109 protein-coding genes, 1 tRNA gene and 3 pseudogenes (2 of these 113 only partly in view) are annotated in these 111,463 nt (G+C 70.2%); 47 read left to right on the top strand and 66 right to left on the bottom strand.

Translation table 11 applies throughout. From position 1 onward, the window contains the following. The 3 genes in view from QCN29_RS02595 to QCN29_RS02585 are tightly spaced (at most 14 nt apart) and all read left to right on the top strand, a layout consistent with a single transcriptional unit that may run on beyond the window. Positions 1-326 carry the 3' portion of a TadA family conjugal transfer-associated ATPase gene (locus tag QCN29_RS02595; RefSeq protein WP_279925962.1) on the top strand. It extends 823 nt beyond the left edge of the window, so 326 of the gene's 1,149 nt are visible here — the last part of the coding sequence; its start codon lies beyond the left edge, outside the window; it ends in the stop codon at positions 324-326. A gap of 14 nt (positions 327-340) precedes the next feature. After that, the gene (locus QCN29_RS02590) at positions 341-1,195 is read left to right on the top strand and encodes a type II secretion system F family protein (protein WP_279925960.1); all 855 of its coding nucleotides are present in this window, start codon (positions 341-343) and stop codon (positions 1,193-1,195) included. Beyond that, complete coding sequence (locus QCN29_RS02585) at positions 1,192-2,046, top strand: type II secretion system F family protein (protein WP_279925958.1); 855 nt, start codon at positions 1,192-1,194, stop codon at positions 2,044-2,046. Before QCN29_RS02590 ends, QCN29_RS02585 begins: the two co-directional genes overlap by 4 nt. Positions 2,047-2,521: 475 nt before the next feature. Here the strand turns inward: QCN29_RS02585 and QCN29_RS02580 are convergent, their stop codons facing one another. Genes QCN29_RS02580 through QCN29_RS02570 form a run of 3 tightly spaced genes read right to left on the bottom strand, consistent with a single transcriptional unit; the run spans position 2,522 to position 6,184 of the window. Then, on the bottom strand, positions 2,522-4,492 hold the full coding sequence (locus QCN29_RS02580; protein WP_279925956.1) for a DUF3732 domain-containing protein: 1,971 nt from the start codon (positions 4,490-4,492) through the stop codon (positions 2,522-2,524). Next, positions 4,489-4,971: a three component ABC system middle component gene (locus QCN29_RS02575; RefSeq protein WP_279925954.1), complete on the bottom strand. Its 483-nt coding sequence runs from the start codon at positions 4,969-4,971 to the stop codon at positions 4,489-4,491. Before QCN29_RS02575 ends, QCN29_RS02580 begins: the two co-directional genes overlap by 4 nt. After that, positions 4,958-6,184 carry an ABC-three component system protein gene (locus tag QCN29_RS02570; protein ID WP_279925952.1) on the bottom strand — a complete coding sequence of 409 codons (1,227 nt, stop codon included), beginning with the start codon at positions 6,182-6,184 and terminating at the stop codon, positions 4,958-4,960. The genes QCN29_RS02575 and QCN29_RS02570 overlap by 14 nt, the downstream gene beginning before the upstream one ends. Before the next feature lie 363 nt (positions 6,185-6,547). Between QCN29_RS02570 and QCN29_RS37320 the strand changes: the two are divergent. Then, positions 6,548-6,637 (top strand): annotated as a pseudogene (locus QCN29_RS37320) (GP88 family protein); the annotation flags it as partial. 42 nt (positions 6,638-6,679) lie between these two features. Here QCN29_RS37320 and QCN29_RS02560 read toward each other — a convergent pair. The 4 genes from QCN29_RS02560 to QCN29_RS02545 all read right to left on the bottom strand — a co-directional run bounded on the left by QCN29_RS02560 (position 6,680) and on the right by QCN29_RS02545 (position 11,678). Continuing rightward, positions 6,680-8,614, bottom strand: a complete 1,935-nt coding sequence (locus tag QCN29_RS02560; RefSeq protein WP_279925948.1) for a caspase, EACC1-associated type — start codon at positions 8,612-8,614, stop codon at positions 6,680-6,682. Further along, positions 8,611-8,973: an effector-associated constant component EACC1 gene (locus tag QCN29_RS02555; RefSeq protein WP_279925946.1), complete on the bottom strand. Its 363-nt coding sequence runs from the start codon at positions 8,971-8,973 to the stop codon at positions 8,611-8,613. The genes QCN29_RS02560 and QCN29_RS02555 overlap by 4 nt, the downstream gene beginning before the upstream one ends. A 366-nt stretch (positions 8,974-9,339) precedes the next feature. Continuing rightward, a complete protein-coding gene (locus QCN29_RS02550; protein ID WP_279925944.1) occupies positions 9,340-10,191 on the bottom strand; it encodes a hypothetical protein in 852 nt (283 codons plus the stop codon). Continuing rightward, the gene (locus QCN29_RS02545) at positions 10,191-11,678 is read right to left on the bottom strand and encodes an AAA family ATPase (protein WP_279925942.1); all 1,488 of its coding nucleotides are present in this window, start codon (positions 11,676-11,678) and stop codon (positions 10,191-10,193) included. The genes QCN29_RS02550 and QCN29_RS02545 overlap by 1 nt, the downstream gene beginning before the upstream one ends. A 301-nt stretch (positions 11,679-11,979) precedes the next feature. Between QCN29_RS02545 and QCN29_RS02540 the strand changes: the two genes are divergently transcribed. Then, positions 11,980-13,437 (top strand): restriction endonuclease, encoded by a 1,458-nt coding sequence (locus tag QCN29_RS02540; protein WP_279925941.1) that lies wholly within the window; start codon positions 11,980-11,982, stop codon positions 13,435-13,437. A 143-nt stretch (positions 13,438-13,580) separates the two neighbouring features. Here the strand turns inward: QCN29_RS02540 and QCN29_RS02535 are convergent, their stop codons facing one another. Together QCN29_RS02535 and QCN29_RS02530 are read right to left on the bottom strand one after the other, a co-directional pair. Then, complete coding sequence (locus tag QCN29_RS02535) at positions 13,581-13,823, bottom strand: DUF397 domain-containing protein (protein WP_279925939.1); 243 nt, start codon at positions 13,821-13,823, stop codon at positions 13,581-13,583. Beyond that, positions 13,820-14,692, bottom strand: a complete 873-nt coding sequence (locus QCN29_RS02530) for a helix-turn-helix domain-containing protein (RefSeq protein WP_279925937.1) — start codon at positions 14,690-14,692, stop codon at positions 13,820-13,822. Before QCN29_RS02530 ends, QCN29_RS02535 begins: the two co-directional genes overlap by 4 nt. A gap of 289 nt (positions 14,693-14,981) precedes the next feature. Between QCN29_RS02530 and QCN29_RS02525 the strand changes: the two genes are divergently transcribed. The 10 genes from QCN29_RS02525 (at position 14,982) to QCN29_RS02480 (ending at position 24,769) form a co-directional block, all read left to right on the top strand. After that, positions 14,982-15,185, top strand: a complete 204-nt coding sequence (locus QCN29_RS02525) for a hypothetical protein (protein WP_279925935.1) — start codon at positions 14,982-14,984, stop codon at positions 15,183-15,185. After that, positions 15,182-15,439 (top strand): hypothetical protein, encoded by a 258-nt coding sequence (locus tag QCN29_RS02520; RefSeq protein ID WP_279925933.1) that lies wholly within the window; start codon positions 15,182-15,184, stop codon positions 15,437-15,439. The genes QCN29_RS02525 and QCN29_RS02520 overlap by 4 nt, the downstream gene beginning before the upstream one ends. A gap of 439 nt (positions 15,440-15,878) precedes the next feature. Continuing rightward, on the top strand, positions 15,879-17,084 hold the full coding sequence (fxlM, locus tag QCN29_RS02515) for a methyltransferase, FxLD system (RefSeq protein WP_279925931.1): 1,206 nt from the start codon (positions 15,879-15,881) through the stop codon (positions 17,082-17,084). Positions 17,085-17,154: 70 nt separating this feature from the next. Continuing rightward, a complete protein-coding gene (locus tag QCN29_RS02510; protein WP_398859093.1) occupies positions 17,155-17,346 on the top strand; it encodes an FxLD family lanthipeptide in 192 nt (63 codons plus the stop codon). A gap of 77 nt (positions 17,347-17,423) precedes the next feature. Continuing rightward, a complete protein-coding gene (locus QCN29_RS02505; protein WP_279925929.1) occupies positions 17,424-20,492 on the top strand; it encodes a lantibiotic dehydratase in 3,069 nt (1,022 codons plus the stop codon). Next, positions 20,489-21,724: a lanthionine synthetase C family protein gene (locus QCN29_RS02500; RefSeq protein ID WP_279925927.1), complete on the top strand. Its 1,236-nt coding sequence runs from the start codon at positions 20,489-20,491 to the stop codon at positions 21,722-21,724. Before QCN29_RS02505 ends, QCN29_RS02500 begins: the two co-directional genes overlap by 4 nt. Positions 21,725-21,746: 22 nt before the next feature. Further along, positions 21,747-22,583, top strand: a complete 837-nt coding sequence (locus QCN29_RS02495; RefSeq protein ID WP_279925925.1) for a thiopeptide-type bacteriocin biosynthesis protein — start codon at positions 21,747-21,749, stop codon at positions 22,581-22,583. Beyond that, positions 22,580-23,728 carry a hypothetical protein gene (locus tag QCN29_RS02490; RefSeq protein WP_279925923.1) on the top strand — a complete coding sequence of 383 codons (1,149 nt, stop codon included), beginning with the start codon at positions 22,580-22,582 and terminating at the stop codon, positions 23,726-23,728. Before QCN29_RS02495 ends, QCN29_RS02490 begins: the two co-directional genes overlap by 4 nt. 46 nt (positions 23,729-23,774) lie before the next feature. Then, complete coding sequence (locus QCN29_RS02485) at positions 23,775-24,071, top strand: hypothetical protein (protein ID WP_279925921.1); 297 nt, start codon at positions 23,775-23,777, stop codon at positions 24,069-24,071. Further along, a complete protein-coding gene (locus QCN29_RS02480) occupies positions 24,068-24,769 on the top strand; it encodes a hypothetical protein (RefSeq protein ID WP_279925919.1) in 702 nt (233 codons plus the stop codon). The genes QCN29_RS02485 and QCN29_RS02480 overlap by 4 nt, the downstream gene beginning before the upstream one ends. Positions 24,770-24,824: 55 nt before the next feature. Here the strand turns inward: QCN29_RS02480 and QCN29_RS02475 are convergent, their stop codons facing one another. Genes QCN29_RS02475 through QCN29_RS02460 form a run of 4 tightly spaced genes read right to left on the bottom strand, consistent with a single transcriptional unit; the run spans position 24,825 to position 30,740 of the window. Further along, complete coding sequence (locus tag QCN29_RS02475; protein ID WP_279925917.1) at positions 24,825-25,331, bottom strand: hypothetical protein; 507 nt, start codon at positions 25,329-25,331, stop codon at positions 24,825-24,827. Between the two features lie 2 nt (positions 25,332-25,333). Further along, a complete protein-coding gene (locus QCN29_RS02470; protein ID WP_279925915.1) occupies positions 25,334-27,553 on the bottom strand; it encodes a hypothetical protein in 2,220 nt (739 codons plus the stop codon). Then, complete coding sequence (locus QCN29_RS02465; protein WP_279925913.1) at positions 27,550-29,298, bottom strand: hypothetical protein; 1,749 nt, start codon at positions 29,296-29,298, stop codon at positions 27,550-27,552. The genes QCN29_RS02470 and QCN29_RS02465 overlap by 4 nt, the downstream gene beginning before the upstream one ends. Beyond that, positions 29,292-30,740: a site-specific integrase gene (locus QCN29_RS02460; protein ID WP_279925911.1), complete on the bottom strand. Its 1,449-nt coding sequence runs from the start codon at positions 30,738-30,740 to the stop codon at positions 29,292-29,294. Before QCN29_RS02460 ends, QCN29_RS02465 begins: the two co-directional genes overlap by 7 nt. A gap of 98 nt (positions 30,741-30,838) precedes the next feature. On the opposite strand from QCN29_RS02460, the pseudogene QCN29_RS02455 reads away from it, so the two are divergent. The 3 genes and pseudogenes from QCN29_RS02455 to QCN29_RS02445 all read left to right on the top strand — a co-directional run. Then, a pseudogene (locus QCN29_RS02455) lies at positions 30,839-30,973 on the top strand (DUF4244 domain-containing protein); the annotation flags it as partial. A 37-nt stretch (positions 30,974-31,010) separates the two neighbouring features. Further along, positions 31,011-31,361, top strand: a complete 351-nt coding sequence (locus tag QCN29_RS02450) for a TadE family type IV pilus minor pilin (RefSeq protein ID WP_318036684.1) — start codon at positions 31,011-31,013, stop codon at positions 31,359-31,361. Beyond that, positions 31,358-31,795, top strand: a complete 438-nt coding sequence (locus tag QCN29_RS02445) for an Rv3654c family TadE-like protein (protein WP_279925906.1) — start codon at positions 31,358-31,360, stop codon at positions 31,793-31,795. The genes QCN29_RS02450 and QCN29_RS02445 overlap by 4 nt, the downstream gene beginning before the upstream one ends. Here the strand turns inward: QCN29_RS02445 and QCN29_RS02440 are convergent. Beyond that, a complete protein-coding gene (locus QCN29_RS02440) occupies positions 31,686-34,142 on the bottom strand; it encodes a DEAD/DEAH box helicase (RefSeq protein ID WP_279925904.1) in 2,457 nt (818 codons plus the stop codon). The two genes, QCN29_RS02445 and QCN29_RS02440, sit on opposite strands and share 110 nt — an antisense overlap. Before the next feature lie 159 nt (positions 34,143-34,301). On the opposite strand from QCN29_RS02440, the gene QCN29_RS02435 reads away from it, so the two are divergent. The 11 genes from QCN29_RS02435 to QCN29_RS02385 all read left to right on the top strand — a co-directional run bounded on the left by QCN29_RS02435 (position 34,302) and on the right by QCN29_RS02385 (position 51,157). Next, a complete protein-coding gene (locus tag QCN29_RS02435; RefSeq protein WP_240134319.1) occupies positions 34,302-34,655 on the top strand; it encodes an STAS domain-containing protein in 354 nt (117 codons plus the stop codon). Positions 34,656-34,893: 238 nt separating this feature from the next. After that, positions 34,894-35,331 carry an ATP-binding protein gene (locus tag QCN29_RS02430; protein ID WP_279925901.1) on the top strand — a complete coding sequence of 146 codons (438 nt, stop codon included), beginning with the start codon at positions 34,894-34,896 and terminating at the stop codon, positions 35,329-35,331. A 301-nt stretch (positions 35,332-35,632) separates the two neighbouring features. Further along, on the top strand, positions 35,633-38,047 hold the full coding sequence (locus QCN29_RS02425) for a sodium-translocating pyrophosphatase (protein WP_279925899.1): 2,415 nt from the start codon (positions 35,633-35,635) through the stop codon (positions 38,045-38,047). Positions 38,048-38,291: 244 nt separating this feature from the next. Beyond that, the gene (locus QCN29_RS02420) at positions 38,292-39,002 is read left to right on the top strand and encodes a small secreted protein (protein WP_279925897.1); all 711 of its coding nucleotides are present in this window, start codon (positions 38,292-38,294) and stop codon (positions 39,000-39,002) included. A 90-nt stretch (positions 39,003-39,092) separates the two neighbouring features. Next, positions 39,093-40,661: a DUF7059 domain-containing protein gene (locus QCN29_RS02415; RefSeq protein ID WP_398859090.1), complete on the top strand. Its 1,569-nt coding sequence runs from the start codon at positions 39,093-39,095 to the stop codon at positions 40,659-40,661. Between the two features lie 314 nt (positions 40,662-40,975). Further along, positions 40,976-41,173: a hypothetical protein gene (locus QCN29_RS02410; RefSeq protein WP_279926149.1), complete on the top strand. Its 198-nt coding sequence runs from the start codon at positions 40,976-40,978 to the stop codon at positions 41,171-41,173. A 350-nt stretch (positions 41,174-41,523) separates the two neighbouring features. Then, positions 41,524-44,394, top strand: coding sequence for a type I DNA topoisomerase (gene topA / locus QCN29_RS02405; RefSeq protein ID WP_279925893.1), 2,871 nt, complete (start codon positions 41,524-41,526; stop codon positions 44,392-44,394). Between the two features lie 144 nt (positions 44,395-44,538). Continuing rightward, a complete protein-coding gene (gene tmk, locus QCN29_RS02400; RefSeq protein WP_279925891.1) occupies positions 44,539-47,766 on the top strand; it encodes a dTMP kinase in 3,228 nt (1,075 codons plus the stop codon). 110 nt (positions 47,767-47,876) lie between these two features. Continuing rightward, complete coding sequence (locus QCN29_RS02395; RefSeq protein ID WP_279925889.1) at positions 47,877-49,082, top strand: DNA polymerase III subunit delta'; 1,206 nt, start codon at positions 47,877-47,879, stop codon at positions 49,080-49,082. Positions 49,083-49,398: 316 nt separating this feature from the next. Further along, positions 49,399-50,955, top strand: a complete 1,557-nt coding sequence (locus tag QCN29_RS02390) for an alpha/beta hydrolase (RefSeq protein ID WP_279925887.1) — start codon at positions 49,399-49,401, stop codon at positions 50,953-50,955. 125 nt (positions 50,956-51,080) lie between these two features. Next, positions 51,081-51,157: transfer RNA gene (locus QCN29_RS02385), tRNA-Thr, on the top strand. A 40-nt stretch (positions 51,158-51,197) separates the two neighbouring features. On the opposite strand, the gene QCN29_RS02380 is transcribed toward QCN29_RS02385, so the two are convergent. Further along, positions 51,198-52,820, bottom strand: a complete 1,623-nt coding sequence (locus QCN29_RS02380) for a site-specific integrase (protein WP_279925885.1) — start codon at positions 52,818-52,820, stop codon at positions 51,198-51,200. Next, the gene (locus QCN29_RS02375; RefSeq protein ID WP_279925882.1) at positions 52,821-53,537 is read right to left on the bottom strand and encodes a helix-turn-helix domain-containing protein; all 717 of its coding nucleotides are present in this window, start codon (positions 53,535-53,537) and stop codon (positions 52,821-52,823) included. A 115-nt stretch (positions 53,538-53,652) separates the two neighbouring features. Here QCN29_RS02375 and QCN29_RS02370 point away from each other — a divergent pair, with 115 nt between their 5' ends. Next, positions 53,653-53,892: an integrase gene (locus QCN29_RS02370; RefSeq protein ID WP_279925880.1), complete on the top strand. Its 240-nt coding sequence runs from the start codon at positions 53,653-53,655 to the stop codon at positions 53,890-53,892. A 62-nt stretch (positions 53,893-53,954) separates the two neighbouring features. Here the strand turns inward: QCN29_RS02370 and QCN29_RS02365 are convergent, their stop codons facing one another. The 6 genes from QCN29_RS02365 to QCN29_RS02340 form a co-directional block, all read right to left on the bottom strand. After that, complete coding sequence (locus tag QCN29_RS02365) at positions 53,955-54,764, bottom strand: aminoglycoside phosphotransferase (protein WP_279925878.1); 810 nt, start codon at positions 54,762-54,764, stop codon at positions 53,955-53,957. Between the two features lie 80 nt (positions 54,765-54,844). After that, entirely contained in the window at positions 54,845-55,075 is a 231-nt protein-coding gene (locus QCN29_RS02360; protein ID WP_279925876.1) for a hypothetical protein, read from the bottom strand. Between the two features lie 4 nt (positions 55,076-55,079). Next, positions 55,080-56,237: a radical SAM protein gene (locus QCN29_RS02355; protein WP_279925874.1), complete on the bottom strand. Its 1,158-nt coding sequence runs from the start codon at positions 56,235-56,237 to the stop codon at positions 55,080-55,082. Positions 56,238-56,377: 140 nt separating this feature from the next. Then, positions 56,378-56,797: a hypothetical protein gene (locus QCN29_RS02350; protein WP_279925873.1), complete on the bottom strand. Its 420-nt coding sequence runs from the start codon at positions 56,795-56,797 to the stop codon at positions 56,378-56,380. Between the two features lie 341 nt (positions 56,798-57,138). After that, positions 57,139-57,477, bottom strand: a complete 339-nt coding sequence (locus tag QCN29_RS02345) for a hypothetical protein (protein ID WP_279925871.1) — start codon at positions 57,475-57,477, stop codon at positions 57,139-57,141. Positions 57,478-57,632: 155 nt separating this feature from the next. Then, positions 57,633-58,046, bottom strand: a complete 414-nt coding sequence (locus tag QCN29_RS02340) for an ATP-binding protein (RefSeq protein ID WP_279925869.1) — start codon at positions 58,044-58,046, stop codon at positions 57,633-57,635. Positions 58,047-58,182: 136 nt separating this feature from the next. Here QCN29_RS02340 and QCN29_RS02335 point away from each other — a divergent pair, with 136 nt between their 5' ends. Next, positions 58,183-59,535: a transcriptional regulator gene (locus QCN29_RS02335; RefSeq protein ID WP_279925868.1), complete on the top strand. Its 1,353-nt coding sequence runs from the start codon at positions 58,183-58,185 to the stop codon at positions 59,533-59,535. 67 nt (positions 59,536-59,602) lie between these two features. Here the strand turns inward: QCN29_RS02335 and QCN29_RS02330 are convergent, their stop codons facing one another. From QCN29_RS02330 to QCN29_RS02275, 12 genes are all read right to left on the bottom strand, one after another. Further along, entirely contained in the window at positions 59,603-59,857 is a 255-nt protein-coding gene (locus tag QCN29_RS02330; RefSeq protein WP_279925866.1) for a hypothetical protein, read from the bottom strand. Next, on the bottom strand, positions 59,854-60,090 hold the full coding sequence (locus QCN29_RS02325; RefSeq protein WP_398859087.1) for a hypothetical protein: 237 nt from the start codon (positions 60,088-60,090) through the stop codon (positions 59,854-59,856). The genes QCN29_RS02330 and QCN29_RS02325 overlap by 4 nt, the downstream gene beginning before the upstream one ends. Positions 60,091-60,679: 589 nt before the next feature. Further along, positions 60,680-61,570, bottom strand: coding sequence for a peptidoglycan-binding protein (locus QCN29_RS02320; protein WP_279925864.1), 891 nt, complete (start codon positions 61,568-61,570; stop codon positions 60,680-60,682). Positions 61,571-61,637: 67 nt separating this feature from the next. Beyond that, positions 61,638-63,344 (bottom strand): hypothetical protein, encoded by a 1,707-nt coding sequence (locus tag QCN29_RS02315; RefSeq protein WP_279925862.1) that lies wholly within the window; start codon positions 63,342-63,344, stop codon positions 61,638-61,640. A gap of 142 nt (positions 63,345-63,486) precedes the next feature. Then, on the bottom strand, positions 63,487-64,296 hold the full coding sequence (locus QCN29_RS02310) for a pentapeptide repeat-containing protein (protein WP_279925861.1): 810 nt from the start codon (positions 64,294-64,296) through the stop codon (positions 63,487-63,489). A 674-nt stretch (positions 64,297-64,970) separates the two neighbouring features. Next, positions 64,971-65,945, bottom strand: a complete 975-nt coding sequence (locus QCN29_RS02305; RefSeq protein WP_279925860.1) for a hypothetical protein — start codon at positions 65,943-65,945, stop codon at positions 64,971-64,973. Next, positions 65,945-67,048 (bottom strand): hypothetical protein, encoded by a 1,104-nt coding sequence (locus QCN29_RS02300; protein ID WP_279926147.1) that lies wholly within the window; start codon positions 67,046-67,048, stop codon positions 65,945-65,947. The genes QCN29_RS02305 and QCN29_RS02300 overlap by 1 nt, the downstream gene beginning before the upstream one ends. Before the next feature lie 12 nt (positions 67,049-67,060). Beyond that, on the bottom strand, positions 67,061-67,879 hold the full coding sequence (locus QCN29_RS02295; RefSeq protein ID WP_279925859.1) for a phage distal tail protein: 819 nt from the start codon (positions 67,877-67,879) through the stop codon (positions 67,061-67,063). Between the two features lie 6 nt (positions 67,880-67,885). Further along, complete coding sequence (locus QCN29_RS02290; protein ID WP_279925858.1) at positions 67,886-70,303, bottom strand: phage tail tape measure protein; 2,418 nt, start codon at positions 70,301-70,303, stop codon at positions 67,886-67,888. A gap of 224 nt (positions 70,304-70,527) precedes the next feature. Beyond that, complete coding sequence (locus QCN29_RS02285) at positions 70,528-71,013, bottom strand: DUF7426 family protein (protein ID WP_279925856.1); 486 nt, start codon at positions 71,011-71,013, stop codon at positions 70,528-70,530. Continuing rightward, on the bottom strand, positions 71,013-71,546 hold the full coding sequence (locus QCN29_RS02280; RefSeq protein ID WP_279925855.1) for a phage tail tube protein: 534 nt from the start codon (positions 71,544-71,546) through the stop codon (positions 71,013-71,015). The genes QCN29_RS02285 and QCN29_RS02280 overlap by 1 nt, the downstream gene beginning before the upstream one ends. Positions 71,547-71,555: 9 nt before the next feature. Next, positions 71,556-71,987 carry a minor capsid protein gene (locus tag QCN29_RS02275; RefSeq protein WP_279925854.1) on the bottom strand — a complete coding sequence of 144 codons (432 nt, stop codon included), beginning with the start codon at positions 71,985-71,987 and terminating at the stop codon, positions 71,556-71,558. Positions 71,988-72,022: 35 nt separating this feature from the next. On the opposite strand from QCN29_RS02275, the gene QCN29_RS02270 reads away from it, so the two are divergent. After that, complete coding sequence (locus QCN29_RS02270; protein ID WP_279925852.1) at positions 72,023-72,604, top strand: HNH endonuclease; 582 nt, start codon at positions 72,023-72,025, stop codon at positions 72,602-72,604. On the opposite strand, the gene QCN29_RS02265 is transcribed toward QCN29_RS02270, so the two are convergent. The 7 genes from QCN29_RS02265 to QCN29_RS02235 form a co-directional block, all read right to left on the bottom strand. Next, complete coding sequence (locus QCN29_RS02265) at positions 72,601-72,948, bottom strand: hypothetical protein (RefSeq protein ID WP_279925838.1); 348 nt, start codon at positions 72,946-72,948, stop codon at positions 72,601-72,603. The genes QCN29_RS02270 and QCN29_RS02265 overlap by 4 nt on opposite strands. Then, on the bottom strand, positions 72,945-73,265 hold the full coding sequence (locus QCN29_RS02260) for a hypothetical protein (protein WP_279925836.1): 321 nt from the start codon (positions 73,263-73,265) through the stop codon (positions 72,945-72,947). The genes QCN29_RS02265 and QCN29_RS02260 overlap by 4 nt, the downstream gene beginning before the upstream one ends. Next, positions 73,259-73,657 (bottom strand): head-tail connector protein, encoded by a 399-nt coding sequence (locus QCN29_RS02255; RefSeq protein ID WP_279925834.1) that lies wholly within the window; start codon positions 73,655-73,657, stop codon positions 73,259-73,261. The genes QCN29_RS02260 and QCN29_RS02255 overlap by 7 nt, the downstream gene beginning before the upstream one ends. A 2-nt stretch (positions 73,658-73,659) precedes the next feature. After that, positions 73,660-73,905 (bottom strand): hypothetical protein, encoded by a 246-nt coding sequence (locus QCN29_RS02250; RefSeq protein WP_279925833.1) that lies wholly within the window; start codon positions 73,903-73,905, stop codon positions 73,660-73,662. A gap of 11 nt (positions 73,906-73,916) precedes the next feature. Next, complete coding sequence (locus tag QCN29_RS02245) at positions 73,917-74,927, bottom strand: major capsid protein (RefSeq protein ID WP_279925832.1); 1,011 nt, start codon at positions 74,925-74,927, stop codon at positions 73,917-73,919. Between the two features lie 18 nt (positions 74,928-74,945). Further along, a complete protein-coding gene (locus QCN29_RS02240; RefSeq protein ID WP_279925830.1) occupies positions 74,946-75,644 on the bottom strand; it encodes a hypothetical protein in 699 nt (232 codons plus the stop codon). A 78-nt stretch (positions 75,645-75,722) separates the two neighbouring features. Continuing rightward, positions 75,723-75,878 (bottom strand): hypothetical protein, encoded by a 156-nt coding sequence (locus QCN29_RS02235; protein ID WP_279925828.1) that lies wholly within the window; start codon positions 75,876-75,878, stop codon positions 75,723-75,725. A 110-nt stretch (positions 75,879-75,988) separates the two neighbouring features. Between QCN29_RS02235 and QCN29_RS02230 the strand changes: the two genes are divergently transcribed. Then, positions 75,989-76,546, top strand: a complete 558-nt coding sequence (locus QCN29_RS02230; protein ID WP_279925826.1) for a hypothetical protein — start codon at positions 75,989-75,991, stop codon at positions 76,544-76,546. Positions 76,547-76,597: 51 nt separating this feature from the next. Here the strand turns inward: QCN29_RS02230 and QCN29_RS02225 are convergent, their stop codons facing one another. The 6 genes from QCN29_RS02225 to QCN29_RS02200 form a co-directional block, all read right to left on the bottom strand. Further along, the gene (locus QCN29_RS02225; RefSeq protein WP_279925824.1) at positions 76,598-78,862 is read right to left on the bottom strand and encodes a phage minor capsid protein; all 2,265 of its coding nucleotides are present in this window, start codon (positions 78,860-78,862) and stop codon (positions 76,598-76,600) included. A gap of 41 nt (positions 78,863-78,903) precedes the next feature. Beyond that, a complete protein-coding gene (locus tag QCN29_RS02220) occupies positions 78,904-79,074 on the bottom strand; it encodes a hypothetical protein (RefSeq protein WP_279925822.1) in 171 nt (56 codons plus the stop codon). A gap of 628 nt (positions 79,075-79,702) precedes the next feature. Further along, positions 79,703-81,184, bottom strand: a complete 1,482-nt coding sequence (locus tag QCN29_RS02215) for a phage portal protein (protein WP_279925820.1) — start codon at positions 81,182-81,184, stop codon at positions 79,703-79,705. Further along, complete coding sequence (locus tag QCN29_RS02210) at positions 81,171-81,602, bottom strand: HNH endonuclease signature motif containing protein (protein WP_279925818.1); 432 nt, start codon at positions 81,600-81,602, stop codon at positions 81,171-81,173. Before QCN29_RS02210 ends, QCN29_RS02215 begins: the two co-directional genes overlap by 14 nt. Before the next feature lie 60 nt (positions 81,603-81,662). Beyond that, on the bottom strand, positions 81,663-82,895 hold the full coding sequence (locus QCN29_RS02205; RefSeq protein ID WP_279926146.1) for a PBSX family phage terminase large subunit: 1,233 nt from the start codon (positions 82,893-82,895) through the stop codon (positions 81,663-81,665). After that, a complete protein-coding gene (locus QCN29_RS02200) occupies positions 82,895-83,338 on the bottom strand; it encodes a helix-turn-helix domain-containing protein (RefSeq protein ID WP_279925816.1) in 444 nt (147 codons plus the stop codon). The genes QCN29_RS02205 and QCN29_RS02200 overlap by 1 nt, the downstream gene beginning before the upstream one ends. A 61-nt stretch (positions 83,339-83,399) precedes the next feature. On the opposite strand from QCN29_RS02200, the gene QCN29_RS02195 reads away from it, so the two are divergent. Beyond that, positions 83,400-83,993: a hypothetical protein gene (locus tag QCN29_RS02195; protein WP_279925814.1), complete on the top strand. Its 594-nt coding sequence runs from the start codon at positions 83,400-83,402 to the stop codon at positions 83,991-83,993. Positions 83,994-84,078: 85 nt separating this feature from the next. Here QCN29_RS02195 and QCN29_RS02190 read toward each other — a convergent pair whose 3' ends face one another. The 9 genes from QCN29_RS02190 to QCN29_RS02150 all read right to left on the bottom strand — a co-directional run bounded on the left by QCN29_RS02190 (position 84,079) and on the right by QCN29_RS02150 (position 89,583). Continuing rightward, positions 84,079-85,251, bottom strand: a complete 1,173-nt coding sequence (locus QCN29_RS02190) for an HNH endonuclease (protein WP_279925813.1) — start codon at positions 85,249-85,251, stop codon at positions 84,079-84,081. A 106-nt stretch (positions 85,252-85,357) separates the two neighbouring features. After that, on the bottom strand, positions 85,358-85,795 hold the full coding sequence (locus tag QCN29_RS02185; RefSeq protein WP_279925812.1) for a hypothetical protein: 438 nt from the start codon (positions 85,793-85,795) through the stop codon (positions 85,358-85,360). A gap of 152 nt (positions 85,796-85,947) precedes the next feature. Beyond that, a complete protein-coding gene (locus QCN29_RS02180; RefSeq protein WP_279925811.1) occupies positions 85,948-86,703 on the bottom strand; it encodes a hypothetical protein in 756 nt (251 codons plus the stop codon). A 14-nt stretch (positions 86,704-86,717) separates the two neighbouring features. Further along, complete coding sequence (locus QCN29_RS02175; protein ID WP_279925808.1) at positions 86,718-87,059, bottom strand: hypothetical protein; 342 nt, start codon at positions 87,057-87,059, stop codon at positions 86,718-86,720. Then, complete coding sequence (locus tag QCN29_RS02170) at positions 87,056-87,244, bottom strand: hypothetical protein (protein ID WP_279925806.1); 189 nt, start codon at positions 87,242-87,244, stop codon at positions 87,056-87,058. The genes QCN29_RS02175 and QCN29_RS02170 overlap by 4 nt, the downstream gene beginning before the upstream one ends. After that, positions 87,241-87,459 carry a hypothetical protein gene (locus QCN29_RS02165; RefSeq protein WP_279925803.1) on the bottom strand — a complete coding sequence of 73 codons (219 nt, stop codon included), beginning with the start codon at positions 87,457-87,459 and terminating at the stop codon, positions 87,241-87,243. The genes QCN29_RS02170 and QCN29_RS02165 overlap by 4 nt, the downstream gene beginning before the upstream one ends. Before the next feature lie 20 nt (positions 87,460-87,479). Beyond that, entirely contained in the window at positions 87,480-88,301 is an 822-nt protein-coding gene (locus tag QCN29_RS02160) for a zinc finger domain-containing protein (RefSeq protein WP_279925801.1), read from the bottom strand. Continuing rightward, positions 88,298-89,113: a hypothetical protein gene (locus QCN29_RS02155; RefSeq protein WP_279925798.1), complete on the bottom strand. Its 816-nt coding sequence runs from the start codon at positions 89,111-89,113 to the stop codon at positions 88,298-88,300. The genes QCN29_RS02160 and QCN29_RS02155 overlap by 4 nt, the downstream gene beginning before the upstream one ends. 191 nt (positions 89,114-89,304) lie before the next feature. After that, positions 89,305-89,583, bottom strand: coding sequence for a hypothetical protein (locus tag QCN29_RS02150; RefSeq protein WP_279925795.1), 279 nt, complete (start codon positions 89,581-89,583; stop codon positions 89,305-89,307). Positions 89,584-89,793: 210 nt separating this feature from the next. On the opposite strand from QCN29_RS02150, the gene QCN29_RS02145 reads away from it, so the two are divergent. From QCN29_RS02145 to QCN29_RS02130, 4 genes are all read left to right on the top strand, one after another. Further along, positions 89,794-90,255: a hypothetical protein gene (locus QCN29_RS02145; protein ID WP_279925792.1), complete on the top strand. Its 462-nt coding sequence runs from the start codon at positions 89,794-89,796 to the stop codon at positions 90,253-90,255. A gap of 922 nt (positions 90,256-91,177) precedes the next feature. Beyond that, positions 91,178-92,398: a trypsin-like serine protease gene (locus QCN29_RS02140; protein WP_279925789.1), complete on the top strand. Its 1,221-nt coding sequence runs from the start codon at positions 91,178-91,180 to the stop codon at positions 92,396-92,398. A 141-nt stretch (positions 92,399-92,539) separates the two neighbouring features. Next, positions 92,540-93,154, top strand: coding sequence for a TetR/AcrR family transcriptional regulator (locus QCN29_RS02135; protein ID WP_279925787.1), 615 nt, complete (start codon positions 92,540-92,542; stop codon positions 93,152-93,154). Then, positions 93,151-94,323 (top strand): FAD-dependent monooxygenase, encoded by a 1,173-nt coding sequence (locus QCN29_RS02130; RefSeq protein WP_279925784.1) that lies wholly within the window; start codon positions 93,151-93,153, stop codon positions 94,321-94,323. The genes QCN29_RS02135 and QCN29_RS02130 overlap by 4 nt, the downstream gene beginning before the upstream one ends. A gap of 144 nt (positions 94,324-94,467) precedes the next feature. On the opposite strand, the gene QCN29_RS02125 is transcribed toward QCN29_RS02130, so the two are convergent. After that, the gene (locus tag QCN29_RS02125; RefSeq protein WP_279925781.1) at positions 94,468-95,265 is read right to left on the bottom strand and encodes a hypothetical protein; all 798 of its coding nucleotides are present in this window, start codon (positions 95,263-95,265) and stop codon (positions 94,468-94,470) included. 203 nt (positions 95,266-95,468) lie between these two features. Between QCN29_RS02125 and QCN29_RS02120 the strand changes: the two genes are divergently transcribed. Beyond that, a complete protein-coding gene (locus QCN29_RS02120) occupies positions 95,469-95,978 on the top strand; it encodes a SigE family RNA polymerase sigma factor (protein WP_279925778.1) in 510 nt (169 codons plus the stop codon). A gap of 51 nt (positions 95,979-96,029) precedes the next feature. Beyond that, on the top strand, positions 96,030-97,289 hold the full coding sequence (locus QCN29_RS02115; protein ID WP_279925775.1) for a hypothetical protein: 1,260 nt from the start codon (positions 96,030-96,032) through the stop codon (positions 97,287-97,289). A 13-nt stretch (positions 97,290-97,302) separates the two neighbouring features. Here QCN29_RS02115 and QCN29_RS02110 read toward each other — a convergent pair whose 3' ends face one another. After that, positions 97,303-98,979: a bifunctional 3'-5' exonuclease/DNA polymerase gene (locus QCN29_RS02110; RefSeq protein ID WP_279925772.1), complete on the bottom strand. Its 1,677-nt coding sequence runs from the start codon at positions 98,977-98,979 to the stop codon at positions 97,303-97,305. A gap of 313 nt (positions 98,980-99,292) precedes the next feature. On the opposite strand from QCN29_RS02110, the gene QCN29_RS02105 reads away from it, so the two are divergent. Beyond that, the gene (locus QCN29_RS02105) at positions 99,293-99,880 is read left to right on the top strand and encodes a lipoprotein (protein ID WP_279925769.1); all 588 of its coding nucleotides are present in this window, start codon (positions 99,293-99,295) and stop codon (positions 99,878-99,880) included. Positions 99,881-100,072: 192 nt separating this feature from the next. Further along, positions 100,073-100,912, top strand: a complete 840-nt coding sequence (locus QCN29_RS02100; protein ID WP_279925766.1) for a nitrilase-related carbon-nitrogen hydrolase — start codon at positions 100,073-100,075, stop codon at positions 100,910-100,912. A 145-nt stretch (positions 100,913-101,057) separates the two neighbouring features. On the opposite strand, the gene QCN29_RS02095 is transcribed toward QCN29_RS02100, so the two are convergent. Together QCN29_RS02095 and QCN29_RS02090 are read right to left on the bottom strand one after the other, a co-directional pair. Further along, positions 101,058-101,591 (bottom strand): hypothetical protein, encoded by a 534-nt coding sequence (locus QCN29_RS02095; protein ID WP_279925763.1) that lies wholly within the window; start codon positions 101,589-101,591, stop codon positions 101,058-101,060. Between the two features lie 80 nt (positions 101,592-101,671). Next, positions 101,672-101,758: pseudogene (locus QCN29_RS02090) on the bottom strand (30S ribosomal protein S14); the annotation flags it as partial. Positions 101,759-102,055: 297 nt separating this feature from the next. Here QCN29_RS02090 and QCN29_RS02080 point away from each other — a divergent pair. Further along, the gene (locus QCN29_RS02080) at positions 102,056-102,298 is read left to right on the top strand and encodes a DUF397 domain-containing protein (protein ID WP_240134301.1); all 243 of its coding nucleotides are present in this window, start codon (positions 102,056-102,058) and stop codon (positions 102,296-102,298) included. A 175-nt stretch (positions 102,299-102,473) separates the two neighbouring features. On the opposite strand, the gene QCN29_RS02075 is transcribed toward QCN29_RS02080, so the two are convergent. Further along, positions 102,474-102,992, bottom strand: a complete 519-nt coding sequence (locus QCN29_RS02075) for an ATP-binding protein (protein WP_279925760.1) — start codon at positions 102,990-102,992, stop codon at positions 102,474-102,476. 351 nt (positions 102,993-103,343) lie between these two features. On the opposite strand from QCN29_RS02075, the gene QCN29_RS02070 reads away from it, so the two are divergent. Continuing rightward, entirely contained in the window at positions 103,344-104,249 is a 906-nt protein-coding gene (locus QCN29_RS02070; RefSeq protein ID WP_398859084.1) for a helix-turn-helix domain-containing protein, read from the top strand. A gap of 187 nt (positions 104,250-104,436) precedes the next feature. Next, positions 104,437-105,894: an aldehyde dehydrogenase family protein gene (locus tag QCN29_RS02065; protein ID WP_279925757.1), complete on the top strand. Its 1,458-nt coding sequence runs from the start codon at positions 104,437-104,439 to the stop codon at positions 105,892-105,894. Positions 105,895-105,978: 84 nt separating this feature from the next. Here the strand turns inward: QCN29_RS02065 and QCN29_RS02060 are convergent, their stop codons facing one another. Then, the gene (locus tag QCN29_RS02060; RefSeq protein ID WP_279925754.1) at positions 105,979-106,641 is read right to left on the bottom strand and encodes a bleomycin resistance protein; all 663 of its coding nucleotides are present in this window, start codon (positions 106,639-106,641) and stop codon (positions 105,979-105,981) included. Positions 106,642-106,680: 39 nt separating this feature from the next. On the opposite strand from QCN29_RS02060, the gene QCN29_RS02055 reads away from it, so the two are divergent. Then, complete coding sequence (locus QCN29_RS02055) at positions 106,681-107,328, top strand: PadR family transcriptional regulator (RefSeq protein WP_279925751.1); 648 nt, start codon at positions 106,681-106,683, stop codon at positions 107,326-107,328. Positions 107,329-107,428: 100 nt separating this feature from the next. Here QCN29_RS02055 and QCN29_RS02050 read toward each other — a convergent pair whose 3' ends face one another. Continuing rightward, complete coding sequence (locus tag QCN29_RS02050) at positions 107,429-108,877, bottom strand: glutamate decarboxylase (protein ID WP_279925747.1); 1,449 nt, start codon at positions 108,875-108,877, stop codon at positions 107,429-107,431. A gap of 81 nt (positions 108,878-108,958) precedes the next feature. Next, complete coding sequence (locus QCN29_RS02045; protein ID WP_398859083.1) at positions 108,959-109,099, bottom strand: hypothetical protein; 141 nt, start codon at positions 109,097-109,099, stop codon at positions 108,959-108,961. A gap of 188 nt (positions 109,100-109,287) precedes the next feature. On the opposite strand from QCN29_RS02045, the gene QCN29_RS02040 reads away from it, so the two are divergent. Beyond that, positions 109,288-110,049: a MerR family transcriptional regulator gene (locus QCN29_RS02040; RefSeq protein WP_279925744.1), complete on the top strand. Its 762-nt coding sequence runs from the start codon at positions 109,288-109,290 to the stop codon at positions 110,047-110,049. Between the two features lie 227 nt (positions 110,050-110,276). Here the strand turns inward: QCN29_RS02040 and QCN29_RS02035 are convergent, their stop codons facing one another. Both QCN29_RS02035 and QCN29_RS02030 read right to left on the bottom strand, forming a co-directional pair. Continuing rightward, positions 110,277-110,642, bottom strand: a complete 366-nt coding sequence (locus tag QCN29_RS02035) for a YbjQ family protein (protein ID WP_240134292.1) — start codon at positions 110,640-110,642, stop codon at positions 110,277-110,279. 95 nt (positions 110,643-110,737) lie between these two features. Beyond that, positions 110,738-111,463, bottom strand: the 3' portion of a protein-coding gene (locus QCN29_RS02030) for a DUF368 domain-containing protein (protein ID WP_279925741.1). 237 nt of this gene lie beyond the right edge of the window; 726 of the gene's 963 nt are visible here — the last part of the coding sequence; its start codon lies beyond the right edge, outside the window; it ends in the stop codon at positions 110,738-110,740.

Here is a 111,463-nt window from a genome sequence, read left to right as displayed (position 1 = left end):
CCGCTCTGAACACCGGTCACGAGGGCGGCTGCGGGACAGTGCACGCCAATGCCGCGGGGGACGTTCCACCGCGGCTGGAGGCGCTGGGGGCGGCCGCGGGGCTGGACAGGGCCGCGTTGCACAGCCAGTTGGCGGCTGCGCTGAAGGTGGTGATCCATCTCGTACGGGACAGGAGCGGGCGTCGGCGGATCGCTGAGGTGCATGTCCTCGAGCGGGACCGGGACGGCTTCGTGGTGACCGTCCCCGCGCTGCGGTGGGGCGAGGACGGCTTCATCCGCGCACAGGGCTGGGAGCGGCTGCGGTCACTGGCCGGGGGTGCGCTGTGAGGGGAGACGAGCCGATGTACGCGGCCGCGCTGTGTGCGGGGGCGGCGGCGTGGCTGATGGCCGGAGGGGAGCAGGGGCTGCGCAGGGGCAGGCTGCTGCTCGCGGGCGGGGGTGCGGTGGCGTCGTCGCGAGACGGGGCGGCGGACCGCGTGCGGTCGGCGGCGCGGCGGTTGCGGCGGCGGGCGGGCGCGCGGCGGGAGTGGTGGTGTGTGCCCGCGGCGCTGGCGGTGGCCGTGCTGGGCGGGTCGCTGCTGCCGCTGATCGCGGGAGCGGTGGCCGTTCCGCTGCTGGGCCGCCGGTTGCGGGCGGCGGAGCACGCGAGGGAGCGGGAGCGCAGGGCGCAGGGCGTCGTCTCACTGTGCGGCGCCGTTGTGGGGGAGCTGAGAGCGGGACTGCAGCCGGGGCCTGCGCTGGCCTCCGCGGTGCGGTCCACCGGAGCGCTGGGCGGCGCGGAGACCGCGGTGCTGGCAGCCGCGCGCTTCGGTGGCGATGTGCCGGGAGCGCTGCGGGAGGCGGCCCGGGAGCCCGGGGCGGAGGGACTCGCGGGGATGGCGGCTTGCTGGCGGGTGTCCGTGGACGGCGGTGCGGGTCTTGCGGAGGGGCTTGACCGGCTTGAGTCGGCGCTACGGGCCCGCCGCGACCAACGGGAGGAGCTGCGGGCCCAGTTGGCGGGTGCCTGGTCGACCGTCCTGCTGCTGGCGCTGCTTCCGGCAGCGGGTCTGGCGATGGGCACGGCACTCGGCGCCGAGCCGCTGCGGGTGCTGCTGCATACGCCTGCGGGCCTTGGCTGCCTGGCCGCCGGCGGGCTGCTGGAGAGCGCCGGTCTGTACTGGGCCGGCCGGATCGTACGCCGGGGGGAGCCGGTATGAGCGTTGGCACGGTCGGCGTTCCGCTGGACCCTGCGCGGCTGGACGCCCTCCGTGGACTCGCGGTGCCGGCGTCTGCCCTCGCGGCCTTGGCCCTGCTCGCCCTGATGGCGTCCGCCCACCGCCGTGAGCGCCGGACGAGGAACCGGGCCGAGGCCCTGCTGGCCGCCCGGGGCGGCCAGCAGGCGGGCCGACGACGGCGATGGCGCGTGCCGGCCGTGTGGGCACGGGGGTGGGCGGGGCCCTTGGGGGCCCTGGTTGCCGGGTGGGTGCTGATCGGCGGGGTCGCCGGCGCGTCGGCCGGGCTCGCAGCGGCCTATGCGGTGCGGCGGTGGCAGTCGGCCCGTGCGAAGGACTCGACGCGCGCCGCCGCGGACGGCATGGATGGCGCGGGCGGTGCGGACGCCCGGGAGGCCATGTGGCAGCTCCCTCTGGCGGCGGACCTCCTGGCAGCCTGTCTCTCCGCCGGAGCGGCGCCCCGTGACGCCGCGGAGGCGGTCGGAGAGGCCCTCTCCGGGCCTGTGGGCGGCCGACTGGTGCGGACCGCCGCGGAACTGCGGCTCGGAGGTGAACCTGCCGGGGCATGGGCCCGGTTCGGCCGGATACCGGGAGCCGAGCCGCTGGCCCGCTGCCTGGAGCGGGCGGACCGCACCGGCGCGCCGGCGGCGGGGCCGGTCGCCCGGCTGGCCGATCGCCTGCGGGCGGATCAGGCCCGGCTGGTCACGGCTCGCGGCCGTAAGGCTCAGGTGCTGATCACCGCACCGGTGGGGCTGTGCTTTCTGCCGGCCTTCCTCGCGGTCGGCGTGGCCCCGGTGGTGATCGGCCTGGCGGACGGACTGCTCGGCGGCGGCTGACGGCGTGTCATGCGCGCGGGCTGCAGCAGGCGACAACAGACAAGACATCCGAGACGACCTCTGGGAGGCAGACATGGTGAGGACAACACAGGAGATGACGCAGGAGACGACACCGAACGCGACGCGGGGCCGCATGCGGTGGACGCGGCGGGTGCGAGAGCGACTGTGTGCCCTGCGGGGTGACCAGACGACGCGGGACGCCGGGATGACGACCTCCGGTGTCGCGGCAGACGCCGTGTCCCCCGTGTGTGTGTCGCTTTACGTGGGACCGGAGCCCCGAGGCGCCAACCCGCCATGGAGGATCAAGGTGTCTCATTCCTTCGCTGATCTGTGACTTAGATCACGCTCTTCGCGACAGGGCCAGCTGTTCGATGTCCACTGGCTGATTCGGTGGTCGATCACGCTGACAGGACCTCGAACTATACGGCGACAGGTGCACTCGGCGTGGAGCGGACGCCGAACGTCGAGTGCTGGGCTACTCGTCCTCGTCGTCGATCGGTTCAGTGATCCACTCCGAAGGTACGAGGGCCTGGCTGTTGCTGTAGCGCCAGCGCTCGACGACGTGGTCCCGGAAGAGCGGGTCGGCCAGGTCGGCGTGCTCGACGACGATGACCTGGAGCGCGCCGTCGAGTGCCTGGACGGTGTCGTTGATGATGCGGTAGATATTCAGCAGGTGGCTGAGGTCGGTCCCCTGGGGTGTGGGCTCGCCGGTGTAGTCGGGCGGGAAGTACACCTGGGACGGCTGGTCGAGGATCAGCGTCCGAGGAACGGGTCCGCGGTGCTCGCTGAACCACTCGTGCAGGCTCAGCAGCGTGGCGACGTGGTAGCCCAGGTGGTTCTCGGCGCTGCCCATGTCGGCGAGCCGGACTGGACCGTCGGCCGTGTCGGCGACGACAGTCAGCCGGTTGACGTCGAGGCGGATGGGTGCGTCCGAGTGGTCGAGCTCCAGTGATGCAGCCTTGGTGCGGATGTTCTGGCTGATCAGGGACAGGTAACTGGTGAGCCGGTCGCCCTGGGTGTCGTCACTCAGGAGCTCTTCCAGCTCAGCGATCTGTCGCTGGAGGTCGTCGCGGCGGTCTTCGACCTGCGGGGCACTCACATGCTGGGCGGTGGTGTCGAGGTAAAGGCTGATACGACCGCGCACATGGGCGGCCCGCTGCGACTGGTCCGGCTCTTGCTGCAGCGCGCGCAGCCCGGCGCTGATCTCGTTAATCTCGTCCTGGCTGCCGGAGAGCGCCGCGCGCAGTTGCTGCAACTGCTCCTCCTCCAGGGCCATCTGGCGTTGCAGGGCGGGCGTGTCGCTGCCGATCACCTGCAGATCGCCGTCGAGGCGTTCGAGGTCGTGCATGATCGTCGCCACCGTGGTGTTGGCCGAGGCGATCGGGCTTTCGCACACCGGGCACTGGGCGGCCTGGGAGGTGTCCGGGGACAGCCGCATCAACCCGAGAGACGCGAGACGCCGGCGCTGCTCTCTCGCCTCGCCCGCAAAGTCGTCATTCTCCTCGACCGCGCGCTTGAGGTCGGCGATGCGGGCCCGGGACCGCCCAACGGCGCGACGGAGTTGGGCGCGCCGGCCGATGGCTGCGGCCAACGGGTCGCCGTCGTTGTCCGGTCGGGACTCCAGCTCCTGCCGGATGCTGCCTTCCAAGGCCAACCGCAGAAGGCCAAGGACCTCCTCGGCCGTCGGCTCGCTGTCGCGGTGCGGTAGAAGCCCTGCCTCGACCGCCTCGGTGAGCAGTGCTCGGGCCTGGCCCGACGCTGGGCCGAGGTCGCGGGCCTGGGCGAGTTTGGCTTCAAGGTCGGAAAGGTCCCGGCGCAGGAGCCGCAGCCGGTTGTGCAGCGCTGCCTGTTCGGGGTCGACGGCGCCAAGGAAGTACGGGATCACACCCCGGATGGTGTTCGGCCGCCACTCCTCACCTTGGGAGTGGAACAGCAGGTCGGGGTTGGCGACCTCGTTCTGCGCCTGGAAGCAGAAGTAGAGCGCGTGGCGGATCGACGGAGCGATGGTCTGTGCGCGGGCGACCGCGGGAACCTTGACGGTGCGGTCGATGCCGCAGAAGTCGCTGAGGATGTCCTTGGCGGTGTCCAGGGGCGTCGCGAAGGTCAGCTCTTCCAGCGGGAGAGGAGGGGTCTCCGGGGCCTGGGACAGGACACACAGCACGGTGCTCACGGCGTTCCCCGGCTCCGGGGCGCGCCGGGCGACGAAGAGCTGCTGGCCGGGCTTCGCCAGGGTGACGGCGTAGGCGCCCACGTACTTGCGGACCTTGCCGGCCTTGACGGGGTAGTCGGAGCTGGCCAGGCAGTAGTCGATGATCGTCAGCAGCGCGCTCTTTCCGCGCCGGGAGTCGCCCGTGACGATGTTCAGAGTGCCGGTGCGGAACGGGACCGTGCGGACCTGTCCGGGCTGCTTGCCGTAGACGGTGACCGCTTGGATCTGAAAGGTCACGCTTGGACTCCCAGGAGCGTCAGGACGGTGCTGATGCTGCCGGTGCTGGGCAGCCAGCGCCCGAGTTGGTGGGCGGCCTTTTGGATCGCGGTGTTCTGTTCGGGGCCGTCCTGGAGGGCCGTCACGGCCCGTGGCTTCACTATCAGCCCGGAGCCCTGAAGCCTGAGCACATCGCTCTGAAGGGCGAAGAGCAAGCCTGGTCGCACGACGGCGGCGAGGGCGGCGGCGTTGAGACCCATGGCCACGCGCACGGCCTCGTTCTCGTCGAGCCAGTTCATCAGCCCGGTGCGGATGGTGGCGGGAAGCGCCGTCCGGATGGACGGCTGGAGGGCCATGACCGCGGCGGTCACTGCGACTGGAAGCGGGCAGGCGGAGCGGTACTGCTTCTCGTAACCCTGCACAACTCGGACGCACACGAGTGCTGTGAAGGCCGGGTTGAACAGGGCGCGCTCCTCGCGGCTGAGGTCACGCTCGGCCATCAGCGGCTCCCGCCGGCTCCAGCAGAGCCGCCAGCCGGGCGCTGAAGTCCGGATGCCACCCGACCCGCAGCTCGTCCGCGAGCATCTGGTACGACCCCTTGACGACGAACACCTCTTCGCAGCCGGTGCGGATGCGAAGCCGGGCCTCCCGGTCGACCCACCTGTAGATCAGCTTGGCCTCACGCTTCATCTCTTCCTCGGTGGCTTCATCACCGAGGTCTTCACGCATCTCTGCGAAGCGCGACTGCCACTCCTCCACGAGCCTGCGCTCATACGCGCCGATCTCGCCGGCACGCAGCAGGTTCTCGTTCGCCCAGCGGGAGCGCTGAGCAAAGGCCCTCACCCAGTCGCGAACCGCGTAGCCGACTCGCTCCGCGCCCACGTCGATCAGCCGGAGCTGATGCACGAATACCTTGTCGGCGGCATCGGCAGCGGCGGGGGCAGCAGCCGTGAGCGCGGCGATATCAGGGTCGATCGGCAGATTGTGCTCACCGATCTGATTGCGCAGGTCGTTGAACAGCTCGTCGAACTCGGCGCCGGTCACCGGGGCTGATCCCGGGAAGCTCATCTGGACGGACGCCCGCTCGAAGAACCAGCCCTCAAGACGCTGAAGAAAGGACTCGGCGAAGCGGCGCTCGACGGCCAGGCTTGCGTAGCCGAGCAGGTTCTCCCTGATGGAGTCCATCCCCGGCGCGTCACCGATGACCTCGATCCGGCTGATGAGCTCGGCCCGGCGTTGCGCCCCGAGCGCGTCGAACGCCTCGAATGCCTTGGCCAACGTCGTACTCTTCGAGGACTGCCGCGCCTGGACGAGGAGGGCCTCGGCAGCTGGCTCGTCACGGTGCCCGCTGGCCTTGGGCTGCAGGAGGAACCCCGCGCTGTCGTCCGGCAGCTCTGCGGTGGTAATCAGGTAGAAGCTTGTCTCGGCAAGATCGATGTGCCCCTCGGTAACGGCGTGTGACCAGACCCTGATTGTCTTCCACAGGTCCGACGACAGGTCCGTAAGTCTCACGTTGTCTGCCCGCTTTTTCAGCTGGGTCAGCTCGGTCTGCGAGCCGATGAGGGCCTGGACATCGTCCGTAGCCTCAATCGCCACACTCCACTCGATCCCGCCCCTGGAGAGCTCTACACACCGCTGGAGCGCCACGCGGAGCTGGTAGAGGTACCCGAGCGCTGACGCCGATGCTTCGAAGGGATTCTCCGGGCTGGTCATGCACCCACCGCCTCCCTCTGGTTACCGAGTGCAGCGATCATTCCATGGCCGCGCCGCAGGCAAAACACGAACTTCCGAACTTTCCGAACCGTTACGAGTGCTGGCCGGCTGCCCGTAGCAGCCGCGCTGACCCGTTACGGCAGCCCGCGAATCAGCGTGAGGCGGGTGGCTTGGGCATGTACATCTTGATGACACTGGCGCAGGTGAGGAGCGGCTCCTACGGAGCGAGGGCCCTGTGACCCGATCCTCACACTCGCACTGCTCAAGGGCTCAAGGGCGCGAGACTCTTGAGGAGAACGACACATCCTGCTGCTACGCCTCCGGGACTGGACGAAGGCGGCACGGTGTATGTCCACAGAACTCAACTGGACACTGCCAGCTTTTGTGATCGAAATGCCTGATGGAAGCCATTTCAACGTCTGCCCCCAGGCGGGCGTGTGCGCCTCCGAGTGTCGCGGCACTCGCTGTGCGCGGCAGCATCCCCCCGCACTGCTGCTACGGTGCCGCAGCGCTTGTTCCGCCCAGCTGTCCTTCCTCGGTGTCGAGCAGGCCAGCTGCAGTGAAGATCGACAGTAGAGGTGCAAGAACCCGCTGCGGCCGTGGCCGGAATGCGTAGTCACCGCCCGGGGATGGATGCCCTCCGGTGGCCGAAACGAAGTGGAGGGTGCAGCGAGAGAAGTAGTGAAAGGGTTTGACCCAATTGACTCCACCGTAATGACGGGCATAAGCGTAGGCGTCGCGCGATTCCTCGCCCGGGTTCCCATCGTTGGGGCCGAGCTCCGTCGACAACCAGCGCTGCACGATCGGATCGGCGGAGAGGAGGTCACTTTTGACCACGGCAACGGTGGCGTGAGCCTCGGCATGCTGGGACTGCCACGGCAATGCATCGATCAATTGGTTGAACATACGGTCGCCGAGTACGGAGCGCTCCCTCCCGTAATAGCGGCGCCAGTGTTCGAGCGCTGCGCCTCGGAACGCGTTGATCGGGTCCAGTGTGAAAATGAATGCGGTCGCCCCCGTTATGAATTGCGTCTGCGGCAAGGAGGTCGAATCTAGAGTACCGTCGGCGACGTCGAAGAAGATCACGGGCCGGGTCTTTCCCCCTCCCGTCACAAGGAGCTCTACGGCGGAACCTATATGCGGAGGCGTCATGCTCACCTCCTTGCCTTCCCGGTACAGATGGATATTGCCCTCCTTCCTGTAGCGATCATGTCTCACGGTCGAGAGTGGCATACATCGCACCCCCAGCGGCTCTAGCAGGCCCTCTTCGATCTGCGAGATCATTGCCGCAAGCAGGGTCGTCCGGCCTGATGTGGAGGAACCAATCAGGGCGATGGTCAATGGCTCGTCATGAAGGAAGTACTGGGCGGGGAGCGGTGCGTGATCGCCTTGCTCGCCAAATGGGCACTCGTGAAAAGAATTCTGCAGGATTCTGTGCCGTAACGCCGGATGCATCGTATCGTCCAGGGCGGTGGGCAGGAACTGGTATCGCTCGTCGAACTGGAACAGCCGGTTTGCGTCAAAAGGCATGTATCGGAGGCAGTAGGGGCACTGCGCTCCATGTCCGGGGGGCGATCGCTGTTGAGAAGAATAATTCTGCACGTCCGGTCGAATTCGCCGAGCGGCCAGGCGCTCGTATTCGGCGTGGAGGGCCTCAAGTTCGATGGGCACGCCCACATAGGCCCGGTTGCGGGCGATCGCGATGCGATGGCCGGCGTCAAGCGCACTCATACGCGGCTGCGGCACTTTCTGACCGGCGACCTCGCGTCCTGCCAGGCGAACGCACAAGGCGTCATATACTTGGTCCATCGCCAGTCGGGGCACGTGCTCCCCAAAGGCTCCGTCCGAAAGCTGTCCGCTGAGTCCTTCACCGAGCAGTTTGGTCAAGGCGAGCGTAAAGACGCTTCCCCCGGGTTCGCACAGCGACTTCTCCGTGGCCGCAGCCGATGACAGGACACAGGTGCCGGGAACGGCGAAAGCTGTGGCACCCGCGTTCTCGCCGTCCATGTGAACCAGCCCGCTCCAGCAGCAGTCGATGATCACTACCTTGTGCAGTGCACGCGAACCGGCCACGATCCTACGCACGGTCTCGTACCTCACCGAATGGTAGGGACGTGGCACGCTTGAGGCCCGAGTCGCCAAGAGAAGAGTGCCGTCCGCTTCGTGATGCCCGTGCCCGGCATAGTAGACAACCAGCAAGTGCTCCGCTGCCTCGGCAGCATCTTCGAGAGCGTCGAGGAACCCGCCCGGAGGTGCATCCGCAGGAACCACCTCGCAGGCCCCCTCTGGCAGGGCACAGATGTCCTGGTCGGCCAGCACGTCCCTGAATGCGGCCAGACTGTGCTGGACGCCGGTCAGGTCCCCGAAGTGACGGAACTCGTGGACCCCGAACAGCACGGCTCGGGAAGAACGCCCCTCCTCGGGCGTCACTCCGCCTCGCCCTCCGGCTCCTCACCACGCAGCTGGGTAAGCAGAACGACCAGTTCGTCAGCCGACAGATGCCTGATGTCCACCGCCGCGTCCCGATGGACCAGAGTTCCCGCACCGGTCCCGGGATGCTGCGCTTTGGCCTCCCGCCAGGTGGCGTAAGCGACCGCGAAGTTCGTGACGGCGATCGCATTGCTCAGGACGATGTCGATGGCCTCCAGCACACTCATCGTCGAGGCGTCCTCGGGGCCCACCTGAACCACGTGCAGGTGGGCGGTCCTCGAATCCCTGCGCAACCACGCCGTCAGCCCCGCGAGCCCTAGTTCGTCGCCGTCGGCCAGCACTCTGATCCGCACCGCCACCCCCCAAGTGATGTTTGCGTCAAAGCCACCTGATAGCACTGCTGTTGATCCTACGCCGACTGACCGGAGGCCAGGACTGGTCCCGCGTAACCCGCCCCGGCGACGGATCTTGCGGACACCAACGACCGGCTCCTGACCGGCGTCCCGAGTGACACCGACCGCACGACGGTCGGCCTTTCCATCAATCGGCCGCCACCCGGGTGTCGATTAATCTATGGTCCGGACACTCCGTGCCGATGATCGTGCTGGTGTCGCAACAGAGTCACTACCAAGGGGCCCGTTCTCTCATGCCCGGGACCGCACCCGAATCTCAGTACAGACGATCACTTGCTGCCGCTCGAACAAGATCGAGTTTGCCGCAACGCACTAAGAGGCGAGGCAACCTATGGAGCAGAACCAGTCGCTGGAAGCCAGGGCTCGAAGTGCGACCGGTGTCCAGTGGTTAGGGCCTATTGTTTCCCCTTCTTCCCAGCTGTGGGCGAGGTCCTCCAGGAAGGCGCGGACTGCTGCGGCGCCCCCCAGCGTGTGCTGGCGCCGCGCGGATCCTTGAAGGCCTCCCACGAAGGAGGAGGCTTGTGCCCCGTACAGGGCAGCGAGCCCGAAGACGTCGAAGTGGAAGCGGACGCGCGCTGCCAGCAGACTCTCCCAACTGGGAGGTGGGTTGACGAAGAACGTCAGGAAGGTGGGTGTTTGCTCGGCGACCTGGGCGCCGAGCCACTGGACGTCGCCAAGGTCGTCGAAGTATGGGTGAAGGGTCTGTTCTTCAGCCCAGCCGGGAGTAGTGTCGCTCTTGGTTTTGTTGCACTCGCTGCAGGCGGGGATCAGGTTCGTCGGCGCGACAGCGAGCAGGGCGAAGATGCTCTTGGGCAGGTGGTGGTCGATAGTGGTGACATCGCGGTGGTCGCACAGCGGGCACCGCGGAGGTGCTGTTCTCAACTCGTCGTAGACGGGTCTGGCCGGGGCGGCTGCCTTGGCCATGCGCTGGGTGTAGTTCTTCAGCAGCTCAACGTGGTCTGCCGCGGTGCCCGGCGTGAACGCTGCCGGATCGAGGGTGTGCAGGATGGTGGCGCGCACCGCGGTGTCGAAGACCGCCGCTGCTTCGGCTACGGCGTCCTCGAAGCCAGTTAGGCGCTGCTTGAGGCTGTCGTCGCGGATTCTGCTAATGCAGAGGAGGTAGGTGTCGCGGGCGGTGTGCACGGGTGCCGGGAGCGGGCGCATCAGAACAGGCGCTCCCGGCGGTCTCGGACGGAGATGAGCACCCGCACTAGGCTCTTGGCTTCGCTGCCGAGTTCTCCGCCGAAGCGTTCGACGACCTCGTGGTAGGCCAAGCCCTCGTTCACGGCCTGCTCCAGGTCCCGGTGGAAGCCCGATCGCGTGACTTCGAGCCCGAATGCCTCATGGGTGAGGATCCCAACGTTCTCGCCGAAGGTCTCGATGGCAGGGCGCATGGCTCGCACAACCTGCCCGGACCGGCGCAGGACCCACACGCATTTGCGCGGCGTTTCCTGCAGGACGACGGGCGAGTGGGTCGCGATTACGGCGACGCCGTTGCGGTCGGCTAGGAGGTCGGAGACGGCCCGGATGAACGCGGCAAGCAGGGGTGGGTGGAGGTGAGTTTCGGGCTCGTCGATCAGGACGAGGGTGGTTTCGGTGACGAGGTCCGCGAGGTTAGTGACGGCGAGCAGCACGATCTTGTGCCCGGAGCTGAGCCTGTCAAACGCCTCCTCAGAGTCGGCTGGGGAGTGCTCGGGCGCCAGCCTGCTGATTGCGAGTACGTCCGCGTCCCGGAGAAGTGGGTCGGCCTCGGCCAGGGTGGACAGGGCGGTCTGCCAGCGAGCCAGCCGGGCTCCCGTGAGCCCTGCGACTAGTTGAGCGAAGCGCTGGGCGGGCGTCACGTCGTAGCTATGGATGCTGCCACGGGCGAGCGTGACATGGGCGTGGTGGGTTCCGTTGGTCTCCTGCACGGGAGTGAAGAGGTCGAACGCACTGGAGGCAACCGAGACCATGTTCGTGAAGACCGGCCCCGTGCCGGTCAGGTTCGTGACATGGCCGACGTCCTCCACTGCCACAGAGCCGTCTGCGACTGCTCTGGCTAGGTAGCTGAGCAGACGCGTCTTGCCGACGCCGTTGCTGCCGATCAGAGCGTGCACGTTCGTGGGCGGCGACGCTCCCGGCTTCACCGTGAACGACAGGGTCAGGGGATCCACGCCCTCGAACCCCGGGGCAGTGTAAGAGAAGTCGAACGGCGTGAGCCGGGCGCCGCCCCGGGCGATCCGATGGAACTGATGGACCACCGTCTCCCCGGAGACCGAACGAAGGAGCGACGTCCGCGTCACCTCTTCCTCGCAGGCTCTGGCGAAGAGTTCCTGGTCGTAGGCGACGTCGCGCAGGGAGACCAGAACTGCGAGCCGGACGTCGTCGCCCAGATCACGGAGCTTCTCGTAGTAGGTGTCGTCCTGGCCGAGGGAGAAGAACCCTTCGTCGACGGACCTGAAGTGATCGGCCAGCGTCGTGCGTTCACGCTCGCGCATCCCGAACCGGCCGATCTTGACCTGCCCGACTTGGTGAATCTCCGTGCCGTCGCTGTAGAGCAGCAGAAAGGTCGTCTTGAAGGTGTAGTCGTCCCAGTCGTCCTTGATCAGGAACACCTGGCGGGGGCTGGGCACCGGAGGGCGCGTCCGCGCGGGCAGGACGGTGAACTGCAAGGTTCCTCCCTGAGCGGCACCCTGCCGCGACTCATGTCAGGACAGCGCTCACCTCCACGCGGGGCAGCAGGGCGCACCGTTCTGCAGTCGATAAGCCTAGCTGCCGGGGAGGCCCGTACGCCGCCACAGCCGCATTCCTCTCACACCAAACCCGCCGGCCCGGGCCCCGCGGGTGTCTCTGACCGGATGCGCCCCTCAGCCCCGCTACGTCCGGGTCAGCGAGTGCAGCGGCGGTGGTTGCCCGGTTACCTCCTCCCTGGTTTCGGCCATGGGCGGGGCGTGTGAGCGCTAGCGTTCAGTCATGCCGGACGCCTCCTCCAGTCTTCTCACCGCATCCAGCCCCTGGCAGGGCGTCATGGGCCAAGTCAGCGCCTATTCCGCCCTCTATCACACAGTTGCGGGTCAGGAGCAGGCCCGCGGCAGGCAGTTCAACGCCTTCCTCGCCGAACTGCTGCGCCGCGGCAACTTGCACGACGCGAGCAGTGATCAGCGCGGGCTGCACGGGCGGGACGAGATCGATGTCCATTTCACCCTTGGCTATACCGGCTGCATTCTCGAAGCCAAGTGGGAACGCGAGCGGGTTGAGGCGTCGGCGATCGGCAAGCTCAAGGAACGGCTGGAAACTCGGCGTCCCGGTGTTCAGGGCTTCTTCGTATCCATGTCGGGCTACACCAAAGCTGTCTACGGCAAGGCCGAGTACCACGCGCAGATCCTCCTGCTGGACCGGCATCATGTGGAGGCGCTGGTTGCTGGCCTGTTCAGCGCGGACCGCCTTTTCCATGAGCTGCTGTCGGTGACGAGTCGCCGCGGCGGTGCCTACACGTCCCTGGCGGACCTTCTTAGTACCCCGACTGCAGCAGGCGAGCCGCTGCCCGCCCTGCGCTCGGCCGACCAGCCCCCGGAGGGCTTTCCCGTTTGCCCGGAAGCCGGGTTGGCTGTCTCCAGCATTCTGACTGCCGATGGGCCGTGGACAGCCGGGGAAGTGGACGGCGTGGCCGCCACGGGGGATGGACGACTGCTGTGGACGACGCGTGACGGTGTCCTGCAGGTCACTCCCGACATGGGCGCTGGAATGTGGACGGCCGCTCCGCCTCTCTGCCACGGTCCGGCGTTCACCGAGGCCGACGGCAGCATGCTTGTGCTGGTCGAGGAGGCGGCGGTGCGCTTCCGCAAGGGCGGCAGCGCTGCTGTCGCGGGCGGCGGGTTCAAGGGCAGCCGCTGGCTCGTGCCCGGGCCCGACAGCAGGGGGTGGGTGTTCGCTTCGTCCGGACCGCGTACGCCCGAAGGCTACGGCGGCCACACACTCACCCAGCTTGCAACGAACCTCTGCGACAGCGTCACCTGGGAGGTCGACTTCCCCGGCCAGATCCATCAAGCCGTCCTCACCCCTGCCGGAGCGCTCTATATTGCCGGGGGCGGCCACAGCGTCACCACTGATGGCGAGCGCAACTGGCGCTGCCCGCATGAGCACTGGGCCGATTCGGCACCTCTGACTCCCGATGCCGCCCTCGCCGTCGGCGACCGCACGGTGCTCTTGGCAGGCCGCAGCGTCCAGGGATTCGAGAAGGCCGTCTACGCCGTCAACATCCACGACCACACACCTACGTTGCTCCTCCGGCTGCCGAACACCACTCACATCACTGGGTTCGCCCACGGTCCGGATGACACCGTGTATCTCCTGACCGACATCCGTGGCAACGCACAGACACCGCGGCCATATCTGCTGCAGCTGGTCCTTCCCCCGAAGATGCGGCGGTGATCTCCGGAGAGCGCACCCCGCCGAGGCTGCCCTCAATGTCGGTTTCTGCCCTTGTGTGATCGAGTTGTTGGTGTGGTGCTCGGGCCGGGGCCGAGCGCACTCGACTCGCTCGGCGCCGGCCCGCTCGGATCAGGGCGGACTGTTCAGGTGGTGAGGCAGCCGTCGCGTACGCCGTCGACGAGGGCGGCGAAGTGCTCGGGCTCGATCAGCAGGACGGGGCCGCTGGGGTTCTTCGAGTCGCGGATGGCGACCGCGCGGTGAGCGGTGTGGGTCAGGTCGGCGACCTCCACGCAGTTGTTGCCGGATCCGCTGCTGTAGGAGGACTTGAACCAGGTGGCCACACCGTCCAGGTCGGGTGCTGTGAGCGTGCGGGTGTGTGTGGTCATTCCGTGATCTCTCGCGATAGTTGGTGCAGGAACTTCGGGGTGTCCTCGGGCGGGAGGGACGACGCCACCAGGGCGTTGAACTTCCGCGAGAACTTCGCGACTTCGCGCGGGGTGTCGGAGACCGACGAGGCGCCCCACGCGTTGTCCACCTGGACCGTGGTCGGCAGCGTGTCGCCGAGGTGAAGGATGCTGAAGTCGTTCACGCCGACGTACCCGCGCACGGTGTGGGGGAGGACCTGGACGGTCACGTTGTCGAGCGCGGCCAGCCGGGTGATCTCGTCGTACTGCTCGCGCATCACGTCGGGGCCGCCGACGAGGTAGCGCAGGGCCGGCTCGTACAGGATCGCCCACAGCCTGCCGGGTTCTTCGTCGCGGGTGAGGTAGTCCTTGCGCTTCATCCGCAGGGTGACGCCCTGGTCGATGAACTCGTTGGTGGTGTCCTCGACCTGTTTGGCGATCTCGTACAGGGCCCGCGCGTAGCGCTCGGTCTGCAGCAGCCCGAGGACCACGACGGGGTGGAAGGCCTGTATTTCGACGGCGGCGGACTCGATGCCGATGAAGCGGGGCATGCCCGAGGGCATCGAGCCTTTGAACTGGGTCCACCACTCGCGGCTGGAGGCCGCGCGTTGGATCGCTAGCAGCCGCTCGATGTCCTCTTCCTCACTCACGCCGTAGCGGCCGAGGAGTTTGCGCAGGTCGCCTGCGTTGCGCAGGTCCTGCAGTCCGGTCTCGACGCGGTAGAGCTTGGTGTCCGACAGGGGCAGTCCGTGGACGGCCTCTTCCAGGGTGAGGTCGGCCCGCTTGCGCAGCTCTCTGAGCTCGTAGCCAAGTTCGATGCGCCGTGCTGTTGGTCTGGCTCGTGCTGGCACCCGCTTGCCTCCCCGGCGTATGTGTCCGCTGCCGCTGCGATGTGCGGAGTGTGGCACGGCACGCGCCCGCTGAAACAGCGATGCGCTTGCCCTGGCATGTGCCACTTTCCCCGCAGCGACGTTTTCGGTGCGGTTTCACTTGCGGACCCACTATGCCTGCGGCCACGGTGAATGGGCCCCCGGATTCTGGAAGTTGGACACCGGCGGGCACGAAGGAGGCCTGCCTGCCCCGCGCCTTTGTCGGGGCAGGCCACCCCATCCCGCTGCGGCTGACCCCCTCGGAGGCGGCATGTCCTTGCGCTCCAGCTCCATCGAACCGGCGACGCGCCCGTGCCCGGCGGGCAGGAAGCTCACGGCCCCGATAGCCGCTGAGGCCGCCGCCTTCCGCGCGGCCCACGGACTGCCGGCCGGGTGGAGCGCCGAGGACTTCGAGATCTACCTGGACCTGGAGCGCGTTGGCGCCCCGGCCGCGCAGGGAGGCGACGCGGCGTGAGCGGGCAGGAGACGGCACCCTTCCGGATCGGCGACCGCGTACGCGGCACCTCCTACGTGCCGCCCGAGCGGCGGGGCCGGGAGGAGCCGGAGGAGTTCGAGGGCACCGTGGTCCAGCTCGGCAGCGGCTACGCCGGGGTGGACGCGGACCGCGCCCTGGTGTGGGCGCGGCTGGAGAACGGCACCGAGCGCCAGTCCCTCATCAGCGAGACCGAGCTGCTCACGCCTGCTGACGCAGCGGCGGTGGAGGAGTGAGCGCCCGCCACCGCCTGCCCAAGCCGCCGAAGCCGGACGGGGACGGCGTGTTCGCCGGGATCGTCCTGCTCACGGCGAACCTGCTCGGTCTGGGCGTCATCGTCGCCGGCCAGACCCCGCACTCAGCGAGTGCGGCCGTCGCCCTCGACGCCCCGCCCGCCCAGGAGACCCCGGACGCCGGTCCAGTCACCGCGAAGAAGGACAGCGGACCGGCTCATGCCGCCTCACCCCCGAGGGCGGCGAAGCCCGCGTGCCACGGCGCGGGCTGCACCACCGTCCCGTCCCGCCCGGAGAGCAGTGGCCCGGGCGGGACGGGACGGGACCACCAGACCCGCCCGACAGCACCGTCAACTTCCGTGGATTTGCTGCCCCATACGAGTCGGGATCTGGCTCTTCCAACCGTCCCCGTAACGCGATCACAGATGTCTAGGGTGATGTCATGACTACGGTCCGAGAAACCGATGACACGGCGGCCTCGCTCCGCGCGGCCATGGTGAGCGAGCTGCACGAGATGGGCGTGTTCCAGTCCGAGGCGGTCGCGAAGGCTGTCGCGACGGTGCCCCGGCACCTGTTCGCGACGGGAGAGCCGCTCCAGGCGGCGTATGCCGCCGACAAAGCACTGGTGATCAAGCGCGACAGGCAGGGCCAGGCGCTGAGCTCGCTGTCGGCCACGCACATCCAGGCGGTGATGCTGGAGCAGGCCGAGATCGAGCCGGGGATGCGCGTGCTCGAAGTGGGCTCCGGCGGCTACAACGCCGCCCTGATCGCCGAGCTCGTCGGAGAGGCGGGCACGGTGGTCACCGCCGACATCGACGCGGAGATCGTTCAGCGCGCCCGCGCCTGCCTGGACGCTGCCGGTTACGACCGGGTCCAGGTGGTGCTGGCCGACGCTGAGGGCGGCGTGCCCGAGCACGCGCCGTTCGACCGGATCATCGTCACCGCGGGAGCATGGGACATCCCGCCGGCATGGCGGGAGCAGATGTCCGAGCGGGGCAGGGTCGTCGTCCCCCTGCGTATGCGAGGGATCACCCGGTCGTTCGCGTTCGACCACGACGGCAAGGACCTCGTCAGCGACAGCTACCGGCTGTGCGGCTTCGTGCCGATGCAGGGCAGCGGCGCCTACACCGAGCGGCTCCTGCCGGTCACGGACGGAGTTGCTCTTCAGCTCGACGACCAGCGCCAGGAGTTCGACACGAAGGCCCTGGCCGCCGCTGTGCACGCGCCGCGGGTGGAGGTCTGGTCCGGTGCCGCCTTCGACATGCCCGATGAGCTGGAGCTGTTCCTGGCGACCAGCACGCCCCAGATGGTGATGCTGCACGGCAGCAAGGACCTGGTCGACCAGGGCGTACTCGCGCCGTCGGTGACGCGCGGTGTCCCGGCTCTGGTGGCCGGCGGCAGCTTCGCGTACCGGACCAAGCGGCCCAACGAGGAGACCGGCGGCTTCGAGAGCGGGGTGTTCGCCCACGGGCCCGACGCTGAGACGGTCGCCGCGCGGTACGCGGAACTGCTGCGGCGGTGGGCGAGCGATCACCGGCGCCGCGGTGCCGCCCGCATCCGCTACGTGCCGATGCCCGAGGGAGCGGCTGAGCCGTCCGCGAAGGTCGTGGCGAAGCGGCTCGGGGCCGTCGAAGTCTCCTGGTCATAGGCTTCCCACCCCCTGGCAGACCGCCCGGGGATGGGGCTGTGTGCACCACCCGACTCTCATGGAGGTTGTTGTGTCCGTGCAGTCCGAGGAAGCAGTGACTACGGTCCCCGCGGCAGCAGGGGGCCCGGAGGGGAGCGTCGACGGCTGGGACCTGGATGTCTCCATCGTCGAGTCCGGCCCCGAGGCCGACCGGCTCATCCAGATGACCGATGACGGCTGCGGCCAGACCTGCCAGTCCGCCTGCTCGACGACCTGCCCGTAGCCGTCCGGGCTTGTGAAGATCTGTGGTGCCCGGCCGCGCCTGCGGCCGGGCACCACGCGGCGATGAGGGGGTGGCTGGTGTACGAGTCCATTGATGCGGCCATGCTGCGTGCGGCGGCCTGGCCACCGGATCGCCGTATCCGGTTCTGGCCCGACCTGACCGGCGACGGCGACGGCCCGGCGTCGTGGCGGCCATGGCTGGAGCAGACCCTGCAAGTCCCCGGCTTCGCCGCCGCCCTGGGGCAGGCCAGCCCGGTGCTGGCACACCGCGTCCAGCAGATCTGTCAGGGGCGGCAACTGCCCGAGCCGGCCGTCCGCAAAGCGGTGGTCGCCCTCATGCGCTATGTCCTGCGCGCCTCGAGCCGGGCCACCCCCTTCGGCCTCTTCGCCGGTGTAGCGCCGGCCCGCATCGACGGCGTGTCGGCAGCCCGCATCGGCACCGGACACAGCGCCGTCGCCCGGCCGGATGCCACCTGGCTGGCGACGGTGATCGAACGCCTGGAAGCCGACCGGGTACTCCAGCCCCTCTTAACGGTCCAGGCTCATCCGCTCGCGGTGGAGCGGGACGGGCATGTGGTGCTGGAACACCGCCCCGCGGGCAGCGGCGGCGGTGCCCCCGAGCAGGTGCAGGTCCGCCTCACCACACCCGTCAAGGCGGCGCTGGACGCGGCCCGCGACCCCATCCGCACCGCGGATCTCGCTGCCCAACTGGCCGCCGACTTCCCCCACGTTCCCGCACCCACCGTCAGCCGGCTCCTGGCGGGCCTGATCGACCAGCGGCTTCTGGTCACGAACCTCCGCCCGCCGATGACGACGGCGGACCCGCTCGCCCATGTGCTGACCGTCCTCGCTTCCCAGGGCACCGCCGCGGCGGCCGAGCCGGCGGTGAAGCTGCGCGAGATCACCCGCGCGCTGGCACGGCACAACACCACCACCGACCCGTCGACCGCCCAGGCCGAGCGCGCCGACATCACCGCGGTGATGCGCGACCTCAGCCCGGTGGCCGGGCCAGTGCTGTCGGTGGATCTGCGCCTCGAGGCCGAGGTGACGCTTCCCGCCGCGGTCGCGGCGGAGGCCGCGCGGGCGGCCACCGCGCTCGTCCGGCTCTCGGGCCGCCCCGCGCTCTCCCCCGGCTGGGTGGCCTGGCACGGCCGCTTCCTGGAACGCTACGGGCCGCGCGCCGTGGTGCCGCTCCTTGAGGCGGTGGACAGCGACACGGGCCTGGGCTACCCGGCCGGATTCCTCGGCGGCCCACCCGCCCCGGCGCCCGCCGCCGTGAACGAGCGGGACACCAAGCTCCTGACGCTCGCGCAGAACGCGGCCCTGCGCCGCTGCCACGAGATCGTGCTGGACGACGCCATGGTCACCGACCTGGCCGAGAAGACCGGCCCGGAGATACGCATCCAGCCGACGACGGAGGTGACCGTACGCATCGGGGCCCGCAGCGTACGGGCCCTGGATGCAGGGGAGTTCACACTGGCGGTCGTGGGGGTGTCGCGGTCCGCCGGGACGACGACCGGCAGATTCCTGAGCCTGCTCGACACCTCAGACCAGGAGCGGATGGCCGCGGCATACGCGGCGGCGTCCACCGCGACCGAGAACGCGCTGAGGGTCCAGGCATGTGCGCCCCCGCTGTATGCGGGCACCGGGAACGTCGCCCGCACCGTGCAGGTGATGCCCGCCGCCGTCTGCCTCGGCGAGTGCCACGACGACGGCGGCACGGATCTGGTGCCCGTGGAGGACGTCGCCGTCACCGCGGACGCCCACCGCCTGCACCTGATATCGATCTCGCGGCGCCGGCCATTGGAGTTCGTGACCATGAACGCGGTGGAGCCGACCCGCCGCACCCATCCGCTGGTGCGGTTCCTCACCGAGGCCACCAACGCGCTCAGCGTCCCGTGCACCACCTTCGACTGGGGAGCAGCCGCCCGGCTGCCGTTCCTGCCCGCGCTGCGCTACGGGCGCACGATCCTGTCCCCGGCCCGATGGCGGCTCACCGGCGCCGACCTCGCCGACCCCGCAGCCGACTGGGGGCAGTGGGAGCGGTCCCTGTCCGCGTGGCGCGAGCTGGCCGCGGTGCCGAGCACCGTCTACCTGGGCGACGGCGACCAGCGCCTCCGCCTGGATCTGGCCGAACCCTCCCACCGGGCCCTGCTGCATACGCAGATGCGGCGCGACGGCACGGCGGTCCTGCGTGCCGAGAGTGCCGCCGACGCGGGCTGGATCGACGGCCGCCCTCACGAAGCCGTCATCCCCCTCACCACCACCAGCCCCGTCGAGGCGCCGCACTGGCTGCACACCAACCCGGTGGCGGAGCGCGAGCCGGGCCGCCTGCCCGGCTGCGACGGGCGGTTCTTCATCAAGCTCTACGCACACCCCTACCGCCACACCAGCATCCTGACCCGCCATCTGCCCCACCTGCTCCACCAGTTGGGCGACGAGGCGCGGTGGTGGTTCCTGCCCTACCGCGACCCCGACGATCACCTGCGGCTGCGCCTGACCGTCCCCGACTGCCAGGCCGCCGACGCCGCCGCGGCGATCGGCGCATGGACGAGGCGGCTCCGCGAAGCCGGGCTCTTGGCCCGGGTGCAGTGGGACACCGACTTCCCCGAGACCGCCCGCTTCGGAGGCAAAGAGGCGTGGGAGGCCGCCGAGGCGTACTTCGCGGCGGACTCGATGACCGCCGCCGCGCAACGGGCCGCCTGTGCGGCCAAGGACGGGCCCGACCAGCGGGCCCTGACCGCAGCCAGCATGCTCGACCTCACCATCGGGCTGATCGGCGAGGCGGGTGAGGCCATGCGGTGGCTCATCGACTGCGCCCAGAACACCGGCACCGCACCCGACCGCGGCCTGTACGACCAGGCGATCACCCTGGCCAACCCCCACGACCGCACCGCCCTGGCCGGGCAGCCCTGGGGAGGGGAGGTCATCGCCCGGTGGACGAGGCGGCGCGAGGCGCTGGCCGCCTACCGCCGCGCTCTCGCGAACACGGGAGGGAGCACGGCGACCGTCGTGCTGCCGGAGCTGCTGCACCTGCACCACACCCGCATGGCCGGCCTCGGCATGGAAGCCGAACGCCGCTGCGTGCACCTGGCCCGCGCCGCGGCCCTCAGCTGGACCGCCCGCGCAACCAGGAGAGCATCGTGAGGCCGATACCGCAGGCGCTGGCCCTGGCCGACACGCTGGCCACAGAGTTGTCCGACCCGCGCACCGCCTGGGATGCGGCACCGCCGGGCGGACGAGCGTGGCCGCAGTCGCTGGCGGGCGGCGCCGCGGGCATCGCCCTGCTCCACATCGAACGCGCCCACTGCGGCCGCGGCGACTGGGACACCGTGCACACCTGGCTGGCCTCGGCCGCCGCCGGTGACCTGACCGCCGCCGCGAACGCCAGCCTCTACATGGGAGCCCCGGCCCTGGCGTTCGCCATGAACGCCGCCGCAGCAGACTCCAGCCGGTACCAGCGCGCCCTGAAGAAGCTGGACGACGCCACGATCACCGTCACCCGCCGGCGCCTGGCCGCCGCCCACGCCCGCATCGAGAGCGGGCAGGCCCCGGCGATGAAGGAGTTCGACGTGATCCGCGGCCTGGCCGGGCTGGGCGCCTACCACCTCACACGTCACCCAGACCACCCGATCACCGCCGACGTCCTCGCCTACCTGGTACGCCTGACCGAACCCCGCCCCCAGGAGCACGGGCTCCCGGCGTGGTGGACCGGTGTGGCACCCGACGGCGACATCAGCCCCGACTATCCCGGGGGCCACGGGAACTTCGGCATGGCCCACGGCATCGGCTCCGTCCTCGCCCTGCTCTCCCTGACCCTTCTTGACGGCCCGGCCGTCGCCGGCACCCGCGAGGCGGTGGAACGGATCTGCGCCTGGATGGACCGGTGGCGCCGGCACGACACCACCGGACCCTGGTGGCCCGGCTTCATCACCCTCGACCAGGCCCGGCGCCACCGGGTCGATCCGGCGCTGCGGCCGAGGCCCTCGTGGTGCTACGGCATAGCCGGCACCGCCCGCGCCCAGCAACTCGCCGGCATGGCCCTCGGCGACCGCGCCCGCCAGCAGACCGCCGAGCACGCCATGCTCACCACCCTCCAGGACCCGGCCCAGCTGAACATGCTCACCGAGACCGGGCTCTGCCACGGAACCGCGGGGCTGCTCCAGGCCGCCTGGCGCATGGCCACCGACGCCACGACCAGTGCCCTCACGGCCGAACTGCCCCGCCTGACCGGGCGGCTCACCCGCCAGATCACCCACCTCACCCAGCGCGACCCGGAACTCCTGGACGGCATCGCCGGCAGCGCGCTCGCCCTGCACACCCTCGGCACCGACACGCCCCCGGAATCGGGCTGGGACACCTTCCTCCTCCTGGCATAGATGAAATCGGAGCCGAACGGACATGGACACCTCCTGGCGGCAGATCAACATCGCCTTCCCCGACTGGGACAGCGCCGAGCACACCGCCCTCACCCACCTCGTCCCGCTCCTGGACACCGCCGAGACCGCCCGCCTCATCGGCCCGTGGTTCTTCCTCCGCAAGGCCCCCCACTGGCGTATCCGCTACCAGCCACCCGGCGACCGGCCCGCGGCCGAGAACCACCTCCTTGACGCCCTCGGCCCCCTCCAGCAGGCCCGGCACATCACCGCCGTCACCCCGGTGATCTACGAGCCGGAAACCCACGCCTTCGGCGGACCGGAGGCCGTGGCCTGCGCCCACCGGCTCTTCCACCTCGACAGCCGCCACCTGATCGACCACCTCACCCGCCACCCCGGCCGGCCGCGCCGCCGCGAGCTGTCGATCCTGCTGTGCACCGCGCTGCTCCGCGCCGCCGGGCTCGACTGGTACGAGCAGGGCGATGTCTGGGCACGCGTGGCCGACCACCGCGACCCTCCCCGGCGACAGCCCGACGGCCGCCTGAAGACCCTGCACGGCGGTCTGCGTCATCTGATGACCGCGGACATCGCCCAGCTCACCCGCGAAGGCGCCCCGCTCACCGTCCCCGCCGCCTGGCCGCACGCCTTCACCACCGCGGGCCGCGAACTGGCTGCCCTCGCCGCCGACGGCCGGCTGCACCGCGGACTGCGCGCGGTCCTGGCGCACCACCTCATCTTCGCCTTCAACCGGCTCGGGCTCCCGCATGCGACCCAGGCCACCCTCGCCGCAGGCGCCAAAGCCGTCGTCTTCGGCCCCGACCCGACCAACGAGCACCAAAGCGCCCCGGGGGGCCCGGCATGAACGACCGGCTCCTGGCCTGGTTCCCGCTCATCCAGCGGCCCCGCCCGCCCGCACTCCCCCTCGACGCCCGGGTCCGCCAGCTGACGGACCTGGCCGCGCAGCCCGCCACCGGCAACATCCATCAGCAGGCCGTCCGCGCCGCCGAGATCTGCAACAAGGCCGCCCTCATCGCCTCCGACTGCGCCCTCCCCGACCTCGCCCGCCACCTGTGCTGGTCCCAGTACGCGGTGTTCGACCAGGCACGGCCGCTGCCCACCTGGGCGGTCAAGCTCGCCCTCCAGCCGCTCCTCAACATCGCCCGGCAACTCATCCGCGAAGGCGACGGCACCAGCGCCCACGCCATGCTCGAGGCCCTCTTCCACGCTGCCCGCGCCCGCACCTCCACCGAGATCGCCGGACGCACCGTGCACCTGCACCGGCTCACCAGCTCCGCCGATGGCCACAAGACCGTCGTCACCCTGGTGTGGGCGGCGCTCCTCGCCGACGGCACCCGCGCCCTCGCCCAGGCCGGCCGCTGGCACGAAGCCGCCGCAGCGGCAGCCGCCCACCGCGGCGTCGGCGCCCGGCTCCTCGACGGCCGCCAGATCACCATCCTCGCCCTCGCCCACAACCGGCAGCACGACGAGGCGCGGGCGCTGATCGAGAACAGCCGGCCCGCCGAGCCCTGGGAAGACGCCGTCCAGCACCTGCTGAGCGTCGCGTACCGAGAGGCCGATGCCGTACCGGCGATGCACATCGACGCCATGCTCACCGCCGTGCTCGCCCTGCAGCAGCAGCCTGCCCCCGGCACGGCCGTCTTCCGGACCCGGGCTGGGATCACCGCGCTGACCCTGGCCGCAGCCCACCCAGACGAGCGGATCCCCCTGCTCCAGGCGGACGTCCTGGCCATGGCCCACGCCGACGGCTACGCGGCCCGGGACGTGCTCACCCACCCGCCGCTTCGACGTGCGATGACGACCGCCCAGCGCCAGGCTCTGACCAGCCTGGTCCGCGCCGCAGGACTCGGCGCCGGGACCATACCGGCGCCCCTGTGCAGTGACCTGATGCGCGCAGTGCAGGCGGGTGAGGAGCGGCTGCGTCACAGCCTCGAACGCGACGCGGTCACCTCACCGACCGCACCTCCTGCCGGAAACCACGGAAGGTGAAGGCATCGCGCGGGAACTGTCCGTGGGCTGCCGTAGCGTGGAGCGCATGGCCTTGAGTACCGATGAACGTGACCTGCTGGAGATGATCGCCGACTCGCCCAAGCCGCTGGTGATGTCCGACTGCTTCCCCGCCCTGAACCCCGCCGAGCCCGGCATGGACGAGAACCACCCCGGTCACGAGGCGTGGACCGAGCGGCAGATCGCCTGGTACGGCGTCTCGGCGCAGTTGTGGAAGCGGGAACTGGTGCGCGTGGTGGTGCCCGCGGACGGCAGCCACGGCGATCTCGTCGAGATCACCGACGCAGGACGCGGGGCTCTCCGGGCCGCGGCGGCCCGCGCGTGACGGCGCCCGAGCCGCGGGCGCTGCCCGGCCCCGTCAGCGCGATCCGCCTCACCTACACCTGCGAGCAGAGCTGGTGGGACACCGGCGAGGACGAGCCTGAGATCTGGCATGTGGCCGCTGACCTCTATGACCTGGAGGGCGATACGAGCGTCGAGCGCGTCGGCGGCTTCGAGTTCTACCGCGCCGACCCCTATGCCACCCGTGACCTGTTCGGCGTCCTCGACGGCTACGACGGCGATGTCGGTGTGATCGCCGAGTCGATCCTCGACCCTTCCACCGGACACTTCCGCGACGACCTGGACGAGTACGCCGAGCCGTTCGGATCCGGCATGCTCCTGCTCAACTCCGCACAGCTGGCCCGCCCGTGGCGTGGGTTCGGCGTCGGCGCGGTGCTGGCAGGCAAGGCCATCGCCCGGCTCGGGGCCGGGGCCCGCGGGGCTGCCTGCTACCCCTCGCCCCTGGACCGCACCGGCCTCAAGGACGATGCCGCCCACGACCGTGCCGTCAGCGCCCTCCAACGCACCTGGTCCCGCCTGGGGTTCCGGCCATACCGCGACCACGGCGTATACGTCCTGAACCTTGGCACCACGGCCCTGAGCGAGGCCCTGCCGCCGCTGACCGAGCGAATCGAGGCCCTGCCGCAGCCCGACCGTGAGGAGTGGGAGGCGGGACTGGCCCGCGAAGCATCCTGCCCCTGACGATGCCGGTTGGTCCGCCGGTGCGGCGGGGGCGGACCAACCGGTGCCGTCCCGGTCAGCTACACGAGCCGAACGGCGCCGTGCGGTCCCCGGCGCCCGCAAGACGTCGCACGTTGCCCGCCTCGCCCGCCTGGGCGACCTGGCCGCGCAGGCGGGTGATCTCCTCGTGCTGGGCGGCCAGCCGGGAGACGGCCTGGACGCGGAAGTCCTCCAGCTCGCGCAGGGCCGCATCCCGGGCGGCGACGCGGTCCTTGAGCTGGGCGACCTCGGCCTTGAGGCGTTCGATCTGCGCGGTGCGGGGGTCGGGGACCTCCCCGGCGTCCTGCAGAGCCCTCAGGCGGCGTTCGAACTCCTCGCCGAGGTGCTGGTAGGGGCCGGGGCGTTCGGTGCCGTCACGGTTCTTCTTCGGGTAGAAGCCGGTGCGGGTCACCCCTGCCTCGGCCGCGAGGGTCTTGAGATCGCACTTGCCGCCGGGCGGCAGCTCGCCGCGCAGCATCCGGTCCATCGCCGCACGGATGGCCTGCTCGTTGCGCGTGCGGGTCTCGTCGCTGATGCGCGCCATGCTCAGCTCACCTCCTCGGCTTCGGCCTGTGTGGCATGGAGGATCTCGTCCACCACCCGCTGGGCCCGCTCCACCTCGGGCTCGAGCCGCTTCTTCTCGCCCTTGGGGAAGCGCGGGTTTGCCAGGAAGACCTTGCCGGTGCCGACCTGACTCTGCCAAACGGGCAGGTGACAGGGGTGGTGGGTGGCCTGCGGGCAGCGGGCGGAATCGCACATCCCGCCCAGTGGCTTCGTCGCGTCCGGGGTGCCCGCCAGTTTCAGGCACAGGGCCTTGTGCGGGTCGCGGAACCAGCAGTAGTTCGCGGTCTGCAGATGCAGGTGCTTGGACTGCTGCCGCAGCAGGTTCTCCAGCCGCCGCTCGGCCTCCATCACCGCTGCGGTGCCCGCCTCGTGGTCCTTGAGCGAGGCGTCGATGTGCTCGAACGCTTTGATCAGCTCACGGGCCCCGGGGCCCGCCGGCATGCGGCCCGCGCGGTAGTCCTCGAAGGCCTCCTTCGTGAGCTTCAGGTGGTTCTTGTCCTGCTCCCGTTCCACCTCGGCCAGCAGGTTGCCCTGGGAGCCGCCGGGCCGCATCGCATAGCCCTCGGTGGTGACCACGGAGACGTGCTTGAGGTGGATCTTCGCGGCCAGCAGCCCGCCGGGGCGGTGGGCCAGCGACAGAGCGAGCGTTCGCCGCAGCATCCGTCCGTTCACCGGCCCGGCCGGGATCGGCGCCAGGCCGAGCCGCTGGCCGGCGGGGCTGTTGACCCACTCCCGCATTCTCTTGTGCAGGAAGTCCATGGGCGAGCGGGCAAAAGCCCGCTCGCCCACCCGGGCCTGGTTGAGGCGGGCGGCGAGCTTCACCGCCCGCCAGGCCGGTTCCAGCACCACCCATTCCTCGGCGACGCCGCCGAACTCCTGCCCCTTGATCAGCTTGCTGCCCAGCTTGAAGCGCTGGGTGCCGCCGGAGACGGTGACCGGCGGCTGGGGGGAGTCGGCGGTCATCTCGTCCAGTTCCCCGGCCCGCATGCCGCTCAGGGCCGCGACCAGGACCCGGCAGGCCGCCAGGCTGACGATCTGCAGGCCTTTCAGCTCGTCCCCCGTCAGAGGCAGAGTCCACGGCGCCAGCTGCTGCGGGTCGTCGGCGCGGGGCACCCGGGAGGCGTCCCGGCCGAACATGCCCGCGACCCCCACCTCGGCCACCACGGGCTCCAGGAACGGACGAAGATCCTCAACCAGGTGGTCCGCGACCCTCGCGTATCTCGAGCCGGTCGCCTGCCCGAAGAACTCACCGACATCGACATTCAGCAGCGGATCGTCAGGTCGCCAGCCCCGTTTGACACGCCGCGTGACCTGCCGGGCGTCGATCGCCAGCAGCGGCACCCGCTCCCGGACATGCCACTCGGCGGCAGCAGCGACGCCTGCCTGGTGCTTCGCCGTGACGGCCCTCGGATTCTGCCCGCCCCTGTTCGCCCGGAACTCCAGCATGCGCTCGAACTCCTCCGCGACCAGCGGCCCGAGCGTCTCCACCAGATACAGAGCCGCTGCCACCGTGGGCTGGAACACCTCATCCGCCACCGGCGGGGTCGAGGACATGGCATAGGTCTCCCAGCCCGCGACCTCGCTCACCGTGTGCCCCTCCCACGGCGTGAAGCCGGGCCGGTAGGCATCCACCGTGAACAGATCGCGGTAGGTGGCCAGGTCCACCACCGGCCGCAGGATCGTCAGCATGGTGCCCGGCGTGATCGGCCCACTGCCCGCCCGGCGCATGCGGGTACGGCGCGAGCGCAACTCCCGGTACACCTCGCAGTGCTCCTGCATCACCTCACTCAGCGACGACATGCCCTGCTCGGTCACGAAGTTCATCCACCGAACCAACTGCACGCAGAAGTTGAACGCCGACTCCGGCTTGTACGGATCCCGCCGGGCCTCCGGCAGAGCAAGGACACGCTCATGGTCCGGCACGACCAGCGCGAACACGTACTCCTTGGCGGTCAGCCGCAGGGCCGGGTTGGTGATGCCGGTGAAGTCCAGGCGCTTGACGTTGCTCCGCACCCCCTTGGGGAACTTCACTGCCGACAGGTCCCAGAAGTCCTCGTCGAACACGGGACGCGGCCCGTCCGGCCACATGTCCCATCCGGCCTCGCGGCACACGTCCAGCCCCGCGAACGGGGACTTCAGGGCCCACTGGCGGGGGATGGGGCCAGCGGGGCTCTCGACGACCAGGGCGGTAGCGCGGGTCACTGGGTTCCTTCCTCGGGCCGAAGCGGCAGCTCGGAGTCGATGTCGTCCACCTCACCGGCCGCCTTCTCCAGCAGGCGGGTGTCGAAGCGGGGCAGGATGTCGTGGTCGAGGCGGTCGGCGTAGGGGCCGAACACCGCGAGGAACTGCTGCACGGTGAGCTGCCGCGACTGACGGGCGAAATAGGCCTTCAGCCGCAGCAGATTGGGTGCGTGCCGGGGTGTGAAGACCGCCAGCGGGCACAGCAGGCACACCCAGGGCCGGGCCGGACACGGCTTGCCCTTGGGGCCGTGGAGTCCGGCGAGCTGGTTGGCGCACGCCGCGGTGAACACGTCCATCTCTCCGCCCAGCAGCTCGGCCATCGCCTCGGCGTCCAGGCCCAGGCGGGCTGCCTGCTCGGGCTGCTCGGTGACGAACTCGGCGGCCTCCTCGTCGCTCAGCACGATGGGCGGGCGACTGCGGCGCAGGATGTCGGCCTGGGCGTCCTCGATGATGGCCTCCACCGCCTCGGCCTGGGCCGGCGTCGTGGTCGAGACGTAGTGGCTGCCCTCCACCGCGGCCGTGTGATTCGGGTCGATCTTCGTACGGCCGGTCCAGCCCCGACGCGCCAGCACGTTGTGGTATGTCGTCCGGATCCGCGCCGAGTGCAACAGCAGCGGCTCTCCCGCGTCCGTACGCAGATCCAGCTCCTTCGCCAGCTGACGCCGGGCCTTGTTCCCGCTCTTGGGGGCGGCCCGGGTGGAAAGCGCCGACAGCTGGGACTTCGCGCCGTCCGTGCTGCGGTACTCGGTGTCCAGGAAGACGAACAAGTCGCCGGCTATCGATTCCGGAGCCAGTCGCCGCACCGGCTCCGACAGCTCCAGCCAGCGCTCCAGCAGCCGCACGGCCCGAGCGGGAAGGTTCACCGATTCCGGGCCGCGGCGTCCCTTGACGTAGTCCATGAGCACCGTGCGGTCCCCGGTCCACGTGAAGTCCTCGAGCCCCAGGTCCCGGATCCCGTCCGGAACGACGCCGCTGTAGACGCCGAACAACAGCCGCATGGCCGTCGCCACCTGCACCGGCGGGTACATCGCGCCGCGCACGTCCCGGTACTGGCCGCCGATGCCGTCGCGGAAGTAGTCCACGGTCAGCCCCAGAACCTTGGCGGCGGCCGGGACTTTCAGCGGGCCGTGCTCACGCAGCAGCCACGCGAAGTTCTGCCGGTTCCGGCCGAGGTCGGAGTTGTCAGGACCCAGGGCGGCCAGCTCCAGGACCTCGCGCTGACGGTCCATGACCTGCTGCAGATAGTCCCGCAGCCCGGCCTCGATCTGCCGCCACTCGCCGTCGGTGTACGGCTTGAGCGGCTTGCTCCGGGGCGGGCTCTTGACGGCCTTGCCGTCCAGGTAGGCCCGAATGCCGGCGTCCACGCGGTCCCCGCAGCCGGCCAGCAGGCGCCGGGTGTGGAAGACGCGCCTGCCGCCGACGGACATCCAGTACGCAAGGACGTGGCTCGTGCGCAGATCCGCCAGGCTTCCGTCAAAGCCCAGCGCGGCCAGTTCCGCGACCATCCGGCGGATTGTCGACGTGTAGGTCACCGCGCTCTGACGTGCGGTGATGCGGCCCAGCGGGTGCACCATCTGGACCAGGCCGTGGGCGAGGTCCTCCGCAAGCTTCTCGTTGGCCGTGGAACTCAAGTCGCCCGTCCAGGCCGGATCGTGGGGGAAAGTGAACTCGATGCGCAGCGGGTCGTGTTCGACACGGGTCACCATGCGGCACCCTCCTCGTCGTTGAACTCGGCGTCCGCTTCGGCGGCGAACTGGCCACTGTGCTTGCCCGCCTCGTCGTAGAGCTCGCGGTAGATCCGCTGCACGTCCAGGCGCTGGATGTAAATCTCCGTAGTGGTCACGCTTGAATGCCCGAGCAAATCCCGCAGCACCATCAGTGGGTCCGCCTTCGTCAGGTACAGCGACAGCGCGGCGTCCTCACCGGCGTCCGCCACCAGGGCCGCCGCCCTCTGATAGTGGCCCTTGACCAGCCTTTCCAGTGTCGCCATCGCAAACGTATGGCGCAGGACATGGGGGCCGACCGTCGGGAACCGCGGCTCGAAGTCCCGCCGGATGCGCTCCGAGGTCCGGCGGAAGACAGTCGCCCAGTCGGTGAACGGCGTGCCGTCCGACTGCACCGCGATGATCGCGGGCGTGCCCTCCGGCGTCACCAGCCGCAGTCGCTCGTTCAACGTCAGCTTGCGCCAGGAGACCCGGCGGCCGTTGACCTTCCCGCCCTCCCAATCCGGGGCAGTGATCATCATTGGTTCACCCAGGCGCGGGTCAGGCCGGTAACGGCGGCCCTCCGCCAGCATCGCGCGGTCCAGCTCGATGTACTGGTGCACATCGGCCAGGACGTCGTAACTCGCCCACGTCTGGCGCGCCTTCCTGCCCTTCGTGATCTGCGCGGACAACGGGAAACGGACCGGAACCGTGCTACTGCGGGCAGGCAGAGCAGGCAGCTCGTACGTCAGCAGGTGCGTGAACTCCTGGGCCCGCAGACCGCTGGACGCCACGAGCGACCCCATGGCGGCGTTGCGCCCCAGGTGACGGCCGCGGAACGAGTCCGGCTCCCCGTCCGGGCGCAGACCGGCCAGCGCCCGCACGAACAGCTCAAGGAAGTCGCTCTCCAGATACTTCACCGTGACATGCGGCTTCGCCCTCCGCACCGTAGCCGTGTTCCGCCGCGCGAGCTGCACGCCGGCCTCGGTGTACCGACGGACCATCTGGTACGTGAACGGCACAGCCGGGCACAGCCCCTCATCCTCAGCCCACGCGTAGAAGCGCGCCACGGTGTTGATGTTCTGGTCCCACGTGCCCTCGTCCCAGCGGGCCTCCAGCGGCCCCGCGAACCGGTACTCCGAGAACGCGCTCAGCGCCTCCCGCAAGGGCTGCCGCTCCCCGAGCGGATCCACGCCGATCCTGGCCAGGAACTCCAGCCAGCAGCGCAGAGCCTGTGCGTAGTTCTTCCAAGTCCTATGAGATCGAGCGCCGTTGAGAGGGAGTTCGCGCAGCCAGCGGTTGGCCGCCACCGTGGGCCGGAGTACGCCGCCGTCCTCGAAGGCCAGGTCCTCGTCGATCAAGACCGGCATGCCTTCGGGGATCAGCGGCTGACGTCCAAGCTCCCAGCCCTCCCAGCCCGTTCGGCTGTAGAAGATCAGATGCATGCCGAGGACGGTATGTTTGAGACTCAGAGGAGTGCAAGAGACTTTGACATTGCCACTGATCTCGGACTACATCAAAGAGACACATGAACTAAGCAAGGACTACCTCCGAGTACGCCGTGGGAACGATCGCCGCCTGCGCGTTCGCAGCCGTGCTCTACAAGATCGTCACCAGCGCGGCCGTGTCAGGGGCGCTGCAGTCGGTGATCGGCAAAGCGCTCAATGCGCAGTTCTGATCGGCTGCGGGGCAGGCGGCCGCGGGACACGGGTTCGGTGACGGCGGAAGCGGCGATCGCCGTGCCGGCACTCGTGGTCTTCGCCATGGCGCTGGTCTGGGCGCTGACGGCCGCAGCCGCGCAGATCCAGTGCGTGGACGCGGCGCGGTCCGGAGCGCGTGCCGCTGCGCGGTCCGAGCCGTATGCCGTGGCTGTCGGGGCGGCGCGGGCGGTTGCCCCGCAGGGCGCGCGGATCACGCTGCTTCGGGCGGGCGATCTGTGGCGGGTGCGGGTGGAGGCAAGGGCCCCGGGCCCGGGAGCGCTGTCCCTCACCTTGAGGGCCGAGGCGGCCGCGCTGGCTGAGGACGCCGTCGGAAGCGCGGCGGTGCGAGGGGAGGCGGCGCGATGAGCAGCAGGGAGCGACCAGGGGAGCGGCCCGGGGAGCGGGGGTCGGCGACGGTGCTGACCGCCGTGGCGGTGACCGTGCTCTGTGCGGTCTTCGCGGCGGCCCTGGCGCTGGGGCAGGCGGTCGCCGCCCGTCACCGGGCCGCTGCGGCGGCGGATCTGGCCGCGCTCGCCGCGGCCGACCGGGCGCTCCACGGCGCTTCCGCCGCCTGCGCGGTCGCTGCCCGGACAGCGCGCGCTCAGGGGGCGGCGGTGGTGCGCTGCGCCGTACGCGGCGAGGTCGCGGACGTCACGGCGCGGGCCCGCTTCGGCCCGTATGCCCCCGCGATCAGGGCACGGGCGGGTCCAGCGGCGCCGATGGGCCCTGTGGTTCCTGTGGGTCCCGTGCTTCCTGCCGGGCCTTTGCTTCCACGGGGGCGTGCCGCAGCAGTTCCGTGAGAAGGCGTACGGCAGCCCTCTTGTGGAGCGGGTCGTTGCCGTTGCCGCACTTGGGGGACTGGATGCAGGACGGGCAGCCTGCCTCGCACTCGCAGGACGCGATGGCCTCGCGGGTGGCGGTGAGCCAGTCGCGGGCGGTGTGGAAGGCCCGCTCGGCGAAGCCCGCCCCGCCCGGGTGGCCGTCGTACACGAAGACCGTCGGGAGAAGAGTGTCCGGATGGAGTGGCACGGAGACTCCTCCGATGTCCCAGCGGTCGCAGGTGGCGAAGAGCGGCAGCATGCCGATGGAGGCGTGTTCGGCGGCGTGCAGCGCGCCGCCGAGCTGCTCGGGGCCCACGCGGGCGGCGTCCAGTTGGCCTTCGGTGACCGTCCACCACACGGCCCGGGTGCGCAGGGTGCGGGGCGGCAGGTCGAGCTTGGTCTCGCCGAGCACCTCGCCGGTGATGAGCTTGCGGCGGAGAAAGGAGACGACCTGGTTGGTGACCTCCACCGAGCCGAAGCACAGGCGTCCGTCCCCCCAGGGGACTTCTGTGTCGGTTTCGAGGACGGAAATGGAGGTGGTGTCGCGGGCGGTGGTGGAGTACGGCGGGCTGGCCTCCTCGACGAGGGCGACGGCGCTGCGGGGGTCTTCGAGATCGAGCTGTTTCACGAGATAGGTGCGGCCCTGGTGGAGGTGGACGGCCCCCTCGTGGACGGCGGTGTGGGCGGCGGAGGCGTCGACCGTGCCCAGCAGCCTGCCCGTGGCCGCCTCCACGATCTGGACCGGCCGCCCGCCCTCGCCCCGGATGTCGGTGAGATCGGCGGCGCGCTCGCGGCGGGTCCAGTACCAGCCGGAGGCCCGGCGGCGCAGCAGGCCGGCGGCCTCCAACTGGGGCAGGAGCGCGGGGACGGACGGGCCGAAGAGTTCCAGGTCGGGTTCGGTCAGCGGGTGCTCGGCGGCTGCCGCGCACAGATGGGGGGAGAGGACGTAAGGGTTGTCGGGGTCGAGGACCGTCGACTCCACGGGCTGCCGGAACAGCGCCTCGGGATGGTGGACGAGATAGGTGTCCAACGGGTCGTCGCGGGCGACGAGCACCGCGAGGGCGCCCTCTCCGGAGCGGCCTGCCCGGCCCGCCTGCTGCCACAGGGAGGCGCGGGTGCCCGGATAGCCGGCGATGACCACCGCGTCCAGGCCCGAGACGTCCACCCCCAGCTCGAGGGCGGTGGTGGCGGCAAGACCGAGCAGTTCCCCGGAGTGCAGGGCCTGCTCCAGGGCACGTCGCTCCTCGGGAAGATAGCCGCCGCGGTAGGCGGCGACACGCCCGGGAAGTGAGCGGTCGACCTCGGCCAGGCGCTCCTTGGCGATCACGGAGATCAGCTCGGCGCCGCGCCGGGAGCGTACGAAGGCCACGGTACGCACCCCCTGCACGGTCAGATCGGTGAGCAGGTCGGCGCTCTCGGCGGTGGCGGTGCGGCGGACGGGGGCGCCCTTCTCGCCGCGGAGCTCGGTCAGCGGCGGCTCCCACAGGGCGAAGACCAGCTCGCCGCGCGGGGAGGCGTCGTCGGCGACTTCCCGCACGGGCAGCCCGACGAGCCGTCCGGCAGCCGCGGCCGGCTCCGCGGCGGTGGCGGAGGCAAGGAGGAAGACGGGGTGTGCGCCGTATCGGGCGCACACCCGGCGCAGCCGGCGCAGCACCTGGGCGACATGGGAGCCGAAGACGCCCCGGTAGGTGTGGCACTCGTCGATCACGACATAGCGCAGAGCGCGCAGGAAGGAGGCCCAGCGGGGGTGGGACGGGAGGATCCCCCGGTGCAGCATGTCGGGGTTGGTGAGGACGTAATTGGCGTACTGACGGACCCATTCGCGTTCTTCTACCGGCGTGTCGCCGTCGTAGACCGCGGGCCGGATCCGGTTGCCCAGGGGCTGAGCGAGCTCCGCCACGGCGCGTCGCTGGTCAGCCGCCAGGGCCTTCGTGGGCGCGAGGTACAGGGCCGTGGTCCCCCTGCCGTTCGGCGCCTCTGATCCGTCGAGCAGGGTGGAGAGCACGGGCACGAGGTAGGCCAGCGACTTGCCGGAGGCGGTGCCGGTGGCGATCACGACGGACTCGCCGTCCAGGGCGTGCTCGGCGGCGGCGGCCTGGTGGGCCCAGGGGTGGTCGATGCCGGCCTGCTGAATGGCGTTGATCACTTCGGGGCGGATGCGGTGCGGCCAGACTGCATGGCGACCCGGCCTGGGGGGCAAGTGCTCCGTATGAGTGATGCGCGCAGCCCGGCCCGCGCCCGCAGCGAGGCGGTCGAGGACCGCATGAGGAGAGGGCCGGGTCTCCCGGCTCTCGGGTGGTCGTCTGGGACGCGGATTCCTGGCCATCGGCACGAGTGTGTCACCGGCGTGACGGACAATGGGCCCAAGGCGTCGTGCATGGCTGCTGGTAAGTGATTGAATGCCATCGCGGCTGGCGACCGTCCTCCGGCTCCGCCGGGGAGACCTGCGGGGGCGGCCGCTCGATAGCAAGGTGCTGGAGGATCCGTGGACCTGTCCCTGTCGACTCGCACTGTGACCGGCCGAGGCGGCGACCGCACGGTCGTCGAGGTCGGTGGCGAGATTGATGTGTATACCGCGCCCAAGCTGCGCGAGCAGTTGGTCGAGTTGGTGAACGACGGCAGTTACCACCTGGTCGTCGACATGGAGGGCGTGGACTTCCTCGACTCCACCGGCCTCGGCGTGCTCGTGGGAGGACTGAAGCGCGTGCGCGCCCATGAGGGCTCGCTGCGCCTGGTCTGCAACCAGGAGCGCATTCTCAAGATCTTCCGGATCACGGGCCTGACCAAGGTGTTCCCGATCCACAACACGGTCGAGGAGGCCGTGGAGGCCACCGACTGAGGCCCGGCCGTGCTGCCGAGACCCACAGTCGGCCGGAGAAGGTCGGCGGAGGCCGGAAGGGCCCGAGAAGGCCGAAAGGGCCGGTGGCGGGCCGACGCGGCCGGAAGAGGCCGCCGGCGCGCAGCCGGTCGGCTGCGCGCCGGGACCCACAGTCGGCCGAAGCCGGGAGAAGGAAGTGAGGGCACCGGGCAGCCAGCCCGGGGCCCCGTGAGCACGCTCGAACGCCCGAGGGGGATGCATGGCTACCGTTGAGCTCCGCTTCAGCGCTCAGCCCGAGCACGTCAGGACCGCCCGTCTGGTGGCGGCCGCTGTCGCGCGTCGGGCCGGGGTCGACGAGGCAGCGCTGGACGAGGTGCGCCTCGCGGTGGGAGAGGCGTGCAGCCGTGCGGTGGGGCTGCACCGAAGCCACGGCATCGTGGCGCCCGTCAGGGTGGTGCTGACCGAGGAGGAGAAGGCGTTCTCCATCGAGGTCGGCGACGAGGTCCCCGGCGCGGGTCGCGGCGCGGCTGCCGGAGTCGAGGGCGCGGAGCCGGAAGCGGAGGGCGAGGGGGCCGACGATCAGATGGGGCTCGCCGTCATCAGCGGCCTCGTCGACGATGTGGAGGTCTCCTCCGGCGAAGACGGCGGAGTGATCCGGATGAGCTGGCCGGCCAATCCGGCCAGTGCCGGTTCCTGACCCGCCGCCGGCCCGCCGGGACCCGTCGGGAGCCGGCCGTTCCCACCGCCCGCGCCGCCCGCGCGGCTCTGACTGTTGCATTGCGAAGAGGCCCTGTTCAGCAGGGCCTCTTCGCATTTTCTAGATCATCGATCAAGCGTCAATGCGTTTGCCCCATTACCGCTTTCGAGGGTAGTTCCGGAACGCGATCAATTGCTGAGTAGCCACTCAAGGTCAATTCCATTTGCCGCGCCCTGTTTTGATCAGGTTCCGCTCCCTACAATCCGTCCACATCTTGGGCTCTGAACGTCAAGGAGGACGAATGGCGGGGCTCTTCAACCCGGCACTGATCGATCACCCCACTTCCCTCGCGGCAGCCGTACTCACCGATGACAATCGGATGATCGTCATTGTGATCGCGGCGGTCGCCGTGGCGGCTCTGTTCGTCGCGCAGCTGCTTGTGCGCCAGGTGCTCGCCGCAGGCGAAGGCACCGATTCCATGAAGAAGATCGCGGCAGCCGTGCAGGAAGGGGCGAATGCCTATCTGGCACGGCAGTTGCGCACACTCGGCATCTTCGCCGTCGTCGTGTTCTTCCTGTTGATGCTGCTGCCCGCGGACAACTGGTCGCAAAGAGCGGGCCGTTCGGTCTTCTTCCTGGTGGGCGCGCTCTTCTCGGCCGCCACCGGATACATCGGCATGCGACTTGCCGTACGCAGCAATGTGCGTGTGGCCGCCGCCGCGCGAGAGGCGACCCCCGGCGAGGGCGAACCGGAAAAGGATCTGACGTCCGTTGCGCACAAGGCCATGAAGATCGCGTTCCGCACGGGAGGCGTGGTCGGCATGTTCACGGTGGGCCTCGGCCTGCTGGGCGCCGCCTGCGTGGTTCTCGTGTACGCGGCCGACGCACCCAAGGTGCTCGAAGGCTTCGGCCTGGGCGCGGCGCTGATCGCCATGTTCATGCGAGTCGGCGGCGGCATCTTCACCAAGGCCGCGGACGTCGGCGCCGACCTCGTCGGCAAGGTCGAAAAGGGCATCCCCGAGGACGATCCGCGCAACGCCGCCACCATCGCCGACAACGTGGGCGACAACGTCGGCGACTGCGCGGGCATGGCCGCCGACCTTTTCGAGTCCTACGCCGTCACCCTCGTGGCCGCCCTGATCCTCGGCAAGGCCGCCTTCGGCGACGCAGGCCTCGCCTTTCCGCTGATCGTCCCGGCGATCGGCGTGGTCACCGCGATGATCGGCATCTTCGCGGTCGCCCCGCGGCGCGCCGACCGCAGCGGGATGACCGCCATCAACCGCGGCTTCTTCATCTCCGCGGTGATCTCGCTCGCCCTGGTGGCCGGAGCGACGTTCATCTACCTGCCCTCCTCCTACGCGGAGTTGACCGGTGTGACCGAGGCCGCCATCACGGCGCACGACGGGGACCCGCGCATCCTGGCCCTCGTCGCCGTCGCGATCGGCATCGTGCTGGCCGCCCTGATCCAGCAGCTGACCGGCTACTTCACCGAGACCAACCGCCGTCCGGTACGGGACATCGGCAAGACCTCGCTGACCGGGCCCGCCACCGTGGTCCTCGCCGGCATCTCCATCGGCCTGGAGTCGGCCGTCTACACCGCGCTGCTCATCGGCCTCGGTGTCTACGGCGCCTTCCTGCTCGGCGGTACGTCGATCATGCTCGCGCTCTTCGCGGTGGCGCTCGCCGGCACCGGGCTGCTCACCACCGTCGGCGTCATCGTCGCCATGGACACCTTCGGACCCGTCTCCGACAACGCCCAGGGCATCGCCGAGATGTCGGGCGACGTCGAAGGCGCGGGCGCCCAGGTCCTCACCGACCTCGACGCCGTCGGCAACACCACCAAGGCCATCACCAAGGGCATCGCCATCGCCACGGCCGTGCTGGCCGCGGCCGCGCTGTTCGGCTCGTACCGCGACGCCATCGCCACCGCGGCGGCGGAGGTCGGCGAGACCCTCGGCGAAGGCGCTCCGATGAACCTGGTGATGGACATCTCGCAGCCCAACAACCTGGTCGGCCTGATCCTCGGCGCCGCCGTCGTCTTCCTCTTCTCCGGTCTCGCCATCAACGCGGTGTCCCGGTCGGCGGGGGCCGTGGTCTTCGAGGTGCGGCGGCAGTTCCGCGAGCATCCGGGAATCATGGACTACTCGGAGAAGCCGGAGTACGGGCGGGTCGTCGACATCTGCACCAAGGACGCCCTGCGCGAGCTGGCCACTCCCGGACTGCTCGCCGTGATGACACCCATCGCCGTCGGCTTCTCACTGGGCGTCGGCGCCCTCGGCGCGTTCCTCGCCGGAGCCATCGGCGCGGGCACCCTGATGGCGGTCTTCCTCGCCAACTCCGGTGGCGCCTGGGACAACGCCAAGAAGCTCGTCGAGGACGGCCACCACGGAGGCAAGGGCAGCGAGGCGCACGCGGCGACCGTCATCGGCGACACCGTGGGCGACCCGTTCAAGGACACGGCGGGCCCCGCCATCAACCCGCTGCTGAAGGTGATGAACCTGGTGGCGCTGCTGATCGCGCCCGCGGTGATCCAGTTCAGCTATGGAGATGACGCCAGCCCGGCGGTTCGCGCCCTGGTCGCGGTGCTGGCGATCGGCGTCATCATCGGAGCGGTGTACACGTCCAAGCGGCGCGGCATCGCCGTGGGCGACGAGGGGGAGGGCGGCGAGGCGACGGAGCGGAACGCCAAGTCGCCCGATCCCGCGGTGGTTTCCTAGCCCCAAGGGCACAACCCGGCTGACACGCCGGTGCGAAGAGCGGGTGGACGGCGCATCACCGGGCGCCGTCCACCCGCTTGTCTCTGCCCAGGCCTCTGCCTCTGTCTCCGCCTTCGTGAGTCTCGTCTCGTGCCACGCTGGTGCAAATGGCTGCAATAGCCTATGAATCGGATGCACGACACGCGTTTGTCGCCCACTTGGCGTGTATGTTCCGGGGCCGAGAGCCTTGGAAGGGACCAATCCGGTGAACAAGAAGCTTGCGGCCGCACTGTCCGGCGGTGCGGTGCTCGTACTCGCGCTGTCGGGGTGCAGTGACGACGACGGCGACGAGAAGGTGAACGCCTGGGCCAAGACCTTCTGCGACCAGGCGCAGCCGCAGTTCGAGAAGCACAGTGCCGCCCACCAGTCGATCATCTCGACCGCGGCCGACGGCCAGCCCGCCGACATCAAGCAGGCCGACTCGGAGGCGTTCCAGGACATCGCCGAGGCCGACCAGGCTCTCGCCGACGCCATCCAGGAGGCGGGCGTGCCGCCGGTGGAGAACGGCGAACAGCTCCAGCAGGACGCCATCACGGAACTCGAAGCCGCGTCGAAGGCCTACCAGGACCTGAAGAAGCAGGTCGACGCTCTCGACGCGAGCAACCAGCAGGCGTTCGCGAACGGCCTGCAGGACGTCGCGGAGGGCCTGGCCGAGATCGAGAACATGGACCAGGACGCGCTGGAGAAGCTGCGTTCCGGCGAGCTGGGCACCGCGATGTCGAAGCAGCCCGGCTGTCAGTCGACTGCGACGTCCAGCCCGGCTGGCGGCGGCGGCAACGCGGAATCGGCGGAGTCGCCGAACGCGTCCACCCCCTCGACCTCCGCCTCGTCTTCCGCCTCGTCCTCGTCTTCCGCCTCCGCCTCCGCCTCCGCGCGTGCGTCCGCGTCTGAGTCCGCGTCTGGGGCCGACTCCTGAGCCGGGTCTGATGCCGTGTGACGGCCCGGCTCCCACGCGGTGGGCCGGGCCGTGCGGCGATTGTCAGCGGCGGCGACCACAATGGGTCGGGTGAGTACGACCACCCCTGCCGCAGGCCTCCCCCTGTCCGCCTCCCTCTCCGATGACTCCGACGCCTCCGCGGGCTCCGCGCTCCGCCTCCGCGAGGCGCTCCTCGACGCGGCCTTCACCGCCGACGGGCTGCTCGATCTGCTCGGCGCCCCCGCCTATGCCGCGCTCGCCCGCAGCGAAACCGTGCCCGCGCTGCGCGCCACCCGCGGGGACGGCGCGCTCGACACGCTCGTACGCCTGTTTCTGCTCCAGCGCCCCGTGGCCGCCGACCGCGCCCGTGCCGCCCTGCCCCTGGAGGAGTGCCTCGCCGACGGCTGGCTCGTCGAGGACGGCGAGCAGGTCCGCGCCACCGTGGACGTACGGCCGTACGGAGGACCGGAGGGAGAGGACTGGTTCGTCGTCTCCGACCTCGGGTGCTCGGTCGGCGGATCGGGTGGTGCGAGCGGCAGGGGCGAAGGGGTGGTGCTCGGCGTGGGCGGTGCGTCCACCACGCTCGCCGGGATCACCGTGCGCACCCCTGTCGGCTCCGCGCTCGACCTCGGCACGGGCTCCGGCATCCAGGCGCTGCACGCCGCCCGGCACGCCACTCGGGTGACCGCCACGGATGTGAACCCCCGCGCCCTGCACTTCGCACGGCTCACCCTTGCCCTCTCCGGCGCCCGGCCGGCCGATCTGCGCGAGGGTTCGCTCTTTGAGCCGGTCGAAGACGAGACCTACGACCTGATCGTGTCGAACCCGCCGTTCGTGATCTCCCCCGGTGCGCGGCTGACGTACCGGGACGGCGGCATGGGCGGCGACGATCTGTGCCGCACGCTCGTCCAGCAGGCCGGTGACCGGCTGAACGACGGCGGTTTTGCCCAGTTCCTCGCCAACTGGCAGCACGTGGAGGGCGAGGACTGGCAGGAGCGCCTCCGTTCCTGGGTGCCGCGCGGTTGTGACGCGTGGATCGTCCAGCGCGAGGTGCAGGACGTGACCCAGTACGCCGAGCTGTGGCTGCGGGACAGCGGCGACCACCAGGGCGACTCCGGGAGGTATGCGGCGCGGTACGAGGAGTGGCTGGAGGAGTTCGAGGCGCGGGGGACCAAAGCCGTCGGCTTTGGCTGGATCACACTGCGGAAGTCGAACGCGGAGCGTCCGTCGATCGTGATCGAGGAGTGGCCGCACCCGGTCGAGCAGCCGCTCGGCGAGGTCGTGCGCGCTCACTTCGACCGCATGGACTATCTGCGGACGCACGATGACGCGGCCCTGCTCGCCGACCGCTTCACCCTGGCGCCGGAGGTGGTGCAGGAGCAGGTCGGCATGCCGGGCGCGGAGGATCCCGAGCATGTGGTGCTGAGGCAGAACAGGGGCATGCGCCGGGCGACCCGGGTCGACACCGTGGGCGCGGGCTTCGCGGGCGTCTGCGACGGCACACTGAGCGCCGGCCGGATCCTGGACGCGATCGCCCAGCTCATCGACGAGGACCCCGTGGTGCTGCGCGACCGGACGCCGCAGGCGCTGCGCCGGCTGATCGAGGAAGGATTCCTGGAGCCGGCCGGCGAAGCGGGAGAGGAGTCCATGGGGACATAGGCCTTATGCCGGGGGATCGCGGTGGGCCAAGGAAGAAATCAGCCAATGCCCGGCTTCCGCCCCTCCCCCGACGCCTCCCCCTGATGCCTCCTCCCGGCGCCTGCCTCCGACGTCGGCGCCTGAGGCCCTGCCCCCGAGGCCTGTCCCCGAGGCCTGTCCCCGAGGGTCTTCTGCCCCTGGGTCCCCTGGTGACGCCGCGCGAGTGAACCCGCGGGCCGTTCACCTGGAATTCGCGCCGACGACGTCCGGAGGTGTCAGCCTCGGGCATCAGGGACCAGGCAGGGCGCACAGGGGCCAGGTGGGAGGGACACATGATGGAGAGCGGGCCGGCGATCTTCGCGGGGACGGCGTTCGCGCTGTTCGGGGCCACACTGCTGGTGTGGACCGGAGTGCGTCTGGCGCACCGGGCGCCCGTGGCTCATGGAGTGAGTCCCGCCACGGCGGCGGCCCTCACCACTCTGTTCGGGGCCGCCTTCCTCGCGCTGGGCGTCTGGTGCTTCGCCCGCGTGTGACGCGCAACTGACGGAACCGGCTCGATCCAGCCGCCCTAAGAGGGCAGCACAGGGGGCCTGACCAGGGGGATCTCCCACCGGGAGGCGGGGCCCGCGGGGGCGGCGTCCAGCGGGCGCACCCCATGAGCAGATCAGGGAGTCGAGGGACCGACGTGCCGGTCCGGGCGGCAGGAATGCCTGGAGTCGGGTTACCGTTCGAGTGGCCGTTGCGGGCTTTTGCCGTTTGACACGGGGGCGGGTTGTACCGTCACACTCCGCAGCGGCAGGAGCGACACGCACCGTGCAGCGCGACACGCCACCGCCGCACTGCCGTTTGTGTCACCGAGCGTCGACCGGAGAGAAGAGCGAAGTTGTCCCCGACAAGCGAGACCGCACAGGGCGGCCGCCGACTCGTGATCGTCGAGTCGCCTGCCAAGGCGAAGACGATCAAGGGCTACCTGGGCCCCGGCTTCGTCGTCGAAGCGAGCGTCGGGCACATCCGCGACCTGCCGAACGGCGCAGCCGAGGTGCCCGACAAGTACACGGGCGAGGTGCGCCGCCTCGGCGTCGACGTCAACCATGACTTCCAGCCGATCTATGTCGTCAACGCCGACAAGAAGGCCCAGGTCAAGAAGCTCAAGGAGCTGCTCGCCGAGTCCGACGAGCTCTACCTCGCCACCGATGAGGACCGCGAGGGGGAGGCCATCGCCTGGCACCTCCAGGAGGTCCTCAAGCCCAAGGTCCCGGTCAAGCGGATGGTCTTCCACGAGATCACCAAGGACGCGATCCGCGAGGCCGTCGCCAATCCGCGCGAGCTCAACCAGCGCATGGTCGACGCCCAGGAGACCCGCCGCATCCTCGACCGGCTCTACGGCTACGAGGTCTCCCCGGTCCTGTGGAAGAAGGTCATGCCCCGGCTGTCGGCCGGCCGTGTCCAGTCCGTCGCGACCCGGCTCGTCGTCGAGCGGGAGCGGGAGCGCATCGCGTTCCGTTCCGCGGAGTACTGGGATCTGACCGGCGTCTTCGCGACGGGCCGGGCGGGCGACGTCTCCGACCCGTCCGTCTTCAGCGCGCGCCTGAACACCGTCGACGGCAAGCGCGTCGCCCAGGGCCGGGACTTCGGCCCCGACGGGCAGCTCAAGGGCGGCTCCTCCGCCCAGGTGCTGCACCTGGACGAGGCGAACGCCCGCGCCCTGGCCGCCGCGCTCCGGGACGCCTCGTTCGCGGTGCGGTCCGTCGAGTCCAAGCCGTACCGCCGGTCGCCGTACGCGCCCTTCCGTACGACGACCCTGCAGCAGGAGGCCTCCCGGAAGCTGGGCTTCGGGGCGAAGGCCACCATGCAGATCGCGCAGAAGCTGTACGAGAACGGCTTCATCACCTATATGCGCACGGACTCCACGACGCTCTCCGACACCGCCGTCTCGGCGGCCCGGGCGCAGGTCACCCAGCTCTACGGCGCCGACTACCTGCCGGACAAGCCGCGGGTCTACGCCGGGAAGGTCAAGAACGCGCAGGAGGCGCACGAGGCGATCCGCCCGTCCGGCGACCGTTTCCGCACCCCTGCGGAGACCGGTCTGACCGGCGACCAGTTCAGGCTCTACGAGCTGATCTGGAAGCGGACCGTCGCCTCCCAGATGAAGGACGCAGTCGGCAACTCCGTCACGGTGAAGATCGGCGGCCGGGCGTCGGACGGCCGGGACGCGGAGTTCACCGCGTCCGGCAAGACGATCACTTTCCACGGCTTTATGAAGGCCTATGTGGAGGGCGCGGACGACCCGAACGCCGAGCTGGACGACCGCGAGCGGCGGCTGCCGCAGGTCGCCGAGGGCGAAGCGCTGACCGCCGAGGAGATCTCCGCCGACGGCCACGCCACCAAGCCCCCCGCCCGCTACACCGAGGCCTCGCTGGTCAAGGAGCTGGAGGAGCGGGAGATCGGCCGCCCCTCCACCTACGCCTCGATCATCGGCACGATCCTCGACCGCGGCTATGTGTTCAAGAAGGGGACGGCCCTGGTGCCCTCCTTCCTGAGCTTCGCCGTCGTCAACCTGCTGGAGAAGCACTTCGGCCGTCTCGTCGACTACGACTTCACCGCCAGGATGGAGGACGACCTCGACCGCATCGCGCGCGGCGAGGCGCAAGCCGTGCCGTGGCTGAAGCGCTTCTACTTCGGCGAGGGCGAGCAGGCCGGCGCCGCCTCCGAAGCCGGAAACGGCGACGGCGACCACCTCGGCGGCCTCAAGGAGCTGGTCACCGACCTGGGTGCGATCGACGCCCGGGAGATCTCCAGCTTCCCCGTGGGCAAGGACATCGTGCTGCGCGTCGGCCGCTACGGCCCGTACATCGAGCGCGGCGAGAAGGACGCGGAGGGCCACCAACGCGCCGACGTGCCCGCCGACCTCGCGCCCGACGAGCTGACGGTCGAGTACGCGGAGGAGCTGCTGGCCAAGCCCAGCGGCGACTTCGAGCTGGGCGCCGACCCGGCCACCGGCCGCACGATCGTCGCCAAGGACGGCCGCTACGGCCCGTACGTGACCGAGGTGCTGCCCGAGGGCACGCCCAAGACCGGCAAGAACGCGGTCAAGCCGCGCACGGCGTCGCTCTTCAAGTCGATGTCCCTGGACACGGTGACCCTCGACGACGCGCTGAAGCTGATGTCACTCCCGCGGGTCGTCGGAACCGACCCCGAAGGCGTCGAGATCACGGCCCAGAACGGCCGCTACGGCCCCTACCTGAAGAAGGGCACGGACTCGCGCTCCCTCGAAACCGAGGAGCAGCTCTTCACCATCACGCTGGACGAGGCGCTGGCGATCTACGCCCAGCCCAAGCAGCGCGGGCGTGCCGCGGCCAAGCCGCCGCTCAAGGAGCTGGGCGCCGACCCGGTCAGCGAGCGCCCGGTGGTCGTCAAGGACGGCCGGTTTGGCCCGTATGTGACGGACGGCGAGACCAACGCCACGCTGCGCACCGGCGACAGCGTCGAGTCCATCACTCCTGAGCGCGGATACGAGCTCCTCGCCGAGAAGCGGGCCAAGGGCCCCGCGAAGAAGAAGACCGCCAAGAAGGCGCCGGCGAAGAAGACGGCCGCCAAGAAGACCGCGGCCAAGAAGACCGCCGCGAAGAAGGCCACGGCGACGAAGACAGCCGCGAAGACCGCGGCGAAGAAGACAGCGGCCAAGAAGACGGCGGCGAAGAAGACGGCGGCGAAGAAGACCGCGTCGGCGAACGCGTCCTCCGGGGACGAGTAGCAGACGGCCGCAGCCGATCCCCTGCCGCAGGCGTCCGGGGAGGGCGGGAACCCAGGATTCCCACCCTTCCCGCGGGGCTCCTGCACGCGCGCGCATGTTCGGGCGTACCTCCGGGGAGCATGGCAGTCCGGATAGGCTGGGCGGATGACGCGAGCCTCAGACACTGCTGCGGATTCCGACGTGTCCGACGTTCCCGACGGGCTGACCGCCGACTCACAAGAGCGCGCGGTGCGCGCCCTGCTGCGCTATCCCGCACTCAAGCGGCTGTGGAGCGCGCAGTTCGTCAGCGGCGTCGGCGACGCGCTCGCGGTGCTGGTGCTCCTGCTGCTGTCACTCGAGGCGGCGGTTCTGGAGGGCGCCTTCGGCGGCGGCTACCGCGGAGCGGCCTTCGCCGTCGCGGCCGTGCTGGGCGCGCGCGTGCTGTCCACCCTGCTCTTCGGAGCCGTACTGCTCGGCCCGATGACCACGCTGACCGCCCCCGGCGGACCGCTGGACCGCCGCTGGACCATGATCGGCGCGGACGGCGTACGGCTCGCGCTGCTGGTCGTCGCGCCCCTGTGGATCGACTGGATCCGGGGCGACGCGCTCACTCTGCTGCTCGTCACCGTCTTCCTGACGGGGACGGCCGAACGCTTCTGGACCATCGCACGGGAGAGCGCCGCTCCGGCCCTGCTGCCCGGCCCGCCCCCGGAGGGGGCGGCGGTGCGGCCGCTGCCCGACCGGCTCGCCGCGCTGCGCAGGCTGTGGCTGCGCACCGGCTTCGCCGCCGTTCCCGCGGCCGCCGCGGCCCTGCTCGTCGCCACGCTGATCAGCAAGCTGCTCGCCACCGGTGTCGACTGGTTCTCGCTGCACCAGGCGGCTCTCGGATCGTATGTGGCGGCCGGTCTCTTCGCCGCGTCCGTCTCCACCCTGTACTTCCTGCAGTTCCCCGGCACGCCGACGCCCCGGCCGCGCTCGCCGCTGGAGGGGCTGCGCCGTCCCTCCGCCTCAGCTGCCGGCAGCGGGGAGAAGGCGCTGGAGAAGGGGCGTACCGGCGGAATACCGCTGTTCGTGCTGGCCTGCGCCGCCGTCGCCGGGGCCATCTCCTCCGCCGTGGCGGTGTCCGTTCTGCACGCCGTCGACCTGGGCGGCGGCCCGGCGACCTTCGCGCTGCTCGTGCTGGGCCTCACCGGCGGCGCCGGGGTCGGCATCCGCGCGGCCGGGGCCGTCCTGCCCGCGCTCTCGCGCCGGCGGCTCCTCGCCCTCGCCCTCGCCGTCACCGGCGTGGCGCTGCTCGCGGTCGGTCTGGTGCCCGACACGGCGACCGTGCTGCTGCTCGCGTTGCTGGCGGGCTGCGCGGCGGGCGTGGCGGCCAACACCGGGCATGTGCTGATCGACCAGGAGACCGAGGAGTTCCGGCGCGCCCGGATCACCGACCATCTGCAGGCGGTCGTACGGGTCGCCGTCGGGCTCGGCGCGATCGCCGCTCCGCTGTTCGCCGCGGGCATCGGCCGGCACCGGCTGACGGGCGGCGACGTCGTCTTCGCGCACGGCGGCGCGGCGTTCACCCTGATGCTGGTGGGAGCCCTGCTGCTGCCCGTGGCCGTCATCGTTCTCGCCAGGACGGACGACCGCGCGGGGGTGCCCCTGCGCCGAGACCTGGGCGAAGCGCTGCGCGGCGGTTCGGACCCGGCCCAGGCCACGGCCGCTGCGGGCTTCTTCATCGTCATCGAGGGCGGCGACGGAGCGGGCAAGTCCACGCAGGTCAAGGCGCTGGCCGAGTGGATCCGCGCCAAGGGCCACGAGGTCGTGGTGACCCGTGAGCCGGGCGCCACGCCGATCGGCAAGCGACTGCGCTCGATCCTGCTCGACGTGTCGAGCGCGGGACTGTCCAGCCGGGCCGAGGCGCTGCTGTACGCCGCCGACCGCGCCGAGCACATCGACTCGGTGGTGCGCCCGGCGCTGGAGCGGGGTGCAGTGGTCATCTCGGACCGCTATATCGACTCCTCCGTCGCCTATCAGGGCGCGGGGCGCGATCTGTCGCCGATCGAGATCGCCCGTATCTCGCGCTGGGCGACGGACGGCCTCGTACCGCATCTGACCGTGCTGCTGGACGTCTCTCCCGAAACCGCGCGCGAGCGGTTCACCGAGGCGCCGGACCGGTTGGAGTCGGAGCCGGCCGAGTTCCATCAACGGGTGCGCGCCGGATTCCTGACGCTGGCCGCGGCGGATCCGGGCCGCTATCTGGTGGTGGACGCAGGCCAGGATCCCGAGGCCGTCACCACCGTCGTACGGCATCGGCTCGACCAGATCCTGCCGCTCTCCGAAGCCGAGGTGAAGGCCAAGGAGGAGGCCCGCAAGGCCGCGGAGGAGGAGGCCAGGCGGCGCGCGGAGGAAGAAGCGGCGCGCAAGGCCGAGGAGGAGCGCAGGGAGCGTGAGCGCCAGGAGCAGCTTGCCCGGCTGCGCGCCGAAGAGGAGGAGCGCAAGCGCCGCGAACTGGAAGAGGCCAGGCGGCGAGAGGCCGAACGGCAGGCGGAGGAGGCCCGGCAGCGGGCCGAGGAGGCGCGGCGGCTCGCCGAGGAGGAACGGCGTCGGCGCGAGGCCGAGGAGAAAGCCCGGCTCGCGGAACAGGAACGGCTGCGCAAGCAGGCGGAGGAAGAGGCCCGGCTGCGGGCGGAGGCCGAGGCGCGGCGGCTGGAGAAGCAGCGCAAGGCCGAGGAAGCGCTCCTGAAGGCGGAGGAGGCGCGGCGGCTCGCGGAGGCCGAGGCTGCGGCTGCGAAAGCGGACGCTCCGGACGAGTCGGCCTCCGAGGTGACCGTGCCCACGCCGCTGGTGAAGCCGGAGCGCCGTGCGGAGGAGGCCGGTGCGGAGGAGGTCGGTGCGGACGAGGCAGGGCTGAACGAGGCCGGTCCGGACGAGGTCGGTCCGGACGAGGTGACGCAGGAGGTCCCGCGGCCGGAGGTCGGAGAGCCGCCCCGGGATGCCGGGGCGGACGGGATCGAGACGACGGTGCTGCCGAGGGTTCCGGAGGACTCCTCGGCGCCGTCGGGATCCTCGGACACGGCCGAGACGGCCCTGCTGCCGAAGGCGGCGGACCCCGTGGACCGGGTGCCGCCGGGCCTCTTCCGCGACGAGCGGCGTTCGAGCGGATCCTCGGGTGGGTCCTCGGCTACGGAGGACCGCACCCGCGAACTGCCGCAGGTCGGGCCGGACGCAGGCGCCGACGGACAGGAGAGCCGGGGCCAGGACCGGGGTCGGGACCGAGGCGCCGGCGAGCGTCCGCGCCGTCGGCGCCCGGACTGGGCCGAGGAGACCCCGCTGGACGACCTGCCGACCCTCGCGGACGAACTGCTCGGCCCGCACGAGGACGACGACCGCCGTCGCGGCCGCTGAGCGCGGCCGTCCGGGCCGCCGGTCTCATGGGAGGGACGGCCGGCGGCACGGATTGTCAGAGGGCTCGTTCACAATGGGAGGCCGCAGCGCAGGAAGGGCGGTGACGGCGCATGGCCGTATGGGACGACGTGATCGGGCAGGACCGTGTCCGGACGCAGCTCTCCGCCGCCGCGCGTGACGCCGACTCCCTCGTCACCGCCGCGGCGGCGGGAGAAGCGGCCCCCGCGGCCTCGAAGATGACGCACGCCTGGCTGTTCACCGGCCCGCCGGGCTCCGGGCGTTCCACCGCCGCCCGGGCCTTCGCCGCCGCACTGCAGTGCGTCAGCCCGGACCGGGCTCTCGGCGGTGAGCCGGGATGCGGTTTCTGCGACGGCTGCCACACCACCCTCGTCGGGACCCACGCCGATGTGGAGGTCGTCCGCACCGACCTGCTGTCCATCGGCGTCAAGGAGACCCGCGACCTGGTCCGCCGCGCCCAGCTCTCCCCGGCCGGCGGACGCTGGCAGGTCATCATCCTGGAGGATGCCGACCGGCTCACCGAGGGCGCGGCCAATGTGCTGCTCAAGGCGATCGAGGAGCCGGCCGCCCGCACAGTGTGGCTTCTGTGCGCGCCCTCCCTGGAGGACGTGCTGCCCACCATCCGCTCCCGCTGCCGTCACCTCACCCTCCGCACGCCCCCGGTCGCGGCAGTCGCCGACGTCCTCGTACGGCGTGACGGCATCGCGCCGGAGGCCGCCGAGGCCTCCGCCCGTGCCACCCAGGGGCACATCGGCCGAGCGCGCCGGCTAGCCACCGACGAGCGCGCCCGTGCCCGGAGGTCCGCCGTGCTCAAGCTGCCGCTGCGCGTCGCGGACATCGGCGGCTGTCTCAAGGCCGCCCAGGAGCTGATCGACGCCGCCGCCGAGGATGCCGCCCAGGCGGCGGAGGAGATCGACGCAAAGGAGGCCGAGGAGCTCAAGGCCGCGCTGGGCGCGGCAGCGGGCGGCCGGATGCCGCGCGGCACCGCCGGTGCGATGAAGGAGCTGGAGGACAAGCAGAAGCGCCGCAGGACGCGCACCCAGCGGGACAGCCTCGACCTCGCGCTCTCGGACCTGACCGGTTTCTACCGCGATGTCCTGGCGCTTCAGCTGGGTTCCGGGGTCGCCCTCGCCAACGAGGACGTACGGGACTCCCTGGACCGCGTCGCGCGGGATTCCACGCCGGAGCGGACGCTGCGCCGGATAGAGGCGATCGTCGCCTGCCGCCAGACGCTGGGGCGCAATGTCGCGCCGCTGCTGGCCGTCGAGGCGATGGCGGTGGCGCTGCGGGCCGCCTGACACCCTGCGCCGGGCCGGCGCCATGCGCGGTTGGCCGCCCCCGCCGGGTCGGCACTCCGCGACCAGGCTGGCACCTTGCCCCGGGCTGACGCCTCGTGTGTCGGGCCGGCACCCCGCGATCGGCTGGCTTTGCGCGCCGTCGGGTAGGTGCCCCGCGACCAGGCTGGCACCCTGTTCCGGGCTGACGCCTCGTGTGTCGGGCCGGCACCCCGCACCCTGCGCCACGATAGGCACCCTGCTCCGGGCCGATGCCTCGTGCCCGGGGCGGCATATGCCTGCCCGCCCTTCCGACGCATCCGTCCATTACCCTCCGGGAATGGACACCAGGCGTCTGCTCCGCACCTCCGCCCTCGCTCTCAGCTCGCTGAGCGTGCTCGTCTCCGGCTGCACCGGCGGAAGTTCGCCGTCCGACGCCGTCGAATCGCCGGCTGCCGCCTCTTCCCCGTCGTCCGCCTCCGCGGCGCCCTCCGCCGGCCTTGAGCGGTACTACACACAGAAGTTGACCTGGCGGGAGTGCGGTGTCCCCGGCTTCGACTGCGCCAAGATGGAGGCCCCGCTCGACTACGACGCCCCCGGCGAGGGCTCCATCGAGCTGGCCGTCGCCCGCAAGAAGGCGACCGGACCGGGCAAGCGCCTGGGATCGCTCCAGGTCAATCCGGGCGGGCCCGGCGGCTCGGCCCTCGAGTACCTCCAGGCGTACGCGGGCATCGGCTATCCCGCCCCGGTGCGGGCCCGCTACGACATGGTCGCAGTCGACCCGCGCGGCGTGGCGCACAGTGAGCCCGTCGAATGTCTGACGGGGGCGGAGATGGACGCGTACACCCAGGTCGACCAGACGCCGGACGACACGGCGGAGACGGCGGCGCTGACCCGGGCGTACCGGGACTTCGCGGCGGGCTGCGAGAAGCGCTCCGGCGAGGTTCTGCCGCATGTGTCCACCGTGGAGGCCGCCCGTGACATGGACATCCTGCGCGCCGTGCTGGGCGACGGGAAGCTGACGTATGTAGGGGCGTCGTACGGCACATTCCTCGGGGCGACCTATGCCGAACTGTTCCCCGAGAGGGTGGGCCGGCTCGTCCTCGACGGTGCGATGGACCCCTCGCTGTCCGCCCGCGAGCTGAACCGCGACCAGACGGCCGGCTTCGAGACCGCTTTCCAGGCGTTCGCCGCGGACTGCGTCCAGCAGCCGGACTGCCCGCTCGGCCAGACGTCCGCGGCCGACGCATCGGCCCGGATGAAGGCCTTCTTCGCGCAGGTCGACGCAGATCCGGTGCCCACGGGTGAGAGCCGTGAGCTGGGCGAGTCCCTGGCCACCACCGGCGTCGTCGCGGCGATGTACGACGAGGGCGCCTGGCCGCAGCTGCGCGAGGCACTGGCATCAGCCATGGACGGCGACGGCTCGGGCCTGCTCTTGCTGGCCGACAGCTACTACGAGCGCTCTGCGGACGGCTCCTACGCCAACCTGATGTACGCCAACGCCGCTGTGAACTGCCTCGACCTCCCGCCCGCCTTCAAGGACGCATCCGCCGTGCGGTCGGCCCTGCCCGAGTTCGAGAAGGCGTCCCCCGTCTTCGGCAAGGGCTTCGCCTGGGCCGCCCTGAACTGCACTTTCTGGCCGACCTCCGCCACCGGCGCCCCCCACCGCATCGAGGCCGAGGGCGCGGCCCCCATCGTGGTCGTCGGCACCACAAGGGACCCGGCCACCCCCTACAAGTGGGCCGAGTCCCTCGCCGCCCAGCTCGACTCCGGCACCCTGCTCACCTACGACGGCGACGGCCACACCGCGTACGGCCGCGGCAGCGACTGCATCGACACCGCGATCAACACCTACCTCCTGGAAGGCACCCCTCCCAAGGACGGCAAGCGCTGCTGACCCACCGCGCCGCAGGGCCTGGTCCACGGCGGGACCTGGTTCGGGGCACCCGGAATAACCCTGTAGACTTAGCGCCGCTGCTGATGCGAACGTGTTCCCGAGGGGGGACGTGTTTCTCGCAGCGCGCCACCTTAGCTCAGTTGGCCAGAGCAACGCACTCGTAATGCGTAGGTCGCGGGTTCGAATCCCGCAGGTGGCTCCAGAGAAGTCCTGGTCAGATAGCCCCTGACCAGGGCTTTTTCTTATGCACTGGCCGTGCGGGGTCGGAACGCGATGATCTTCGCGCCCTCATGTGAGGCCGACGTGAGGCCATCCTGCTCGTTCGCCTGCTCGACCGCCCTCTGCTGGGGCAGGCGGGCGCTTCCGCGCGGGACCATGGCGGCGGTTGCCTCGGCGGCCTCGGCGGCGGCCTTGGGCATGACCGACTGATAGATGTCTCGCGTGATCCGGCTGTCACTGTGGCCGAGGGTCTCGGACACGATCTTGACGTCGACGCCAGCGGCGAGCATGAGCGAGGCGGCGACGTGGCGCAGGTCGTGCAGCCGGATCGGCGGCAGTCCGGAGAGGTCGACGAGCCGCTCGAACTGATCGGTCAGCCACCCGGGGTGAATCCGGTCGCCGTCCTCTTGGGTGAACATCCGGCCCGACTCGATCCACGCGCGCCCCCACTGGCAGCGCTCGGCGGCCTGCTTGGTCCGGTGCGCGTCGAGCACCTCGGCGGTGTACTCGTCGATCGAGAACACGCGCTCGCCGCTGTCGGTCTTGGGCAGGCTCTCTATAACCTCCCATCCATCCTGTACGAGTTGAGTGGCAACGGTCATTGTGCGACTTGGTGCCGAGTAGTCGGCCCACCGGACGCCGCACGCCTCGCCGCGGCGCAGACCCCGGAACGTGATCAGGTGGAACAGCGGCAGCAGTCGGTGTTTCGCCTCGGCGAGGTAGTCGAGGAACTGCCCGGCCTGCTCCGGGGTCCACACCATGACCGCCGAGGGCCGCTCGCCAGTCCGCACCCATGCCTCGACCCGCTCGGGCGTCCACACCATCGCCTTGGGGCGCTTGGCCGGAGTGAGCTCGACGTATGAGGCGGGGTTGAAGGTGATCGCCCCGCGTGCGATGGCGGTGTTCAGCGCGGCCCGCAGCGTGTCGCGGACGTGCTTCTGAGTCGACGGTCCGGTGATGCGGCGGAACGGCGGCATCGCGTCTATGGCGCCCTTGAGGAACTTCCTTCGGCCTCGGTTCTCGGCTCCCTTCCACGGGATCGTTTTCAGCTCGTCGAGCGCGGCGCGGCGCTGCACGTTCGCTTCGTGAATGTCGGCGTTGGTCTCGGCGATGCCGGCGAACACCTCGTCGAGGTGCTGCACCGTGAGGCGGTCGAGGCGAATGTGCCCGATCCGGGGTTTCAGGTGGCACCTGATGTCGACCTCGTACCGGGTTTCTCCGCTCTTGCGGAGTGCCTTCTTACCGGCGAGCCACACGTCGAGCCACTCGGCGACCGTGATGTGCTGAGTCAGAGACTGCCCGGTCGCGAAACGGCGCTTCGTCTCGTCGTAATCGGGGATGTCCTCGCCGCTCGCGGACACGGTTTCGAGCAAGTCGGCGAGACGACGGCGGCCGTCGGGGTCCGACTTCTTGTCGGCGATGTCGAGCAGCGCAGCAAGCGCGGTGATGTCGGTCTGCGCGTCCGTCTTGGTCTTGTACCCGCTGCGCCGGAAGCGGCGCCGGGTGCCGTCCTCACGGGGCGGCAGTTCCTGAACCAGGCTCCACACACCGTGTGTTCGCTGGGTCAGCTTCTTGCACGCTGCGCCGAGCTGCTTGTCGGTCTGCGGGTCGCGGCATCCGCAGCGCTTGGTGATCGTTCCGTTCATCTAGTCGTTCTCCTCGGGTGTGACTGAGTTGGGGGCGTCGAGCATGTCGAGCCCCTGCATGGCCTCGATCAGGTGGTGCGGTAGGGCGGGGACCTTGAGCCCTGCGCGCACCATGTCGTCGATGTGGCGGGCGAGTTCTTCGAGGCGGTGCACAAAGTCGGTCTCGGCGTCGGGATCACCTCCCCTCGCTTGGGCGGCCTCGGTGCGGAGATAGGCCCTGCGGACGATCGCGAGGCGCCGCTCGAACTCGGGGTAGAGCGATGCCGGATACGCCGCCGTAGCCCACGCTGCGGCCCATGTCTGGCCCGTTCCGGCCATCCGCCGGGAGTCGGTGACGTACCGCCCGTCGAGGGGCCCGTCGAGTTTCGGTGTCGCCTCGCCGGTCATCCACTGCCACACCGTGTTGGGGTCGCGCGGATCGGCGGCCGGGACGGTGGGCACGGTCTCTTCGCTCCCGAGGGGGAGCAGCAAGAGCAGAGGGGGAGTGGCCAGGGCGAGGCCGAGCACGAGCAGGTCGTCGACGGCCACCGGACGGCGCTTCTTGCCCTCGGCGCCTGATCGGCCGGTCTCGATGCTGACGATCACGGCGTACGTGATGTCGGGGCGCCCGAGGCGGGCGCACTCGGCGGCGAGGTCGTTTCGGGTCATGCCGAGGCGCTCGCGCTGCCGGCGGATCTGTGCGGCGACGACGTCGCCCGTTGTCTGGTGGCTGTGCATATTGCAAAGCTAGCTATGTTGGTTGCAAAGGTCCAGTCGGAATCGTACGTTTCTGGTCTGGCACTGCTCGACACCATCGGTCCGCAGTGCACACCGATGTCACAGGGGGTAGACCATGACGACTACAGAGCAGGGGATGACACATGACGAGCTGATGCACCTTCCCGTCGCCGTCCCGCTGGAGACCGCAAACCGTGCGCTGCACCTCGGCCGCACGACGGGGTATCACCTCGCCCGGACCGGCCGGTACCCCGTGCGGGTCCTGCGCCACGGGCGGGCGTACAAGGTGTCGCGCTATGACCTTCACCGGCACCTCGGCGTCGAGGCGGACGCGGCGCCGGGAAGCGGCGAGTAGCAGGGGAAGGGCTATGCCCGTCGGGTCACTGGGAGGCACCGACGGGCGGGGCGTTCAGTGATCTACGGGGCTTGGGTTCGCCAGTAGGTCACCCAGTCATGCGCGAGCCGCCCCATGTGCTTCTTCCAGTCCTGCGGGTCGTGGCGGGCGATCTCGTCCCACGTGTGAGCGTTGGCCTCGGAGAAGGCGGCGACGGCATCGTGCTCGGCCGCGGCCCACGACGGGAACTCTCCGCGCGCCCACGCGTCCGCATCTTCCGCAGTGTGTCCCGCTTCCATGAGCCGCAGGATCAGCACTGCGGGGTCGATCCATGCCGCGCCGCGGGTAGGCCATGCCCAGTCGATCAGGTGGGCGATATCGGTCATGAGCACGTTGTGCGGGGCGAGGTCGGTGTGCAGCAGCGTGTCGCCGGCGAGTTGCTCGACGCCGGCAGGTCCCGCGTAGCCGCTCCAACGGTCCTCGGCCCGCTTGAGGCCGATGTCGGGGCAGCGCGTGCTCTGGAGCTCAAGCAGGGCACGGGCGACGAGCGGTAGGTCGGGGGAGCCGGGGGCGTAGTCGGCGTGGCGGGCGACCAGGTGCTCGTATCCGATCAAGTCCCATCCGGCGACGTTCACGTGCCACAGCAGCCGAGGGCAGGGCGGGGGCAGGTACGGATTGATCGCGGCCTCGCGCTGCTGTGTCCGGATCTGCGGGTGATCGGTGGGCACGCCTTTGACGAACAGGGTTTCGTCGGCGGTGGTGATGATGGCGGCGATGCCTGAGTTAGCGCCGGCGTCGGCGGTGGCGGCGTGCAGGACTGGCCCTGTGTGGTGCTCGACGGCGGCGCGCGCGGCGAGCGGTAGGTCGTCCCAGTGGATGCGGTCTACGGGCATGAGGGGGCTTCCTGGGGGTGGACGGCGAGCCGCCCCCGACCTTACGCGGGCGGGGGCGGCTCTGTGGTGCATGTGGGGGCTTAGTACGGCTGGTCGTCGTCGGCCTGGCAGGAGCAGCCGAGGGCCTCGGAGAACGAGCCGATGTCCTTCGTGATGCGGAACCCGTCCTCGGCGATCGGGCGCGACGTGATCGCGACCGGGAGCGGGCCGGCGGCCGATTCGGTCGGGCGCGGCATGATCGAGACCATCACGGGGCCACGGGGCCGAGCCGCGGTGGATTCGGTGGTGCGGGGTTCGATGGCGGTTGCCATGGGTTCACCTCACAGGTTCGGGGTCGGGATGCTGGCAGTACATTTCTCGTGGTGCCTTCGCCTCCTGGTAGAGCCTGGCCATGGGGCGGCACGTGGTGCAGCCGCCCGGGTTGCCGTCGGCGTCCTTCTGACCGAACGTGCAGCCGGCGCAGCCCCCGGTGCGAAGCTGTAGGCCGTCGGCGATGCCGCCGAGGCGTTTGAGTCCCTCGATGCCTTCCTGCATGAGGGCGATGTGCGGCTCGCGGCCGATCTTGCAGATGGACGCGTGGCCGAACGGGTCCGCGTGAAAGAAGGTGTGTCCGGCGTTGCAGCCGGTGAACGGCTTCCGCTTGCGGAGGTACTTACGGGCCTGCTCGGGGATCGGCGTCGCGTCGCCCTGAATGGTGGGCGACATGTTCGTGAAGACGTACACCTGCCCGTATCGCTCGGCGAGTTCTTCCATGGCGGCGAACTCGTCGGCGTTGTCGTTGGTGACCACGATGTTGAGCTGCAAGCGCAGGCCGGCCTCGCGGGCGGCGTCGAGTCCTTTGATGAAGCGGCCGAACGCGCCCCGGTTTCGGGTGAACCCGTCGTAGGTCTCTTCGGTGGCGCCGTAGACGCTCAGGGACAGGTGATGCGGCGGGCGCGCGGCGAGGGTGTCGAGGATCTTCGGCTTGTGGAGCTGCGAGCCGTTCGTCGAGATTGTGAGCATGATCCCGAGGTCATAGGCGTACGAGTACATCTCGGGGAACTCGCGGTCGATCAGGGGCTCGCCCCCCGTGATCTGGAGCCAGAGCACACCGGCGTCGCGCATTATGTCGAGCAACCGGATCTTGTCCGGTCCCGGCATCCCCTCGAACCGCTTGAGGCCGAGGTAGCAGTGCGGACAGTCGTAGTCGCACCCCTTGTTGATCTCCCACGACGCACGGGCCATGCCGTACGTGGAGGGGGCGCGCACGATCACCGTGTCGCGCAAGGGGCGGTGCCCGGGAAGGTCGAGCCCCCATGCCTGGCGGGCGCCGTCGACGAGCCAGCGCGGAGCCTCGGTGCCGGTGCTCGCGGCCTTGCTCAGTTCGAGGTACCGGGTGAGCGGGATCTGCACGCCGTCGTCGTTTCCGGGGCGTAAGACGAGGTGCTCGCCGAGGAACGGTGAGACGACGAGGCTATGAGTAGGTGCTGACATGTACCCCCCAAGTGGGTGTGGAAGCGCGAGTTCTGGTGCGACCCTGACCCGGATGGTCGCCATGGGCGCCGCTACCGCGGCGAGGGGTGATGCGGTGCCCGGACAGCGGGTGCGCGATTGATCGACGGTCCGGGCGCGGTTCACTCGGAGAGCTCCGGCCGGTACGGATAGAGCATCTGTCGGTCGTAACAGGCGTTTTCATCCGCGCAGACGACGGAGGAGAACCAGACACCGTCGATGTCATCGAGCTCGCGGGCGATGTCGAGGTCGTCCACGCGCGCAGCGACGTCGCAGCAGTGGCACTTGACGACCGGGGCGCCCGGGGGAGGTTCTATACCCACGGGCAGTGAGCCCCCGAGGCGCTGCCAGGTGATCGGGTCGCCGGTCCGGAGGTAGCAGGCGACGACGTCACTGCACGAGCGCCGACTCGCGATCTGCTCGTGCCCGTCACCATCGAAGCAAACGAACGTTCCGGTCTCGGTGTCGTCGTGCGGCACGAGCGCCGCGCAGATTCCGCACCGCGCGAGTACGGCGCTATCCACGGCGGACCGCCGGGGCATGTAGTTGCACATAGGGGCGCAGGAAGAACTCGTGACCGTCGATCGGCAGCAGGCGGTCACGGACATGGAGGGGGAGAAGCCGGCGGGCGTAGGCCGGAGCGGGGGGAAGCGCCGAGGGGAGGTACGCGGGAGGCGTCGGGCGCCTGCGTAGCTCGGATAAGCGGCGGTGCATGGCGGAGAGGGTCCGGCAGATGCCCGGCCCTAACCAGAACCAGAGACAGGCGATAAGGTCGCGCATGTTGTCATCAGCTCCTAGTCAGCTGTTGGCTTCGCTGCCCGGCGGCCGTAGGCGCGGCCGTCGGGTCTTTGGTTGTTGTGACGTGAGAGGCGGACCGTTGCTGTCAGACGGGCGGGCCGCCTACTCCGCTGAACCTCCGGGCGGGAAGAGCCTGCGTCTTGCCGAGGAACAGCCGTCCGTGCTGCGCCCCTTCCGACACGTACGCTCTGACGGCGGCGAGCGGCGTGCTCGGCAGCAGGGGGTCGAAACCAACCCCGACCGCTATCGCGGCGCCGTCCGTGACCAGCCGCGACCACTCGGTGCTTACCGGGACGCGAAGTGAAGCCCAGCAGCCATCGAGACTCAGGAATGCGGCCCGTCCGTGAAGGACGAGTCGGGGCCCGATGTTGGGAAGCAGCTGCGAGGGATGGGCGAGCTCCAGCGCCGACGCGAGGCCGCGCATGTGTCCCTCGACGGATTCCGGCGACTCACCTTCCCTGCGGGCGGGAGGATGGGCAAGGAGGAGAAAGGCGACGTGCCCGACCGTGGTGGGGTCTACCCAGAACCAAGCTGCGAGGGATGCCAGTAGGCCGGCAGTCGGGACGGGCGCGCTTGCGATCAGCATCGGATCACGTCGGCCCGTGTTGTGTTCTCGTCCGTCTTGAACTCGGTCCATACGGTCTTGCCGCACGAGTTGTGCGGCGTCACCCCCCATCCGTCCGCCAGGGACGACACGATGAGCAGCCCGCGCCCGTCGGTGTCGTCGTCACTCGGCCGCGCGAGGCCGGGAGCCCCCGCCCCTGCGTCGTGCACCCCGACACGCAAGCGCCCGTCATCGAGTGAGACCTTGACGAGGAAGCCACCGTGTGCGCCGTGCCGTACCGCGTTGGTCGCAAGCTCGGAGAGGCAGAGCACCGCGTCGTCGGAGCGGTCGGTAACCTTCCACTCCTCAAGCACGCCACCTAAGAAGGAACGGGCCTCGGGTACCGCGCCATCTGCTCGCGGAAACCGCTGCGCCACCGATCTCGGCATGAGTTCAACCCCCTTGCCTACGCCGTTGGTTCGAGTAACAAGGCAACCGCGGGGCGGACAGCGGGGGTACCGTCATGAGGGGTGGCAAAGGGTGGCACTTGAGCGACCGCGCCTGTCGAAGGGGTAGGTACCGAGCATGACGTCGCCGAACACTGATCTAGCGGGGTGGCTGGAACGATCCGGCATGAGCAACAGGGAGTTGGCTCGCCAGATCAAAACCGCAGCTCAGGTATGGGGGGAGCCCCATATCCGGCCCGACGCAACGGCCGTCCGGCGATGGCTGAACGGGCTTCAGCCGCGCCCGCCCGTGCCCGAGATCATCGCCGACGTCATCTCGGCGAAGGTTGGGTTCCGGATCACTACGTACGATTTGGGCTTTCCCGAGGGCGGAACAGCCGACCGCTCACTCGCCTACAACTCCTCATTCGCCGTTACGGTTGAAGCGGTAGCCGATTTGGGGAGGGCCGACGTGGACCGTCGAAAGTTCCTGGCAGCGGCGCCCTTTGCCGCCGTCGCCGCTGTGGGGCCGTCACGAGACTGGCTGCTGAACACGCTTGAGCAGCAGCCCGAGCCGGGCCGGCGCGTCCGCCTTGAAGATGTGTCCGCCGTCAAGAACATGTTCGGCGAGTTCCAGAAGATGGACGTACTGCAAGGCGGCGGCTCGGGACGTCTCATCCTGGCTCAGTACATGAACCAGCACGTCTACCCGCTGTTGCGTGAGACCCACTCCGAGGACGTTCGGCGGGCCTTGTGCGAGGCGGCGGCCGAGCAGACGTACCTGCTCGGCTGGATGAGCTACGACAACGGAGAGCACGGGACCGCGCAGCGCTACTTGATCCAGTCGCTTCGGCTCGCCGAAGAATCCGGTAACGCAGCCCTCGGCGCGCACGTCCTCGCTGGTATGGCCGATCAGACCACTCTGCTCGGTAACCCCACGGAGGGCCGACGGCTCGCGCAGGCTGGTCGCGCCGGACTCGGCAAGAACACGTCACCCGCGTGCATGGCTGACCTGTGGGCACTTGAGGCTCGGGCCCTCGCCAAGCTCGGCGAAAATTCCGCCGCAACCCGAGCGGTGGCTGAATCCGAAGCGGCCTATAGCCGCGTACAGCTCAAGAACGAGCCAGAGTGGGCAGCGTTCATCGACCCTGCGTACCTGCACGGCGAGCACGCGAACACCTTCCGCGACCTCAACGACGCAGCCGCGGCCGAGGAGCACGCGCAACAGTCCATCGACCACGCCCGCAAGCAGCAGCGGGCCCGCCGCGGCGCAATGTCGCAGGCGGCCCTCGCTGTCTCGCATCTCCAGCGCAATGACCTCGAAGCGGCGCACTCGGCGGGACTGCGAACGCTGGCTCTGACACGCCAGGTCAAGAGCTCGCGGGCTGTCGAGGCAGTGCAGGACTTGCAGCGCCGGATGCAGCCGTTTGGTACGCACCGCCTTGTCGCCGATTTCAACGACCGCGCCCGGGAACTGGTCGCCGCGGCGTAGAGACCAGACAACGGCAAAGAGCGCCCCCGCAGTCGGCCCGAGGCCGGTCTGCGGGGGCGCTCTGTGTTCAGTGGGCGGCGGTCTGCCAGAGGGTGAGGGCGAGGCCGATCACGCCGACCAGGGCGAGGACGCTCGGGAGGGGCCACCGGGTCTTTTCGAGGATGTCGAGCCGCTGCTCGTGGTCGGCGAGGCGGTTGTCGGTCTGGTCGCTGCGCTGCACGAGCAGGGCGAGCGAGCCGTCGGTGCGGGCGAAACCTGCCTCGACGACGCCGCGCAGCCGCTCAAGTTCGAGCGCGACGTCGCCCGGGGTCGGGTCGGTCACTGGCGCCCGGCGCGCAGCCACTGCGGCAGCAGGTTGTCGACGACCGGGAGCGCCATCACGCGCGTGATGCCACCCGTGATGGCGAGGGCCAGGCCGACGCCGGCGGCGGTCTGCGGGATGCTGGCGGCGTCGATGATCAGGGGCAGACCTGCGGCGAGGCCGAGCACAGTCTGCGTAACAGTTCGGACAGTTCTACGGGCGGGCTGGCTCAGATGCATGTGCTTCCAGACCATCAGTCGGGGCATTCATCGGTCTACGGGACTAAGGGGGGACAGTGTTTCTAGATCAGTTGCCTGCACTGATAGGGGTTGTCGTTGGCTCGGTGGCTTCGTATGCGACACAGAGCCTGACTGAGCGCCGTCAGTGGAGGCGGCAACGCGACGAGAGATGGGATGAGAAGCGCTTTGAGACGTACACCCGTTATGGCAACGTCCTCAAGACGCAGCTCCGTATTGCCCAGCGCATTGGTGCCGCCCTCGGCTTCTCGGATGTTGTTGATCCGCTGGAACCGGAGGAGGGTCTGGCCTTGCTCGCCGAAGCGGAATCTCGTCGCTCGGCTGAGTGGGAATCCGTGTTGTTAGTCGGAGACGCGGCGACTATTGCAGCGGCTCGACGGTGGCACGAGACGGTGTGGGGTATTGAGCTGCTTGTTCGGGAGAGACAAGTTGATGCCGAGGTTTGGACAAAGGCCCATCGCTTGGCGAGTGCGGCTCGTGACGACTTCTATCAGAACGCACGGCGTGACCTCGGTATCACCGGAGCCCCTCCCCCCTCCGGGGAGTGGCCACGTGACTGGCGAGCCGAGCTCTCTGGTTAAGTCCTTCAGCTCCGCGGGACTCTAAGGGAGGCCCACGAGGTAGGTCCGGGCCATCCGTCGGCGTCGTCGCCTCGGTAGCCGAGGTGTCGTTGCCACCGTGCGTAGCTCTGGCGGTCGACCTCGGTCCACTGCGGCCCCGGGCCTCGGCGGTAGGCCGAGCAGCCCTCGGCGACGAGCCGCCGGCCCATGGCGGTGACGATCGGCGAGCGCGGGTGCCGCTTGAAGAACGCGACGCCCGGGTACGGCTCGAACCTCGGGGTCGGCGGCTTGGGCTTGGGCTGCTCGGGCTTGGTGGCGAGGCGGCGGTCGATCCGCTCGCGCATGGTGGCCATGGAGAACCCGCGCGGGTCCGACTTCCAGTCGCTCCACTCCTTGTGTCCGATGACGCTCGCACCGGTCCAGCCGTAGGCACGGCAGATCGCGGCCGAGACGCGCTCGATCGCGTCGAGCTGCTCGTCGGGCCACGGGTCGCGACCGTCGCCGAGGTTGACGCACTCGAACCCGTAGAAGCGCGCGTTCCCGTCGGCCGCGCCCGCCGAGCCGTCGTGCTTGTGCGTCGCCGGCAGCGACCGCTCGGCGACCACTGCGGCGAGCACGCCCGGGTCGCCGCCCCCGGCGTGGTTCGCACGTCCCGCGCTGATCAGGTAGACCGTGCCATCCTTCGCGATCACGCCATGGCACAGCGGCCCCGGGAGCGAGGCGTATCCGTCGTAGCAGAGCCGCACCGAGTGCTCGGTGCCCTCGCTCACGGTGTGGTGGATCATCACACCGTTGATCGGCCCAAACGAGCCCTTGTGGTTACGGTTGTGGGTGCGCCACGAGTCGACCTCGACGACGCGAACGCCCTCGGCGCGCAGGATCGCGACGAGCCGATCGGGCGTGAACGGGGTTGCCATGGTGGGTGTCTCCAGACATGAAAAAACGCCCTCGGCGGGGTGCCGGGGCGTGCGGTCGGTGGGTCGGTCAGACGAGAGCGAGCGCCATGATCGCCGGGTCGAGCCCTACCTCGCCCGAGCTCTGGTTCACGGTGCTCGGTAGCGACGTCTGCGAGTCGAGGCACAATGCGCGCTGAAACGCGCTGCCCAAGAAGAAGTTGGCCGGTGCACTCGGGCTCTCGTTCTGTATGTGCATGTAGTAGAAATCCGTCGCGCTGCCGGCGGACAGGAGAAACGCACTCCAGTAGCGGCCCGGTTGCAGGGTGACGATGCCGGACAAGGGCACGGGCACGGCGCCGATGTGGTTATTCCTCCCGCCCGGGGCAGTGCCGGTGATCTGTCCGGCCGCGGGCAGGCTCGACACCTGCCCCGATGTCGCCACCCGCGCCCCCGACTCGTTGTAGATCCCGGCATAGAACCGCGCGGCCGGTACCGCGCTGCTGCCCGCCCACCCGCGCGCGAAGATCGCCACGGCGTTGACCGGGGTCGGCTCGGAAATGTAGATGCCGCTCAGATAGATCCGCTTGAGTACGGCGGCCTTGACCGTGGTCGGGTTCGAGACGTGCGCGGGGTCGCACGACCACGCCTGAAACCCGAGCGCGGCCGGGGCCCATGTGTTGCGCGTGGTGGTGGACGGGAGCTGTTCGACCGGGAGCCGGCCGGACGAGTCGAGCGAGGCGACGCCGGACGCCGCGCCCCGCGCGGTGGTCGCGATGGCGCCGACTTGCGCGGCGGTGTGCGTGTGACTCGTCGCCGCGGCGCCGACGTCGGCCGCGGCCAGGACGACGACGCCGGACTGCCCGTTGACGGACTCGACCGCACCGGTGCCCGAGGTGTCGGGAAGCTGCTCGGCCGGAACCTTGCCGGTCGCGTCGAGCTGCGCGACGCCCCCGGCGGAGCCGGCGGCCGTGGTGGCGAGGGCGCCGACGTCGGCGGCGCTCAGCACGACGTCGGCCGCGCTCACGCCGTTGACGGACTGGACGACACCCGGGGCGCCCGGTGCCCCGGCGGGGCCGGTCTCGCCCTGGTCGCCCTTGGCACCCGGGGCACCCTGGGGGCCCTTGAGATTGCCGATCGAGGCACCCCACCCGGACGGGCCGCGCTGCCAGATGTCGCCGGTATCGGTGCGCAGCAGCATGTCGCCCGGTCGCGTACTGGCGCTCGACGTCGAGGTGTCGTTGACGTACCAAGCGGCGCCGCGCACGTCGCCGCCGAGCTGCGTCCACATGCCGGCGGTCCTCTGCCACGTCGAGACGGTCGTCGAGGTGACGCCGAGGAACTCGACCGACTCGTACCGCACGTAGACGTCGCCGTCGACGCCGAGGGCGGGATCGGGCGCGGCGGTGCCGCTGTAGATCCTGCTGCCCGGGGCGCCCTCGGGGCCCTGCGGTCCAGGCACGCCGACATAGTTCGGTTTCGAGGGGTCGGTCGGAGCGATGTCGGCGAGGTCGACGTCGGGGTACGCGGCCGGTAGCACGATGTTGTACGAGCGGCCCGCGGAGATACCCGAGAGCTGCTCGGTCAAGACGTATGCCCATCCGGACGGGTCCATGTCGGGCGCGTCGGTGGCCGGCAGCGTGACCTCGACCGCGCCCTGCGCGTCGAGTTGCACGGTCACGGGGCCGCCAAGGATCACGTCGGCTTCGGGGAAGGTGAGCTGAGCGGGGGCGCGGAAGGTGACTGATCCTGATAGCGGCTGTCCGTTGGGCGAGAGGTACCGCCCTCGTACACGCACGGTGGGGATGGTTTCGGGAAGCGTGTCAGCCTCCTAGTTGTGTCGTCTCGTGAGGTTGGTGCAACGGCACGCGATCACGGGCGCGGTGGCGGGACATCTCGCCGGAGCCGCAGCTGTTATGGGGACGGTGGTGGAGTCGCTATCAGGCCACGGGTACAGCCACATCGGCTCCGCTGTTGCCAGCGCCTTGAACACGCCAGTTGCCGTCGCCGAGGGGAACAGAACGCGCCCGCACCTGCCTGGCAAGCGCGTAAGGCCAAAGTGTCTGCTCTGACCAAGTCAAATCCACAAGCTCCGCGCCGGTCAGGTCCGCGCCGGTCAGGTCCGCGCCGGTCAGGTCCGCGCCGATCAGCTTCGCGCGGCACAGCTCCGCGCCGGTCAGGTCCGCGCCGATCAGCTTCGCGCGGCGCAGGTCCGCGTCAGTCAGCTTCGCGCGGCGCAGGTCCGCGCCGACCAGCGTCGCGCGGCTCAGGTTTGCGTCGGTCAGGTTCGCGTCGGTCAGGTTCGCGTAGCGCAGGTTAGCGATGGCCAGGTTCGCGCGGCGCAGCTTCGCTCCGGTCAGGTTCGCGCGGCTCAGGTTTGCGTCGGTCAGGTTTGCGTCGGTCAGGTTCGCGTAGCGCAGGTTAGCGATGGCCAGGTTCGCGCGGCGCAGCTTCGCTCCGGTCAGGTTCGCGCGGCTCAGGTTTGCGTCGGTCAGGTTTGCGTCGGTCAGGTTCGCGTAGCGCAGGTTAGCGATGGCCAGGTTCGCGATGGCCAAGTTTGCGTCGGTCAGGTTTGCGTCGGTCAGGTTCGCGTAGCGCAGGTTAGCGATGGCCAGGTTCGCGATGGCCAAGTTTGCGTCGGTCAGGTTTGCGTCGGTCAGGTTTGCGTTGGCCAGGTTTGCGTCGGTCAGGAGCGCGCGGAACAGGTTTGCGCGGCTCAGGTCCGTGTCGGTCAGGTCCGTGTCGGTCAAGTCCGAACGGTGCCGGTTCTCGTCACGCGAGTTCTTCCCCGTCAACGGCGCTTGCCGGGCACCGGCGGCGAGCAGAACGCGGCACCACCAGTGGGAGGCGCGGACGTGTAGCCACGGCCGGGAGGGGCGTGCGGCCAGCGCAAGGCGGCCGAGTGGGGTGTCAGGGTGCGTCTTCACGGACCTCTCCCGGGCGCGAGGTTGGCAGGGTCGTGTGTCGCGCGGGACCGGGGAGTGGTCCGGGTGGGGGTGGTTGGTCAGTGCGGGCGGCGACCTCGACACCGGAGAGCAGACCGCGGAGCGTGGCGGGGGCCCCGACGCCGAAGATGAAGGCCGGCCAGGGGCCGCTGATCTGGTCGTGTGCGGCGGCCGCCACTGCGGCACCCAGCACGGCGCCGGCGGCCAGCACGAACAACCGTGGCCCCAGCTCCCCAACCGAATTCCCGGTGTCGTTCTTCGTCCTCCAGGGCCAGAAGTACCCGGACGACACCACGGCCGTCGTGAAGGACAGAACCGAAGCCGCTCCCCCACCGGTCAGGCCCCAGAGGGCCGCTTGCCACCACGCCATACGAGTACGGTAGCCAGCCGATCCAGTCGTGCGGGAGGGAAGCCAGTAACTGGGGCACCGGCTGCGCAATGATGGCAGGTAGCGGCACCAACGTCATGCGGTAGCACGCCTAGTCATCGATTCCGTGCAGCCCTCGTATGGGGGCCGCTGCGGTGAGGACAGTTGTGGGTTGGACGAACGCCAAGCCGTCCTGCTCGCCGTGCGGCGGCCGCGAGGCCGGGGTCGGAGCGGTGCCGTGTCCGGGGCCGGTCGGCGTGGCGCTGCTGCGCTCGGCGGTGCGCGTGCTCGGCCGGGGGTCGGGTGTCTCGCTGGTTGAGCGTGTGGCGCGGGTGTGGGCGCCGAGGACGTGAACGCTTGCCCCGTTGCTGCCTGCCTTCTGCCGCACCTGTACGCGAAAGAAGCACTGGAGCAGGTAGGCGGAGCGGTGAAGGGGGAAGGTGAGCCAGCGGGAATCCCAGGCGACCGTGTTCGCGGGCGCGGTGATCTGCGCGGTGGCGACGTCTGTCCAGCCGGTTTCGTCGGCGGTGCGGTACTGCACACGTACCTCGCACGTCGCGCCGGCGGCGGCCCCGTACTCGACGAGGACCGCGGCGACGGGCTGCTGCGCGGGCACGGAGGCGAAGTAGCGGTTCACGAAAGAGCTGCTGGTAACGACGTCGTCGCCGCTGAGTGCCTGGAACGGCAAGGGGAGGTAGGGGGTGCCTAGACCCCATCCGGTGGTGGTCTCGTCGGAGAGCACTTGGTGGCCGGAGCGGTCCCAGATGCTCACGGCCTGGTCGTCGACACCCAGTGCCTGGGGGATCGCGCGGACGGTGAACGCGGTTGTCCCGTCCTCGCGCTGGATGTGCACGCCCTGCTGCGGGCTGCCGTCGGTGTGGTTGTAGGCGGGGCCGAACTGTCCGACGCCGAACAGGCCCGTTCCGTCCGGGGCGTAGACCTCCAGCGTGCCGCCCTCGGCGATCTTGACCTTGCCGTGGGTGATCTCGTCGAGGGCCGGGCGGATGTTGGCGCGGCCCAGGATGGTGCGCACGTCGCGCTCAAGGGCGCGGATGCGGTCGAGCAGGTCGAGGGGGATCGAAGCCACTATGCCTCCAGATACAGGCGGGCGGTTTCGGGCCGTCCGCGCAGCGGCGGGGAGATCGCCAGCCCGATGACGCGATAGCGCTCGTCGAGTCCCTCGGCGAAGTAGTCGTCACGGATGCGGACCCGCACGGTGGCGCCGAGCAGGGCGGGGGAGAGCGGGACGCGGCCGAGGGCGACGGTCACCTCGGGAATGGTGCGGGGACGGCGCGCGGCGTCGAGGTCTGCGCGCGCGTGTGCGGCGAGGGTCGCCTGTTCGGAGACGGTGGAGTAGTCCGAGGTGCCGTCAAGGCGCGGCCAGCCGTCGGCGATCTGGGCGTCGTCGACGAGCAGATCGGACAGCAGCGGCAGTGACTCGCTCGTCTGGTTGCGGTTGTCGCTTGCGCCGCGCGCCTGCCAGGCGTTGGCCCGCACGGTGGCGTCGATCGGCCACCCGTATCCCAGAATCGGCCCGGGATGGTCGAGGACGATGTCGCTGGTGCCGGCGGTGATGACCGGTGAGCCGAGCTGCAACCGCTTGACGCGCCGTCCGCTGACCGGGTCGCGTTCGCTGGCTATGCGCCACTCGAAACCCTTCTCAACGGCTCCGAGTTGGTCGATCAGGTCGCGTATGCGCGGCTGGTCGTGGCGGCGGTATGTGCGGTCGCGCAGGACGCCGGAGGTCTCGGTGTGGTAGACGATGCCGATGTCGCCGCCGGGCAGGCTCGCGGCGTAGTCGATGAGTCCGCGGACGATGTCGAACTGATCGGTCGCCCATGCCTGCTGGCTGTGGAAGAGGGCGCGGTGGTCGAGGTAGGACGCCCATCCGCCGGCCTGGACGTGCAGGCCGAGGAATCCGCGGTCGTCGCTGGTGACGTCGGCGGTCCACAACACGCCGCCCCACCAGATGTCAGAGTCGCGCTCCACCCATAGGGCGGTGCGGCCGGGGACGACCGCGGTCCGCGCGCGTTGGGCGAGTGCCCGGTTCGGCAGGGGGATCGTTGCCTTGGCGGTGCCGGTCTTGCCGATGTAGTCGTCGAGGGACACGTCGGTGAGCGGCAGGACGTCGAGCAGCTGGTCGGAGCGCAGATCGCAGAACAGTGCCCGATACAGAGTGCTGGCGGGGATCGGGTTGTCTCCTTACCAGTAGGCGGCGCGGTAGCGCACGGTCGCGGTCGCGGCCGGATCACCGAACCCCGGGGCCATGCCGAAGGTGAGCGGCGTCGTGCCGGGGGCGAGCGTGAACGCCTGCTCTGGTGTGCTGCGGTTGGTCGCGGATGAGATGACGTTCTGTCCGTTGAGCGTCACGGACCCTTCCCTGGTGTCCACGTGCAGCCGCTCGCCGTCGGCGAGGGCGATGTCGTATTCGAGGACGTCGCCGGATGCCGCGTTCGTCAGGCTCGGCCGCTCGACCGGGCCGCGGAAGGTGATCACGGGGTGTGAGACGGCGTCGCCCGTGTTGCGGACGGCGGCGGACGGGGCGGCCGCGGTCAGAGATGTCTGCTGCTCGATGAGGCCGTACCGGCGCGGGTCGCTCGCCTCGAACTGGAGCGCCGCCCCGTGCACGACGCCGACCGCGTACCCGCCCGTCCCGACGGGAACGGCCCGGCGGATGCACCGCGCCCAGGCGGCCAGCGGCGGGGAGCGGTCGAGCTGGATCACGAGCGGCAGTTCGTCGTCGCGTAGCGCGGTCGCGGCCGACAGGGCGCGCACTGCCGTGCCCGCCTGTCCGGGCTCGGTGCGGATCACGATGCCGTCGAGGGTGATCGTGCGTGGCTGCGCGAGCAGCCGGCCAGGGTAGGCGCCGTGCGCGTCGGCACGGCTGACGGTGCCGGAGTCGAGGGCGGGGGAGTCTTCCCACCCGGTGAGGGACTGCCACCCGTAGGCGGTGCCAGGGCCGAGCAGCAGCTCGCCGAATTGAACGTGTCCGGGCTGGGTGACCAGATCACCCGTGGCCATGGCTGGTCACCCCCTGCCCTTGGCGTGCCAGGCGAGCGCGACGGCGTTCTGCTCGGGCGTCTGCTCGCCGGCGTGCCAGTGCTCGATGTGGACCGGTGCACCCCAACCGCCCGCCGCGCCCGCGTTGGCGGCGGGCGCGCTGGCGGTGGCGAACTGCGGGGCGGCGGGAACGGTGACGAGCCTCCGCATGGTGCGGTCGACAGCGGGAGCGCCAGCCTTGATGCCCTCGACGATGCCCGCGGGGATGAACTTGCCGATCTTGTCGCGCATGAGCCGCGACGGCGACCGGATGCCAAGGGCTTTCGCGATCGGGCCCGGGATCAGTTTCTTGGCCCACGACGTCAAGGTCGACTTGAGCCACGGCCCCTTGGCTTTGATGCCGTTCCACAGGCCGACGATCAGGTCGCGGCCTTTGCTGTAGAGCATCGAGCCGAAGTTGCCGAAGTAGGCCACGATCGCGCGTGGAAGTCCGCGGACCCAGGCGAGCATTTCGCCGGCCTTGCGGACCGTTCCCGACTTGACCGATCCCCAGTGCCGGATGATCAGCCCGACGAGCGGCCAGTTCAGGAAGAAGCCGAGGACGCGGCCGGGGATACCTTTGATCCAAGTGACGGTGGCGTTCCAGATGCGGAGCGTTCCGGCTTTGATCGCGTCCCAGTGCTTGATGATGAGACCGACCAACGACCAGTTGAGGAAGAAGGCAAGGATCGCCTCCCCGACGCCCCTTAGCTTGTTCCACAGCCAGTCCCACGCCGCCTTTGTGGCACCGACGACGGTGTCCCAGTTGGCGACGATCAGGGCGACGACGCCGACGACCGCGGCGGTCACGAGCGCGATCGGGCCCATGGCGAGCAGCCATGCGGCGGCCATGCGGGCACCGTGGATCAGGGACTGCGTCCCCATGAGCACCCACGACGCGACCACCCGCACGGCAGCCGCGGCGGCCCCCGCGCCCTGCGCCACCCAACCCGCGAGCATCGTCGCGTTGAGCAGCACGAACCGGGCTGCTGCGGTGACGCCGGCGGCGGTCTGTGTGGCCCATCCGGTCACAACCGCGACGGTCGTCGTCGCTGCGGTCGTGGCGAGCGCGACGAGCGTCGGCAGCATCAGGACCGTGATCACGCCGGCGGCGATCGAGAGCGCCGTCGAGTGCTCGGAGATCCACCCGACGGACGCGCGCAGCGCGCCGCCGAGCCCTCCGTCGCCGATCCAGTCGGCGGCGGTCTCAAGCGCCGGAACGAGATAAGTCCCGAGCACGCCGACGAGCTTTTGCTCTATGCCGCGCTTGAACGCTTCGAGTTTGGTCGCCGCATTGTCGTGCATGGCGTCGCCGGCGGCATCGGTGGCGCCCTTGACGTCGCCGAGCGCCTTTACCGCGCTGGACGGATCGAGCGAATAGAGCGCGCGCTGCATATCCTCGGACTTGGTTCCGAAGAGACCGAGCGCGATCTCACTCTGCTTTGCAGGGTCCTTGACGCCGCGCAGCTTGTCGAGAACTTGATCGAGAGCCTTTGCCGCTTCCGGCCCGCCCTCTCTGAAAACCTTCTGCATCTTGTCGACAGAAAATCCGAGATCCGTAAAGGCGGTCGCCGTCGCGTCGCTCATCCCCTGCGCCTGAAGGGTGAATTCCTTCAAGCTGTCGGCGACCGAGTCGGCGTCACGAGCGCCGCCCCTGAGCCCCTGCTGCAAAAGCCCCATGGACGTCTGAGCGTCGATGCCAAGCTGCCGGAATTCCGTCGGATACTCGGCGAACGTGTCGAGGAGATCCTCCGCGACGTCGACGCCGTTCTGCGAGCCGCGCACGAGCACGTCGAGCGCTTCCTGCGCGTTCTTGGCGAGCCCGTTTTTCATCATCGTGCCCACGGCACGAGACACCTTGGACACGTCCTCGCCCATGACCGAGGCAGCGCTCACCACCTGCGTCGCAAGCGTCTTGACCTGGCCTCGGGTCGCCTCGGGCGGCAGCAGACCGTTTCGCGCGATGCCCTTGATGATCTCGGCGCCGTCCTTGACCGAGTCGACGATCGCCCCCGCGTACAACTCGCCCGCGGCCTGGCCGTAGGTCTTGGCGACCGGCTCGGTCGCGCCGAGCTGCGCCTGCAACGTCCCGGGAATCTTGCTTTGGTCGAGGGCCTTCCCGATCCCGGCCATGAGCGCGCCGCCGATCGCCGCGCCGATCGCGGCGGCGGCGATCCCCTTCACGGCGGTCTCGATGCCGGACGACGCCCGGTCGGCGCCATCGGCCGCGCCGTCGGCGAGACCGTCGCCGAGCCCCTCGCCCGCGCGGTCGCCGCTGCGTTCGGCGTCGGCGGCGATCCGGTCGCCGCCCGACTGCACCGCAGCGCGGGCGCGGTTCATCCCGGATACGGCGCCCGAGTCGTCGATGGTGACCGTGGCGGCGAGCTCGCCCACCATGAGTGCCATGGGGCCTCACCTCCCGGTGGTTCGGCCCCCCGACGGGGAGGGGTCAGGCGGAGGAGTGAGGACCCGCGCGAGGCGGGACTCGGCGGAGAGCAGGGCGAGCACGCGCACCCGCAGCCATCGCCACGACCGGGCGCGCAGCAGGCCCGGGGTGCCTAGGTCGATGCCGTAGACCTCGTGCAGATCGGCCTCGACGAGCGGCCACTCGGCGAGGATCTGCGCCCACGTCAGCGACGCTTGCGGCCCTTGCTGTTTCCTCGGGGCCGCGCCGGGCGGGTACTCGTACCACTCGTAGAGCCCCGAGACGGGGTCGAGCTCGCCGCACCCGATCGGTTCCGGCGAGCCGCCCGGTTCGGGGCCAGACGAGAAGGGTCGCCGGCCGCGTTCCAGTACCGTTCGGCCGCGTTCTTGTCCTGCGCGATCCACACCATGGCGGTGATCGCCGCGTGCTTGAGCGCGGGCCACTTCACGCCGTCGGCGACCATCTGATCGTGGGCAGCGCCGAGCACCTCGCGGTAGAGGTCGCGCTCGGCGGCGTCGCCGAGCACCTGCTCGTCGGCGCGTCCGCCGTCAGCCGCGACGGCGGCGGCATTGATCAGGGCCTGCGTGCGCAGACCGATCTCGGCCGACGGGGCGTCGACGGTGTAGAGGCGTCCGCCGATGGGGAGTTCGAGCCGTTCGTCGAGCAGCTCGTCGAGGGCCTCGAACGCCACTACGCATCACCCCCGAGCGTCTTGGTCTCGACGGAGAGCAGGCCGGCGCCGGCGACCGGATTCGCGATCTCGGTGAGCGAGCCGGAACCGGTAAGCGTGACCTTGATCGTGTCGACCGCATCCGGGCCGCCCCCGTCGGGCTCCCACTTCACCAGGGCCGTGCCCTCCTGCGCGTCTGCGGCGCCGGTCCGGTCGTAGTAGCGGACCCGCACGTACGACGCCGCCCCGAAGGAACGGGCCGCCTTCCTGAGCGCTTCCTGCGCGGCATTGAACACGCCGGTTGTCGGGTGCGCGCGGTGCGCGATGGTGGTCTCGATCGACCACGCGAGCATGGTCACGGCCTGCTCGCTCCACCCCTCGGCGTCGTAGGTGGTCACCTCCTGCTGCGTCGGGTCGATCTTCGGAGTGAACTCGGTGACCCCGGGGACCAGCGTCCACACCGGGGTTTCGGGCGCGGTGCCCATGTCCAGCTCAAGGCGGTACCTGCGGGCGAGCGCGGTCACGGTCTCGGCCGGGGGCGTCGGCGTACTCAACGGCGCCTCCTATTCGAGGTTGGGGTGCGCGCGGTGCGCGCGGGCGTAGTAGTTGGCGGTGCGCTCCCAGCGGCCCGAGGAGTCGGCGCCGATCGGGGCGGCCGAGACGCGATAGACGAGCTGCACAGGCACGGCGCCGAACCGGTGCGGTCCAGACGCGTGCAGCAGCTCGTGCACCTGGTCGTCGAGGGCATCGACCTCGCGCGGGTCGGCGCCCGCGCGGGTACGTACCTGGATCCCGGTGGCCGTGTCGGTGAGCACCGATGAGTCGGTGACCGGGTAGGCAGACAGGCAGATGACACGGTCGGGCGCGGGAGGGAGGGCAGCGATGGTGATCGCGGTCTCGGCGGCGGCGTACGAGTCGTCGGCGCGGTAGATGCCGACACCCTGCTCGTGCAGCAGGCGGGCGAGACCGTCGAGGAGGTCGACGGTGTAGGTCATCGTTCTTATTGCTCCAAACTGCCTATGCTCTGGACATGACTGAAGGCAGGCCGGATATCCCAACTGGACTACGGCGCGCGGTGCTTGTTGAGGCCGGGCATCGATGCGCGATTCCCACCTGCCGTCAAGTGCCTGTGGAGATCGCTCACATCACCCCGTGGGCCAAGACGAAAGAGCACAAGTTCGACAACCTGATTGCTCTGTGTCCCACATGTCACACGCGCTACGACCGAGGTGAGATGGATCGGAAGTCGATGCTTCAGTACAAACAGAACTTGGAAGTCCTAAACGGGCGATATACAGACGTAGAGCGTCAACTACTCAAGGTCTACGCCAAGCTCTGGGCAGAGATCGACGAACAGCACGGACGCGCGCACCCTGGTAGCAGCTCACTCGTGTCCCGCCTCCGGCAAAGTCTGCGCGGAGGCGGCATCGCACTGGGGCAGATCACCGTCCATAACGGAATGTCCTGGATCCTCTCAAACCTCGTGGATGATGGCCTGGTGGAGGTCCTTCCAGCAACTGGAGATCCGAGAAATCGAGAGAGTTCCGGCGTACATCTGACCCCCAAAGGCTTCGCACTCATCGAGCGGTTGATCGCGGCCGAGCCGATCTAGCCCAGGGCGCGCCGTATCTGCGCAGCAATCAGTGCCTGTACTTCGCCCGCGGTCTCGGGCAGCACGCTTTCGAGGTATTTCGAGCTGCGCCCGGGGGAGTGCCGGGCGGTCATGTCCTCGTGGACGCGGCGGGCGTACGGGGTGTCATAGCTGACGGTGGCCGTCATGGTCGACTCGTCGACCGAGGTCGCGCCGGAGCGTTCGAGGGTGCCCTCGTTGATCGGCACGCGCTGCCTGCTCGCGGCGAGCACGTGTTCGGCGCCGAGCAGCAGGCCCCGGGCCGCGGCCTCGCGGATCGCGCCCGTGGCGGCGTCGCCGTTCCAGCGCAGACGCGTGCGGCTCATTCGCAGATCACCTCCTTTGACGCGGGCACCGGGAGGCCCGGGGCGGTGTGCACTGCCGTACTGATCGCGGTCGTGATCCGGCCGCGCGGCAGCGTCACGCGCGACCCCGGCGGACAGTCCAGGTCGGGGGCGGCGATGATCTGCGCGGTACTGGTGACCTCGCGGCCGTCGGGGGCGCGCACCATGCGCACGGCCTCGCCGACGAGTGCGGAGTGCTCGGCGGGCGGCCCGTACGTCGGTCCGTACGCGCCGTCGCCGAGGTAGGGCTCGACGCCGATCCGGTGGCGGAGCAGGGAGGGCGGGACGCGGGTCACCATGCCATCACCCGCCCCGGTTCGAGGCCGGCGCGGCGCAGCGTGCGAGCCGCGCGGGGAGCGAGCTCGACGCCGGACGCGCCCGCGGCCGAGGCGGCGCGACCGGACAGGCTGACGGGCCCGATCGAGACCGAGTCCCACTTGCCCGCGGCGCCCGTGCCGTCGTCGCCGGCGGCGAGCCAATACTCGACCTGCGCGCACGTCGCCGAGCCGAGCGCGGCGGCGATCTCGGGGTCGAGCGGGTCGCCGTCGTCGTCGACGGGGTAAATCGCGGTCAGCAGCGCACTGTCGATGTCCTCGCCGGCCCGCGCGATCAGCCGCTCGGCGTCCGGGGGCGCCGCGGTCACGAGCCATGCGGCGAGCTGCTCGGGTGTGGTGTACGGCTGTCGAGCCACGATCACCCCCTCTTGGCTCGGGCAGCAGAACGGCCCGCCGACTTGTCGTTCGGCGGGCCGTCCGGTCCGGTGGGCTGCTCGTCGTCCGGCGGATCGTGGTCGAGGGGCTGCACGTCGTATCCGGCCCCCTGGCAGTACCCGATCACTGCCGGGTCACTGGTGGTGGCCGTGCCGTCGACGAACGGCACGCCGCCGGGGCCCTCTCCGGTGAACCCGTCGACCGGGGCGGTAATGCGCATGGTGGTCATGTCCGGCCCCCTCACGCGCTCTTGATGTTGCGGAACACAGCAGCCGCGCGGGTGGCCTTGAGGACCGGAGCGACCGGCCCCATTTCAACCTCGCCGACCTTGACGGCGCCGGACCGGTCGAACTCGGGAAGCCACGTGTTCACCAGCGGCGAGCCGCCCCCGACCGAGGCCCCGTGGAACCCGTCGAGCCCGTAGCGCACGGCGTACAGGTCGCCGAGGCCCGAGACGTTCCCGCCGGCGCCGGCGCCGTCCGGGTCGCGGGTCACGAGCTCGATCACGTCCGTGTTCGAGCCGGCCCTGCTCTTGAGGTCGACGAGCTGAATCCCGTTGTACGCGTTGACCGGGCGCCCGAAAGCGTCCGTGCCCTTGTCGAGCTGGTCGGTCCACGCCGCGATGGTCTTGAACAGAGACAGGGTCTTGCGGTTGCCGTAGATGACATCCGGGGCGTCATCCATGGTGGCGAGCCAGTCGTCGACGTGGCGCTGCGCGGCGAGCGCGCTCGCCTTGTCGTTGATCGCCGTCCAGTCGACGTATCCCTCGGCGACGCCGTTGTTCAGCGGCAGATACTCGGTGCTCGACCCCGTGAGGATCTTCGACAGACCGTCGAACCCGTTCGTCTCGACTGCCTTGTCGCCGTTGATCACGGCATCGGCGAACTTCGCACGGCTCGCCTTGATGAGCTGCTGCATGTTCAGGGTGACGGCGCCCGAGGCAGAGGGGCCGATACGGGCGATCACCCGGTCGATCTGGAAGGACCCGCCGAGCGGCACGAGATCGACGGTGTACCGCTGCGTGCTGACCTCGGCGGGTGTGTACTCGGTGTTCAGCGGGCGGAAGTCGGCCGAGCGCTGCGTGATCAGCCGGCGGTATCCGTAGGTGAGGGTGTCGCCGCCGGTCGGGCTTACGACGTTGTCGAACGTCATCCGGTCGAGGATGTCGCTCGACTTGCGGAACTCGTCGATCACCTGCACGTCGACGTCGTCCTGCGCGTTGTTCCGCGCCTCGGTAAGGGAGGTAGGCAAAGGGTTCTCCTAGTTGGTTCAGGCGCTGCTCATCCGGGCGGCGACGGCGTCGTGCAGGGAGGTAGCGCGGCGGTCGCCGGCGGGCGGGCCGTTGAACTCGCCGCCCCCGCGTGGCGGTCCGGCCGGCGTGGCTCGGTAGAGCTCGGGGTCGGCCTCGACTGCGGCTGTGATCGCCGCGGTGAGCGCGTCGCCGAACCCCTTGTCGGCGGGGTCGAGCTCGGCGACCGAGGCGAGGAACGAGCGGGAGTTGAGCAGGCGGTCGCCGCGGGCGCCCTGATCGGCGGCGACGCGGGCGACGGCGAGCTCGACGCGGGCCGAGCGGAGCGCGGCCCCGTTCTCGGAGAGCAGCCGGTCGCGCTCGGCGACCGCGGCGGCGAGGGCGGCGGGGTCCTGCTCGGCCTCGCCACCGTTGGGGTTGAGCGCGCGCGTCACGGCGTCCAGCGCGGCGCGCAGCTCGTCGCGCTCGGCCGCGGCCTGCTCGGCGCGCGCGGTCGCGTCGGCGAGCTGCTGCTCGCCGGCGGGGTCCGAGGTCGGTGGGGCGGGCGGTGCAGGGTTCGGATCGCCGGCCGGCGGGGCGGGCGGACCGGCAGGGTCGCCGCCCTCGCCCGAGCCGCCCTTGATGGGCCAGATCGGGCGACCGTCGCGGCGGAAGCCGAGGGCGGCCTCGCCCGTGCGTGGGTGGATCGGCAGGGAGGTGTCGGGGATGTGCTCGGGCATGGTGGCTCGGCCCTCCGGGGCGTGGTGCGGGCATGGAGAAGGGCCGCCCGACGGGGCGGCCCTTTGGTCGGTGGATGACTACTGCTCGGCCTGCTCGGCGGCGACGTAGCCGCGGACCCAAGCCGCAGTCAGCCGCGGGTCGTTGTAGCGGGGCGCGTCGGTCAGCGGCCGGCCGGCTCGTGCGGCGGCGGCGCCGTTCCGGCGGGCGCGCAGCGCGGCCTCACGGAATCTCATTGGGATCACGCCTCAAACTGATCTTCACTCGGATGACGCTATCCGGGCGCGTACAGCGCAGTCGGGGGTTCTCATAAGTAAGAACGGGAGCAGGGCTACGGAGGATAGAGATGCCAGGAATCTCCGAGGAATGGGCTGTTCAAGACTTTGTGATTAGGGCGGTAAGTCTGATCAGTGCCGACAGATTCTGGACTCAGGCGCTCAGTCGTCAAGAGTTGACTCGGGAGGAAATCGGAGAGCTTGCGCATGTTGGCAATTCGAGCATCCTGGATGCTTGGCTTCATATCTCTGACGGGGAGATTTTGCAGCCGGTTCTGAAATCTGTGGTGAGTCGTTCAGAGCACGCGGCGGATGCGTTTACGCGGCTTGCGCAAGGTGAGTCGGGTGAGGCTGAAAGTCGGCTCCAGCGTCTAGCTAGCCGAGACGGGTTTGAGAGCTCCATGAGTGCCGCTTTCTCGAACCTCATGACACTTCGTCATCAAGAGGCGGAGGTTCTGACGGATAAAATCAAGAATCTTGAAGACGGCAACTGGGTGCCGGGAGATCTGACACCCCAGGCCGCGTGCGCTCTGATCCTTGCGGCCTCTGGAGCTGCTGCGGTACTCGGAGATTTGACCCTGGCTAGCTATCTTCTCGGGGTTTACGCTGCGATGGGTTGTGGGAGCTAGTATCAGGTCGGCTTTTCAAGGTGCAAGAGGGTAGATGTTTCCTGGCGTGAACTAGAATTTGCGCCGTTGGTTCTCGCGGGCATTGCGGGCGGTCTCGCCGGCCCCGGTCCGCACGCCGGTTACCTGCTCGGTGAACTCGGCGAGGGTGACCCGGGGGGAGACCTCTTCCCAAAACCTAATCAGTTCCTCGCTCGCGCGGGCGTACGCGACATGTGCCGGGCCCTTGAACAGCGTTCGCGGGTCGACGCCGGCGGCTCGTGCCTTTCGGTTGAGTAGATAGCCGTTGCTGTAGTCCTCGGCGGCGAGCCACTGCACGTAGATGTGTTCCTCGTACATCTCGCGTATCTCGTCGCGGCTGTAGGCGTCTCGCGCGGCCCGTGCTTCGAGCTCGCGCTCGTACGCCCAACGCTCGGTGGCGGACATGTGCTCTGTGCCGTCCGGGCCGCGCTCGATGTCTGCGCCGTGGGGCCCCCACTCGTCGGGGTCGGCCGGCGGCGGGTCGTCGAGGCGGATCGGGTGCATGGCGTCGTCGAGGGCCTCGCGGGCGGCGAGCGTGTCGGCGACCGTCGCGCCCGCCGCGGGCGGCGGCGCGGCGGGCGGGTGCCGGCGGTCGATTTCGGCCGCGATCCGCTCGGCGTCCTCGGGGCGCGCGTAGCGGATGCCCCACACGAGCAGCTCGTCGCCGAGCTCGGCCAGGTCGCCGGCGAGGCGCCCGCCGGGAAACAGCGCGTCGAGCAGGCGGCGGCGGTGGATCTCGGCGCCGATCGCCGGCCGGTCCTCGGGCACGTGCCGTGCGCGGGTGGCGAGGGCCTGCTCGGACATGCCGACAAGGTCGCCGCGCACGCCGGGCATGGCGGCGTCGATGTCGCGCCGGTCGGCCTCGGCCATGACGCGCAGCAGTCCGTCGTCGTCAAGCAGTAGCGCGACGCGAGCGAGCTCGTCGTCGCTGAACTCGGCGAGGCTGTCGACCATGCGTCCGCCGGGGCGGATGCGGTCGAGCAGGGCCTGCTCGTCGCGCCGGTCGGCCTCGGCCCCGATACGGCCGAGGTTGCGCTCGTCGAGCACTCCGGGCCGTATCGCGGCGTCGAGCTGCTCGTCGGTGAGTTCGGGCAGGGTGCGCTCGTCGCCGGCCCGTACCCGCGCGGCCTCGAACGTGTCCGACCCGGGGCCGCTCTGCGTCCCCGGGCGGCTGGCGGTGCCCCCCGCCGGCGGCAGGTTGCCCGCGCCGAGCTGCTCGCGCTCGCGGCGACGGATGAGCTCGGGATGCGCGGCGAGGTGCTCGCGCATCCGGCCCTGCCACTGCCGCACCCGCGCCTCGGCCGCGCGCTTGGCCTCGGGTGTGGTGGCGACGGCGGCGCGGTTCTTCCACTTCCTGATAGCGCGCTCGATCGCACGCTGCCGCTGTGAGGCTTCGTACCCGTTCGGGTCCTCGGAGTGCTCGACCGGGGCCCGGGTGACCCCGGGTAGGTAAGCGCTCGTTGAGTGGCGGCAGTTGGGATGCTGCAACCCCTGCCGACGCGCTTCGTCGAGAGAGCCGGCGACGTGCACCCGCATGGTGCGCCCGTCCTCGATGGCGTGCTCGGCCTCGATCGTCCGGGCGCCGCCCGGTCCGTCGAGGCTGAGCACCTCACCCTCGAACGGCGCACAGAGGGGGCACTCGTGCGGGGCGTTGGAGACGATGACCAGACCGACTCCGGCGGCGCGCAGCTTGTCGCCGTGCGCCTCGACCGCGGCCCGCCCGACGGCGGTCCGCACGGCCATCTCGGCATAGCTCGTCATCTGCCACGCGCGCCCGCCCTTGTCGACGAACGTCCGCAAGCCCCGGTCGGCGAACCGTTCGAGCGCGCGCTGCGTGGCCTGCCGGCGGGTGTCGATGCCGAGGATCGGCGTCGCTGACACTTCGCTGATGATCTGCCGGTAACCATCCTCGACGCCGCGCAGAATCCCGCGGTGTGTCTCGGTGACGAGCTCGACGGTTTCGGCGGCGAGCCGGTCAACGGTACGGGTGTTGGGGGTGGCGTCGGCGAGCCGCCGGGCGTCGTCATCCGACAGGGCGCCGAGCTCGGCGAGGCCGGCCCGTGCGCCGAGCTCGTACGCCTCGGTCACGGCCGAGAACACCTCAAGGTCGAGGGAGGTCCCGAGCGCGTCGACGACGCCCTGCGCCGCACGGCGTAGCGGCTGGATGTCCCGCAGCTTGGCCACAGCCCACCCGGGGGCGTCGTACCCGTCGGCGAGTTGCCGGGCGACGATGCCGAGCAGTCGCTGCTCGGCGTCCGCGTAGAGGTCGCGGACAGTGGCCGAGAGATCCTCAGCCATGTCGGGGTGGATGGCCATGTCACCCCCGGCACTGCTTGCGCTTAGACCTCTGAGTCGTCAGTCCCCTGGGGCGAACCCTGCCGCAGAGATCTGCGCACTTCTCGAAACGCGTTGATGAGGTCCCGAAGCTGACGGAACGTTGCGGCGGTGAGAGTGATCAGGAGTCCGAGAACGCCAAAGGCGCTGGTGATCACGCTGGTGGTGATGTCCATGGCACTGAGCATGGATCGGGACGTCTGGGCCGTGCAAACAGCCGCTAGCCAGCAAAAGCAGTTACGGGTAAACTGCCTGGCTTACGGGATTCTTGGAAGGCTCATCTTGTGTTTGGCTGAAACTCTTTGACGTGTGTTTCATCCAACCAGACGCTGAGCGGCAACAACGGTTCCGTCCTTAGCCACGTGGAAGACGGCCGAGCCCTGCCCTTCTTCATTGCGGTTGGGTACGTCGTGGGCAGCATCGCTGGGGCCCGTACGCACCGGTACGTAGGCGAGTTCACCCTCGACGCCAGCGAGCCCTTCGTCCTGCGACGGGTCTCCTCGATTCAACTGACAACACCACCTTGTGGTACTGCTGCCCGAGTGTTCCGACCATGATCTCTGCGATCTGATCGAGGCGGGCTAGATGACCCTGGTCTACGAGGACGGCGACAAGTTCATCGGCTGGCCCCGCGGTCTAGGCCCGTACTTCGCAGGTCGCCGAAAAAGTTCGCGGTGGCGGCCTCCAGGTCTCCGATCCCGACCGGGCCGGACCGGGACAGCCGTCGTCGCTACGGTTCCGATCGACATGTGACCAGCTGCGACCGTCCGATCTTCACGATCGAGTGACCTGCGAAGTGCGGGTCTAGGGCAAGAGCCCAACCTGCATGGGGTCGGGTACAGCCTGCCCAGTTTCGGCGAGGACGCGGTCGACTTCCACGCGCACTGCGTCCTCGTCCCACTCGGGATGCAGCATCCGCACCTTGGTCTCGGTCGAGACGGCTTGCGCCTGCTGGAGGAGCGTCAAGGTCTGCGCGAGCGAGGATGCGTCCTCGGTGATCGAGTCACCGAAGGAGACGTGGGGCCGCTCGGGCACGATCTGCGGCGTGAACAATGTCCGGTCGAGGAGCAGCAGCACGTACAGCATGTCGGCGACGGGCGGCGCCCAGTACCTGACTTTCTTTCCCCGGGTGATCATGCTCTTTCGCTCGCGCGCCTTGATCTCGGTCGCAGTGAGCGCGGCGCCCTGGTCGCCGAGCCCGAACGTCGCCGCGGAGTATCCGGCGCTCATCACGGCTTGCCGGGTGATCGCGGTCGAGGTGCGCTCGTGCTCGTCGACTCGGATCTCGAATTGGTTCAGGGTGATTCCGGCGCCGCCCTGCTCGGTCGGCGGGATGTTGAGAAGGGTCCAGATTTCCCGGTCGTCGTCAAAGCTCGCGCCGCGGCCGGGCCCGTGGTCGCGCAGGTACCCGTCGGGGACGAGCAGCCGCGCGCGGGCGAGCCGCAGGTCGCGAATCCATGACGTCCATGTCGTGTCGAGCGCGTCGAACAGGTCATACAGGGGAGCGCTGTAGTCGCTGCGCCCGAACGGCGAGCCGCGGTGCTTGCGGTGGGGCCGGATGTTGGGGCAGTAGGCGGCGGTCAGCAGGTCGATACCAGTCTCGATCGCGTCGCCGTCCGGGCCGAGCGAGTCGGCGAGGGCGGCGGCCTCGGGGTGTTCGGTGAGCGGCACCCGCACGCCGAGACTGTCGGCCGACCCCTGGTAGAGCCCGTGCTCGATCCGGCCCGGGGAGTGCCGTTCGAGGTGGCGCCACACCGTGACCGAGTCTGCGGCGAGCTCGCGCCAGAACGTCACGGCGGCGAGGCGCCCCCAGCGCCATTCGGGCACGGCGGCGTCGGGGTGCACGGTCGTGAGCAGCGGCCGGCCGGCGAGCGAGCGATCCCACGTGACGCGCAGGTACACGCCGCCGAGCGCGGCGGCGACCTCGGCCGCTTCGAGCAGGGTGTTCGCGATGCCGTCGGCCGCGGCGAGCTCGTCGAGCCGGTCTTGCGTGCCGGTGTCGTCGACGGTGAACTCGGGCGGCTCGCTGAACAACAGATCGGCGCTCGCGGTGGCGATGTCGCCGGGCAGGGGGATGTGCAGCCGGTGATCGGGGGCCCCGGGCTGCTCGGCCCGGTCGCGTCCCCACAAGCGGCGCCGGCCGTCGCGTCGCCGCTGGGCGTCGCGGTAAACGGTGGCGAGCTTGTCGCGGTCGCCGGAGTACCAAGCATCATCGACCCGCACCTCGGCGTAGTGCCGAGCGAGGGCCGGCGGCGGCCACGGCGTGCCGTTGTCAGGCAGGGGCACAGCTCACCCCCCGCCGTCGGTCTCGGGCCCGCCGCGCCGCGCACGGCCGGCAGTGCCGGGTGCCGTTCGGGGCGCGGTAGGTGTTCGCGTGGTTGAACCGGTGCCCGCGGGCGCAGTGCGTCTGACGAGCCCGACGCGCGGCGGGGCTGATCCCTCGCCGGATGTTGGTCCGGGTGGTGACCACTTCGAGGTGATCAGGGTTGACGCAGTGGCGCCGGCGGCACAGGTGGTCGATCACAAGCCCGCGGGGAATCGGCCCCCGCACGAGCTCATAGGCGACACGGTGCGCGTACTGCGGGCGGCCGGCGACCTTGAACTGCCCGTACCCGTTGGGCTTGACGTGAGCCGTCCAGTCCCAGCACCCGAGCGGGCCGGGGGCGACCTTGTCGAGGAACCGGTCGGTCAGGGAAGAGGGCACGCGATCACCCCCTCGGTGTGCTCGGTCCCGAGGCGCCCGGGCGGGGTGATGGGGGAGTGATCAGGCGGCGGTCGTCAGCAGTCCGCGCCACTCGTGCACGGTGCTGTGCACCGCGTACCGCAGCGCGTCGAGCGAGTGATCGTCCTGCTTGACGGGGCGGTCCTCGCCGCGGGCCGCGGCGGCGTCGTCCCATACGTAGGTGGGGAACTCGGCGAGCAGCCCCTCGCACGAGCGATGCACCAGGAGCGCGCCGGCGTCGAGGGCGTTCGCCACGCTGCGGATGCCGTCGAGCACGCTGTTATTGGCACGGGCGACGTTCGGGTACCCGTCGGCCCATAGCTGCGTGGAGTAGCTCGCCGCGCTCGGGTCGATGAACGTCCACTCGGGCCGCACGCCCTGCTCGGCGATCCACGTGCGGACGGCGCGGCTGTACTGCGCGTCGGTCATCTGCCGGCGGGTGGCTCGGGCGTCGTGTCGCCACTCGCTCACCGCGTATAGCCGGCCGTCGGTGCCGAGGCCGAGCAGGATCGCCGAGAACGGGTTGCTCGTGCCGTAGTCCACGCCGACCCAATAGCGATGGATCTCGGGCAGTTCGTCGACGACGTGCCGCTGCTCGTCGTACATGTCGTAGATCGCGCCCTCGGCGACGACCCACTCGCCGAGGATCATCCGGCGCCGCCACAGTCCGGTGTACTCCGCGGACAGTGCCTTGACGTATGCCGGTGATAGGGCGGGATTGTCGGCGAGTTTGAAGTGCCAGGAAGCGAGGTCGAGCTCGTGCTGCCGGTCGAGGTACTTCGCCTTGAGCCAGTGCCGCGGGCCGTCGGGGTTAGTGGTGCCGATCAGGATCGCGCGGGCGACGCTCAGTCGGGCGAGTAGCTGCGTGAAGAACGCTTCCGGCAGCAACGTGACCTCGTCCGCGTATGCGACGGATGCGGTCAGCCCTCGCAGCCGGCCCTCGGACCGAGAGTCACTCGCGCCGATCAGGTGGACAACTCGGCCGAAGATCACGACCGTTGTGGCGCCGCGGGTGTGGTGGACCTCGGCCGCGGTATCCGAGAACAACTCGGGGTCTTGAAGCGGCTCGATCACGTTCCGCTCGATCGTGGCGAGTGACCGTCCCACAATCAGGATGAGCCCCGAGGCGGGCGCCCGCCGCACGGCGAGCAGGAAGCGCAACAGACTGGAGATCGTCTTACCGGAGCGCACCGACCCGTGCCACAAGTTGATACGGGTCGTCGCCTCGCGGATCGAGCGCAGTTGCTTGTCGGAGAGGTGTCCGCCCGAGGGAATCACCCCCCGTCCGGTGCACCGTCCTGCGGGCCGAGCAGGGCGTCGGCGAGGCGGTCGAGCATTCCGCCGGCGCTGCTGGTCTTGGTGTTGCGGGCGAGCTCGGCGACCTTGGCGTGCACTTCGGTGAGCGCGCGGGCGGCGGTGGCGTAGTCGCGGGCGTCGCGGGCAGAGTCGGCGACGCCGACCCGCTCGACCTGCGCGAGGGCGCCGTCGAGGGCGTCGTCGGCGAGCTGCTCGCGGCGGGCGGCGGCGTCCGCCGTGCGCGCCTCGGTCGCGGCGGCGACCCGCGCCCCACCAGAGAACGCGAGCCCCTCGGCGGCGGCGATCTTAGAGACCGTGGCGGCACCGCGGCCGAGCTCGCGGGCAATCTGATTACGGGACTTGCCTTCGGCGTGCAGCCGGCGAACTGCCTCGCGGTCGTGGTCTTGGATCGGTTGAGCCATAGCTGCTCACCTCCTTGACCGATGCGGTTTGCGGATGCGGACCGCTGCGCATACTGGCCGGGTGACCGTACTTTATGAACTCACTACCAGAGGATTGCCGGTCCTTGTTGCTGGTGTTCTCGGGTTTGTCCTAGCGTCGCATGTGGCCGGTCGTCAGGAGCTGGGCAAGGCTCGTGCTGCGGCCCAACTTGCACTCCGTGCGGAAGTCGTGGAGTTGCGCGCTCACTTGGCGTATCACTGGCGCCGGTACGAGCTGCACGAGACCTATCCGGATGCTTTTCTGACGTACGCGGCGAGGTCGCGTCGTCTCTGCGACATGGTGGCCCACGCGTGGGGGATGTCGCCGCGCCGCAGGGAGAGCGTCCGTCAGTGTCTCGTGCAGCTCTTCGGCGAGTTGGATGTCCGAGCGGCCGAAGAGCTCTCGATGGTGTCCCTGGGGGATCGGTGCCATCCCGCGAACGATTCCGAGGTGTGGTCGGCAGTCCATGCGGCTGAGATCGGCGAGGTCGCGGAACTGGGGCTCAACATGCCTGGCAGTCTCCACGAATTCGCCGACGATTCTTCCAGCGAAGACAGGTACAACCAAGCTCGGTCGGACCTGGATGCGCTGCTTCGCACGGCTGGAGGGGCCGAGCGGCTCGCCCCCGTACGGTAGAGAAGCTTTCGGGCACGCCGGAGGCGCCACCAACATTAGGTCACGGCTCGATAACGACGCAAGGGTGTTCTTGGGCTCGCCAGCTTCACACCGAGCGGCCGGTGCGGTTCAGCCACTCCTTGTAGCGCCATGCAAGCGCATCCCTGTGCGGCGGGCGGGGGAGGTCAAGCCGCGGGTGAATGATGCCGAGCTCGTCGAGGGTCGGGCCTTCAGGGCGGACTTCTACGGCGAGCGTGTCGGGGTGGATCGCGAAGAGGTGAGCGTCGAACGCTCGGTGAAGGGCGGCGTTCATCGGCAAGCCGTTGCGGGCGTCGGAGCTACCGCCGTCGGCGTCTCCGCGTAGATGGGCAGCTTCGATCATCTGCGGAACCGCGATACCGGAGAGAGGGCAGCGAGGCCCGTAACGGCGGAACACCTCAAGCTTGAATCGAGCCTGATCGGGCCGGACGGTCACGGAGGAAGCACGCTTCCGGCTGCGATTGCCCTCCAGCGAGAACGGCTCGTCATCTGAACGGTCCCTGTCGATGATGCGCTCGGGGGCCTTCTCGCCGAACTCGACGAGGAACAGGCTGCTCTCGTCCTCCCAACCTTCAACCCAGGCGAGCTGAACCTTTCGCAGTTCGCCCACTTCGCCGATCACGAACACGGGAAGCCGGAGTTCGGCCGCAGCCTTCGTGGCGTTGACCTCGGCCAGGTCACGACCTCGGGCTTTGGTTACCGGATAGTGGTAGAGCACTCCGGTCTCGCTGAGGTCATCGGGGTAGTGCTGGCCTGTGTGCTTGAGCCCCATGGTCACGCCGCTGGGATGCACCTTCTTCGTCCGCGACAGGTCCGACCAGATGCCTCGGAAGTTGCCGTATGCGCCGACATCCCGAACGGCGTCCGCGGTAAGCAGTCCGTTGTCGTCTCGACGCTCCACCAGGTTCGCCCACACGGCAAACCGCCAAGCACGCTCCTGCTCCACCGTCTGTGCGTGGCTATCCAGCACGGTGAAACCCAGGGCGCGAAGGACCTTGTTGGTCGCGGCCTCTCCACCGTCGAACTGGTCGTTCGCGAGTGCCCCCGTGGCAGGGTGCTGATGGCCGTAGGCGACACCTGCGATGGCCTTTGCGTCGTAAAGGCGGTCGGTGTGGCAGACGTAGTACTGGGTGGAAGGCCCGAAGCCGTAGCGCTTCCGGAACGCGATCCCGCCGCGGTCGTCGAACTCCGCGAGGGCCTTCTCTACGGCCGTACGATCCGACAGGTCTTGAATCCTCATCGACGCTCCCCGTTGTCGCTGTCGGGTTCGAGCCTAGACAGGCGGACTGACAACGGATACCTCCGCCCACACGTAGAGGACGCGCCGATGCCCCTGCGTGGGGCAGCTACGCTGCGCGCAGGCGGCGACGGTTGGCCTCAATCTGATTCGTCTCAGCCGCGGCGAGCTTCCGAAGTTCGCGGCACATCACAGATGACGCGGGCGCATCCGAGTGCCAGTAGGGATGCCGAAGACCCTTCATGACGCAGTCCATAGCGGCCATCAGCTCGGTGTCGGCAGCTACTGCTGCAAGGTCGACGCTCAACAGACCAGGGCGATAGACGGTGAACGTGCACCACTCGTCGGGCCAACTGGGGTTCCTCGGGTAGCACTCCAGGCCGCGGCGGCGAACCAGTTCGAAGACCCGTCGCAAGCGCTCCATGCGGAGTCGGTCCTTGCGCTCAAGTCTCTTGATCCTGCGATTGCTGATCAGCGCAACACCGTTCATCTCGTCGACGGCCTGCTCGATCGCGTCGATCGTGCTGGGGCAAACGTGGATCGGCAAGTCGACCTCCCTTAAGTGAACTTAGCTGGGGGCAGAATCTCCGCTTCTGTGGCTACCTCATTCGGAAAGCCATGTTTTTGACATAGATACGAGTAGATGTGGTATGGGGGGAGCGCGGCCCCCAAGTGGCCGGGGGTCGCGCCCCACATCGACTAGATGCCGAGGTCTAGGCCGAGCGCGGCGATCAGCTCGGGAAGGTCGTCCCACTCCCACACCCGCGCGCGCTCCCAGCCATCGAGGGGGACGGGCGCCGAACAGCCTCGCCCGCCCGAGCAGGTGACGCTCGGCGGCCCGTCGGGGGCACTGTGCAGGGTGAGCTCGCCGGCGCACCACGGGCACGGCTCGGGCAGGGGTGTCTCGCGCCGGTCGAGGCCGAGGGCGCGCAGCACCCGGGCCTCGGCGATCCGTGCCGTGCGCCGCGCTTCGTGCAGCAGATACAGCGGCAGCACCTCGAACGGCGGGGCAGCGAGGGCGCCGTCGAGCTCGTGCTCGGGGGCGGTGTCCTCATCCTGCACGCGCCCCTCGATCCACACGCACGCCCAGTGCAGCCCGTGCGCCCGCGATCCGGCCGCGCGCCGGCTGTCCGGCGCGCTCGGGTCGGCGCATTCCCACGCTCGGGGGTCGCCCTGCTCGGTTCGCTGTACCGCGGCGGCGAGGGTGTCGGCGAGATCGAAGATCAGCCGCTCGACCGCGCGCCCGGTGTCGAGGGCGCCGAGGTTGAGCGGGGCGGGGTGCTCGCGCAGCACGAGCGGCGCCCGGTCTTCGACGAGCAGCTCGTCGTCGCCCTCGCGAATGGTGTGCGCGAGTTGCCTCGGTGGCCAGTGATCCGCCGGCGGCGTCTCGATCGTGAGCAGCAGCGCCGCCCACTGCCCCCGGAGGGTGCGCAGGGCGCGCACGGTCTCGTGCACAGCCTGTGGGTAACTCACTGCTCCCCCTTGCCTGCTGCCGCGCGCAGGGCCTCGGCCTCGGCGGCGTACTCGTCGCGCTCGACCTCGATCTCGCGCATGGCCTGCTCGGCGGCGTCGATACGGCGGTTCAGTCGGAGCGCGGCCGACTGCTGTCCGCCGGCGGACCGGCGGAAGGTGTCGCACTCGGCGATCTCGGCCTCGGCCAGAGTCCGCAGGTGCGCGGCGTCCTCGCGGGTGAGTGCGCCTCGGTCGGCGCGGGCGAGCAGCAGCCGCAGCGCCGTGCGTCGGTCCTCGCGCGCTGCCTCGCGGGCGAGGGTCCGGCCGCGCCGCGATCGTGTCCGGGTGTGGGCGTTCATCGGTTCGTCTCTCCGTTCTCGGCTCGGCGCGTCGTCGAGCAGGCGGTGCAGGTGGTCGAGCGGGTGTTGCGGTCGAGACGGCGCAGCTCGCGGTCGAGGCGGTCGTCGATCCGGACCGAGTAGGCCAGGGCCGCGCCGAGGGCGAGGGCGAGCACGACGGCGAGGGCGAGCAGAGCAGGGCTCACGGGGCGGTCTCTCCGTTCGTTCGGGCACGGCGCAGCAGCCGGGCGAGGGAGCGCCGAGCGCGCGGGGCCTCCCGCGCGCGAGGCGCGACCGGTCGCGCGGGGTAGCTCGTCGTCACGTGCCATCCCTCGATGGCGAGGCGGTCGGCGAGCGAGGCGACGACGGTCGCGAGGTGCGGGTGCACGTCGAGCTCGTCGGTCAGGTGGGCAGCGATCACGGCGCGAGCGGCGGGCGGGATCATCGGGCCTCGCCCCCGCCGGTGGTGTGCCGGGCTCGGGCGTCTCGCCGCGGTGCGGGCGGTTGGCACATGATCCGGGCGAGCCTGATCTGCTCGGCCTCGGCCTGGCCGTTGTCGCCGGCCTCGGCGAGCAGGGCCTCGACGCGCGACGGGTGGACGCCCGAGAGCGGTCGTCGCCCCTTGCCGCGGTTGCGGAAGCTCGACCGGCACCGCTCGTCGACCTCGGCGAGGCAGTACGGGCAGCGCACTGACAACGGGTCGGGGATGCCGTCGGCGACGAGCTGCTCGCGGTGCGCACGAGCCGGGCGGAAGCGTGCGAGCTCGGCCGCGACGTGCGCGGGCATGTACCGGCGCGGGCCGGTGCCGACACCGGACATGAGCGCGGCGAGACGTTTCTGCCCGCCGTGGTCGATCTCCGCGCGGTACTGCGCGGGCGCGGCGTGCCCGGTCGCAACTGCCGCCCGGGTGCCGAGCAGTTCGGCACGCCATGCGGCGACGTTGTCGGGGTCGACGTTGGGCACCGGGTCGGTGTGGCGGTTCATGAGCTCGGTCCGGTACGGGCCCCATGCGGCGAGCAGGTCGTGCGGCTCGATCGGCCGGAACTGCGCCGAGCGGTCGCCGCCGCGCTGTTCGTAGTAGCGGCGGGTCGCGCGGGCGGCGTCCCATCCGACATCGGAGATGGTGGCCGGCACGTTGGCGACGGCGGCCGTCCACTCCGAGATGGTGCGGGCGGACTGCTGGGGGTCGGCGAGCGCGCGGCGCACCCGCGAGTCGAGCGTTCCAGCGAACGCCAACAGGGCGGCGATCTGCTGCTCGTTCATGGGGTGCTCTCCTTCTGTGCGTTGAGCAGGGCGAGGCCGGCGGCCAAGTTGTCGGCGTAGGCGGCGGTCGATGGCTGCGGTCGCGGCGACGAGCTCGACGGGCGGTCGAGGTCGGACCAGACCTTGAGCCAGTAGCGGGCCGCTTTCGGGGCCTCGCCCGGTGTGGTGCGACGGGCGGCGAGGTCGACGAGCGTCTCGACGCCGTGCCGCTGCGTCAGCCGGTAGACGTCGCGCTGCTCCCCGAGGCCGAGTGACCACCGGACGGTGATCGAGGCCGCGGCGAGGGCGTCGTCGAGCGGGCGCAGTTCGGGAATCAGCGCGGCCGAGCTCGCGCGCGGCTGCTGCTGTTGTGGTGGTGAGTAAGTAGGTACGTTCTGGGGGCCGGTTTCCGGCCCCCCGGGGGCCGATCCTCGGCCCGCCCCCGGGCCGGTATCCGCTCCCCCCGGGGCCGACGTCCGGCCCTCCCCGGGGCTGCTCACCGGCCCCCCGGGGGCCGCTGTCCGGCCCGGGTCGATGTCCGGCCCGGGGCGATCCTCGGCCCCCTCGTGGTCGAGGAGCGGCAGACGATAGACGGTCTCGCCACCGGGCCCGGTACGGCCCTCGACGATGTCGAGCTCGCCCGAGGCGAGCAGGGCGTCGACGGCGGTACGGACGGTGGATCGAGCGGCGCGGGTGCGCCGGATGAGCGAGGCGGTACCGGCGTAGGCGACGCCGTCGGCGCCGGCCCGATCAGCGATGGCGAGCAGAACCAGACGGGCGGCGCCTCGGCTCTCGGACCGGGCCCAAACCCAATCCGTCGCGGCGAGGCTCAACGGTGCGTCTCCTTACGGGAGTCGGGTCGCCCGGCGGTTCGGGGCGTCCGGCGAGGGCGGCGGGTGTGTGCTTGGGGCAGCGATGGCCGACGATGTAGCGACGGGTGCCGATCGCGCGGCAGTAGGCGCCGGCCGCGCCGTCCCAGAAATCGCAGATCATGCGGTGCTCGCGGTGGCGGTGCGGCGCCCGGTCACTGACCGGCGCCGACGTACCGCGCGTAGACCACGTGCCGAGCGGCGTCGTTCTCGACGACGGTCCGCGCGATGGCTTGGAAGGCGCCGGCCGGCGCGTACGACGTGAGCTGTCCCGACCGGATGGCTTGTGCCGCAGCAGCCGCTCGGGCGCCCGTCGCCTTTTCCTGGATTTCGGCCCACTGGTTCGGGTGCGCCTTGAGCTGCGCGACGAGCAGCGCGTGCCGGGTGTTCTTCTGCCGCGCGGGCGGCGGCCCTGCGATGAACTTGACGGTCACTAGATCCCCCATCTGACCTTTGTTGACGAACTCGAACAGACGGCACCGCAGAGACCCCCGGAGGTGTCGAATATCTGTTCGTGTTCACGAACAAGAACAACGTACGCATGGCAGAACCCAACGTCAACGCAGTTCCGAGGTGTGCAACCGGCCTAGATCGCTGGTTAGATGAGGTTGTTCGCGTTCTGCGACAAGAACGGAGATGAGACCGTGTCGGAGAACGACACCCCCATACGCCCCGGTACGGGCGAGGCCGAGCGGCCCGTGACCCTGCTGCGTGACATCGTCCGTGCGGCGATCGATAAGCCAGGTGAGAACCTGCGCAGCCTGTCGGCCCGAGCCGTAGACCCGGAGACCGGACAGAAGATCGCGCACAACACGCTGCCGAAGATCGCCAGTGGGGAGGGTTATCGGCGCGAGCGATGGATCGTCGGCGCCGTCGCGGCGGCGACCGGCCTACCCCTCGAAACTGTGCAGGCTGCTGCGTCCGCCGAGTGGACCGGCCTCGACGTGGCCAAGCTACGCACGAGCAAGCCGGGGGCGACGGTCGTCGTCGCCTACGCGGAAGGGACAAATCCGCATGATCTGCCCGTTCTCCAAGAAAAGCTAAAGGAACTCGGCCTCGGGAACCTGCGCATCCTGCCCGAGGGTGGCGGTGACGGCGTGTCGTAGTCGCGTGACCTGCGGTGTTTGTGGCGGTAGTGTGAGTGAGCCTTTGCCTCGGACATATGTTCGAGCGCTTGGCTCCGCCATGCCACAAGGGGGGGCATCTTGTTCCGCGTCCGCCGTACCCGACTCGACAACACAGCACCAGCAGCCGGCGCCGCCGATGCTGCCGATCGACACATCCTGATCGACGATCGGCACATCACGGATACCGGCGCCCTCGCTCTCGAACTCGTCTTGAACGCCCTTCCCCCCACATCGGGCGACAGGACGAACGAGCCGCAGCAGAAAGACGGGCCAAGCGCGGCGGCGGGATGAGTCGGAGAAGGGGGCCGCACGGTGATCCGTGCGGCCCCCTTCGCCGTTCCCGTGGCCTCACATCGGCCGCTCGGGCGCGGTGTCCTGCTCCTCCGAGGTGAGGCTCGGAGCCTGCTCCGGTGCGGCCATTGTGAGGCCACGGTGAGGCCGGACCGCTCTGGAGCAGTCGGCGCCGGCTGACATCAACGGGTCTTGCGAAACGCTCTGACCTGCATGTTCTGTCACTTGCCGGTGCTGACTGGAACCCATCATCACGATTGATCTTGAGCTCGTAATGCGTAGGTCGCGGGTTCGAATCCCGCAGGTGGCTCCATCCTGAACCCCAGCTCGGACCCAGTCTGAGCTGGGGTTCTTTGATTCAGCCCGGCGGGTGTCGCGCTCTCGGCGGGCGCGATGGGCCTTCCACCCGCCGTCGTGTACGGCTGATCGTGTGGTCCCGCCTTGACGATCAACTGGTGGTAGCTTGAACACGCCGCTGACCACGGCATCTCTGGTGAGCCGACTGACCATTGGCGCACCCTTTGGGGGGAGTGGCTCCTCGAGATCGAGTGCTGCGCTTTGGCCGTGGGTTCAGGGCGGCAAGCCGTGATTGATTGCGTGAGGGAGACACGTGAGTAGGACAACGAGGTACGGGGCTTGGTTCGCCGGCGTGGTGGTTGCGGCGGGGACGCTCGTTGCCGGCCCGGCGCAGGCGATGGTGGGGAGCCCCGCAGGGGACGGGGAGAAGCCGTTTGTCGCCAAGATCGACATAGCCAAGGGGGAAGGTTCCTGCTCCGGCGCGCTCATAGAGGCGCAGTGGGTCGCCACGGCGGCGAGTTGCTTCGCCGGCGACCCGGCGCAGCTCGCCGCGGGTGCGCCTTCCCGGCCCGCCAAGGTCACCGTGGGGCGCACGGACCTGAGTTCCGCGTCCGGTCAGGTTCGCGACATCGTGGAACTCGTCCCGCGAGCCGATCGGGATCTGGTGCTGGCGAAGCTGTCCTCGCCGGTCACGGGCATCGCTCCCGTGGCGCTGAGCGCCAAGGCCCCGGTGGACGGGGAGAAGCTGGCCATCGCCGGGTACGGCCGCACCAAGGACCGGTGGGTGCCGGGGCGGATGCACGTGGGTGCGTTCACCGTCACCGGCACGCGCGGTGCGCAGTTGGACATCGAGGGTCAGGACGGCGCGGCGGTCTGCAAGGGGGACGCGGGTGGCCCCGCGGTCCGCGCCGGCGCCGGGGGCGATGAGCTCGTCGCCGTCAGCAGCCGTTCCTGGCAGGGGGGATGCCTCGGTTCCGAGGAGACCCGCCGCGGCGCCGTCGAGGCCCGGGTGGACGACATCACCGACTGGATCGGCGCCCATGTCGCCCGCTGGTCCCTGAAGGCGCACGCGAACGACAAGTACGTGGCCGCCGAGCTGAACGCCGCCGGCGAGCAGGAGGGAAGGCTGCGGGCCCGCAGCGACAAGGCCCAAGGCTGGGAGCAGTTCACACTCCACACGCGTGACGGCGGAAAGACGGTATCGCTCCGGTCGGTGGGCAACGGCCTGTTCGTGAGCGCCGAGATCAACCAGGCCGGCAAGTACGAGGGGATGCTGCGCGCCCGCGCCGAGCGGCCCAGCACATGGGAGTCGTTCACCATGGTGTCGCAGGGCGGCCGGAACTACGCACTGAAGTCGGTGCGGAACGGCAAATTCGTCAGCACGGAAGCCAAGTACACCGGGGCGGACACCGGGCTGCTGCGCGCACGCTCGGACAAGGCGTCCACCTGGGAGCGCTTCACGCTGCAGCACGCCGACAACTTCCGTGTCGCGGGTTCCGCCCCGGCGGGTCCGGTTCCTCTGCCGCTCGGCTGATCCCGTACGTCGCGGCGTAGGTCGAAGCCCAGGTCACTCTGTGTGGCCTGGGCTTTGTGCTGTCCATGGGGTGGGCGGCGGGGCGTGGGGGCGGACTTGCCGACGATTGAACAAGTGTTTAGCATGCTGTACATGTGTTCAATGCGCGCTGGGTCTTCTGAGGTGGCCGAGGACCGGACGAGCCGGGCCGTCGTCCGGGACGAGGCGTTGCGGCTCTTTGCCGAACGCGGAGTCGAGGGGGTGTCCGTACGGCAGGTCGCGGCGGCCGCGGGGGTGTCGCCGGGGTTGGTGGTGCATCACTTCGGGTCGAAGGAGGGGCTGCGGGAGGCGGTCGACCGCTATGTGGTGGCCGTCTTCGAGAAGGTGCTGAAGGAGGCCATCGCCGGTGGGTCCAGCGGGTCCGTGGCCGAGGCGATGGCGGGGCAGCTGCCTGAGGGTTCGGCGGTGCCCGGGTATCTGAGCCGGCTGCTGACGGCCGACGGCGAAGCGGGGCGGGCGCTGTTCCGCGGCCTCTTCGAGCTGAGTCGGCAGGCGCTGGCCGGGATGGTGGAGTCAGGGATGGCGACGCCGGGGCGGGATCCGCTGGTGCGGGCGGCGTTCTTGCTGGTCAACGATCTGGCCGTGGTGCTGTTGCGACGGCGGATTCAGGAGGTGATCGGGGTGGATCCGCTCTCGGCGGCGGGGCTTGAGCGCTGGGGGGACGAGGTGCTGGCGGTCTACGGCGGGGGACTGAGGGAGAGGGAGGAGACGCGGTGAAGGCGGTGATCTGCGGGGCGGGCATTGCGGGGCTCGCCCTGGCGCAGCGGCTGGACGACATGGGGTGGCAGGTCGTCGTACTGGAGAGGGCGAGCCGCCCCCGCGGTCAGGGGTACATGGTCGACTTCTTCGGGCCCGGCTTTGACGCGGCCGAGGCCATGGATCTGCTCCCCCGGCTGAGGGAGCTGAGTTACCGGGTAGGCGAGGCCAGCTATGTGGACGAGCGGGGGCGACGCAGAGCCGGACTGGACTACGGGCGGTTCTCCCGGGTCGTCGGCGGGCGGCTGCTGAGCATCATGCGGCCCGACCTCGAACGGGCGCTGCGGGAAGGGCTGTCGGACCGGGGCGACCTGCGGTACGGGACCGGCCCCGAGCGGATCGAGGACACCGCGGACGGCGTACGGGTCACGCTTGTGGACGGCACTGTGGAGCATGCGGATCTGCTGGTCGGGGCGGATGGGGTGCACTCGACCGTGCGGCGGCTGGTCTTCGGCGAGGAGGACCGGTATCTGCGGCACCTCGGATTCCACACCGCCGCCTTTGTGTTCGACGATCCAGGGCTGCTGCGTGAGGTGAGCGGAAGGTTCTGTCTCACGGACACCGTGGGGCGGCAGATGGGGTTCTACGCGCTGCGCGACGGGAAGGTCGCGGCGTTCGCCGTGCACCGCAGCGCGGACCGCCGACTGCCCGCGGACGCGCGGGCCGCGGTGCGCGCGGAGTACGCAGGGCTCGGCTGGATCGTGCCGCGTGCCCTGGAGAAGTGCCCGCCGCACGAGGACGTGTACTACGACCATGTGGCCCAGATCGTGATGGACGGATGGAGCCGGGGCCGCACGGTGCTGACCGGCGATGCCGCTCATGCGGTCTCGCTGCTCGCCGGACAGGGCGCTTCGCTGGGGGTGGCCGGGGCGTATGTGCTGGCCGAGGAGCTGGGTCGGAGTGCCTCGGTGGAAGAGGGGCTCGCGGCCTACGAGCGGCGCTGGCGGCCGGTCGCGGAGGACCGGCAGCGGGCGGGCCGGGCCGCTGCCGAGTGGTTTCTGCCGTCGTCGCCGACCCGGCTGCGGGTGCGGCGCATGGCCATGCGGCTCACGGCGGTGCCGGGTGTGGACCGGCTGGTGGCGCGGTCGCTGTCCGGGAAGCCTTCTGTGCTGGCGGCGCAGAGGCCATAGCCCGGGGAGCACGCCGCGTGGCGTCGTGCCCCTGGGCCGGGCCGGGTGCTGCGCGGTGCGGTCGTCGTCCTGGTGTCGCTCGTCGTGGCCCGGCGGGGCGGCGGCATGCGCCGCGGGCCCGCCCGGACCGTCCGCGGGCGCCGTTCAGGACGCGCGCGTCGTGTGCGGGAGGTGGAAGTAGCCCGGGCGGGCACGCTCGAGTGAGGCGTCCCGAGGCGCGTCGGTGTCTATCGCGTAGATCATCAGGGGTGTGGAGCCCGTCGCCACGGCCGTCCCGGCCCGCAGCCGGAAGCGCTCCGTGCGGACGGCGTCGCGGGCGAGCGGCTCCCCGCCCTCGTAAAGCCAGTGGGGCATCGCGTCGTTGGCGATGCGCAGCTCCTGCGCTCGCCAGACGCCCGCCGCGCGGTCCCACCGCTCCAGGACGAAGCCCGGGCCCGAGCGCGGCTCGTCGCCGGGCTCGCGGAACAGGAACTCCATCTGGAACGCAAGCCGCAGATGCCGGTACGCATGCGTGTTGCCGTTGTGCAGGGTGATGGTGAACTCCTGCGCCGCACCGCCGCGCACCAGGTTCAGACGGCCTCCCCGCGTCGAGGCGTGGAGCCCCAGCAGCGTCGGCACCGGCGGCTTGGCCGTCTTGGGCCCGGCCGGCGGAGTGGACGCCGCCGTGGACGCCGCCGGCTTGGAGGCGGCCGACCTGGCGCTCCCGGTGGGACTGCCGCTCGGGGACGCGCTCCCGGACGGGCTCTCGCCGGTGCTCGCACCGGCGCCGGGGCCGGCTGACGCTTCCGACGCGCTGGGCGACGCTGCGGCGGCGGCAGGGGGCGGCGTCGACCTGCGAGCGGCGTCCGCCTCGCCGTCCTTCTCGTCGCAGCCAGTGATCGCCGCAGCAAGCAGCACCGCCGATGCAGCGCAGACCGCCGCGCCCTTTCGCCCGAGACGCATGCCCGGTCCCCCCGTGGTCGTGTTGGTCTTCTGCCGGAACGGCACGAAGTTAACAGCGGTGCATCACGCCGGTGGGGGGCTGTGGATAACGCTTGGGGCCCTCAGATGACGTTTTGGACACGGCGGCCGCGACCGCTGAAACATTTGGCCGAGGCCGGCGCGTCAGTCAGATGTAGGCGCGGAGCACGAGGAACGGGGAGGGCATGCGGCGATCACGCGCAGAGGAGTTCAAGGAGTTCGCGGTCGGCCGGTCCAGCGCGCTCTTCCGATCCGCCTGCCTGCTGACCAGCGGTGACGCATATCTCGCGGAGGATCTGACCCAGGAGACACTCGGCCGGGTGTACACGCAGTGGGGACGTGTCTCCAGGGCCGACAACCCCGCGGGATACGCCCAGACCGTTCTCGTGCGCACCTTTCTGACCCATCAGCGACGCCGCTCCGCCTCGGAACGCCCCCTCGGCGAGCTGCCCGACTCCGCCGCTCCGCCCGGCGGCGACCCGGCCCTCCGCGTCGCGTTGCTGGAGGCGCTGGCCCGGCTCGCGCCCAAGGACCGCGCCGTGGTGGTGCTGCGCTACTGGGAGGACCGCAGCGTGGAGGAGACCGCCGACGCCATGAGCGTCAGTTCGGCCGCCGTCCGCACCAGATCCGTGCGGGCGCTCGCGCAGCTCCGGGAGCAGCTCGGCGGCAGCATCGCCGAGTTCGCCGCCTCCTGAAATCAGAAGCCTTCCGTTTCCATCCATCTGCCGCGGAGAGTGTGGTTTCCCATGCCTTTCGAAGACGATCTCGGCGACGCCATGCGCCGCACCGGCGACTCCTTCCGGCCGCCGGACCGTTCCGCACTGGCGACGGAGGGCATCCGTCGCGGACGTCGGCGGCTGGCGCGCCGCAGGGCCGCAGCCGTCACCGGGGGCGTGCTCGCCCTGGCGGCGGTCGGCCTCGGCGGGACGTACCGAGGCGGGCTGCTCGGCGGCGCCGATGACGCGGGCCGTGCCTCCTCGGCGGCGGCCTCTGCCAACGTCTCCGACACGCCGACCGCGCCCCCTGCCGATCCAGACGGCTCGATCACCGGGCGGCAGATGCTCGACACCCTCAAGGGCCTTCTCCCGGAGGGGAAGATCACACAAGAGGAGGGCGGCGGCGACGGCTCCGCGAAACCCCCGCCCTACGCCTCTGTCGTCTTCGACGACGGCGGCGGCGCGGCGGCGATCGCCGTCAGCCTGACCGCCCTGGACCCCGAGGGAACAAGCGCCGACGGCCAGGTCACCTGCCCTTCCCAGGCGCTGGTCCCCCATGACTCCTGCACGGCCGAGACACTGGCCGACGGCTCGAGATACATGATGTTCCAGGGCTACGAGTACCCGGACAGGCGTGAGGAGACCCGGCACTGGCGGGCGGCGCTGCTCACCCCGAAGGGCGTGCTGATCGACGCCAGCGAGTACAACGCGCCCGCGCAGAAGGGCGCCGAGGTCTCCCGGCCGGCGCCCCCGCTGACTCCGCAGCAGATGAAAGCCCTGGTCACGGACGAGGCGTGGCATCCGCTGACGAAGGAGCTGGACGAGCCGCAGAAGGAGGATCCCGTGCCCGGCGCGGTCGGCCCCGACGCCGTCAGGGACGGGCTGCTGGGACTGCTCCCGGAGAACCTCGAGGTGAAGGACAAGGGAGGCCAGGACGGGTTCGGCTTCGTCGTCGTGGAGGAGAAGGGCGACGGCAGGGGGGCAAGCCTGATTCAGATCAATGTGCAGCACGGCATGGGGGACGTTGCCGGGGATCTGGTGTCGCGCGCCGACGACGTCACCACGCTGCCGGACGGCACCAAGGTCATGCTGGACGACGACCTGGGCACTCCGGGAAGGGGCACGGTCGGCTGGACGGTCGACACCCTGCGGACGGACGGCTTCCGAGTCGTGATCACCGCCTTCAACACGGGCAGCCAGGACAAGGAGGCCACCCGGGCCGAACCCGCCCTGACCATGGAGCAGCTCAAAACCATCGCACTCGACGACCACTGGCTGACTCTCAGGTGACCGGCGACGGGGCCTACTTCGCGTCGGAGTAGCGCTCCACCACTGCCGTCGTGAACGGGAAGCGCACCGGCGTGTCCCCGAAGGCGATCCGCCCGGCTTCCTCACCCGCCGCGCGGATCGCCGCGGCCACCTGCTCCGCCTCCTCGGCCGGACAGTGCACGATCACCTCGTCGTGCTGGAAGAAGACCAGCTCCGCACGCATCGGGGCGGTCGCCCTGCGCAGCGCGGCCAGCATCAGCAGCGCCCAGTCCGCGGCGCTGCCCTGCACCACGAAATTGCGGGTGAAGCGGCCGCGGGCGCGGGCGCTGCCCGGCTGCGGCCCCGGCTCCGGGCCCTCCTGCGGCAGGCCCGCCTCACCGGGCGGGCCATAGCCGTCGTCGCCCTGGTCCGCGGCCGCGGGCGGGCAGGTGCGGCCGAGCCAGGTCCGCACCAGACGGCCCTCCTCGCCCGCGCGGGCCGCGTCGTCCACATGCGCCACGGCTCGCGGGAACCTGCGGCGCAGCGCTGCCAGGTTCTTCAGGCCGTCGCCGGACGTCTGCCCGTAGACCGCGCCGAGCAGCGCGAGCTTGGCGTGGGCGCGGTCGCCGGAGAAAGCGCGGTCGGACAGCGCCGTGTAGAGGTCGCCCTCATGGCCGGCGACCTCCATCAGACCCGGGTCACGGGAGATCGCGGCCAGCACTCGCGGCTCCATCTGCGCGGCGTCCGCCACCACCAGCCGCCAGCCCGGATCGGCGACCACGGCCCGCCGGATCACCTTCGGGATCTGCAGCGCCCCGCCGCCGTTGGCGGTCCAGCGGCCGGAGACCGTGCCGCCGGGCAGGTACTCCGGGCGGAAGCGGCCGTCCCGCACCCAGTCCGTGAGCCAGCTCCAGCCGTGCGCCGTCCAGATCCGGTACAGCTTCTTGTACTCGAGCAGGGGGCCCACGGCCGGATGGTCGATCTCCTCCAGCTCCCAGCGGCGGGTCGAGCGGACGGTCACGCCCGCGGCGGCGAACGCCTTCACCACATCCGCGGGCAGATCGGGACGCACGCGCCGCCCGAACGCCTCGGACACCTCGTCGGCGAGCTCCGCCAGCCGACGCGGCTCGCCGCCGCCCGCGTACCGCTCGCCGAGCAGCTCGTGCAGCAGCTCCCGGTGGACGTCGGCCCGCCAGGGCAGCCCCGCCCGGCGCATCTCCGCGGCCACCAGCATCGCCGCCGACTGGGCCGCGGTCAGCAGCCGCATTCGGCCCGGATGATCCGTAGCCTGGTGTCTTCGCTGCTGGTCGGCGTAGACCTCCAGCAGCGCCTCCAGCGGGACCGGTACGGGCCGGGGTTCGAAGAGTGAGGACTGGGATCCGGGCTCCGCGGGTCTGAGCGGGGGATCGGGCGGCACGGGACGGCCGTGCAGCCTGGCCCAGGCCGCGGCAGCCGACCGCGGCTCGCCCAGCCGCCCCTCGTGGCCGAGCAGCAGCAGCTCCGCGTCCTCGATGTCGTAGCACCGCTCGACGCGGACGCCGGCGGCGAGCAGCCGCGGGTAGAGCTCCGCGGAGGAGCGCCAGACCCACCGGGCGACAGACGGCCGGGACCGGACGGCCGCGATGAGATCGGGCTCCTCGACGACCGGGCCTGCGGGAAGCCCGCCGGGGGCGAGGGGGACGAGCCGGGCGCCCTCGCCCTCGGCTGCCGCCACAGCCCATCGTTCGCTCATGGATGCGAGTGTGACAGCGGGGTCTGACAACAGGGCCGATGACGGGTCTCGGCGAGCACTCTCTAAGGTTGGCCGGTCGACGGAACCGTCGGACGACCGTAGAACAGGGTGGGGGCCGGCCATGCGAAGCGAGCGACGCGCAGGCGAACGAAGTGGGACAGACGAGCGACGCGCAGGCGAACGACGCGACAGAAGAGCGCGGGCGGCGCGTGGCACGGGCGCGGGGCTGGCCGCGGTCGTGCTGGCCGCCGGAGTGCTGAGCGGCTGCTCGGGGGCGTCGGGGGCGGACAAGGCCAGGACCACGGAGCCCGGGGTGACGACGGAGCCGATGGAGAAGTCGGAGGCGTCGGAGAAGTCGGAGGCGTCGGGCGGAGCCGGGGCGGCGTCCTCGCCGGCCGCCCGCACACGTTCCGTCGGCGCGCAGGACACCGCGTGCGAGCTGCCCGTGGCCTTCGACCTCGCGGCCTCCTGGGAGCCGGAGGCGGTGAAGCTTGATACGGAGTTCGGTGCGCTGACGCACGGTCCCGTCACTCTTGTCTGCGAGATCGACGCAAAGCCGGCGGGGAACATCGGCTTCCTGCGCGTCTGGACGGCCGGAGACGACGACGGCGGCGGCGACGCCCGTGCGGCGCTCGAGGCGTTCGTCGCGGAGGAGGCGCAGAGCCGTGACGCCGTGGCCTTCACCGAGACGCAGGCCGGCGGCTTCCCGGCGGCCGAGGTCGGCTACCTCAACACCAGCGAGTTCCTGGACGAGCCGAAGAAGGAGCGTGCGCTGGCCGTCTCGGCCCCCGGCGGCCTGGTCGTGCTGCACCTGGGCGGACTGGACACCGAAGAGCACGAGGCGATGCTCCCGGCCTACGAGCTGGCCAAGAAGACCCTCCGGGCCGCGAGCGCGGGCTGACCGGCCCCTGACCGACGGCGGGCCCCCTCGGCCGTCGCGGCCACCCCCGCCGACGGCGGGCCCCCTCGGCCGTCGCGGCCACCCCCGCCGACGGCGGGCCCCTGTCGGACGGCGGCCTCCCCGACCCGCGGGCCCTGCCGAACGGCGGTCCTCGGCGTGCCGTCGTCGCCGCGCGCTGTCAGGCTCGAATCCATGCGAGTGGCACTGGCACAGACGGAGTGCGAACTGGGAGAGGTGGAGCACAACCTCGAAACGGCGCGGGATCAGGTGTCGCAGGCCGTCGCCCAGGGCGCGGACCTCGTCGTCTTCCCGGAGCTGCACCTCAACGGCTACCACCTGGGCGCGCTCAGAAGAGACACCTCGGTCGAGGCGCGCGATCCGCGGCTGCTGGAGCTGGGGACCCTCGGCACGGACGTCGTGATGGGCTTCCACGAGCACACGTCGATGCGCGCGTACAACACCTGCGCGTACTACACGGGCGGGGAGCTGCTGCACGCCCACCGCAAGCTGTATCTGCCCAACTACCTGGCCTGGGAGGAACGCAAGCACGTCAGTCCTGGGCAGCATCTGCGCGCTTACGAGCTGCCCCACAGCCGTGGCCGGGCGGCGACGCTCGTGTGCAACGACGCCTGGCAGCCGGTGCTGCCGTGGATCGCGGTGCAGGACGGCGCCGAGGTGGTGATCATCCCGGCGAACAGCGCGGCCAGCCTCGACCCCGAGGCCATGGACACCGGGCTGTACTGGGACAGCCTGCTCGCCTACACGGCGCGGATGCTCCAGTGCTGGGTGGTCTTCGTCAACCGCGTGGGCAATGAGAACGGCGCGTCGTTCTGGGGCGGCTCCCGGGTCGTGGACCCCCGGGGCACGGTGGTGGCGCAGGCCCCCAAGTGGGAGCCCGGCCTGGTCACCATCGACATCGACGCCCACGAGGCACGACGCCAGCGCCGCTCGGTCCCGCTCGTGGCGGAGGCCCGTCTGGGCCTGGTCGACCGCGAGGTACGCCGTCTGATCGACGAGGGCGGCGACAGCTGACCCCGTGATCCTCGCCCCGGAGGTCGCGCCCCGTGGCCCTCGCCCCGGAGGTCGCGCCCCGTGGCCCTCGCCCCGTAAGTCGTGCCTTGGAGGTCGTGCCTTGGAGGTCGCGCCCTTGGAGGTCCGGAGGCGTCCGAAGCGGCCGTCAGGGCGTCGGAATGCCCGTCGGCGTGTTCAGCGGCGTCCCGTCCGGCAGCTTCGCGTCATCGAGCTCGCCCGGATCGGTCTTGACCAGGGTGTCCCTCGTTCCCGCCTCCCAGACGAGGACGAGGGTTTCGCCGTCGTTGGACTCCACCGTGCCCGCCGTCCGCTCCGATCCGCCGCTCGCACACGTGAGCGTCAGCGTCGGCCTGCCCGAGGACGACGCGCCCGCGTCCGTGACCTGGCCGGTGCAGACCTGGCCGCCCGCGACGACCACCGCGAGCGTGCCGGTGACCGAGAGGGCGACGGGCCTGCCGTCCGTCTTCCCCGACCAGCTGCCCTCCAGGCTGCTCAGCGACGCGGTGCCGGCCGCGGCCGTGGACGCCGTCGGGGCGCCGGACGGCTCCGTCTTCTCGGAGTCGCCGCCCCCGCCGCCCCCGCCGCATCCGGCGAGGGCGAGCGCCGCCGTCAGCAGACCGACGGTCGCGGCGACCCCTGACACACGCACCGGCATGCGTACGGGCACGCGCGCGGGCATGCGTACCGGCGTATGTACGGATCTGAGCACGGCTCATCCTCTCGTGGCGGCTGGCGCGGGCGGCTGCCCAACTGCGCAAGCTACCAGGAGGACTTGCGCAGGCCGGGCAGGAATCCGGCGTGCGCCTGTCCCCGCAGCCGTACCCGGGAGAGGCCGAACCTCCTGACGCGAGTCCCGGCACAGCGGCAGCGGCAGCTCGCCCGAGCGATCGGGAACGCCCGGGAGACTGCGCTGCCGCCCGACTCCTCCACGGGGCGCTGAACGCCCGGCAGGGGCGGAACAGCCTGATATCCGGGCGGCCGTGGAGCCTCGGGCGCCCGTTGTCCGTCTTCTCCTGGGAGGTGACTGCGGGAGCACCCTCTGTGCACGTGCATCTGCGTCTGCATCCGTTCATGCATCAGCACGTGAACGCCGCTATGATCCGGGAACAGTTGACCCATGCACCTTGTATCCCGGGAGCGACTGTGCACGACGTGTACAACGGCATGGCGGCCACGGAGCTTCAAGGGGTCGTCTGGCAGAAGAGCAGACACAGCAACTCGCAGGGCTCGTGCGTGGAGTTCGCCAAGCTGCCCGGCGGGCATGTGGCGATGCGCAATTCACGGCACCCGGACGGGCCCGCCCTGGTCTATACGCCCGCAGAGATCGAAGCCTTGCTGCTGGGCGTCAAGGACGGCGAGTTCGACCATCTGGTCGCGGGAGGCTGACGGTCGTACAGAGCGAGGCAGAGGGCTCGGCCGTCCGGCCGAGCCCTCTGCCTTGTCTCCGCGTTCTGGCGAGCCCGTGCCCCCCCGGGTGCCACCTGTTCCCGCTGTCCCGCCGGTCCCGCCCGTCCCGCCTGCTCTGTGCTGTACGGGCCTGCTCTGTGCTGTACGGCGAGCCTTACGGCAGCCGGAACAGCGCCCAGACCACCTTGCCCCGCAGCGTCCCCGCCAGCGGATGCCAGCCCCACCCGTCGCTGAAGGAGTCCACAAGGAACAGCCCCCGCCCGGACTCGGCCGAACCGCTCGGGTCGGGAGGGTAGGGCGTGTCGATGAGCGAGTCGCCCGCCTCCGGGCTCTCTTCGCTGGGATCGCGCACCGCGCATACCAGGCGGCCCGTCCAGCGCATCAAGTGCAGCCGCACAGGCGGGTCCTGAGGGCTCGCGGCCGTGTCCGCAGCCGGCGGCAGCGCGTGCCGCAGGGCGTTGGTGACCAGTTCGGATACGACCAGGGCCACATCGTCGAAACGCTCTCCCAGGCCCCACTGGCCGAGCGTCGACTTGGTGAACTGCCGGGCCCCGCGCACCGCTTCATAGCGGGCGGGCAGCGCGCACGAGGCGGAGCTGGAGACCGTCGAGGGGTCGAAGGGAGGAAGCCCCTGCCTTAACGGCTCGAGCATGGTCGATCCATTCGTCCCCATGCGAGGCACTCCCCGGAAATCGCGGTTGTGGTGCTACAACACGAACGAGCACGCAGGTGCGCGAGCACCATCGTTCCCAATGCGCAGGACAGATGCAAGGGCAGATGCACGTGCACGTGCCCGCCCTGTCCGGCACCGTGCCGTTTCTTAACCATTTCTTCCCGGTGCCTTCTTCGGGCCGCTGGCCCATTGCTACCCGAGAGTTGCCCCGGCGCGGCTCATTTCCGTAATCGAACGAGTACACGCTGGAGCGTTTGGTGGCAGAATCCACCGCAGTCGGGGCTCGGGGGACTCCGGGGAGGTACAAGAGACGGACGGACAGGCCGAGCGGCGATGAGGAGGGTGGAGACCGTGACCGGTGTCGACGCTGGAGGCGGGGCATGGGGACTCCCCCGGTCCGAAGGGCCGGGCGGGGGATCCGTGGTGCGGCGCATCCTGCTGGGTTCACAGCTGCGCCGGCTGCGCGAGACCCGCGGCATCACCCGTGAGGCCGCCGGTTACTCGATCCGCGCATCCGAATCCAAGATCAGCCGTATGGAGTTGGGACGGGTGAGCTTCAAGGCGAGGGATGTCGAGGACCTGCTCACGCTCTACGGCGTCACCGACGACACAGAGCGGCAGGCGTTGCTCGGACTCGCCAAGGAGGCCAATGTCGCCGGCTGGTGGCACAGCTTCAGCGACGTGCTGCCCGGCTGGTTCCAGACATACATCGGCCTGGAGGGCGCGGCCTCGCTGATCCGCATCTACGAGGTGCAGTTCGTCCACGGCCTGCTGCAGACGGAGTCGTATGCCCACGCCGTCGTCGCACGCGGCATGCCGGGCGCTCCGGCCGCCGAGATAGAACGCAGGGTCGCGCTGCGCCTGGAACGGCAGAAGGCCCTGGTCTCCGAGCGCGCCCCGCATTTCCACGCCGTGCTGGACGAGGCGGCGCTGCGCCGGCCGTACGGCGACCGGGCCGTGATGCAGGCCCAACTGAAGCATCTGATCGAGATATCGGAGCAGCCCAACATCATTCTTCAGGTGATGCCGTTCAGCTTCGGCGGGCACGCGGGCGAGAGCGGGGCGTTCACCATGCTGCGCTTTCCCGAGTCGGACCTCTCCGACCTCGTCTATCTCGAACAGCTCACCAGCGCCCTCTACCTCGACAAGCGCGAGGACGTCGCCCAGTACGAGCGGGTGATGGAGCGGCTGCAGCAGGACAGTCCCGATCCGGCCGGAAGTCGTGATCTTCTTCGTGGTCTACTCCAACTCATCTGAAACAGCAGTACGATGACGCGGCATCAGGCAGTTGCCGTGCCGCGGTCGGTCGCAGCCGTGAACGGCAGCCGCCATCGTCGGCGTATACACGGCAGAGGTCGTACATACGGCTGAGTAACCGTGGGTACGTACGGCAGACGGCACCACCCGGCAGTTCCCCCAGACGACCGGCAGTAGGGATCGGATCATGTCCTTCTTCACCGAACTGGCCCATCAGTACATAGACGGCGAATGGAAGCCCGGCAGCGGCTCCTGGGACATCATCGACTTCAATCCCTATAACGGAGAGAAGCTGGCCTCCATCACGGTGGCCACGGCCGACGAGGTCGACCAGGCCTACCGCGCCGCCGAGCGGGCGCAGCGCGCGTGGGCGGACACCAACCCGTACGCCCGTCGGCTGGTCTTCGAGCGGGCGCTGCGGATCATCGAGGACCGCGAGCAGGAGATCGCCGAGGCGATCATCGCGGAGCTGGGCGGCACACGCCTCAAGGCCGCCTTCGAACTGCACCTCGCCAAGGAGTTCCTGCGGGAGGCGGTCCAGCTGGCGCTGCGTCCCGAAGGCCGCATCCTGCCCTCGCCCACCGACGGCAAGGAGAACCGCGTCTACCGGCTGCCCGTCGGCGTCGTGGGGGTGATCAGCCCCTTCAACTTCCCCTTCCTCCTCTCGCTCAAGTCGGTGGCGCCGGCGCTGGCGCTGGGCAACGCCGTCGTCCTCAAGCCGCACCAGAACACGCCGATCTGCGGCGGTGCGCTGGTCGCCAAGGTGCTGGCGGACGCGGGGCTGCCGGCCGGGCTGCTCAACGTCGTCATCACCGACATCGCGGAGATCGGGGACGCGCTGATCGCCCACCCGGTGCCCAAGGCGATCTCCTTCACCGGCTCCGACAAGGTCGGCCGCCATGTCGCGACCGTCTGCGCCGCGAACTTCAAGCGCGCCATCCTCGAACTGGGCGGCAACAGCGCCCTGATCGTGCTCGACGACGCTGACGTCGACTACGCGGTGGAGGCGGCGGTCTTCAGCCGCTTCGTCCACCAGGGCCAGGTCTGCATGGCCGCCAACCGCATTCTCGTGGACCGCAGCCTGGAGGCGGAGTTCACGGAGAAGTTCGTCGCCAAGGTCAGGACCCTGCGGGTCGGCGACCCGGCGGACCCCTCCACCCACATCGGGCCGCTGATCAACTCCTCCCAGGCGGACGCGGTGTCCTCGCTCGTCGAGCAGACGGTGAAGGCGGGGGCGACGCCGCTGCTGCAGGGCGGCGCCCAGGGCAATCTGCTCTCCCCCTCGGTGCTCGCCGGGCTGCCGGCCGACTCCCCCGTCCTGCAGCAGGAGATCTTCGGGCCGGTTGCGCTGATCCTGCCGTTCGACGGGGAGGAGGAGGCGGTCCGCATCGCCAACGACACCCCGTACGGGCTCAGCGGGGCCGTGCACACGGGCGATGTGGAGCGAGGCGTACGGCTCGCCCGGCGCATCCACACCGGCATGATCCACATCAATGACGGCACGGTCCACGACGAGCCGATCGTGCCGTTCGGGGGCGAGAAGAACTCAGGCGTGGGGCGGTTGAACGGCGACTCGATGCTGGAGGCGTTCACCACCCAGAAGTGGATCTCGGTGCAGCACGGACGCTCGCAGTTCCCGTTCTGACGGAGTGGAGTAGCGCGCCCCGGGGGCTTGAGGACCGTGCCTGTCCTCAAGCCCCCTTAGCGTGAGTGGCGTCAGCAAGGCGCCCTACTCCGGCGGTGGCGGCGACGAAGGGTCGATCCCGGCTGCCCGGGCCCGCAGCCGGGCGGCCAGTTCGTCGTCGTACATGCGCAGGGCGATGTCGGCGCGCAGCAGCAGGAGGCGGACGAGTTGTCCCGGCGTGGGCCGTTCGTCCTTCCGCGCCAGCGCCCGGTCCAGGATTCTCGCCGCGCCCGGCAGGTCCTCCTTGGAGTCGGCGAACAGTTCCGCCATATGGAGGGCGCGGGCGAAGGTCTCCTTGGGGGCGGCGCGGAAGGTCATGTCGTCGCCGGCCGGCTGGCCGACCCGGATGCCGTTGCCGCCCGGGTCGGTCATCAGGAACTGCCGCATGCCGTAGCTCATGTCCTTCAGCGGACCGATCCGGGGCAGACCCCGCCGCGGGATCCTTCCGTACGCGGCCTTCAGCCCGGAGCGGAAGGACTCGTACAGCGTGTCGACGCCGTCGGTGAGGACGTAGCAGCCGGAGAGCGACGCGGCGGGGTCGTACTGCTTCATCCCGAAGAACTGGAGTTGTATGTCGCCGCGCTCGACGACCGCGTACGCATAGGGGGCCGTCTGGAGGTAGGTGACCTTGAAGCCGAGCGCCGTGTAGAAGTCGGTGACGGGTTGGATGGCCTGGCACGGGAGGAGCGGGATCGTCTTCTCGGACATGCCCGTAGTCTAGTCAAACTTGAATAGAAAGGGGGCGTCATGGCGACCTCGGCGATCCGGCTGCTGGTCCTGGGAGCCGTGCGCCAGCACGGCCGTGCGCACGGCTACCAGGTGCGCAACGACCTCGAATACTGGGGAGCGCACGAGTGGTCCAACGCCAAACCCGGATCGATCTACCACGCGCTGAAGCAGATGGCGAAGCAGGGACTGCTGCACGCACACGAGATCGCGCCGTCCACGGCCGGCGGCCCGCCGCGCACCGAGTACGAGGTCACCCAGAAGGGCACGCGGGAGTACTTCGCGCTGCTGCGTGAGGCGCTGACGACCTACGACCAGAAGATGGACGTGCTCTCCGCCGGGATCGGTTTCATCGTGGATCTGCGCCGCGAGGAGGCCGTGGAACTGCTGGAGCAGCGGCTGCGGTCGCTGGCCGAGTGGCGCTCGTCGGTCACGGACTACTACACACCGGAGGAGGGGCCCGAGTCCCTCGGCCACATCGGCGAGATCATGAACATGTGGGTGCACTCCGCGGACGCCGACGCCCGATGGACGCGGGGGCTGGTCGAGCGCATCCAGGGCGGCTCGTACACCTTCGCGGGGGAGGGCGAGCCGTTCGTCGGAGTTCTTGGGGAGGGGCAGGAGAACCCGTACGCCACCGGTGTCCCGCACCCCGGCGACGAGGCCTGAACGGGGGCGGGGCCTGAACGGCGACGGGGCCTGAACGGGGCGGGGCGGATCCACGCCGGAGACCGATCGAGCGTGGAAGCGGATCGAGCGTGGAAACGGATCAGTGGTGGAATGCCCTGGGCTGCTCGGTGTCCCGGCTCATCGGATGCGGCTGCCTCCGCAGCTCTGGCAGCAGACTGCGCAGATCCTCCAGGAGCAGCTCCGCCAGATCGGCCGAGAAGCCGTTGCGGCACACCACGCGCAGCACGGACAGATCCTCCCGGTTCGGCGGGAAGGTGTACGCGGGCACCAGCCAGCCGTGTTCGCGCAGCCGCCGTGACACGTCGAAGACGTCAAAGTTCTCCACATCCGGCGCGGTCGTCAGCGCGAACACCGGAAGCTGGTCGCCGCGGGTGAGCAGCCGGAAGTCGCCCAGAGCCATGATGTTCTCCGCCAGGCCGCGGGCCACATCGCGGGAGGTCTGCTGGACGGCCTGATAGCCCTCCCTGCCCAGCCGCAGGAAGGTGTAGTACTGGGCGACGACCTGTGCGCCGGGCCGGGAGAAGTTCAGCGCGAAGGTCGGCATGTCGCCGCCGAGGTAGTTCACCCGGAAGACGAGCTCCTCCGGCAGTGCGTCCTGCGAGCGCCACAGCGCCCAGCCGACGCCCGGGTAGACCAGCCCGTACTTGTGCCCCGACGTGTTGATGGAGCAGACCCGCGGCAGTCTGAAGTCCCACACCAGGTCCTCGTCGAGGAAGGGCGCGACCATCGCGCCGGACGCGCCGTCTACATGGACGGGGATGTCGAGTCCGGTGCGCTCCTGCAGCGCGTCCAGCGCGGCGCACACTTCGGCCACCGGCTCGTACGACCCGTCGAAGGTCGAGCCGAGCACCGCGACCACGCCGATGGTGTTCTCGTCGCAGAGGTCGGCGGCGGCCTGCGGGTCGATATGGAACCGCTCGCCCTCCATGGGCACCAGCCGGGGCTCCACCTCCCAGAAGGTGCAGAACTTCTCCCAGCACACCTGGACGTTGACGCCCATGACCAGATTGGGCCGCGCGGACGCCGGATAGCGGTCCCGGTTGCGGGCCGCCCAGCGCCTCTTGAGCGCCATGCCCGCCAGCATGCAGGCCTCGCTGGAGCCGGTGGTGGAGCAGCCGACCGCGGAGTCGGGGTCCGGGGCGTTCCAGAGGTCGGCGAGCATCGCCGTGCAGCGCCGCTCCAGCTCGGCGGTGCGCGGATACTCGTCCTTGTCGATCATGTTCTTGTCGCGGCACTCCGTCATCAGCGCCCCGGCCTCCGGCTCCATCCAGGTGGTGACGAAGGTGGCCAGGTTCAGCCGGGAGTTGCCGTCGAGCATCAGCTCGTCATGGATGAGACGGTGCGCCGTGGCGGGCGCCATCGGACCGTCCGGCAGCCGGTGCACGGGTGGGGCGGAGGTCATTCCGCCGACCGGGTCTGCGAGTCCGTAGAAGGGGTTGGGGGAGAGCCGGCGAACGGCGGCGGACGTTTCCGGGCGTCGCGCCGTGCGGCGTGACGTGCTCTTCTCCGTACCCTTGTAGAGCACCATGGTCCCGTCCTCCGCTCAGTCGCCGTCGGCCGCGGCAAGCCCGGCCTTGATCGCCCTGGTGAACCTCACGACGCGTTCCGCCTAGCACCCCGGCTCATGGGCCTTGCATAGCCGCACCCCGGCGCCGGCCCGTTCCGCGTGCTCCGCGACGGCCTCGGCGTTCGTGTGGACGGCGCCGGTCGAGGAGCAGTAGACGACGGAGAGGTTCACGGGTGTTGGCATGGTCGTGTGTCTCCCCGAAGTCGGTCCGGCGGCACGGCTACAGACGCGACCATACGGACAAAGAGGGTGAACGGCTCGCTGGGTGATCCATAGGGGTTCGGGTGTGAGGGCCGATCGGGCTTGCATCTCACGCGGCGTGAGGGCTCAGGCTGCGGTGTGTACCGAGCAAGTGAAGGGAGCGGAAGGCGATGAGCTACTCCGTGGGACAGGTCGCCGGATTCGCCGGAGTGACGGTGCGGACCCTGCACCACTACGACGAGATCGGGCTGCTCTCCCCGAGCGAGCGCAGCCACGCGGGCCACCGGCGCTATGACGACGCCGATCTGGACCGGCTGCAGCAGATCCTGTTCTACCGGGAGCTCGGCTTCCCGCTCGACGAGGTGGCGTCGCTCCTCGACGACCCGGACGTGAACCCGCAGGAGCATCTGCGGCGGCAGCACGAGCTGCTCACCGGCCGGATCGCCAAGCTGCAGGAGATGGCCGCCGCCGTCGAACTGGCCATGGAGGCGAGAAAGATGGGCATCAATCTCACGCCCGAGGAGAAGTTCGAGGTCTTCGGCGACTTCGACCCCGACGCCTATGAGGACGAGGTCCGGCAGCGCTGGGGCGACACGGAGGCGTACCGCGAGTCCCGGCGCAGGGCGGCGCGCTACACGAAGGAGGACTGGCAGCGCATCCAGGCCGAGGGCGAGGAGGTCACCACGCGCTTCGCCGCGCTGATGGAGGCCGGGGAGCCGGCGGAGTCCGAGGCGGCGATGGACGCTGCGGAGGAGCACCGGCTGTGGATCAGCCGCAGCCACTACGAGTGCTCGTACGAGATGCACCGGTGTCTGGGCGAGATGTACGTCGACGACGTCCGTTTCACGGAGAACATCGACAAGGCGAAGCCGGGGCTGGCGGCGTACGAACGTGCCGCGATCCTCGCGAACGCGGCACGCCACGGGGCCTGAGCCCCGGGCCGGGGTCGGGGCCTTCCCGCCCACCGCCCTCCCGGGGGACGGGGTACTCCGTGCCCTCGTCCCCCGGGTGCCGTGCAGGCCCCGTCGCGCGGCGGAGCCCCGTCGCGGGCGTGCCCTCCCCATCGTGTACGCGGGCGTGTACGCGGCCGGTTCGGAACGCCCGTGCAGGACGTCGGCGGTGGCGAGCCGTCAGGGGGCTGCCGACCGCGCCGGAGGCGTCATACGCGGGCGATGACGGCCGCCGTGCCGTACGCGCACACCTCCGTGCCCACGTCCGCCGCCTCAGCCACGTCGAAGCGGAACATCAGCACCGCGTTCGCGCCCCGAGCCCGCGCCTGTTCGATCAGGCGTTGCATCGCCTGGTTGCGGGTTTCGACGAGGGTCTTGGTGAGGCCCTTCAGCTCCCCGCCGACGAGGGACTTCAGCCCCGCGCCGAGCTGGCTGCCCAGATGGCGGGAGCGGACGGTCAGGCCGAAGACCTCCCCGATCACCTGCTGCACCTGGTACCCGGGGACGTCGTTCGTGGTGACGACCAGCACCTCGGGGCCCGGTCCCTGTCCGCCGCCGTATTCGTCGATGCTCATGGGCATCCACCTCCACCGGCAGCTTCACGCGCCGTCGGCGGCCGCGCATCTCAGACGGCGGGGACGAGCGGCGGGGACGAGCGGCCGGGACGGGGTCAGTCGGACGCGCCGACCGACACGCGCGCGTGCCGCCCGCGCCCGCCGCCGCGCTGCTCCCCCTGCTCCCGCTTGGCGTGCGCGCGGTGCTCCACCGCCAGCACCGCGACCACCGCGGCGATGCCCAGGGCCATCAGCGCGAAGGTGAGGCCGACCGAGCCGCTCGGCGCGAGCAGCTGGCGGTCGTCGTCCTGCCAGGGCCACAGGGCGCGCAGCGACCCGGCCATCAGACCGGTCATCACGACGAGCGTCATGTGGTGGTAGTTCTCCAGCAGCCACTTCAGCAGCTTCACGAAGAGCGCGAGACCGACGACGCACCCGGTGCCGAAGACCGCGACATAGCCGAGGTCGCGCTCGTTGACCGCTTCCATCGTCGGCTCGTACAGCCCCAGCGTGAGCAGGATGAACGAGCCGGAGACGCCCGGCAGCACCAGGGCGCAGATCGCCACCGCCCCGGCCAGCCCGACGATCAGGGGGTGGGTCGGCATCTGCGCGGGCGGCAGGCCCGTCAGCACGAACGCCCCTGCCGCGACGAGCAGTCCGAGCAGGTAGTTGCCCGCGGTCCAGCGCCTGCCGGAACCGGAGTACGGCACCCACAGCGAGGCCAGCACGAGCCCGAAGAACAGGGCGTACGCGAACTGGGGATGCTCCTCTATCACCGGGGCCAGCAGCTTCGCGCCCAGCACCAGCGCGGCCGCCATGCCGACGAGCAGCGGGAGCAGCGT

Origin of the sequence: Streptomyces chengmaiensis (genome assembly GCF_029846775.1) — a bacterium.
Classification (GTDB): domain Bacteria; phylum Actinomycetota; class Actinomycetes; order Streptomycetales; family Streptomycetaceae; genus Streptomyces; species Streptomyces chengmaiensis.
Note: the sequence above shows the minus strand (reverse complement) of the source record. Positions and strands in the feature narration are given on the sequence as shown.

What these genes read in the sequence shown, in the direction of transcription:
- QCN29_RS02115 (WP_279925775.1), top strand. Translation starts at nt 96,030, where the DNA reads ATGCCTTTCGAAGACGATCTCGGCGACGCCATGCGCCGCACCGGCGAC.
- QCN29_RS02445 (WP_279925906.1), top strand. Translation starts at nt 31,358, where the DNA reads ATGAGCAGCAGGGAGCGACCAGGGGAGCGGCCCGGGGAGCGGGGGTCG.
- QCN29_RS02290 (WP_279925858.1), bottom strand. Translation starts at nt 70,303, where the DNA reads ATGGCACTCATGGTGGGCGAGCTCGCCGCCACGGTCACCATCGACGAC.
- QCN29_RS02295 (WP_279925859.1), bottom strand. Translation starts at nt 67,879, where the DNA reads ATGGCCACGGGTGATCTGGTCACCCAGCCCGGACACGTTCAATTCGGC.
- QCN29_RS02550 (WP_279925944.1), bottom strand. Translation starts at nt 10,191, where the DNA reads ATGCGCCCGCTCCCGGCACCCGTGCACACCGCCCGCGACACCTACCTC.
- QCN29_RS02485 (WP_279925921.1), top strand. Translation starts at nt 23,775, where the DNA reads ATGGCCTTGAGTACCGATGAACGTGACCTGCTGGAGATGATCGCCGAC.
- QCN29_RS02440 (WP_279925904.1), bottom strand. Translation starts at nt 34,142, where the DNA reads ATGGCCAGGAATCCGCGTCCCAGACGACCACCCGAGAGCCGGGAGACC.
- QCN29_RS02350 (WP_279925873.1), bottom strand. Translation starts at nt 56,797, where the DNA reads ATGCCCCGGCGGTCCGCCGTGGATAGCGCCGTACTCGCGCGGTGCGGA.
- QCN29_RS02590 (WP_279925960.1), top strand. Translation starts at nt 341, where the DNA reads ATGTACGCGGCCGCGCTGTGTGCGGGGGCGGCGGCGTGGCTGATGGCC.
- QCN29_RS02235 (WP_279925828.1), bottom strand. Translation starts at nt 75,878, where the DNA reads ATGAGATTCCGTGAGGCCGCGCTGCGCGCCCGCCGGAACGGCGCCGCC.
- QCN29_RS02250 (WP_279925833.1), bottom strand. Translation starts at nt 73,905, where the DNA reads ATGACCACCATGCGCATTACCGCCCCGGTCGACGGGTTCACCGGAGAG.
- QCN29_RS02355 (WP_279925874.1), bottom strand. Translation starts at nt 56,237, where the DNA reads ATGTCAGCACCTACTCATAGCCTCGTCGTCTCACCGTTCCTCGGCGAG.
- QCN29_RS02220 (WP_279925822.1), bottom strand. Translation starts at nt 79,074, where the DNA reads ATGGACATCACCACCAGCGTGATCACCAGCGCCTTTGGCGTTCTCGGA.
- QCN29_RS02360 (WP_279925876.1), bottom strand. Translation starts at nt 55,075, where the DNA reads ATGGCAACCGCCATCGAACCCCGCACCACCGAATCCACCGCGGCTCGG.
- QCN29_RS02035 (WP_240134292.1), bottom strand. Translation starts at nt 110,642, where the DNA reads ATGAGCATCGACGAATACGGCGGCGGACAGGGACCGGGCCCCGAGGTG.
- QCN29_RS02325 (WP_398859087.1), bottom strand. Translation starts at nt 60,090, where the DNA reads ATGGTCTGGAAGCACATGCATCTGAGCCAGCCCGCCCGTAGAACTGTC.
- QCN29_RS02230 (WP_279925826.1), top strand. Translation starts at nt 75,989, where the DNA reads ATGCCAGGAATCTCCGAGGAATGGGCTGTTCAAGACTTTGTGATTAGG.
- QCN29_RS02160 (WP_279925801.1), bottom strand. Translation starts at nt 88,301, where the DNA reads ATGAACGAGCAGCAGATCGCCGCCCTGTTGGCGTTCGCTGGAACGCTC.
- QCN29_RS02120 (WP_279925778.1), top strand. Translation starts at nt 95,469, where the DNA reads ATGCGGCGATCACGCGCAGAGGAGTTCAAGGAGTTCGCGGTCGGCCGG.
- QCN29_RS02395 (WP_279925889.1), top strand. Translation starts at nt 47,877, where the DNA reads ATGGCCGTATGGGACGACGTGATCGGGCAGGACCGTGTCCGGACGCAG.
- QCN29_RS02095 (WP_279925763.1), bottom strand. Translation starts at nt 101,591, where the DNA reads ATGCCCGCGCGCGTGCCCGTACGCATGCCGGTGCGTGTGTCAGGGGTC.
- QCN29_RS02050 (WP_279925747.1), bottom strand. Translation starts at nt 108,877, where the DNA reads ATGGTGCTCTACAAGGGTACGGAGAAGAGCACGTCACGCCGCACGGCG.
- QCN29_RS02465 (WP_279925913.1), bottom strand. Translation starts at nt 29,298, where the DNA reads ATGGTGACCCGTGTCGAACACGACCCGCTGCGCATCGAGTTCACTTTC.
- QCN29_RS02270 (WP_279925852.1), top strand. Translation starts at nt 72,023, where the DNA reads ATGACTGAAGGCAGGCCGGATATCCCAACTGGACTACGGCGCGCGGTG.
- QCN29_RS02260 (WP_279925836.1), bottom strand. Translation starts at nt 73,265, where the DNA reads ATGGTGACCCGCGTCCCGCCCTCCCTGCTCCGCCACCGGATCGGCGTC.
- QCN29_RS02540 (WP_279925941.1), top strand. Translation starts at nt 11,980, where the DNA reads ATGCCGGACGCCTCCTCCAGTCTTCTCACCGCATCCAGCCCCTGGCAG.
- QCN29_RS02100 (WP_279925766.1), top strand. Translation starts at nt 100,073, where the DNA reads ATGCGAGTGGCACTGGCACAGACGGAGTGCGAACTGGGAGAGGTGGAG.
- QCN29_RS02065 (WP_279925757.1), top strand. Translation starts at nt 104,437, where the DNA reads ATGTCCTTCTTCACCGAACTGGCCCATCAGTACATAGACGGCGAATGG.
- QCN29_RS02570 (WP_279925952.1), bottom strand. Translation starts at nt 6,184, where the DNA reads ATGACCAGCCCGGAGAATCCCTTCGAAGCATCGGCGTCAGCGCTCGGG.
- QCN29_RS02375 (WP_279925882.1), bottom strand. Translation starts at nt 53,537, where the DNA reads ATGCACAGCCACCAGACAACGGGCGACGTCGTCGCCGCACAGATCCGC.
- QCN29_RS02060 (WP_279925754.1), bottom strand. Translation starts at nt 106,641, where the DNA reads ATGTCCGAGAAGACGATCCCGCTCCTCCCGTGCCAGGCCATCCAACCC.
- QCN29_RS02475 (WP_279925917.1), bottom strand. Translation starts at nt 25,331, where the DNA reads ATGGCGCGCATCAGCGACGAGACCCGCACGCGCAACGAGCAGGCCATC.
- QCN29_RS02240 (WP_279925830.1), bottom strand. Translation starts at nt 75,644, where the DNA reads ATGCCCGAGCACATCCCCGACACCTCCCTGCCGATCCACCCACGCACG.
- QCN29_RS02370 (WP_279925880.1), top strand. Translation starts at nt 53,653, where the DNA reads ATGACGACTACAGAGCAGGGGATGACACATGACGAGCTGATGCACCTT.
- QCN29_RS02495 (WP_279925925.1), top strand. Translation starts at nt 21,747, where the DNA reads ATGGACACCTCCTGGCGGCAGATCAACATCGCCTTCCCCGACTGGGAC.
- QCN29_RS02190 (WP_279925813.1), bottom strand. Translation starts at nt 85,251, where the DNA reads ATGAGGATTCAAGACCTGTCGGATCGTACGGCCGTAGAGAAGGCCCTC.
- QCN29_RS02135 (WP_279925787.1), top strand. Translation starts at nt 92,540, where the DNA reads ATGCGCGCTGGGTCTTCTGAGGTGGCCGAGGACCGGACGAGCCGGGCC.
- QCN29_RS02055 (WP_279925751.1), top strand. Translation starts at nt 106,681, where the DNA reads ATGGCGACCTCGGCGATCCGGCTGCTGGTCCTGGGAGCCGTGCGCCAG.
- QCN29_RS02045 (WP_398859083.1), bottom strand. Translation starts at nt 109,099, where the DNA reads ATGCCAACACCCGTGAACCTCTCCGTCGTCTACTGCTCCTCGACCGGC.
- QCN29_RS02585 (WP_279925958.1), top strand. Translation starts at nt 1,192, where the DNA reads ATGAGCGTTGGCACGGTCGGCGTTCCGCTGGACCCTGCGCGGCTGGAC.
- QCN29_RS02110 (WP_279925772.1), bottom strand. Translation starts at nt 98,979, where the DNA reads ATGAGCGAACGATGGGCTGTGGCGGCAGCCGAGGGCGAGGGCGCCCGG.
- QCN29_RS02490 (WP_279925923.1), top strand. Translation starts at nt 22,580, where the DNA reads ATGAACGACCGGCTCCTGGCCTGGTTCCCGCTCATCCAGCGGCCCCGC.
- QCN29_RS02365 (WP_279925878.1), bottom strand. Translation starts at nt 54,764, where the DNA reads ATGCCCGTAGACCGCATCCACTGGGACGACCTACCGCTCGCCGCGCGC.
- QCN29_RS02575 (WP_279925954.1), bottom strand. Translation starts at nt 4,971, where the DNA reads ATGGCCGAGCGTGACCTCAGCCGCGAGGAGCGCGCCCTGTTCAACCCG.
- QCN29_RS02340 (WP_279925869.1), bottom strand. Translation starts at nt 58,046, where the DNA reads ATGCCGAGATCGGTGGCGCAGCGGTTTCCGCGAGCAGATGGCGCGGTA.
- QCN29_RS02525 (WP_279925935.1), top strand. Translation starts at nt 14,982, where the DNA reads ATGTCCTTGCGCTCCAGCTCCATCGAACCGGCGACGCGCCCGTGCCCG.
- QCN29_RS02040 (WP_279925744.1), top strand. Translation starts at nt 109,288, where the DNA reads ATGAGCTACTCCGTGGGACAGGTCGCCGGATTCGCCGGAGTGACGGTG.
- QCN29_RS02275 (WP_279925854.1), bottom strand. Translation starts at nt 71,987, where the DNA reads ATGACCTACACCGTCGACCTCCTCGACGGTCTCGCCCGCCTGCTGCAC.
- QCN29_RS02535 (WP_279925939.1), bottom strand. Translation starts at nt 13,823, where the DNA reads ATGACCACACACACCCGCACGCTCACAGCACCCGACCTGGACGGTGTG.
- QCN29_RS02320 (WP_279925864.1), bottom strand. Translation starts at nt 61,570, where the DNA reads ATGGCAACCCCGTTCACGCCCGATCGGCTCGTCGCGATCCTGCGCGCC.
- tmk (WP_279925891.1), top strand. Translation starts at nt 44,539, where the DNA reads ATGACGCGAGCCTCAGACACTGCTGCGGATTCCGACGTGTCCGACGTT.
- QCN29_RS02200 (WP_279925816.1), bottom strand. Translation starts at nt 83,338, where the DNA reads ATGGCTCAACCGATCCAAGACCACGACCGCGAGGCAGTTCGCCGGCTG.
- QCN29_RS02225 (WP_279925824.1), bottom strand. Translation starts at nt 78,862, where the DNA reads ATGGCTGAGGATCTCTCGGCCACTGTCCGCGACCTCTACGCGGACGCC.
- QCN29_RS02345 (WP_279925871.1), bottom strand. Translation starts at nt 57,477, where the DNA reads ATGCGCGGCCTCGCGTCGGCGCTGGAGCTCGCCCATCCCTCGCAGCTG.
- QCN29_RS02175 (WP_279925808.1), bottom strand. Translation starts at nt 87,059, where the DNA reads ATGAACGCCCACACCCGGACACGATCGCGGCGCGGCCGGACCCTCGCC.
- QCN29_RS02335 (WP_279925868.1), top strand. Translation starts at nt 58,183, where the DNA reads ATGACGTCGCCGAACACTGATCTAGCGGGGTGGCTGGAACGATCCGGC.
- QCN29_RS02265 (WP_279925838.1), bottom strand. Translation starts at nt 72,948, where the DNA reads ATGAGCCGCACGCGTCTGCGCTGGAACGGCGACGCCGCCACGGGCGCG.
- QCN29_RS02410 (WP_279926149.1), top strand. Translation starts at nt 40,976, where the DNA reads ATGGAGAGCGGGCCGGCGATCTTCGCGGGGACGGCGTTCGCGCTGTTC.
- QCN29_RS02390 (WP_279925887.1), top strand. Translation starts at nt 49,399, where the DNA reads ATGGACACCAGGCGTCTGCTCCGCACCTCCGCCCTCGCTCTCAGCTCG.
- QCN29_RS02125 (WP_279925781.1), bottom strand. Translation starts at nt 95,265, where the DNA reads ATGCGTCTCGGGCGAAAGGGCGCGGCGGTCTGCGCTGCATCGGCGGTG.
- QCN29_RS02075 (WP_279925760.1), bottom strand. Translation starts at nt 102,992, where the DNA reads ATGGGGACGAATGGATCGACCATGCTCGAGCCGTTAAGGCAGGGGCTT.
- fxlM (WP_279925931.1), top strand. Translation starts at nt 15,879, where the DNA reads ATGACTACGGTCCGAGAAACCGATGACACGGCGGCCTCGCTCCGCGCG.
- QCN29_RS02380 (WP_279925885.1), bottom strand. Translation starts at nt 52,820, where the DNA reads ATGAACGGAACGATCACCAAGCGCTGCGGATGCCGCGACCCGCAGACC.
- QCN29_RS02430 (WP_279925901.1), top strand. Translation starts at nt 34,894, where the DNA reads ATGGCTACCGTTGAGCTCCGCTTCAGCGCTCAGCCCGAGCACGTCAGG.
- QCN29_RS02425 (WP_279925899.1), top strand. Translation starts at nt 35,633, where the DNA reads ATGGCGGGGCTCTTCAACCCGGCACTGATCGATCACCCCACTTCCCTC.
- QCN29_RS02460 (WP_279925911.1), bottom strand. Translation starts at nt 30,740, where the DNA reads ATGCATCTGATCTTCTACAGCCGAACGGGCTGGGAGGGCTGGGAGCTT.